Raw genomic sequence first — 110,018 nt, 5'->3', positions numbered from 1 at the left:
GCAGGCGTCGATCAAGCGACGCCTGCTCCAGGCGCGGCGGCAACTGGGTTTCGACAGTATTTCGGCGCTGCAATCCGCCGTGTTGCATGACAAGACGATGCTGCCCAACCTGCTGAACTATCTGACCGTGCAGGTCAGCGAGATGTTCCGCGATCCGTCCTATTACCGCGCGCTACGCGAAAAAGTGGTGCCGCACCTGCATACCTATCCGTCGCTGAAAGTCTGGATCGCCGGGTGCAGCCGTGGCGAGGAACTGTACTCGCTCGCCATCCTGTTCCGCGAGGAAGGCCTGCTCGACAAGACGATCTTTTACGCCACCGACATCAACCCCGCCGCGCTGAAGGCGGCGCAGGCGGGCATTTACCCGCTGGACCAAGTGCGGCTGTTCACCGAAAACCACCGATTGTCGGGCGGGCACAGTTCGCTGTCCGATTACTACACCGCCGACTATGGCCGCGCCGTGTTCGACAAGTCTTTGCGCGCCCGCACCGTGTTTTCCGACCACAGCCTTGTCACCGATGCCGCCTTTGCCGAAATGCACCTGATTTCGTGTCGCAACGTATTGATCTATTTCGATAGAGACCTTCAGGACCGAGTCGTCAGCCTGTTCGCGGAATCGCTGGCCCGGCAAGGGTTTCTGGGGATCGGGTCGAAGGAAAGCCTGCGCTTTTCCGCCCATGCCGACAAGTTCGTCGAACATGTGAGAGAGGATCGTATCTATCGGAGGGTGGCGCGATGACCCAGCAACTGATCGCGATCGGCGCGTCGGCGGGCGGGGTTCAGGCCCTGTCGCATATCCTGCCCCCGCTGGCGGCGGATTTTCCGCGATCCATCGTGGTCGTCGTCCACGTTCCGCCGCGCCAGGACAATGCGCTAGTCAAGCTGTTCTCGGAAAAGTGCCGGATGCAGGTTAAAGAGGCGGAAGACAAGGAGCCTCTGCAACCCGGAACGATCTATTTCGCGCCGCCCGATTATCACGTTCTGGTCGAAGGCGATGGCGCCTTGGCGCTATCTACCGAAGAGCCGGTGAACCATTCGCGCCCGGCGATCGACGTGCTGTTCGAAACGGCCGCCGATGCCTTTGGCCCTGCGGTGACTGGAATCGTCCTTACCGGCGCGAACCATGACGGTGCAAACGGCGCGCGCGCCATCGAGGATGCGGGCGGCGTGGTATTGATCCAGGACCCGGCAACTGCAGAAATGGCGGCGATGCCAGAGGCAGCGGTCGAAGCCTGCCGGGATGCCGCAATCATGACTTTGGACGAGATTGCGGCATCGTTGGCCGCCGGGGTGGCAGAATGACCGCGCCCGAAGCCCCGATCAATTTCCTGTTGGTAGACGACCTGCCCGAAAACCTGCTGGCGCTGGAAGCCTTGCTGAGGCGCGATGGGGTGCAATTCCACACCGCGCAAAGCGGCGAAGAAGCGCTGGAACTCATGCTGGAGCACGACTACGCGCTGGCGCTGCTGGACGTGCAAATGCCGGGCATGGACGGGTTCGAGTTGGCCGAAATCATGCGGGCGAACGAACGGTCGCGCCATATCCCGATCATCTTCGTTACTGCCGGAACCGGCGACATTTCCCGACGCTTTCGCGGGTATGAGGCAGGCGCGGTCGACTTCATCCAGAAACCGATAGAGGCTGACATCCTGCGCTCAAAAGCCGAGGTTTTCCTTGGCCTCTATGCGCAGCGTAGGCAGATCGCGGCACAGCGCGACGAACTCGCCATCCTGACATCGGCCCTGCAAGCTGCGGACAAGCAGAAGAACCACTTCCTTGCGGTGCTTGGCCACGAACTGCGCAATCCCCTCTCGGTGCTGTCTTCGGGGCTGAACATCCTGGAACGCGGTAACACCCGGATCGACGCAGAAGGCGTGCGCACCGCGATGCGCCAGAACCTTAGCCATGTGTCCCGGCTGGTCGAAGACCTGCTCGACATTGCCCGGATCGAGCAAGGCAAGATTTCCCTGCGCAAGGAACCGATCACTTTGCAGGAGGTGCTGCCGCTGGCGCTGGAACTCAATCGACCGGCCATCGACGAAGCGGGGCACGAATTGAAGGTCAGCGTTCCTGACGATCCGATCGAATTGGATGGCGATCCTGCCCGCATTATCCAGATCATCAGCAATCTTGTCGGCAACGCCGCCCGCTATACTCCGGCGGGCGGGCAGATATCGGTGTCGCTTGCCGCTGCGGACGGCCAAGCCGTTTTGGAAGTGAGCGACACCGGCGTCGGCATCGACGTTGAGGAACAGGAAAAGATCTTCGAACTGTTTGGGCAGGCTGCGTCCGTTTCGGGCAAGGTGACCGGCGGACTTGGCATCGGCTTGGCTCTCGTGAAAGAGCTGGTGGAGCTGCACGGCGGCACCATCAGTTTGAAGAGCAGCGCCAAGGGTATGGGGAGTTGTTTTCAGGTGCGGTTGCCCACGACCTGATGAGGCCAGCGTCAGAGCCATCTGACACCACCTGCGCTTCGCCTGCAAGCCGCTAACTGGCGGCTGATCGGTCCATGCGCCACCGACCGGGTGGAACGCCATATTCGCGAACGAAAGCCTTCCGAAAACCGAAAGGGGTGGAATAGCCCATTTCGTCTGCCACGGCCTTTATGGCAGCACCGCGCATGATTTCATCGGCTGCCCATTGCAACCGGACACTCTGCACATAGCTCATCGGAGACTGGCCCACGACGCGTGAAAAATGAAAAGAAAACTGAGGGCGCGCCAATCCGGAAACATCGGCCAGCTCGTTCAAAGTCCATCGCCGCCGGGGCTCCAGATGCAGGGCCGTCATCGCTGCTGAGATCGCAGGAGAACCAAGACCGTTGAGCCAACCGGTCGTGCCCTCAGGTCGCTTCGCAACGATGCTTCGCAACAGTTCTATAAGGATCATCTCCGCCATACGGTGCCCGGCTGCGGCGTAACCGTTGGCCCGGCATTCGATATGAGTCGCGACAAATTCTCGTACGACGGTGATCAGACTGACAAATTCTACGTCTGCCGCAGAGAGATGGAATATCGAAGGCATGCAATTTGCCAGATTATCCTGGTAGGCATGGTCCGCCCTGAACATCATGGCCAACACCTGCACGTCCGGCGGGTTTGGCGCATCCGGTTGATGTTTGAGAACCCGTATTCCCGCAAGGGGCCGACTTGAATCCCACAAATCGGATCCCGAACGCGCAGCCACCTCGGCAATATCGACCGCCGCGACATCCGATGACGAACACAGCTTGTGCTGCTGCCAGCGGGGCAGCAGCAGCATATCGCCTTCCTCAAGCCGGATTGCGTGGTCTTCTGCCGCTGGACAGTACCAACGCGCCCCTTTTTGACAACAGTGCGCTGACGACTTCGGCATCAATCGATCGGGGCGCCAGCTTTGTCAGCTGACTATCGGGCGATTTACGGATAAACTCGTGGTCGATCGGCTCCACTCCGAAGTGATCGGGAACCAGCTCCCTTCCAGCTTACAAGGCGGTCATGAAAAGAAGGTGCCGCCGTTGATGTCGATACCCGCGCCAGTGACAAACGCGGCCTTGTCGGATGCAAGATAACAGACGAGGTCGGCCACCTCGTTCGACTGCCCTTCGCGGCGCAATGGCGTGGCGGCGGCCACGTTCGCGCGCACTTCGTCTTTCGTGAAGGTGTCGTGAAACGTGGTCGCGATCATGCCGGGGCAGACCGCGTTGACGCGAATGCCCTTGGGGCCAAGTTCCTTCGCCATACCGCGCGTCATCGTCAACACTGCGCCCTTACTGGCGCCATAGGCGATGGCACCCGGCCCGCCGCCATCGCGACCCGCCTGCGAAGCGAAGTTGATGATCGAACCACCCTCCGCCATGTGCGGCAGCGCCGCCTGCGTGGCGAGGAAAGCCGAAGTGACATTCAACTTCAGCACCTGTTCCAGAAACGCCTCGTCCATCTCGGCAATCGTCTTCCGCGCAACCAGACCGCCGACGACGTTGACGACCACATCGATCCGGTCGCCAAACGCGGCGCAATGGTTTGCGACGACGCGGGCGACATCCCAGCGGTTGGTGGCATCGCCCTGTTCGGCAATGGCCTTGCGACCTGCCGCTTCGATCGCTGCGACAGCCGCTTTCGCACCGGCTTCGTCGTTGCAATAGTTGATGGTAACTGCCGCACCTTCCCGCGCCAGCCCTTCGGCGACGGCCCTGCCAATGTCGCGCCCCCCGCCGAAGACGATCGCCGTCTTCCCGTTCAAGCTCATAAAAATACTCCTGTCAGAATTCATGTTTCGATGAAAAGTCGTTGTTCGGTTCAGCCATCGGGCTGGTCGATCCGCTTGCCGGTGCCGTCGAACAAGGCGACCGGCCCGTTCCATTGCAGGCGCAACTTGCCGTGGCGCAGATCGTGTCGGACGGTCTCGGAAGGATTGTCGGCGATGACTGCCTGGATCGTTCCGCCCGCCTTCGTGGTCATCTGCACCACCAACGCCCCATCCAGTCGGACAGTCTTCAGGTCCGCAATGCGTGGCTCACTGGCGACGGTCGTTTCGGCGGCTGGATCGTATCGGCCATGCGGTTCCAGCACAGTAAGGATGCGGGTCTTGCCACTACCTCGGGTGCGGACCATCGCGCCCATTTCGGGGCGAAGGTTGAACTCCGGATCGTTCGCGCCCGCGCGGATCAACGCCAGTTTCGACGCCGGCGGTGCAAGTGTGTGCAGCGAATAGAACCGCCCTCCGGTAAGCCATGTCAGCCGCCCTGTCCCATCGGCCAGCGCGCCATCGCCAAGGTTCCAGATGTGCTGATAGCCATTCTTCACACCCAGCGGTGTCAGCCCGTCTGTCCGGATGGAAAGGGATTTCGGGAGGTTCGTGACCTGCCCATTGAACCAGAACGGAAGGTCGACGGGTTGCGCGCTGTCGGTATCGACCTCGACCACGTCCAGAAGGATGGGTTCCGCTTCGGCCCCGGGCCGGAACTGCAACGACGTCCGGGTCAGCACGGCATCGGGATAGGCATCGTCGATGGTCGCCGAAACGGCGTTCAGCCTGTCCGAGAACCGCGTATATCGCATCGTCGGCCAGTGTTTCTGGCCCTCTTTCCAGTCGCCCGCAAAGTGGCTTTCTTCGTTCACGACCGGCGCGTTGTGCGCCACCGTCTGCTGCGCGAAACTGTCGTTCTCGGGAAGGTAGCGCCCGCCTTGCTTGCTCGGCACGTTCAGGAACCGCGCCGCGCCATAATCGGTCAGGATTTCGTGCCCATTATCGTAAAGCATAATCGACAGCTTGTCGAAATGGCCGTGGCCCATGCCTTGCCCGGTGTCCTTGGCAACGATGGTCTGGGCCAAGGCGCCCTTACCCATGCCCAGGATCGCCATGCCGCCCTGATCGCCCTGCGGTCCGTCGCGCAGCAGCATGCTTTGCGGCGTAGGCATCGCGGCGTTCGTCTGCGCCGCCTTGGCGAGCGCCAGCCCTTCGCCCGTCATGACCGTTTCGCCCTGAATGCGGGCGATGGCGGGATAGACCGGATCGCCGGTCAGTCGATAGCCCAGCGCTGCGCCGTAGAGCAGTTCGGATGTATCGACGCCTTTTTCCTTGATCGCATCGTTTACCGGGAAAAACTTGCCCTCGTACGTCATCGCCACCGTCGCCGCGATGGCCTTGGCTACGATGCCGTCGCGACGTTCGAATATCTTGCGATCCGGCTCGTTCGCGTCGATCGCCTGCGCAAAGACGACGAAGGGCAGCAAGGCATAACGCTGATAATACGGGCCTTCGGTGTAATACCCGTCGGGTGAGAACAACTGGTCCAGCTGCGCTAGAAAGCCCGACGATCCATCGCCGTCCAGACCGTCTATCGCCCAATCGCTATAGCGTTCGTCGCCCAGCACATAGCCGGTCATGCCCACGCCAGCCGCCGCCCACGTCGCGTGGTTGTGGATCTTGCGGAACATTTCTGGCGATCCGGTGGACAGGAATTCCGCCATCGGACGGAACACGCCATCCTCGATCTGCTTGCGCTCCGCCGCGGTCAGGTCATCGCGGACTTCGTTGTAACCCTGAATCGCATAGACCAGCCAGACGGACTCGTTCAGCGCCTGCCAGAACAGCCGCCCGGGGGACTGGTTCTTGCGTTCGGGATGCAGCGGCAACGACGGATACATCGCGGCATAGCGCAACAGGATATCACGCGCATGATCGCGGTAATGGCTCTCTCCGGTAAGGCGATAGAGATAGCCTGCGTCATAGACAATCTGGCCGTTCACCTTGTGACGTTCGTGCGAATAGCCGCCGCCCGGATCCTTTGGCGCGGGCACGTCAATGCCCGTCTTCTCACTGGTCGCGACGCGCTTTTTCGCGTCGTTCAGTCCCTTTTGGAAAAGCAAGGGCAGATCGCTGTTTCCAGCGATCTGCCGTGCTGCCGTGTCGCTCAACAGCAGCGGTGCGGCCATGGCCCCTGAGGAGAGGGAGCTTCCAGACAAAGCCATGGCAACAAGAATAAAGGTACGGCGCATGCGGTTCATCCTGCGCTCTGCGTGGTATTGGGTGTAGGTTTTTCGTAATAGGCCGGGCCGACTTCGCGCCACGTTACCGGCTGCATGTCGAACGGCACGCCGGTTTCGATCCGCTGCCCATCGCGATAGGCGTAAAGCAAACCGTTCTTTTCACGCCGAACTTCGAAAGTTTCGGTCGCGGCTATGCCGTTACCCAGCCGAATCTTTGGCGAGGCCACGTTGCCCGTGAACGCAACCCCGCCCAGCGGCGCATATTCGCGCAGCTTCATAGCCGTCTGCCCGCCGAAAAGGTTGCCGGACATTGCAACCTGCGTTGGCGTAACCGTGCGGCTATCGTTGGCCCCAGCGCCAAAGGCGAACTGCAAGCTATCGTAAAAACTGTTGTTGGTGATCGTGGCACGCTGAACCGCGCGATACCCGCTGGACGATGCATCGGATTCCCCGTTCATCAACGTCAGTGCAGACAGGTAGCCGGTGCCGTTCAGGCCTTCGAAGTAATTCTCGGTCACCGTGTGATCCGATCCGGTCAAGCGGATGCCGCCGGTCTTTTCCCGACCGTTACCGACGAATACGTTGCGTCGCGCGACGTTCTTGCCGCCTTGGCGGAACGTCAACGCGCCCGACACTTCGTAGAACGTGTTTTCCGCCACCACGTTCTCACGCGATTTGAGAGAAATCACCTCCGGCTCGCCATTGGTGCGTTCGAAGACATTGCGATAGATCTGCGTGCCCGACACATCGTCGACGACCGTGCTGGTGCCGACCCGGATCGTTTCCGCGCCATTGCCGCCGAAATCGGGGCGCGGGCCGAAATAGTTGTACTCGATCTTGTGGTTGTTGGGCTTGCCCTTATCCAGATCAAGCCGAACGACCATCGTCGGCCCGGCGTTGGTCTTGCCGACAAAGGCGTTGTGATCGACGCGGTGCCCCTCACCCGTCAGCGAGACCCAATAGTCTTTCTGCGTTTTGTCGGGCTTTGAAAAATTCTCGACCACGTTGCCGGTGATGCGGTTGTTCTTGGGCAGATGGTCGCCCGATCCGCGAACGTTGATGACCGTCGAGCTGGGGGAATATCCGTCGCGGAAGACCAGATTGGCCAATACGATATTATCCCCCGCAATGCGGACAGAGGATTCGCCGGTAATGATGGTCTTCCCCGCGACTTTCGCCGCGACGATCACCGGCTTTGCCGCCGTGCCGCCCTGCTTTATAGAGAACTGCAGGTCTTTCCATTCGCCTTCGCGCAGGAACACCCGGTCGCCCGGCTTTGCAGCGCGCAGCGCGGTGGACAGCTCGCTCTCCGTCCGAACGTTGTAATCCCGGGCCAGCGCCAGTTGCGGGCTGACCAGTGCGGTTCCGCCAAGGGCAGCGCCGACCAGCGCCGCCCTGATGCCCATTTTTTCCTGCGCCAGCATCAGAAACGCGCCCTTATGCCAAGGTAATAGGTTGTGCCGAATTCCTGATAATCGCGGAAGCTGCCCCGGACCGGCATATAGTCGATGCGCGGTTCGTTGGTGATGTTGACTGCATCGACGCGCAGCTGGATCGCTTTGGACAGGTTGTAGCTGGCGCGAAGGTCGATCACGTCATTTCCCTCGACATAGCGAAGCTGCGTGTTTCCGCCCAGGAAGTCCTGATGATAGCCCGAACGATGCTTGTAGATCGCCTGCAGGTCCAGATCACCGATGCCGTAGAACACTTGCGCTGTGTAGGTCAGCTTGGAAAAGCCGGTGATCGAGGCCGGTTCGATAATGCGGGGGATGACATCACCCGTCTCGACATCGATCTGGTCGCCCAGCGAAATGTCTTCCGAACGATAATCGGTTTTCGCCCAGTTCAGACCCAGCTTGAAGCCCAGTCCGTCCAACGGCTTTGGCAGCCACGTCAGCGTATGCGCAGCATTGAACTCGATACCCGTCAGCTTGCTGGTATCGTCGGTCGTCTGTTGCTGCGCCACCGGTACGGTGATCGGGGTGCCATCGACCACGAAGGTTTCGTCACGCAGCACCGGGATGATGCCGCCCTGAAAAATCTTGTGATAGGCGGCCACCGAAAGCAGCGTGTCGCGGTTCGGATACCATTCCAGCGAAGCATCGAAGTTCCACGCCCGCAGCGGTTCGCGTGCCGGGCTGCCCGATGCGCGAACATCGTCGATCGCTTCTTCGACATTGGCATAGCCCGTACCCTCGTTTTCGGCGAGGGAGAAAGTCCGCCCTGCGCCCAGCGCACTGGGATCGGGGCGCGCCATCGCGCGATAGGCGGCGGTGCGCAGCAGAAGATCGGGCCGAAGCTCGAAAATCAGGTTCATGCTGGGCAGCCAGTCGGTGGTGCTGTTCTTGAATCGCACCTGCTCGAAATTGCCCGTCGGCTCGATCTGAACAGTATTGTCTTCGTTGGTGATGATGGTCAGCTCGGCGCGAACGCTGTCCGACCTGACATCCGTGATCACGTAGCGGGTGCCGATATTGCCGCGCACCGGCATATTGCCCAGCATCGTGTCGATATTGGCCATCGCATAGACCGCGATAGTCTCCTCGCGCACGGTCACATCGGCCGGATCGAACGCCACGTCAGGCGGGCCGAAGTCTTCCGAACCGGTATATTCGCGATAGAGGCACAGCGTGTCGAACGTTGCCCAGCTCTGGATCGAGTGGCCATCGGCGTTGCCCAGGAAATTGCTCTGCGGGAAATCGATGCGGCAGGCTTCGTTAACCGCGCGGTCGATCTCACGATCAGCGTTGTCGAACTGGTTGCGACGGAATTTCTCGGAATAGTCCATCCGGCCAAAGCGCACGCCACCCTCGATGGAGCGGATGAAACCGTTGTCCAGCGATACGTCGCCATCGAAACGCAGGGCGCGGATTTCCTGCTCTGTCAGGTCGCGATCGCGTAGCAAAAGGGCATCGTCGCTGTAGAGCGAGTGATCGTTGAGGTCGAAGATCGGGTCGACCGTCAGGATCGGAATCTCCGAGTTCGTATAATCGTAGGTATAAGGAACTTCGCCGCCGGTTCCCGGAAAAAGTTCCGCCCGCGCGGTAGGGTTGCCATAAATATCCAGCCCGTCGGACCGAAGCCGCGAACGCCGGTTGAGATCGTCACGCCGCGTTTTTGAATATGCCATGTCCACGGCCAGCACGACATTGTCGTCCGCCGCAAAAGCGACATTCAGGCCCGCGCCGTAATAATCTTCCTGCCTCTGGAAATACTGCCCATCGGACGACAGTTGTGATGTGCCGGTATAAGACTGCAGCACGCCGTTTTCATCATAGACCGGGTCCGGCCCGATACGACGATTGTCGGCGAAGACCAGATCGTGGCGATCCTCGGTATAATCACGCTTCGAGATCTGTGTATCGAGGTTTATGTCCCAGCGCGGATCGGGCTGCCACTGGATCGACGCAAACAGCGCGTCGCGGCGATCGTCCTCACCCTGCTGGCGCAATCCCAGCGAGTTGCCGACGAGGTAAAAGGGATTGTCGGCATTTTCCCCGCCGAGATCGATGACATTGTCGGTATAGCGACTGAACCGCCCCCGTCCGGATTCTTCCGCCGGCACGACCGTCGCGTCGCAGGCACTCCACGTCGAAGACGCAAACATGCGGTCCTGCGGATTGGTCGTTTCGTTCCTCTGAATGCCGATCGACAGGCCCAGTTCGCCCATCTCGCCCATGTCGTACTGGTCGATATAGGACAGCGTGCCGCGCCAGCTTAGCGCGTTGCCGTTCTCCATCCGGTCGGCCAGCGGATTGTAGCCACCCTTCAGCATCAGATTGACCCGTTCGCGCCCATAGTCGAGCGGGCGGACCGAACCGATTTCGATAAGGCCAGCGACGCCGCCCTCAACCAGATCGGCCTGCTGTGTCTTGTAGACCTTGACGTTATTGACCAGTTCGGACGGGAACTGGCTGAAATTCACAGAGCGGTCGCCGCTGCCATTGGTTGCCTGACGGCCGTTGAAGGTCGTCAGGCCCAAAAACGGCCCAAGGCCGCGAATGGCGATCTCGCTACCGCCACCCTTGCCGCGGTGACCGCCTGCGCCCGTGATCGTTTCCAGCACTTCGCTAAGCGAAAGAGCGGGCAGGTTGCCGATATCTTCGGAAGAAACCGCGTCGACGATCGCATCTTCGCGTCGCTTCGTATCGATCGAGCTGCGCACCACTTCACGAAAACCCTCGACCACGATCGTATTGTCGTCGGTCGCCGCGCCGTCAGACGCATCGGCCGTATCCTGCGCGAACGCCGGAGCGGCGACACACAGGCCTGACAGCACGGTGGTCATGGACAGCAGCAACTTCGCCTTCGAGCGGCGCGTGCGAGCCGATTGCAACAGCATTGATCTCTCCCGGAACTTTGGTTTGAGATTTAACTATACCAATATTGACTCAAGTCAACGACCGATCTCAACTTTATTGATCCTACCAATTATGAAATGGCGTAACCTTCAATTGCCGGCATTGGCTTGATGCGGCAATTCCAAGGCGCTGCAATGGCGCGACGAGGCAAGATAACGACCAGTTCAAAACTGGACCCTTGCTATGCTGCGCGACTGCCTGCATCATTGGACTATAAAAATGGCCTATCCAATATGAGAAGGATGTTTGATGTTCGCTAGAATCTCCGGTTCGCTGTCTGCCCTCGCAATCTGCTTGGCGGCACAACCCGGCTTGACGGGCGAGCTGGTCTCGCCCGCTCTTACCGACGGTATGATGGTTCAGGCAGACCAGCCGATTCGCGTCTGGGGCGAAGCGGCACCGGGGCAGGAATTGACCGTCGCATTCGATGGCGCGGGGGGCGCTGCCAAGGCGACAGCGAACCGCGATGGCCGCTGGATGGCGGAACTGCCCGCGCGTAAGGCGGGCGAAACGTTCGCCATCACGATCACCCCGCAGTCCGGATCGGCCCGCACCCTGTCCAACCTGATGGCGGGCGACATCTGGCTCTGTTCCGGTCAGTCGAACATGGACATGATGGTCAAGGATGCCGCCAACGCCCCGCAGGTAGAGGCGCGCAGCAGCCGCTATCCGATTCGCGTTGCCAAAGTCCGTCGCGCCAGCCTGCCTGCTGCGACTTCGGCGATGACCTACGACATCGCGTGGTCGCCCGCATCCGCCGAAAGCATTGCCGAATTCTCCTCCGCTTGCTGGCATATGGGTGAAGAGATTGTAGACCGCACAGGCCGACCGCTCGGCCTGATCCATTCCGCATGGGGCGGCACGACGGTTGAGGACTGGATCGACGCGACGACGCTGGGCGGCATTCCGGGCAATGCAGAGGCGATCGCGTTGCTCAATGCCTATGCAGCCAATCCGCAAGAGGGATCGGCCCGGTCTGCCGCCGCGACCGAGGCATGGATCGCAAAGGTTAGCCCCGAAAACGCGACGACCGCCGCCTATGCAAAGGCCGACACGGATATTGCCGGCTGGCCCACCATCGACCTGCCGCAGATGTGGGAACAGGCCGGTATCGAGCCGCTGTCCAATTTCAACGGCATCGTCTGGTTCGCGCGCGACGTCATGTTGACCAAGGCACAGACGAGCGGGTCATTGGTGCTGGATCTCGAACGCATCGATGAACGCGACACCGTGTGGGTCAATGGCAAACTGGTCGGCGCAGAAGTCGATCCCAACCAAAAACGGCTTTACACCGTACCGCAATCGGCCCTGCGCGAAGGCCGCAACCGCATCGCGATCCGCGTGGTCGACGAACGTGGCTCTGGCGGATTCCGCGCGCGGCCGGATCGCTTTCTGTTCCGCCCCAAAGGCGGCGACAGGGTTTCGCTGGCCGGGGCGTGGCATTACCGCATCGGCGCAGAGATCAAGGGGCTGGCCGCCGCGCCGCCCGTGCCGTGGAAAGCGCCGCGCGGGTTTACCACGCTTTACAACGGCATGATCGCGCCGCTTGCCCCGATGCCAATGAAGGGCGTGGCCTGGTATCAGGGCGAATCGAATACGGGCACCGGCATGGGTCCGGTCTATCGCGATTTGTTGAAAGGCATGATGCGCGGCTGGCGTCTGGCTTTCGGCCAGCCCGCACTGCCGTTTGTCATCGCGCAGCTGCCAGGTTTCGGCGGCTACGACACAAAGCCGGAGGACAGCGGCTGGGCCGAGTTGCGCGAGGGGCAGCGTGCGGCTGTCGCGCAGACCGATAACGCCGGACTCGCGGTCTTGATCGACAGCGGTGAAGAAGAGGACATCCACCCGCGTCATAAGACGCTGGTGGGCGAGAGGCTGGCAACCGAGGCGATCCGGGTCGCCTATGGAGATGCCGCGCAGCCGGTTGCGCCCTATCCTACGGCGATCACGCGCAACGGCGGCGATTTGATCGTGCGTTACCCGGACAATGTCCGGTTCGAAGTCGTCAGCGCGCTTGACCCCACCGCGTTCCAGCTGTGCACGGCGGCGGGCAATTGCCAATTCGCGCGGGCGCGTATTGAAGACAACACCGTCATCGTTTCGGGCGCGGTGGCCGACAAGGTAGAGGTCCGCTATGCCTGGGAAGATACGCCGATCGTAAATCTATATGCGAAGAACGGCTTGCCCGCCGCACCGTTCAAGCTGGCGGTGGGTGCGCAATAGGGCCCCCGCCCGGCACCCATTCCAGCTGAGCCCGTCAGCGCCGCACGTCGGTGCCGGCGGGCTCAAACTTTTCAAGATCGGCGCGGGTTATCGCGATGGTATCACCGTGGATGCCGTGCTTCATCGCGGCCAGCGCCAGCCCGCTTTTCGCCATCGCCTGCGCCGTTCCACCGTCCAGCCAGCCCAACAGAACCCCGGCTGCAAAGGCATCGCCGGTGCCGATCCGGTCGACGATAGGCGACAGGCGGACTTCATCGGTTTGCCAATGGCTATCGCGCAAATCGACGCGACTGGCGATGCGGTGGCTCGTCGCGCTTTCCACCGTGCGGGCAGTGGATGCGATGATCTGAAGGTTGGGAAACGCATCGAATGCAGCGACGGCCGCCTCTCTGCGCCGGTCCGGCCCATCGCCGGAAAATGCCTTGCCCAACAACAACGATACGTCGCGATGATTGCCAAAGAGGATCGTGGCCTGCCCGATCAGGTCCTGCAGGATGGCGCGCGGATCGCTGTCCCACGCATCCCACAGGTTGGCGCGATAGTTCCCGTCAAAAGAAACCGGCACGCCCGCCGCCTGCGCAGCACGAACCGCGGCGAGCGCAAGCTCTGCACCGTTCTGCCCCAGCGCCGGGGTTATGCCCGATACGTGCAGCAAACCCGCACCATCCAACGCCGCAATGAAGTCGAACTGCTCCGGGGTGGCGCGCGCAAACACGCTGCCTTCCCGGTCATAGGTGATCGTGCCGCCAATCGGACCCGAAGGCGGTTCGAAGAAATAGAGCCCCATGCGCCCTGCGGCGTTGCCGACATGGGCAAAGTCCACGCCCGCCTCGCCCAGCGCGGCCAGCGCCCTTCGCCCCAATGGATTGTCGGGCAAAAGACTGACCATCCTGCTCGGCCAGCCAAGGCTGGATAGCGCGATCGCGACGTTCGCCTCTGCCCCGCCGACGGCAAGCTCCAGCCCATTGCCTCGCGCCAGCGGTCGCCCCGGCTCTGACGACAGGCGCAGCAGAAGCTCGCCGAAACAGACGACCGGCTTTCCACTGATCATCGCGCTATGCCTTGCGCGGCGAAAGCGGCGCGATGCGCGGGCACAAGACCAGCACCGACAGCACGGTCAGGATGGCCAGCGCCGCGCCGACGATGAACGCCGGGGCATAGCTTTGCACCGTGATGACCGGAATCAAGAAGTTCAGGCCAACCACGGCCAGCTTTGCCGCCGTGCCCGCAAAACCCGCCAGAGATGCGACCGATTTGCCGCTGAACAAGTCGCTGGGCAGCGTCTGGATATTGCCGACCGCAGTCTGGAACCCGAACAGGATTACCGCCATGTACAGCACCGCGACCATCGGGCTGGGCGGGGTGATCGTGGCCAGCAGACCCACGAGCATGATCACGCCGCCGATGCCGATAACCACCTTGCGCGTGCGGTCAACGCTCCACCCCGCGCCGATACGGTTGCGGGCGAACAGCCCGCCGAACCATGCACCGAACATCGCCCCGACATAGGGCACCCAGGCATACATCCCGATTTCTGCGACCCCGAAACCGAACGTCTTGGAAAGATAGATCGGCAGCCAACCGACAAACAGCCACCAGATCGGATCGAGGAAGAACGAGGCCATGATCACGCCCCAGCTTTCCTTGCGCGAAAGAATTTCCACGGTCCCCGGCGCATATTCGATCTCTTCGGCCGCAGAGGGGTCGGCGCGCTGGCCAGTCAGGATATAGGCGCGTTCTTCCTCGCCGATCCACGGGTGGGCATCCGGACCGCTCTTGTAAACGATCAGCCAAGGGATCAGCCACAGGATGCCCAACGCGCCGACAGTGATGAAAGTCGCCTGCCACGATCCCAGAAAAAGGAAAAGATAGGCAATGGCTGGAGCGGAAACGATGCCGCCGATCGCCGCTCCGGAATTGAAGATGCCTTGCGCCAATGCCCGCTCTGAAATTGGGAACCATTCGGCGTTGGCCTTGGTCGCGCCGGGCCAGTTTCCGGCCTCTGCCACGCCCAGAACGGCGCGAAAAATGGCAAAAGCGGCAAGACTGCGCGCTGCAGCATGCAACATTGTCGCCAACGACCAGACGAGGATTGCCAGCACGAAGCCCATGCGCGTTCCGATCCAGTCGAATATCTTGCCGAAGATCGTCTGGCCAAAGGCATAGGCCAGCGTGAACACGTTCAGGATGATCGCGTAATCGAATTCGGTAAGCTCAAGATCCTTCGAAATCTCGGGCCATAGAAAACCCAGCGCGCCACGGTCGATATAGTTGATGACGGTGGCGAGCGCGACAAGCGCAACGATCAGGAAACGGAAGTTGCGCATCGGTCAGGTGTTCCTTCCTGCGATGCGGTCCTGCGCGGGCTCGTAACTCATGCCATTTCCTCTCGCACGGGGGCGATTACGGGTTGCCGGACCGGCCCCGCATCGCGCGTCACTCTATTGCTCGTAAATGTTGTCGCCGACTTCGGCCCGGCTGGGCCCGGCGTAAGTCATTTCGGTGATCTCTGGTGCCGGAGCGGCGCGAAAGGTGTTGCCAGTGATGACAAGTCGCGGCGTGCCGACCGTCTGAACAACCGCGATCGCGCCCGATCGGTCGATAGCATTGCCGCTGATCCGCGCGCTCTGCACGCCGTGCAGGGCAATCGCGTGACGCTGCTCATCGCTATTAGGCGCGCCTACACGTTGTAGATCGTTGCCGACGAAAATCAGCGAGGGGCCAAAAGTGCTCTCGTCCTTGCCCCCGCGGTAGAGGGCGACGACCGGCCCTTCGACACTGCGAAACCGGTTTCCGGTAACAACGGCATGTTCGACGTTATAACGGCCCTCATCGTCCCGCTCCTCAACCGCGTTCAGGATCGGGCCGGGGAATTCGACGAATTCGCTATGCTCCACGATCACGCGATCCGCCATCGTGTTCGGTGCCAGCGAGACGAATTGTGTGTGAACGCACCCGGTGAAGTTGCGCACGGCTATGTGTGAAAGTTCGATTGCGGTATTCCTCTGCATCGAACCATCGCCTGTGCGGATAATTGCGCATTGGTCGTTGGCGACAATCCGGCTGCCATCGATGGTGAGGTCCTGCAAACGAAGGGCCCCTCCTTCGACCAAATCCACCATTTCCGAAGTCACAAGGCGGACCGTGGTATTGCCCGCATCGGCAAACGACGCGCCGCGAATGGTGAGCACCTTGTCTAGTCTGATCGGCCGGGAAAAAACATGCGCACCGGGTGAAAGCACCAGCGTATCGCCAGATCGCGCATCTGCCAAAGCCGCCAACAGATCGCCACTTGCCGCGTTGACAGTGATAATCCGCCCGGTGTCGCCGAAACGGTTGCGCTCATCAGGTCGCGCATACCATCGCACACCGACCGCATCCGGCGCGACAACGGCAAGGTCGCGCCTTGCGCCCAGTTCGGCAAGCGTGGCGTCGGTAGGATAGAGCAAGCCATTGGGCCCGCGCACCATGTCGACGGGCTGGCGCATGGTCCCACCAGGCCAGGGCTCCGGCGCGGTCTGGGGCACGACGTTGTCGGCAAAGCGAATGCCGCCAATATCCGATTCCACCGCCAGACCCGGAATGGCGCCGACCCCACCGATCAGGTTGCGACGAAACGTCGAATTGGTAGGCGGCGCCGATCGCTCTTCATCCGCACCCGCGCCCAGCGTGATCCGGGCGCTATCGACGATCGTGTTGTTTTCGATCGTTGCGCGGTCGACCGCGACATAGCGATTGAGCGGCGAATTCGGCACGCCGTTCATCACCGTCAATGCGCTGGCAAAGCCGGTTCCGCGCAAGCCTTCCATGTAATTGTTGCGCACCGTCTGGCCGCGATTGATCACGCGGATTCCTCCGGTATGCGGCTTGCCATGGCCGAGGAATACGTTGCCCTCCACCAGATTGTCGTCACCGTGACGAAGCGTCAGCGCTCCGCTGGAACGCAGGAACAGGTTGCCGCGATAGATATTGCCGCCAGACTTGGACGAGATGATCTCCACCTCTCCGTCACAGCGGTCGAAGATGTTCGCCTCTACCAGCGTTTCGGATCTATGCATCGAATTACCGCTGGTGCCGATGCGGATCGTTTCCCCACCGTTCGAGCCAAGGGGTTGGCGCGGGCCGAAATAGTTGTGATCGATGCGGTGGCCGTTCTCGCGGCTTTCGTCGCCATCCAGTACGACGGCCAGCGTGACGCCCTGGTTGGTCTTACCGGTCAGGTGGTTATGATCGAATCGGTTGCCCTTGCCGTAAAGCGCGACCCAATAGTCGCTGTCGACACGGTCCGGTTTGCTGAAGCCGTCGATCACGACGTTGGTGACCCGCGAATTGTTCGCTACCCGGCCCTTCCCCGCACGAAATGAAATGACCGCCCCTTTGGTGGAATGTCCGTCGCGGAATACAAGATCGCGGACGACCAACCATTGCCCGGTCAGGGTCAGGCTTGAATTTCCGCTAAGGATGACCCCGCCGGGCGTTTCGCCGCGAAGTGTGATCGGGCGATCAAGCCTGCCCTCACCCACAAGGGCGATGTCGAAATCGCGCCAGGTGCCATCGGCCAACACGATCGTATCGCCCGGCTGTAAAGAGCCGACAACGCGCGCGAACTCTGCGGAATTGCGGACGTGCCGATCGGCGGCGCCCGCATGAGCGGGAACTGCCAGCATCAGGATCATCAGGGCAAGAAATCTCGCCAACAGTCACTCCACCCCTCGTGTTATCGTTGGGGTTTCATAACCGATGCTTAGTTTTTGTCAAACCAAATGGACTAAACTATATCTTTTTATTGGTATGACCAATTTCTGGATTGGACAAATGAACGTGCGGAGCCGAAGGCTCCACGGTCAGCGGCCGTTAAAGGTATTGCCGAACCTATCTTCGGCGCAGATTACTGCAATGTCGCCGATGCCAGATAGCGTTCGCGACTTTCGTTGGCCTTTTGCTGCAATTCGGCCAGCGCCTGCCGCTCCGTCGTGTCAAGCATGCTTTCGATCAGCCGCTGGAAATGGCTGCGCATAGCGCCGCGTGCCGCAGCCGGGTCGCGATTGGCCAGCGCATCGTAGACTTCGCGATGCTCCGCCGCACGTTCCTGCGCATCGTGGACACAAACGGATTCGTAGGTGGCCTTCACCGCAGGCAGGTCCTCACGCATTCGCCAAAGCGATCCGATCACATGCATCAAGGCAGCGTTGTTGGACGCCCGCGCGATCAAGAGGTGAAACTTCTCATCCGCCTCGTCCGCCGTCTTTGAGTCGGCCTTGCCCATCGTGTCAACAAGGTTGCCAAGTTCGGCAATCTCTTCGTCGGAAATATTTCGCGCGGCCAGTGCTGCCGCCTCGGATTCGACCAACAGACGCGCTTCGGTCACCTCAAACGCGCTAACCGAAGGCAGTTGCTGGGCAAGCGTGGCTTCGCCCTTACGAACATAGACGCCCGAACCAGTCTTGATTTCAAGCTTGCCGATCGCCTGCAACGCAATCTCTGCCTCCCGGATAGTCACCCGGCTTACGCCCAGTCGCTCGGCCAGGTCACGCTCGCCCGGAAGGCGAGAACCAGGCGGAAATTCGCCCGATTGAACCAGATCGACGATCTGCCTCGCCACATCCTGATAAAGTCGTTTGCCGCGCATGGGTCACCCTGTTCGCTGTTGGCGTAAAAATAGGTCAGCCAACTGGATAGGCAATTTTCCGTCATAACGCCAGTGGTGAGTTGCTCAATCGCACGATCAAGCTCTCTTCAATGGTCTTCGCACAAAAAATGGCCCCATCTTCATGTGAAGACGGGGCCATCGAAAGCTTTGCCCATCCATCGGGAAGGGCAACGGCTTGTAGAGTTAGAAGCCGAGGCTGAACTTCACACCGCCAGCCACCTGCTGCGAATGGTCGCCGATGAAGCCGTCGAAGACCAGTCCAAGGCTGCTGGTTGCCGATGTGTTGAACAGCACTTCTGCCTGCAGGAACCCGCCATCCTCGGCCAACGGCGTGCCGCGCACCGTAAATGAGTCACCATCCACGAACCGCGCGGTGGACGTGGGAACCAAATCGTCGAAGCCATGCTCGTACCCGGCATTGAGCTTCACCCACAGGGGCCGATCAGGCGCGCTTGACGCGCGGACGCCGACGGTCGCGGCGCTGGCGTTCTCTTCGGCCTTGGCCAAGGTCAAGGCGGCCGGACCACCCGACTCGGCAAGGGCTTCGGTCTTCACCTCGCTCACCCGGATGCCGACATAGGGCTCAATCGTTGACGTCCCGAGGGCAATCGGGAAACCCGCCTCGGCGAAGGCGAACAGGCTCTTGCCGTCATAGTCGGCGGCAAGCGAGCCTGCGAACGAACCGAACGCAACACTGCGCTGCGTGTCGATATTGCTCCAGCCATAACCACCGCCTGCGCGCAGGTTCAGACCAAGCAGATCCACGCCCAGATAGCCCAGCACGTTGATCGTTTCGATCTGTCCCGAACCAAAGCCGGACCGGTCAAGATCGAAATCGGTGTCCTGATAGCTGGCGGCGAGGCCAAGGTTCACGCCCTCGCCCAGGCCGAATCGGCGCCCAGCATCGCGCCCCAGCCGTCACGACCGACGCCGCTGGCGTTCCCGTCAAAACTGGTGTCCGCATCATGCACCCATGCCTGGCCCCAAACGCGGCTGCCGGGCAGGCCGTTGGACAGGTGGTTAAGAACCGAGTTGCGAACGACGCGCTGATCGTCCGCGATCACCGAACGCACCGAGGCGTGCATTTCGCCCGAAAGCTGATCGTATGCGTAGAGGGCCGTTTCCTCGTCCAGCGTTACCAAAGCATCCGTCAGGGCGTTATCGCCCAGACCGTCCAGCGCGGCACCGACCGCGATCTGGTTCGCCGTTACTCCGATAACCTCGAAATCCACATCGTTGCGCGACAGGTTCAGAACCACGGCATCGCCACTATAGCTCAGCGTGGGATCGAGGAACACAAGGTCGGTAGTCACATCGCCGAATGTACCGGCGACCCCGCCGCTGGCCTTCAGGATGGTGTAATCGGTAGAAGCGGCGAAATCGGTTTCGCTGGCCAGAACCCGCACCGTTCCGCCGTCTATCTGGGCCGCGCCTGTGGCCGACAGCATATCCGACGAACCATCGGTCAGAACATCGACATCGAAGAACGATCCAGCGGCAAAAGTAACGTCGCCGACGGTAAGCGTGCCAATCCCGTCGGATCCGGGCGACAGAATCGCACCGCCCGCAACGTTGACGGACCCGGTCGAAGTGCCGGTGCCTGTCAGCATGGCGCCGCTCAGGATGCTGACGTCGCTGACCATGCTGCCATCAAGGACGATCGCGCCGCCAGAGATGGTAGTGTCGCCGGTGTAAGTGTTGTCACCCGTCAGGAACAGGTTGCCGCCTTCCATCTTGTTCAGGCCGCCTGCGCCAACCAGCGCTGCCTCAATCGTGGCTTCGATCCCGGAACCGGCGCGAACTCCGCTTGCCGCATCGACCAGTTCGATCGTGTTGGCACCGGCGCCCGACGTGATGACATAACCGTCGGTCAGGAACTGGAACCCGGTCGCTTCGATGTCGTCACCCAGCGTGACGGTGCCTGCGGTACCCTGAAACACGGCGAAGGCCCCGGCCCATGCGGCATTGGTATCGCCGGCGGCGTTGGTCCAGTTGGTGCTGGACAGGTTCCACGCGCCGTCACCGCCGTCGATCGCGCCATCGGCCGCCATGTCCGATCCGTCGAAGAACTGGATGTCGGCAACGTCGCCCGCCATCACCAGATTGACCTGCCCGTCAACCGCCGTCTGGATCGTGCCGCCGCCCAGATCGAAACCATCGGGTAGGACGTCGACGGTAAGGCCGTTGTCGGTAAGCGATCCGGTATAGTCGATCAGGCGGTAAACGCCCGCACCGAAACCGCCCGCATCCGACACGCGCAGCACGCCATCCAGCGTCAAGTCGCCACCGACAGTCACAAGATCGCTTGATGCCGGGTTCAGGGGGTTGCCCAGATCATAGGCAAGGATCGACGTGTCCGACAGAATCAGATCGCCGCCGATCGCCAGGGTGCCGACACCATCATCGCCCGGCGCAAGCGTTGCGCCCCCGGCGATGGTGACATCACCGGCAATCGTTCCGCTGCCGCCAAACGTGCCCGCCGTTGCGTTTACTCCGCCGGTGCTCGACCCGTTGAAGAACAGCGAACCGCCATTGACGACGATGCCGTCGCCAAATCCGGTCGAGGCGGAACCGATCGTGAAATCGCCGCCCGAAACGGTTACGTCCTCGAAATCGGTTACGGTCAGCGTGCCGCCATCGCCGGTGCCAGACAGGACCAGCGAGTCCGCGGTACCGGTCGCGCTGCCCGACACGCCACCCGTTACCGACGCGCCTACCGTAATGTTGACGGTGTGTACGCCTGTTCCGGAAAACGCGATCGCGCTGGTGGCGCCTGTGGTCGTGCTGTTCGCGCCAAGGGTGACGGTTGCATCGTCATCCCCGCTGAACGCGATGGCCGCTCCCGATGTGCCTTCGACCGTGCCGTCGTTGATGATCATGCCGCCGGATGCCGAAGTAATACCGGTGCCGCCCGTTACGACACCCCCGGCGTTGTTGGTGACGATCCCGCCTGCGGCGTTCTCGCCAAAGGCGATGCCCGCTTCGCCGCCGCCGATCACGCCGGAGTTGACGACGCCGATCCCGTCCGCCGCAACCGCGACATTGTCCAGAGTGATGTCACCCTGATTGACGGAAATCACCGAACCTTCGATCAGGATGCCTTCATCGCCGCCGGTGATCGTGCCGGTCGCAAGGTTCTCTACGCTGACACCGGCGCCTGTGATCCAGATACCGCTGGAGCTCGTCCCCTCGATCAGACCGTTGCTGATGGCAAGATCGTGATCGGCATGGGCGCCGCTGATCGCGATGGCATTGCTGGCGCCGGTGATCTCTCCAGCTGCCTGGTTGGTGATCGTCCCGCTGATGACTGCGTCGCTTTCCACACGGATTGCAGCATTCGAAGAACTATCGCGCGCCGCGGAAATCGTGCCGCTGTTAACCAGCTCAAGCTCGACCTGACAAAGGATGGTTTCACCCTCAACACAGCCGCGCGCCACGCCGCCCGTGGTGCCGGGATCGCCGTTGAAATTGATGGCATCGTTATCGCCATTGGTGTCGTCGCCGTTGGTATTCGAGATGGTCCCGGCATTTGTGATCTGAACCCGCGCGATCCCTTCCTCGTCACCGATCGTCCCGGACGACGGATCGTTGCCCAACAGCGTATCGATGCCGATCGTTGCACCGTTGACGCTGGTGATCGTGCCGTTGTTGGTGATTGAATTCAGCGTGCCGTCGGCATCCCTGTCGAAATAGATGACGCCTTCGTCGGCATCGCCGGTGCCCTCGATCAGGCCGTCGTTGACGATGACCGCGCCATCGCCCTCGTAGAAGATTACGCCGTTGACGCCGCGCAATACGCCTGTTTCCAGCACGTTGATGGTGATGTTATTCTCGCCGTTGTCGACGAATACGACGACATCTTCGTCGGTCGTGTCGGTATTGATGTGGGTTCCGCCCAGCGTGACCGTCGCACCATCGCTGGTATTGTTTTCAAACTCGATATTATCCCCGTTCGACACGGTCTGCGTAACCCCTGCGGCAGAGGTGACGCCATCGGGGCCCGGATTGGCAACCGGCGTATCGTCGGTAATCGCAACTTGCGCCGCCGCAGGGGCCGCCGTCAGCGCGATGGCGGATGCCGATGCGGTCACCAACAGACCAAACAGGTTCTTGCGCGAGATCTGGGCTGCAGAATTGCCCGAATGTCCTTTAGTCAATTCATTGGTATTCATCGACATAACGCTCTCCAATAATATCTGTTAATCGATCACCACCGCACACTATGCACGGCCTAATCATGCGAATTGAAAAGGCTGTAGAAAGTCACCTGATCAAAATCGGTCGGCATTCCGGAATTATTCTGGGTGTAGACGCCGGCCTTGAAGTAATTCCATTCGTCAATCCGGTCGTATCCGCTGTTCTCGACGGCCATGTCGACGTAATTATGCCCGATGATCGGCCCGTTCTGGTCACCACGACGGATGATTACGTCGATTCGAGAACCACTGTTCGTGATCTCGTATGAGAACACTTCGTCAAGGGCGATGCCGTTGTACGGATCGACATCGATTTGCGGATGCGTTTTTCGATTGGCCAGTTGAGGCCCGACGACGGAAAAAAAGATATCCGAACCATCGCGAATTTCGTGCGCGAAATAGATCATGCCGCGCGCGTTCTGCGGGAATTTGCGATAATAGAGCCGGATCGGTTCGTCGCTGGACGCGTGGATTTGGCCGATGACGAAACGGCCCACCTGGCTTTGGCTTCCCGTCGTGGTTGTCTGGTTGACGGCCAAAGTGCCTTTCAGAGTGCCGCCACGACCGCCGGTGGGCACGCCCGGATCGGGCTGGTACCCAAGTATCCAGTTGTTTTCGTTGACGCCCTGCGTCCTGATGCTGGTATCCCCGCGACGAAGCATTTCACGCAGTTCGGTTCGGGTAAAACTGGTATTTGCCGACGATTTTGCCCCGGCAATCGTGGTGCGGAACACCATGCCGCCATCGGGCGCGGTAAAGAAATACTGGTCGGAGAAATCGTTCAGCTCGTCGCCGATGATGCGCCGAGAGAACCCGTCGGCCGGATCAACTTCGGGCGTGTCGAGCGCCCAGCTTTGCAGGTCGAAATTGCGCCCCGGCGCGACCGTGGGATCAAGGCCAAAAGCGGCGGTGTCGTACGGAACGGTGCTAACGGCTTGCGCGCCCGCCCGGCATCCGAACACCGCCGCCTCGACGATCGCGATTGCCTGCCCTTCAGACGCTCCGGTTCCGGTAATGCGGATGTAGCGGGCGCCGGTGGGCGGTACAGGATTGCGTTCAAAGCTGCGGGTATCGCCAACCGACTGCCGCACGCCGCCCAGCGGGAAGAATGACGATCCGTTGTCAGAACCTTCGATCTGGAACGTGACAACGCGCTCATCGCCAAGATACCAGGCGATGCCGATGTCCTTCACAAGGTACCGCGCACCAAGGTCAAGCGTCAGCGAAGCCGGAACATTCGCGGACATCCAGCGAGACTCTGGTGCTGTCAGTCTAACGCTAAACGGTCTCCACCTGCGGCGCTTCGCCGCCTAGTGGAACTGACATGAACCCCATTTCGTTCAAACGGCACCGCTTCCCTCCGGACGTCATCCGGCTTGGCGTTTGGCTCTACTATCGCTTCACTCTGAGCCTGCGCGACATAGAGGATCTGCTGGCTGAACGGGGAATCGACCTCTGTTACGAGACGGTCCGCTGCTGGGCCAACAAGTTCGGTCCAGCGATAGCCGCTAACATTCGCCGCAAACGTGGACGCGCAGATCCCGTTTGGCATCTCGACGAGATGATCGTCCGGATCAACGGCCAGCGGATGTACATGTGGCGCGCCGTCGACAAGGAGGGCGAGGTCCTTGATGTCCTCGTCCAGAAGCGTTGAAACAAAGAAGCAGCGCTGAAATTGCTACGGAAACTGCTGAAGAACCAGGGCGCCGCGCCCGAAACCATCGTCACCGATGGGCTGCGTTCGTATCCGGCAGCGATGAAGGTTCTGGGTTGTATCGACCGACACCAACCCGGCCGATTACGCGACAACAACCGCGCGGAAAATTCTCACCTTCCCGTCCGAAGACGGGAACGAAAAATGCAGCGCTTCAAGTCCCAGGGCCAGGCACAACGCTTCGTCTCTACCCACTCAGCAATCTACAACACGTTCAACATCCAGCGTCACCTCGTCTCCCGAAACACAATGCGAATTTTCAGAGACCGCGCACTTGCGGAATGGATCGCTGCGTCCGCCGCTACGGCATAAGATCTCAAGCTGGGGGCTTCGCTCACTCACAGGCAGTTAACGTGACAATGCCCCGGCGAAGAATGAAAATAACGGAACAGCGACGCGGGCTTTCTCGGACGTGGCATTGCGCCGACCTACCCCATGCAGCTCACGGTGCAATCCTTCTGACAACACCTGGTCAGTTAAGCTGACAACGCCGTTTTAAGAAACATCACCAGCCTGAATACCATTGCTTTGCGTTGGTGATTTGATCTGTCCCTCAATCCACGAAAGCTACCTGATGTCAGAGGTCAAGTCCTGCCGTGGCTCGGCCATAGCGTAATCAAGGAAAGCGAAATGGACGGTGAGAAAACTTGAAATGACCGATCATGGTCGAACTGGGATACTTATCAATAAAGACGATAGCGATTTCGAACCGCAGGTGCGCTCCACGAGCTTTGGTGCTCAGGATCCGGGATATCGACCGGAAAGTCTGGTGGTCGCCAAGAGCATCGAGGATGTACAGTTCGCCGTTCGGCTTGCAGCACTCCGAAATTGGAAAGTTGCCTGTTGCTCGGGCGGACCTGTTGCTCAAGCAGTCGAAGACGATGGAAGTGCGCGTCGACGGTCAGCTTGGCCCCGGCGTCACGCCCAAGGACGTCATCCTGCACATCATCGGCGTGATCGGCACGGCGGGCGGCACCGGCCACGTCGTCGAATATCGCGGCAACGTGTTCGAAGAGATGAGCGTCGAAGGGCGCATCACCGTCTGCAACATGGCGATCGAGGGCGGCGCGCGCGCGGGCCTTATCGCGCCTGATGAAAAGACCTTTTCCTACGTCGAAGGCCGCCCGATGGCACCCAAGGGTGCGGATTGGGACAAGGCAATGGCGTGGTGGCGCACGCTGAAGACCGATCCCGGCGCAAAGTTCGACAAGTCGGTGCATATCGATGCCGCTGATATTCAGCCGACGGTGACATGGGGCACAAGCCCCGAAGATACCGTCGCCATCGGCGGGGTCGTGCCCGATCCCTCCAGCTTTGCCGATCCGTCGAAGCAGCGCGCCGCGCAAGCCAGCCTCGATTACATGGGCCTGACCCCCGGCACGAAGATGTCGGACGTTGCGGTAGAGAACGTCTTCATCGGGTCGTGCACCAACAGCCGGATCGAGGATCTTCGCGCCGCAGCCGATGTCGTCCGCGGTCGCAAGAAGGCCGATGGCGTGAAATGGGCGATCGTCGTCCCCGGCTCCGGCCTCGTGAAAAAGCAGGCCGAGGACGAAGGCCTGGACAAGGTCTTTATCGAAGCCGGTCTGGAGTGGCGCGAACCGGGCTGTTCGGCCTGCCTTGCGATGAATCCGGACAAGGTGCCCGCCGGCGAACGCTGCGCATCGACCAGCAACCGCAACTTCGTCGGACGGCAGGGGCCGGGATCGCGTACTCACCTTGTTAGTCCGGCGATGGCTGCGGCTGCGGCGGTGACCGGGCATCTGACTGACGTTCGCGAGCTTTGGAAAATGGCGCGCGAGGGCACCTGACAGTAGTTCGCGACAGAGAATCACCGGCGTGATGCAGTCATATTTAAGGTAATTTTCATGGAACCAATCGGAAAGATTGAGGGTCGCGCCATCCCGTTTGGCGCCAATAACGTCGATACCGACGCGATCATCCCAGCCCGCTGGTTGAAAACAATCACACGCGAAGGCCTTGGGGCGGGCGCATTCGAAATGATTCGGCGAAATCCGAATAATATTTTCGATTCTGAAGCCTATTCAGGAGCACCAATTCTAATTGCGGGCGGCAACTTCGGTTGCGGATCCAGCCGCGAACACGCGGCATGGGCCCTGCTTGGCATGGGACTGAAGGCCGTGATCGCCCCCAGCTTTTCTGATATCTTTTCAAGCAATGCCTTTAAGAATGGTCTGCTCACAATCGTACTTCCACAGAACGAAGTGGATCGCCTGCTCGAAGTTGCCGGAAATGGAAATATTGCTATCGACCTTGAAAAGCAGACAATCACCACCTCGTGCGAAGAAGGTTTTAAGTTCGAGATCGACCCATTCCGAAAGCATAGTCTGCTCGAAGGTCTCGATGAAACTGGCCTAACCATGACGCACTGCAAGGCGATCACCAGATACGAGCTGAGAGGCGCATCTACTCATTCTTTTCTATATAGACCTCACGTCGGCTGAACGCGCATTCAGTCATCGAAATAGCGGTTTATCCCTGTCGCCCTGCGTACAAGATTTGGTACGGGATTGGCTCCCTATCCCCTCGTTGACGGTTGGCGGCACAACTTCTCTTCTAACTGGCTCTAACAACCTTTCGCTTTGAGAAATCCCATTATGTGAAACGCGGCACCCAGGCACTCACTGCGCGAACTCCAGACGATCGGCCAAGCCAGACATCGCGGAGATTTCTTGCCAATTTTTGCCAAGCACGGTATTCACGCGCCATGAGCACGATGAACATCTCCCTGCCCGACGCGCTTAAGTCATTCGTCGACCTGCAGGTCAGCTGCCGCGGCTATGGCACAAGCAGCGAGTATGTCCGCGAACTAATCCGCAAGGATCAGGACACACAGAGATTGCGCGGACTTCTGCTGGATGGCGCAGCGTCGCCTTCAACGACACCGGCTGATACGGCCTGGTTCGACGGGCTCCGCGATCGGGCCCGCCGCCCTGCAGAATCGTGAAGTCAAAACCCGTTGTCCCGCGCCAGCTTGCGCGGGATGATGTCGAACAGGCTGTAAACCACTATCTTACAGAAGGCGGACAGGACATTGCGCTCGACTTCGTCGATGCGCTGGAAAAAGCGTTCCAACAAATCGCAGATAATCCAGCATCAGACTCGCCGCGCTGGGGGCATGATCTCAATCTTCCCGGATTGCGCAGCAGCAGACTGCAACGGTTTTCCTGGATCGTTTTCTATCTGGAATGGGACAATCACATTGACGTCTGGCGCGTTCTGCATGCGCAGCGCGACATCCCATCGTGGATGCAGGATTCCGACGAAACGTGAAGCATCAACCGCGATGCAGCAGACGCTCTTCGAGAAGCGTGCGGAAATCACGCCGGCTGTCGGCAACGATCATTACAGTCACGAGGTGCTCCTCCCCGTCCTGCTCCGGCAAATAGATAATGCGATTCGGCGGATGAGAAAGCTGACGGAAGTCGTGGATGCCGAGAGCGTCCAGCTCAGGCGGAACCGGACCACGGTGCGTGAAATCGGCAAGACTTTCGATCGCTGCCACGAGTTCATCCAACAGTGTATCAGCGCCATCGGCACCACCTAGACCGCGCTGCGCAAGGCGCCGCTCATAGATGCCGACAAGATCACGTTCGGCGCCGGCGGTAATACGAACATGTGCAGCGGCCGGTTTTCGCTTTTGTGTCATTATGTCAGCCGCGTTTGCGAATACGCGCAGCGAGTCCTTTGACCGGGGCCACGCGATCGCTGGCCATGTCATCCCGGCCCAGTGCCAGCAGCTTGAGCATGGCCAGTGTTTCCTGGGTCCTTTCAAAACTGCCGACATCCTGCAGAACTGCCTTGGCTTCGCCGTTCTGGGTAATGAAAAGCGGCGCACCGCCGTTTCCCAGATCGCGAATGACCTCGGAGCTGTTGGCCTTCAGCCAGCTGATTGGTTTGATGCGGTCCTGCATGCCCCTGCGGTAACTCCAGACTGAATTCAGTCGAAATATAGTCTGACATGCGACGCAATGCAAATGGCATCAGCGACGCCTTCCGCCATGCCCAACTCCGAGATTTCTCTGGCACTTATCGAGAAACCACTCGACTTCGCTGCCAGTTGGAGCGTTACTGCCCTCACACCGACAACGGCGAAGAATCTCCCGCCACTGCCAAGCCCCGACCGCTCTGATGCGTGACCCGGGGCTCTACCGGGTAGGAGCCGCAGGGTGCGGCTCCCAACCAGGAGACCCACCATGTCCCGAACCACACGCAAGGCAGCTGAACAGGCAAACACCAGCCCCGAGCCCACCACCAAGATCGGCACCGTCACCGCCCTGCTCCAGCGCAAAATCGGCGCGACGCTGGCCGAGATGATGGATGCCACCGGCTGGCAACCCCACTCGACCCGCGCGGTGCTGACGGGTTTGCGCAAGAAAGGCCACGTCCTCGAAAAGAGCAAACGCGATGACGCAACCTGCTACCGCATCGTCGAGCTGGCATGATGGCAAAGGAAGCTGAACTCGCGCGCGACCTCGCCGCCCTCGCAGACCTGAACCTCGACGATCTGCGCAGACGCTGGAGGACGGTGACCGACGCCCCCGTCCCCCGCGTCAGTGCGAGCCTGCTGCGCTACGCCATCGCCTACGAACTGCAGGCCGCTGCACATGGCGGCCTGCCCCGCAGGGTCAGCCAGAAGCTGGACCAGCTCGCAGGCGGCATGACAACCACCCGCGATACCGCCCCCGGCATGCGGCTGATGCGCGAGTGGAACGGCACACTGCATGTGGTCACCGTCGACGATGACGGCGTGGTCCACTGGAACGACCGGACGTGGTCTTCGCTGAGCAGCGTCGCCCGGGCCATCACCGGAACAAGGTGGTCGGGCCCCGCCTTCTTCGGTCTCAAGCAGAGGCAGCAGCAGAGAAGGGCAGCCGCATGAAAACAATCCGCTGCGCGATCTACACCCGCAAGTCGAGCGATGAAGGTCTCGAACAGGACTTCAACTCTCTGGATGCCCAGCGCGAGGCGTGCTCTGCCTATGTGCTGAGCCAGGCCAGCGAAGGCTGGAAGCTGTTACCAGACCACTACGACGATGGCGGACTGTCAGGGGGAACATTGGAGCGCCCGGCCCTGCAGCGCTTGTTGGGGGACGTGCGCGAAGGCCGGATCGACATCATCGTCGTCTACAAGGTCGATCGCCTGACAAGGTCGCTGCTGGACTTTGCCAGGCTGGTCGAAGCCTTCGATGCATCGGACACCAGCTTTGTCTCGGTCACCCAGTCGTTCAACACTACCACCAGTATGGGACGGCCTACCCTGAACATGCTGCTGTCCTTCGCCCAGTTCGAACGCGAGGTGACCGCCGAACGCATCCGCGACAAGATCGCGGCGTCCAAGGCCAAGGACATGTGGATGGGTGGTACCCCGCCGCTAGGCTATCAGCCCGATGGACGGAGTCTTGCCATTGTCGGGGATCATGCTTCGCTGATCCGCGATATCTACGATCGCTATCGCAGGTTGGGCAATGTCCGGCTGGTCGCCGACAGTCTGGTTGGTGACGGGATATCAACCCCGCGCCGCGTCAACGGCAAGGGCCGTGCCTTTGGCGGGGTCGCCTTTACCCGCGGCCAGCTCTACACCATCCTCAAGAACCCGATCTATGCTGGCATGATCCCGCACAGGGACAAGGTCTACCCGGGCAACCATGCCGCCATCATCGATCGGGATTTGTGGGACGCAGTACAGGTCCAGCTTGCCGACAACGTGAAAGGCCAGCGCCGGACAAGGGAAGCCAATGCCAGTTTGCTGGCCGGACTTCTGGTCGAACCCGGCGGTAATCCGCTGATCCCGGTGCATACGACCAGCGACAACCGGCGCTATCGCTACTATGTCAGCAAAAGCAGTCATCACGGGACGGCAGTCCCCAGCACAAATGCGCTGCGTCTGCCTGCCCGCGAGATCGAATCCGTTGTCAAACAGGAGCTGGCCTCGCTGCTGGCTGATCCTTTTTCTCTCATCACCCGTTGCGGCATCGAGATGGCACCGGTCATACTGGAGCAGATCACCATCGGCTGCGAACAGCTGTCGATCGATATCAGGCGTGGCCGCAACGCCAGGTTGAAAGCCCTGCTCCACCGGATCATCGTCCATCCCGATCGGCTCGACCTAGTTCTGTCGCCTGCAGGACTGATCGACATACTTTCTATCGGCGAAGCAGAAGACGTGCCGAACGAAGTCGTCTTCAAGAGCAATGTCCGGCTGACCCGCAGCGGTCGTGCAGTCCGCCTCGTCCACGATAACGGGCAGCCTCGCATCGACAATGCCGATGCCACAATGATCGGTCTGCTCGTCAAGGGACGGCGCTGGTGGGCCGAGCTGGCCAAAGGCGAACTCGACGTCGCCAAGCTCGCCCGGCGCGAGAACGTCAATCCGTCCTACCTTACCCGCATCGCCCGTCTTGCGCTGCTATCGCCCAAAGTGACCGAGGCGATCCTTGCTGGCAAGACACGAGCCGGCATCGATGCCCGCTCAGCTTTAGCCATCGCCGCGCGCTCGGCCGACTGGCATGAGCAGGCAACCGGGTTTCTTCCTGTATCCACTTCGTAAATCTACAAAGCATTTACAGCACGATAGAAAAAATCGTCTTTCGCGATTCAACCGGAATACTCGAGGCCATGTGCTGATTTAGGACCGCCCGATTCCCGGCCATTGAATATCGCGTAACGATTGTCTAGGCTTCGTGGACAAAGCTTGACCTGAGACTCGGGTGTTGATTCAAGGCTGCCTTTTGGAGGCGGCATTGGGCGAGCGGATTGGTGTTTCGGATGACGAGTGGGAGCTGATCGGCCCGCTGCTGCCGTCGGAGCGCGGGCGGGGTTGCCGGCCTGCGCAGGATAACCGGCGCTATTTCGAAGGCATGATGTGGATCGCCCGTACCGGTGCGCAGTGGCGGCATTTGCCGGATGAGTATGGCAAGTGGAACAGCGTCTTCCGGCGCTACCGAAGATGGGTCACGACCGGCGTGTTCGATGCCATGCTCGAGACGCTGGCCGAACTGGCGGGGCGCGATATCGCCGCCGATATGATCGACAGCACGGTGGTCCGAGCACATCATTGTGCAGTCGGCATAAAAAGGGGACTCAGCAAACAGAGGGGCTCGGCCGATCGCGAGGAGGCTTCACCACCAAGCTCCACGCCAGATGCGACGCCAGGGGGCTTCCGCTCGGCTTCGTGCTGACGCTGTCAGTGGGCGTGTAATTCTCCGCAAAAGTGGGCTTTGAAAATTCCCTGATTGTTGGAGCTGGTTGCCAATGACCCGGGGTTAACCCCGGGTCATTGGCAACGCCAAAATCGGCGCGAGAAAGTCTCCTGATGGGAGGCGGTGCCGATGATGCGACTTGGAGAAGCCATGATGATACTGGAGTTGCACCGGCAGGGGCTGTCGGTGACCGCGATCGCGCGCCGGACGGGGCGCGATCCCAAGACCGTGCGCAAATACATCGAGCGGGGCGTCGAGGTGCCGGCTTACGGTCCGCGTGTGGTGGGCCGGCCGAGCAAGATCGCGCCCTATATGGATTTCCTGCGCGAGCGGGTGACGGCGTTTCCCGACCTGACCGCATCGCGGCTGACCCGCGAGATCAGGGAGATGGGCTACATGGGCGCCTACACGGCGGTGAAGCGCTACCTTGCGGCGATCCGGCCCGAACATGATCCCAAGCCCTATGAGGTCCGCTTCGAGACCAGGGCCGGCGTACAGGGCCAGGTCGACTTCGCCCGCTTCGTGGTCGAGTTTACCGATGAGCCCGGCGTGGCACGCATTGTCTGGCTGTTCAGCATGGTGCTGAGCTATTCGCGCTTCATCTTCGCCCGATATGTGCTGCACCAGGATCTGCAGACGCTGCTGCGCTGTCACATGCAGGCCTTCGAAGCGCTGGACGGTGTACCGATCGAGATCCTCTACGACCGGATGAAGACGGCGGTGACCGGCGAAGATGATCAGGGGCACATCGTCTACAACGCTTCGCTGCTGGCACTGGCGAAGCATTATCGGTTCCAGCCCAGGGCGTGCAGGCCCTATCGCGCGAAGACGAAGGGGAAAGTGGAGCGGCCGTTCCGCTATATCCGCGAGGACTTCTTCCTTGGGCGATCCTTCCGCAACATGGAGGATCTCAACGCCCAGCTTGTCGACTGGCTCGACAATGTGGCCAATGTCCGCGTGCATGGCACGACCCAGCGCGTGGTCGCCGAAGCCTTTGCCGAGGAGCAGGAGGAACTGCAGCGCTTGCCCGAGCACCGCTTCAATGCGGTTCTGAAGCTGGAACGGCGGGTCAGCCATGACGGGCTCGTAGCAGTCGGCGGCAACTATTACAGCGTGCCCGACCGGACACGCCGTATCGTCGAGGTCGAGCAACTGCCGGACCTGATCCGCGTGATCGATCGCGGCATTGTCGTTGCCGAACATCCGGTGATCGAGGGGCGTCGACAATATCGTATCGACCGGCACCATCGCACCGGACGCCCGCAACCGCGAACGCCAGATCGGCCCATGGCGATGATCGGCCGGATCGGTGATCATGTACCGTTGCGCTCGCTGGCCATCTACGAGGCGATCGGCGCGAGCCTGGCGATGCCTGTTCCGGGCGACTGCCGCGGGCGGACAGTCGATGGGGAGGGACGGCCATGAACGGCATCGCACCGGCCACACGTATCGACTCCATCCGCCGGAGTCTGGTCAGCCTCAAGATGCCGCGCGCGCTCGAGATCCTCGACGCAACCTTGCGGCGTATCGAGCAGGGCCAGATCGATGGCATCGAGGCACTTGACGAACTGCTGGGCGAAGAACTGTCGCTCCGCGAGAACCGGCGGATCAAGGCGGCCCTGCGCATGGCCCGGTTGCCCGTCGTGAAAACGCTCGCTGGCTATGACTTCTCATTCCAGCCCTCGCTCGACAGGAACCGCATCCTGGCGCTCGCCGGCCTCGACTTCATCGATCGCGCCGAGGTCGTCCATCTGCTGGGGCCGCCCGGCACCGGCAAAAGCCACATTGCCACGGCACTTGCCGTCGAGGCCGTACGCGCCGGCAAGGCGGTCTACTTCATCCCGCTCGCCGATCTGATCGCCCAGCTTGCCAAGGCCGAACGTGAAGGTACGCTCAGGGAGAAGATCCGCTTCCTCACCAGGGCATCGCTGCTGGTCGTCGACGAGATCGGTTATCTTCCGGTCACACCGGGTGGCGCCAACCTGTTCTTCCAGCTCGTCAATGCCCGCTACGAAAAGGGCGCCATGATCCTCACCTCCAATCGCGGCTTCGCCGAATGGGGCGAGGTCTTCGGTGATCCCGTTGTTGCCACCGCGCTGCTGGACAGGCTGCTGCACCACGCCGTCGTCATCCAGATCGAGGGTTCCAGCTACCGCATGCGTGAACACGCAGCGCTCGTCCCCGAAAACGTGCGCAACGGTACCGCCTTCAATCCACCGCAGCAAAAGCGCCGTGGGCGACCACCCAGGAAAGGAAACCCCGATCCCGAATACGGCTGATCACCGAACCATCCCGAACCGCCAACATAGGGAATTTTGGGCGCCCACATCTGCGGAAACTTCGGTGCCCATTGACAGACGCCCGGCCAGGCGCACGATGTACAGGGCTTCGCTCCGCTGTTCCGCATGATCGAGGGTCGGATCGAAGCGTTCCTCGCCGACCGCGGCTATGACGCCGATGCCATCCGCCAAGAGATCGCCGCTGCCGGCGTCGAAGCGGTCATCCCTGCAAAGGCCAACCGCCGCACGCCTGCTCCGCACGACCGCGCAAAGTACCGCTGGCGCAACCTGGTCGAGCGGCTGTTCAACAAGCTGAAGAACTGGCGAAGGGTAGCCACCCGCTACGACAAAACCAGGGAGTCCTACCTGGGCTTCGTCGCGCTGGCCTCAGTGAAACTCTGGATACCCTTTGTCCACGAAGCCTAGCAGGCCATCCGCTATTCGCAGCGGTCTTGCCTGACCGCAGTTACCCTCCCCCCCATATGAAAGACTAGTAATGGAACCCGATCTCACCTCAGAAACACTGATCACCCTGACCTCGGATATTGTTGCCGCGCACGTCAGCAACAATGCCGTTGCAGTTGAAGATGTCACGGCGCTTATCAGCAACGTCTATTCCGCCCTCTCGGGTCTCGGCACGCCTGCAGAAGAAGAGGCGCCGCTGCCCGAACCGGCGGTCTCGATCCGCGCTTCAATCAAGTCCGACTACATTGTCTGTCTTGAAGATGGCAAGAAGCTGAAGATGTTGAAGCGTCACCTGATGACGCACTACAACATGACGCCCGACGACTATCGCAAGCGCTGGAGCCTGCCGGCCGACTATCCGATGGTTGCGCCCAACTATGCCGAGAAGCGCCGCGAGCTGGCCATGAAGATCGGTCTGGGCCGCAAGCAGGCAGAACCGGCCAAGGCAGCAGCAGCGCCCAAGGCCGCTGCGAAGAAAGCTGCGCCGAAAAAGGCTGCGGCGCCCAAGAAGGCTGCGCCCCGCAAGCGCGCTCCGGCCAAGGCCAAGCAGAACGCTACGCCGGCAACCGAACAGTCGGCCTGATGTTCAGAGCCCCCTCCTCCCTGGAGGGGGCTTACCCTTCGCTGACCGCCAGCAGATCTGCGAAGGTCCGGGCGGCATCGCGATCGTCCGCACCCGCTAACGCACTATCGGATGCGTCGGCACCGCCAAGTCTGCAACGGGGTAAAGAAAACCCGGCTCAAATGCATGAGCCGGGCATAAAGTTTGGGAGAGGATGCCTGTAAAGGCAGCGGCGATATTGTGTGCGTCTGCGATATTGCAAGTGCGAGGATAGGATTTTTTCGCATAGGTCAAAGATGCAGGCAGGAGTGCCGGCACCGCCTGCCACGTCTCGCCAAAGTCCTTCAGGAATCTGGCAAGCTCACATCGACATCGCCGAGTAGCCATTCCCGCAGATCGTACCGATTGCGATCGCAGGCTTGCACGGCTCCTTCGCTACCGGCAATCAGCCCGCATGCGGATTGCCCTGTTCGAACCCGAAATCGCCGGAAACGTCGGCGCCGTTCTCCGGCTATGCGCCTGTATGGGCGCGGCGGTGGACCTCATCGAACCCATGGGCTTTGCCTGGGATGACAGGCGCGTGCGCCGGACCGCGATGGACTACATCGACCATGTCAGCATCACGCGCCATGCCGGCTTTGACGCCTTCCGGCAGACCATCGGATCACGAAGGCTGGTGCTGTTCACGACGAAAGCGACGCAATCCGCCTACGACTTCACGTTTGATACCGACGACATTCTGCTGCTCGGAAAGGAGAGCGCGGGCGTGCCACCTGCTGTCCACGATGCCGGCGATGCGCGGGTGCGCATTCCGCTACGACCCGAAGTGCGCTCGTTCAATCTCGCCACCACAGCGGCACTCGCATTGGGCGAAGCGCTAAGGCAGACCGGGACACTGCCGGGTTGACTGATGGACGCGCTAGGCTCCGCGCCTGATTACAGGTTTGCGCGGCGGAACCGGATGCGACGGCCAGTTGCCCGAATTCCTGCCTTTAACGGCTATTACCCCTCTTCCAATTATCGGTGGTTCGCATCAAACATGCGGCTTGTTGTTTGAGCAGTGGGGGGCTCGGGAATAATGCTTGCCGATCTGGCGGATAGTGCGTCGATTATCATCTTTCTCGTGGTGTTCTTCGTAACGGCCACCGTCCTGAAGGAACTGTTCGAGTCCACCAGATCCGGACGCTATCGACCCCGCCCGGGACGGCGCGGATATTCTCGGCAAAGCCCGAAGAACGGTGCCCAAAGCGGCGGCGATCAGGCGCTTGCCAGCGCTTCGGAACAATTGCGCCGGGTCATGGCCGCCGACTTCAGGTCACGGGCCCTGCTCAATCGTCCTGAAACGCAGGTCTTCAAGGCGCTTGATGCCGCGGTCGTTGCGAGGAACCCGACCTGGCAGGTCATGGCGCAGGTCTCGGTGAGTTTCTGTCCTCGCCGGATCGCGGCGCCTACGCGGCCATCAATTCCAAGCGCGTCGATTTCGCGCTGATGGACGCCGAAAGCCGCGTCCGCCATGCGCTCGAATATCAGGGTAGCGGGCATCATCAGGGAAGCGCGGCTGCCCGCGACGCGGTGAAGAAGGAAGCCCTGCGCAAGGCGGACATCGGCTATCACGAGGTCGTGGCCGGACACACCACGCCCGCGGAATTGCGACGGCTTGTCGAAAAGCTGGTGCCGGGCAATTCCGACACCGTCTGAAGGCTGCTGTCTCGCGGTGGTGTCGGGCGCTTGCTGCCAATAGTGGAGCTGATCCCGGAACAGCCGGAAACTGTTGTCGGCTATCCTCCCCGGGACGGGCCTACGCTTCGCCGGCCGCCAGCAGATCCGCGAAGGTCCGGGCGGCATCGCGGTCGTCCGCGCTCTCGAACACCGTATCGAGATCGGGCGCGATACCCAGCATGTGCATCAGCGCCCACAGGGCAAAACGCGTGCCGCGGTCCTGTTCGAAGCGGAAGTCGGTCCGCAGGCGTTCGACACCGGCCGCCTGAGCGGCGGCGCTCAGACGCGACGGCTGGGTGTCTCCGAAATACCGGACAAGCAAATAATCAGGGTCCATCGCCGTACGGTACGCTCAGGCCGAGCGCCGACGGAAGATACGATCCAGAAGCGATGGAGCTTCCAGCGGCTGCAGCCGCCCGTAACGGGCGAGCCTCTGCGACGGATCCAGCTTCTGGACCGGGCGCGACCAACGGTCCGGACCGCTGCTGCGCGTGGTGTAGTTCGACATGGTATTGCCCCCATTGCCTGCTGGCACGATAGGCTCTTCCGCCCGCCATGCTCAATCACTCCCGCCGGACCTTTGCACAGAATCGGGCCAGGACACGCCTCTGTGGATACAGTCCGCCAATCGAAACAAAAAGTGAACATTGTGCTTGCATGGCGGGAATCCCCATGCCATCCCGTCACCGGATGACCCGGCGATCACACGGGGCCGACACAGGGACAACGCCATGCTCGACGACAGTTTCGAAAGCCTCTTCAGACGCTCGGGGCTGTCCTTCGGCGAAGCGGAGGAGGTGCTCGGCCTGTCTGAACGCCAGATCCGGCGCTACGTCGACGGCGAGGCAAAAGCCCCGAAGCTTGTTGCCGAAAAGGTCCGCGAGATCGCCGCAGAGCGTCTCGCGTCCCGCCCCCCTGCCCGCTTCCGCTTCATCGACCTGTTTGCCGGCATCGGTGGGCTGCGTCTGGGCTTCGAGGCCATCGGCGGGCGCTGCGTCTTCACCAGCGAATGGGACCGCTGGTCGAACCAGACTTATGCCAAAAACTTCGCCGACGGCGACGATCATGTTATGGCGGGCGACATCAAGCCCTACGGGGCCGATCCCTCGCTGATCCCCGGGTTCGATGTCCTGCTGGCGGGCTTTCCGTGCCAGCCCTTCTCGCTGGCCGGGGTCTCGAAGAAGAACTCGCTGGGCCGCGCACACGGCTTCGATGACGAGAAGCAGGGCAACCTCTTCTTCGATATCGAGGCGATCCTGCGCCATCATCGACCGGCGGCTTTCCTGCTCGAGAACGTCAAGCACCTGCAACGCCATGACAGGGGGCGCACCTTCGAGGTCATCCGCCGTACGCTCGACGATGATCTGGGCTACGCCATCGACTGGCGTGTCATAAGCTCACAGCCGTGGGTGCCGCAGAAGCGCGAGCGGATCTTCATCGCTGGCTTCCGCAAGGATGTGGGGTTCAGCTTCGACGACTTCGCCTCGATGATTCCGCCCGAAAAGGAATGGCCGACGCTTGGCTCGATCCTCCAGTCGCACAACGAGGTCGACGCGAAGTACACGCTGACGCCGCGTCTGTGGGAATATCTGCAGGACTACCGAAAGAAGCACGAGAAAGCGGGCAACGGCTTCGGCTACTCGATGTTCGGACCCGGCGATGTCACGCGTACGCTGTCGGCGCGCTATCACAAGGACGGCTCGGAAATCCTGATCGCGCAGAAAGGCACCCGTCCCCGCCGTCTGACGCCGGTCGAATGTGCAAGGCTGATGGGGTTCGCCTACGGCGACCGGGTGTGGGATATCCCTGTCTCGGATACCCAGGCCTATCGCCAGTTCGGCAATGCCGTGGTCGTTCCCGTCGTCGAGGCGGTGGCGCGTTACATGGAACCGGCGATCATGCGGATGCTGGCGGACGAGGCGCAGTCGGGACAGGAACTGCTGCAGGCCGTTGGCTGATACCGTCACGCCAGAGGTCCGCAGTCGGATGATGGCCGGCATCGGACCGGTCGACACAAAACCCGAACTGATGATCCGCTCCGGTCTGCATGCACTGGGCCTGCGGTTCCGTCTGGGCGCGAACTACAAGGTGAACGACAAACGCCTCCCCCGCAGGCCGGATCTCGTGTTTCCTTCTCGCCGAGCGGTCATCATGGTGCACGGCTGCTTCTGGCACGGGCATGACTGTCACCTGTTCCGCTGGCCGGCGACCCGGGAAGAATTCTGGCGCGACAAGATCACCGGCAATATCGCGCGGGACCGGCGGGTTCGCGATCAGCTGATGGACGCAGGCTGGCGGGTGCTCGAGGTTTGGGAGTGCCGGATGAAGGGCAGGGAACGGTTGCCTGTCGACGAGGTTATCACGCGCTGCGTGACCTTCCTTGACGGCGACACGGCCTTCGCCAGCATCGGTCGCGATCAGACGGTGACGACTTCCGATTCCGCATAGAGCAGCTGCATCGCCTCTGGCAGTTTCGCCGAGTTGACCCGCCATTGCGAACGTACCTTGGGCCGTCCGTCGGCGTAGATCGTGTCGGCCGGATCGTAGAACACGATACCGCGATCGATCGCGCGCAGCAGGCGCCAGACATCGGTGCCCCTGCCCTGCAGCCACTGGTCGGCATAGCGGTATTCGGTAACATCATCCTCGCCGTCCCGCTTGTCGAAGGTGATGTAGAGCGCGTTGGCATGTTTGGCGTTCCAGCAGTTCGCCAGCTTCTCCAGCTGGACTGCCCGCAATGACTGGTCCGGTTGTGTAGTTAGTTGATCTGCGCCTCTGATGCCAGCGTGGGCGGGAGGCGGAGCGTAGCGGAGCCGAGCGGCCAGGCTGGCATCTTGATCGTCTCCGGGGCCGGTGGTCGATATCCGAGACTGCTGTGGGGCCGTGCTCGGTTGTAATGATCGCGCCACCAGCCGGTGACGATCCGCACCTCCTCAAGGCTGTAGAAGATTTCGCCGTTGAGCAGTTCATCTCGCAGACGGGCATTGAAGCTTTCGATATAGCCGTTCTCCCATGGGCTGCCGGGCTCGATATAGAGGGTAATGACGCCAAGCCTGCCGAGCCACTCGCGCACCGCATTAGCGACGAACTCGGGGCCGTTATCGGATCTGATATGCTCGGGCGGCCCATGCTCGATGAACAGATCGGTCAGCACGTCAATCACGTCGTTCGACCGGAAGCGCCGCAGCGGCACCATCGCCAGGCATTCCCGGCTGAACTCGTCGATAATGTTGAGCATTCGGAACTTGCGACCGTTGTGCGTCTGATCCTCGACGAAGTCGTAGGACCACACATGCCCGCGATGCTCCGGGCGCAGCCGGATGCACGATCCGTCGCCGAGCCAGAGCCGCCGCCGTTTCGGTTGCCGCTTCGGCACTTTAAGACCCTCCCGCCGCCAGATACGCTCAACCACTGACAGGCTGACCTGCCAGCCCGCCTGGCCCAGCAAGACATGGATGCGGCGATAGCCATACCGGCCATAGTCCTTGGCCAGCGCGATGATGTCGGCTGTTAGCCGCCGCTCGTCGGCATCATCCTTCGGTGGATGGCGCTGTGTCGAACGATGCTGGCCCAGAACACGGCAGGTCCGTCGCTCCGATACCGGCAACGCGCGACGGATCTGCTCGATCGCCTCACGGCGACGGGAGGGACTCAAAAAGTCATGACGTGACCCCCTGATTTTCCTCCAATTTGGATTAGAGTCCGGCCCTTACAGAAGGACGGACGAGATGAAGAGAACGAGGTTTTCCGAAGAGCAGATCATCGGTGTGCTGAAGGAGGCTGAGGCGGGTGCGAAGACCGCTGACCTGGCCCGGCGACACGGAGTGTCGGAAGCGACGATCTACAACTGGAAGTCGAAGTATGGCGGGCTGGAGGTGTCCGATGCCCGCCGACTGAAGGAGCTCGAGAGCGAGAACGCGAAGCTGAAGCGGTTGCTCGCCGATGCCATGTTGGACCAGGCCGCGTTGAAGGATCTTCTGGCAAAAAAGTTCTGACGCCCGCCGCCAAGCGGGAAGCTGTCGCTCATCTCCAGGCCTGCCACGGGATGAGCGAGCGGCGGGCGTGCCGTGTCATCGATGCTGATCGCAAGAGCGTGCGTTACCGTTCCACCCGGGACGATGACGCCGATCTGCGTGAGAAGCTGCGCGAGCTGGCCAACCAGCGTCGGCGGTTCGGCTATCGCCGTCTGCACATCCTGCTGCGCCGGGAGGGGATCATGATCAACCGGAAGAAGACCCAGAGGCTCTACCGTGAGGAAGGGTTGGCGGTCAGACGACGACGCAGTCGCAGGCGTGCTGTGGGCACGAGAGCACCTGCTCCGGTGCTGGCGCTGCCGAACCAGCGCTGGAGCCTGGACTTTGTTCACGACCAGATGGCTTCGGGAAGACGATTCCGGGTGCTCAACGTGGTCGATGATGTGACGAGGGAGTGCCTGGCAGCGGTGCCGGATACGTCGATCTCCGGGCGCCGTGTCGTGCGCGAACTGACTGAGCTGATCGCGCAGCGTGGCAAGCCCGGCATGATCGTCAGCGACAATGGCACCGAGCTCACCAGCAATGCGGTGCTGGCATGGTGTGGGGAGATCGGTGTGGAGTGGCATTACATCGCACCGGGAAGGCCAATGCAAAACGCTTACGTCGAGAGCTTTAATGGCCGCATGCGGGACGAACTGCTCAATGAGACTTTGTTCCTCAGCATGGCTCACGCCCGCGTCGAGATCGCTGCCTGGGTGGAGGACTACAACCGGGAGAGGCCGCATTCTTCCCTCGACTACGACACCCCGGCGGCGTTCGCCGCCAAACTGGATAAGCAATGGCCAGCTTCGCTACGCCCTACGGGCTCCGCTACGCAGCCCATTGCTTCAACCGCGCTCATGCGCAACAACGCGGTCCGGCTCTAATCCCAGCTGGGGGAAAGCTGGGGGTCACGTCATGCGCAGCCATTGATTTGCGACGCGCGTAGGTTGAAGAGTTCCCACATCTCCAGATCGATTGTGTGGGCAAGTGCCTGCTCAAGTGCGACCATGGCCTTGAAGCCGGCGGGAATGAGTGCGGATGGGTTGTCGAGGCGCGGTTTGGTCTGAGCTCGAAGTTTCCGCTAGTTAAGAGTAGAGCCTTGCCCCGTTTTGCTCTGCTCCCCAACTCTGGGACCGCTCGTCATGCGGCATTTCTCCATGCTGGCAACTGAGAGAGCCTCTTCGAACGATGTTCCTGTGCACGTGAAAAAATCGCATCAAGGTCGCCGCTCGTGACGTCGAACACTTCCCCAAGATCCGCCAAAGCAGACCGGATATCGTCTGGATGCAAGAGTTGCTCGTCTTGACCATGCGATGTGACTGGTAGGGCTTGATGAGGGTATGTGCGTCCAGTCAGGGAATGAAATGCCTTGGCGGCGATCACGAGTGCCAGGGAGTTCAGGGCCAAGCTGAGGAAAAGTGCCGCGAGCGAATCCTGATCGTGGTGATACGCCAACACCATGACCAATGCGCATGCTCCCCCCGGAGGATGTAATGACCGAGTGGCTGTCATTATCAAGATTGCACCGCCGACGGCGACCGCACTGGCAACCCCTGTGGATGTCACAAAGTGCGCAATAAGCAAAGCAATCAGCGCGGAAATGCAATTACCTCCCAAGACCGACCACGGTTGGGCCAAGGGACTGGAAGGTACTGCGAAGGCAAGTACCGCTGACGCCCCTATCGGGGCGATAAGCATGTACGATGACCCGATTTCATTATTGACGGCATAGGTGACGATGGCGACGAATAAAATTCCGCCAAATGCCCCCAGACTGGATAAGATCCGTCCGCTGATCGTCGCGCCAGCCATCCTTAACCGGAAGGGCATGGAGTCGATAAGCTTCAAGATACGCGATTGCTGCATGAAAGCGCCTTCGTGGAAACAATCGCGGATTGCGACAGATCAATTTGTCTCCGCCCTAAACCGCAGCTTCTTCGAACCGGAGCCTGACGATTCCGGTTGCATATGTCCGTTCATGATACTGGGTGTCAAACGGTTGGCCTCACCCCTCATGATTCGCTTTGGCGCTGAACATCTTTCAACAATTCCGGATGGCGCGAGGGAGACCGTCGCAGCGCCCGTCCGTTTCACAGGGACAATAAACGTGCCAGATTTCCCCGTTTCTTCATGAGGTCTGCGAGTGAATAGCTGTCGAGCACATTTAGAAAGGCAGTCACCGCTTCCCTGAGCACGCTTGTCATGCCGCAAGCGGGTGCAATCACGCAACTCGGGCAGTCGACGAGGTCGAATCCTTCCTCGGTGTGTCGGATAAGCGCACCTATGTTGATCTCTTTGGGCTGCTTGCCAAGACGGATGCCGCCGCCGCGTCCGCGGACACTATCTATATAGCCAGACCGGGCGAGGTCGTTGACCACTTTCATAAGATGATTCTGGGAAATGCGATAGGCTTGCGCGATCTCTGAGATCGAACATCTTCGGTCGGGCCGCGCGGCGAGATAGAGCAGTACGCGAATCGAATAATCTGTGAACAGCGTCAGCTTCATTTTCGCTCTATCAAACCTCTCAATCGATCCGTCGCATTAATATGCATTGTCGTTGCATCTTTCAAACGGCCTCTATAAATGCATCTTCAATGCATGAATGGAGTTGAGTCGTGACCAGCACCGCAAAGATTGACGAAGCAGGCCTCGCCCGATTGATGGACGCCTTCTATACGCGGGTGCGGGCGGACGCCGAACTCGGTCCGATCTTCAATGACGCCATTGATGACTGGCCCCACCATCTCGAAAAGCTGACCGCCTTCTGGTCATCGGTGATGCTCACCAGCGGGCGCTACAAGGGACAACCTGTTCCCGCGCATATGAAGCACAGGAGCAGGATCACGCCCGAACTGTTCGACCGCTGGCTCGGCTTGTGGAAGCAGGCGACCGATGAGCTGATGGAGCCGGTCGCGGCTCTCGCCCTCCAGGAGAAGGCTGCGCGGATCGCCGAGAGCCTGAAACTGGCCATGTTTTTTCGCTTGGATCGTCGGCCCGACGCGGGCGACAGCCGCAAGGTCGCATGACGATGGCCGACATCCGCCCATATCGGTCCACGCCGGTGTTCGACCAGGATACACTTCCGGCCGCCTTGCGCGCCCGCCACGATACCAAGGATGGCGTCTGGGGGCTGATCCGCGTCATCGAAGGAAAGTTGCAACTCACCTATCTCGATCCGCCTTCGGATGTCGTGCTGACACCTGACAAACCGGGCCTCATCCTGCCGCAACAGCCGCATTTCGTGACGCCGCTTGGCCCCATGAAGATGCAGGTCGATTTCTACGATCGGCAGCCGCCCGGCGGCTGATCCGCGCATTCCTTTTCCAGTTCCCAGTTCAATCACAGGAGATTTTGATGTCGCAGCCTCTCAGCGATCACACCATTGCGCTCGTCAAGGCGACCGTTCCAGCCCTCGAAGCCCACGGCCTCAACATCGTGCATGAGATGTATTCGCGCATGTTCCAGAACCCGGATATCCGCGACCTGTTCAATCAGTCGCACCACGGCGATGCGGGATCGCAACCGCGCGCGCTAACGGGCGCCATTCTGGCCTATGCCAGTAACATCGAGAATCTTGCAGCTCTCGCTCCCGCTGTGGAACGGATCGCGCAAAAGCATGTCGGCCTGCAGATTTTGCCCGAACATTACCCTCATGTCGGCGAGGCTCTGCTGGGTGCGATCAAGGCCGTGCTCGGCGATGCTGCGACGGAAGAGATACTGGAAGCCTGGGGCGAAGCCTATTGGTTCCTCGCCAACATTCTGATCGCGCGCGAAGAACGCATCTACACTGAGCAGAAAAAGACAGTCGGAGGCTGGAATGGCTGGCGCGACTTCCTGGTGGAAGAGGTCGTCCGGGAAAGCAACGTGATCAGTTCCTTCATCCTGCGCCCCGCCGATGGCGGACCGGTGATGGACCACAAGCCCGGCCAGTATCTGACCTTCTGGTTCGAAATTCCGGGGCATCCTCCCGTCAAACGCAATTACTCGATTTCCTCCGCGCCGAATGGCGAGAGCTACCGCATTTCTGTCAAACGCGAACCGCAAGGCCTGGCTTCGGGATGGCTGCATGACGAGGCGAAGGCCGGAACCATCCTGAAGGTCGCGGCGCCGGCTGGCGAATTCTTCCTCGGCGAACATAACGTGCGGCCGGTCGTGCTGCTGTCGGGCGGGGTCGGGCTTACGCCGATGGTGGCGATGCTCGAAGCTCTTGTGGCGAGCGGCGCTGAAGTCCCGGTGCAGTACATTCACGGGACGCACGACAGGGAAACGCATGCCATGCGTGGCCACATTCGCGTACTAACGGAGAACAGCAAGGCGGTGCAGGTTGTTGACTTCCACCAGACGCCGCTGGCCGACGAGGTGAAGGGCCTGGATTACGACGAAGCTGGGATCATCACCGATGAATGGCTTGTCGCCAATACGCCTGTTGCCGAGGCCGATTACTATATCTGCGGACCGCGGCCGTTCCTGCGCCATGCGGTTTCCACCCTGTCGCTGGCGGGCGTCGCGTCCGATCGCATCCACTATGAGTTCTTCGGACCTGCTGACGAACTGCTCGCCGCCTGACGGACTGACAAATGGACGACATCATCATAGCGCGCGCCATACACATCCTTTCGGTCCTCTTCTGGATCGGTGGAGTGGCGTTCGTCACGCTTGTGGTGATGCCGTCCATTCGCGGCTCGACCGCCCCGGATGACAGGCTTGCGGCATTCCACCGGATCGAGGGGCGCTTTGCGCCGCAAGCCCGGGTCTGGGTTGTGCTCGCCGGCGTCAGCGGCTTCTGGATGATCCATCGCGCGCAGATGTGGGACCGTTTCGCCTACCCGCAATTCTGGTGGATGCACGCAATGGCCGCGCTCTGGGCGATCTTCTTCGCGATGCTGTTCCTGGTCGAGCCGGTGTTTCTACACCGGCGCATGCAGAATTCGCCTGACCCGGGAAGGGATTTCAGGCGAATGGCTCGGCTGCACCGTATTCTGCTGCTGATCGCGGTGGTTACGGTTCTCGGCGCCACCGCGGGCAGCCACGGCCTGTTCTGACCAGCATCGGGGCCGCGGCCCGACCTGTTGGCAGGCGCATCAGTGCGCCACCTCTTCGTCGCAAGCGCTCTGATGTACCTTTACGATGGTGAGCTTGCGCTCATGTCCCACACGGTCCGGCCAGAGAATGGACTGGCCCTCACGCAGGCCGATCAGTCCGGCGCCAATCGGCGTCAGAATGGATATCCGATTTGCCGCGATATCGGCATGTCTGGGATAGACCAGCTGCACGATCCGTGTTGCACCGCTCGCTTCGTCGACGAATTCCACCTGGGCATTCATGGTGACGACGTCCATGGATATCCGCCCGGCGCTGTGAACTTTCGCGCGCGCGATTTCCTCAAGTAGAAGTTCGCTGACCTGTGGCAGGCGTTCCTGTGCGCCGATGGCCAAGTCGGTCAGAATATCGGCTTCGGTGTCAATCATGTGGATGGGCGGCCGCTTTGGCGCCGTTTTGCGTGTCATGGTGATGGCTTTCCCGGGATGGGCGCACTGGACTGCGTGTCCAATGCAAGGTTCTGGCGAGTTCTGCCCCGAGTTCAGGGCGTACCGCGCCGGAACCCGGGGTTACATGCCCATGAGAAGCTGTCCGCCGAGATGACGAAAACGCAAAGAGGAAGCCTTGAACTGCATTGCCGCAAAGATGGGATAGCCCTCCCAAGAAGTCAATTGTGGCCGAATGAACGCGATAGCGGCTAGACGTTCATCCAGCAGCCATTGCGAAGCGAAAAGTAGTTTGTAGCCGTCCGAGAGGGTCCGTTCTCGACGCGCTCCCCGGAAGGGATAGGGGCGAGATAGTTAGAGGCAGCCGGCAGTGATTAATTAACCTGCCATCAGGGTTTCGAGCCCTCTTGATACGCACAGAGCTTCATCGTTGACCGCCTCTATCGGAAGCCCGGTATCGTTTGTAATCATTTCGGACAGCAGTGAGATTGAGGCACAGCCGCCCGTAGCAATGATGCTGCCGGTTAGAAGATCCGCAGCAAGATCAGGCTTGATTGTGGCGAGGACGCCTCGGGTTGCTTCGACAATCGGAACCAGATGCTTTTTGAATACCGGCTGGAACTCCGCAGATGGTAGCAGCCGGGTAGCGGGTAAACCCGTCCGCAGATCCCTTCCTTTGATTTCGACCATATGATTAGAAGGGTCGGCACCAATTCCGGAAGAATCGCCTACTCGCAGAGAAATTTTTCGGCTGATGGCGTGCTTGAGCCGTTCGGCGGTCCGCAGGCCGATCAGAAATTGATGCCTGGCACGCATATGTTCGATCAGTGCCTCGTCGAGCGACTGACCTCCTCCGCGCACGGAGCGAATAAGACATTCGCCATCGATCGAGAACACGGCAATCTCAGTGGTCCCAGCGCCGCATTCAATGATCATCGATGCTCGTGCAGCACCGATGTCTAAACCGGCACCGACTGCAGCGGCGTATGTCTCTTTCACAAGACTGATCCTGCCAAAACCCGCATCGCTGAGCACCGTGCGCAGGGCAGAAGCTTCTGCTTTCGTAGCATCTGCCGGTATGCCGACCATCGCGCTTGGACGGCCGAGCCGCAAACGCCCCATAACGGTTTTCACGACATACTGCAGATATACGCTGGCGGCGCCCAGATCCTGCACGACGCCGCGCGCCAGAGGGCGCCGGATATGTAGCCCATCAGAGACACGATCAAGCATAGCGAATGCGTCGCTGCCGGCTGACACAAAAAGCTCTTTGCCGCCCTTGCTTGAGAAGCACGAGGCAGTGGGTTGTTCAAACACGATTCCGCCATTGCGAAGAACGACGCGGGTGTTTGCGGTCCCGAAATCTATCGCGATATCGGGTCCGCCTTGTCGCGAGGTTGAGAAAAACCGGAACATGCTACTCTCGATACAAGGGCTCACCTGCGATGTCGCCTGGAAACATTTGTATCCACGAATATCCTATGGGTTGCGGTGACCGGCGATCCAATTGGTCGACCAGGCGACGAATGAGGCTTAGCCCGATACGGAAGTCACTTGTCGCGGACCGGTACGGGTCTGCATAAGCCGCTCATCATATGCGCCCCGAGAGGTCAACCGGCTTCGCGGGAGCGGCCGCCAGAGGGGCTTGGCCGCGACCTGCCCAAAGGATGCCGCCCAGGATTAACGCCATGCCCGCGACATGGAACAGATAGAGTTCCTCTCCAAGCAACAGGATCGCCAGTCCGGCTCCGAGAAGCGGCAAGACGTTCATGTACATGCCGGTGGCAGCCGAACCGATTAACTCCACGCCGCGATTGAAGAAGAGATAAGCGATCAGCGAGGGGAAGATGCTCACATAGCCGATTGCCAGCCAACTACCTAACTGAGCGATGATCTGCCGGCCGGAAAGTATCTCCCATACATAAAACGGAGCGATGACGAGAATCCCGACCAGGAGCGTAACGGCAAACAGACTCAGCGGATGAAGAGTTGGCCGCCGCTGTAACATCACCGAATAAAGTGACCAGAATATCACCGCGGCGCCGATGATCAGATCGCCGGTATTGAGGCGAAGGTTCCACAGAATTGATAGATCGCCACGTCCGATGATCGTAACGACGCCCGCCAACGCCACGGTCGCACCGCAAAATTGCCGCCAGCCCGGCCGATCTCCCATAATGGCTGCGCCGATGAGCAGGATGAGCACGGGCTGGGCCGATTGGACCAGCATCGCGTTCAATGCGGTTGTGTCCTGCAATCCGGTATAGAGCAGCGTGTTGAACGCGCCGATGCCCAATATGCCAAGCAATATCAGAATGCGCGGATTTGCCAAGATGACGTCCTTGTCACGGCGAAGGTGCGGCCATGCAAATGGCAGGATGAGAACGAGGGCAATGCTCCAGCGCCAAAAGGCAAGCGCGACAGGCGGCACCAACTCGCGCGCGCCGCGCCCCACAATCGCGTTGCCAGCCCAGCACAACGCAGTGATGGTCAGAAGAATATAAGCCTTCGACCATAGGCTTTTCAGCAATAATATAGATCGATGGATCATTGCGGCCATTGCGAACTTTGTGATTGAATAATTGGAGACAGGAGCCGGTTAACAGCGGGAAGCCCATGGCAACACTAGTTTTTCTGGGTTGCTCGAATTACTGTTTAATCCGAGGCGTGTGCGTGGACGGAGATCAAAATGACGGAAGACGAACAGGCGATCAGACAGGTCGTCGCAACCTGGATGGAGGCAAGCCAATCGGGTGACACGGCTACCGTCCTTTCACTCATGACCGAAGACGTGATTTTCATGGTTCCCGGCCAAGTGCCATTTGGCCGAGAGGCATTCGAGGCAACCGCTGGTGAGTCCGATGGAGCGCGGCCGCAGATTGACGGGACGAACGACATCGTTGAGATGCAAGTCTTGGGAACCTGGGCGTTCACACGCAACCGTATCGACCTGACTATCACCTCGCCAACCGGCGAGACGGTGCAGCGCGCCGGGTACACCCTGACCTTGTTCCGAAAGGAAGCTGACGGAAGCTGGCGCCTTGCGCGTGATGCCAACCTGTTGATGCCAAAAAGCTGAAACCAGGGTCCGGAGAAGGTTGGAAGTCGAGCTTCAAATCGAGACCCTACCCTATCTTGTGATCGCTGGAGTTCCTGTATTTCAAGCCCGGGATGAATTTACATCGATCCTTGCCTTCAAGGCGGCAATGCAGATTGCTATTTCCCCGACCGCATGAATTCCGTCCCGCTCGCCATCGGCACCGCAGACCCTGGCGATGCCGCTGACTCCGTCTTCCAGCCAGCAGCCTGCCGGCACAAGTGTTGTCGCAGCGGCGCGCGAGCCCGAATAGCGCAGCGCCCGGACACGTGTGCCGTCGTTATGACGCCAGACTGCTGTATCCAACGCCGGCAGACTGGTGAGAGCTGGAAAGACGGCGCTTGCGATGATGGCGTCAAGCTGGCGATCGGCGGCGCTGGCGCCAGCGCACGCCCTAACGGCCGCATTCAAGGCGGACCGGTTGGGATTAATCACGTCGATTGCCAAAGATCCTTCTATCTCGGCTAAGGTTAGACATCAGGAGAGCCGCCTGGCGCTTTTTGAACCGGGGCGCAGACCTCGTGCAGCAGGCCATCGCCTATCGCATAGACCCAACCGTGAAGCGTGATATCGTGACCACCTGTCCACGCCTTCCGGATAATCGGATTGACGGCGAGGGTCGCAACCTGCGCAGCGACATTGGCTTCGCAAAGCGCTTCCGCGTCGCCGCGATCACCGGTCGGGCCGTGCACGTGGTCCCGGTACAGCCCGCGGATCGGCGAGAGCCAGCGCCCGATGTGATCGTCGGTCTCGCCATCCATCGCCGCCTGTATGCCGCCACACCCGTAATGACCGACAATCATTATGTGGCTGACCTCAAGAACCTCCACGGCAAATTGCAGCGCAGCCGCAAAACTGGGATCGTCCGCGACCGCCAGATTGGCGACGTTTCGATGAACGAACATCTCTCCGGGATCGAGATCGACAATCTCGGTCGCAGGCACCCGGCTGTCGGAGCAGCCTATCCAGAAATATCGCGGCCGTTGCTGACCAACCAGCCGGCTGAAGAACGTTGGGTCGACGCGGACTTTAGCCTCCGCCCAAGCGCGATTGCGGGCAAACAGTTTGCCGGAGCTGCTGTCCGTTTGGTTGACATCCGCATCCGGTGTGCCTTCGTCCAACGCAGCTAATTCCCGGATGCTTGCAGGTCGACCATCCGCAAATATGGCTTCAGGGTTCTGAACCCTTGCGGAAACTGGCGCTGGGCCTCCTCATCTGAAAGCTTGGGCGAAATCACGACCTCTTCGCCCGGCGACCAGTTGACAGGCGTTGCGACACTGCGCGTGTCGGTCAGTTGCAGGCTGTCGATGGCACGCAGGATCTCGGCGAAATTGCGCCCCGTGCTGGGTGGATAGGTCAAGATGAGCCGGACTTTCTTCGACGGATCGATCACGAATACCGACCGCACAGTGACGGTCGGATCGCTTTCGGGATGGATCATGTCATAAAGGGATGAAACCCGGGCGTCGGGGTCCGCAATCATCGGAAAATCCAGCGCCGCGCTCTGGGTTTCCTCGATGTCGAGTTCCCACTTGTGATGCGCCTCGACCGGATCGACCGAGAGGCCGATGGGCTTGACGTTGCGCTTGTCCCATTCGGGGCGCAGCTTCGCCACCTCGCCAAGCTCGGTGGTACAGACCGGCGTGAAATTCTTGGGATGACTGAACAGTACCCCCCAGCTCGAGCCGAGCCAGTCGTGAAAGCTGATACGGCCCTGTGTGCTGTCCTGTTCGAAATCAGGGGCGATTTGCCCGAGCTGGATGACCATTGGAAGACTCCTTCGTAAGCTTGGCACGCAATGTGAATTGGTCAGGTCTATCAAACAAGCGAATGTTATCTATAGTTGAACGCAAAGATATTGCTGTATTTTGCTCGCGCATCTGTGGTCAGCGAAGCCCCCATTGAAGCGCGTCACATCCGTTGCTATCTGCCCGGCGCGGCGACCACGTTCCCGCCTTCTGTCGAAGTGATCAAGTCCGGGACGGCCCGGCGGCACTATGGGAGGCTGCCGTGGCGTGGTTCGTTCTTGTTCTTGCGGGTCTATGCGAAATCGTCTGGGCCTATGCGATGAAGCAGTCAGCCGGGTTCACGCGCCCGTTGCCGACAGCGATCATGCTCGTCGCGATGCTCTTCAGCTTCGGCCTGCTCGCCTGGTCGATGCGGACCCTGCCGCTTGGCACGGCCTATACGATCTGGACGGGCATCGGTGCTGTCGGAGCGTTCATTGTCGGAGCAGTGGTGCTCGGCGAGCCGCTGGGATTGATGCGGATCGTTGCCGCTGTGCTGATCGTGAGTGGGCTCATCCTGATGAAGCTCGCGACTCCCGCTTAGATGCAGGCATTATTTCCGCCTTTTGAGGCGTTGGGCAGGCTTCCGGGATACCCGTTTGGCGTCCTTTCCGAGACGCGGGTCATGAGGCCATTCCTTATAGACACGATATATGTAAGCCCTCTGACCAATGCTCTTGTGCACCTGAATATAGGTCCGGCGTTCCTGCACAACGGCAACGATTGCTCCAAGCGGCACGGCAATCACGAAAATCAGCGCAGCTAAATGGAGCTCATCGCCTATCGCTCCCCTCTCGTGAAAGACATTGAGCCCGAGCGCACAGCCGATTGCAACCATCGCCAGCGATATGGCGAGGGACCAGGATTCCCGCGCCGATGGGCCCGGCTCCGGGCGCAATGGGCCTAGGAGCTTCATGAATATATCCGCGTCATGACGAGCTTATCAGTATGATCGCTGCCTCCTTGTCTGCGCATCTTCGTCCGGCTACTATCCATTCGGCAAACGAATATTATTGAGCGTTGATATGAAGGATTATGTTGCGTGGATATCGCTGTCGCCCGAACATTTCTTGAGGTAGTGAAAACCGGTAGCTTCGTTGGGGCAGCGGCCAATCTCAATCTCACCCAGACGGCCGTCAGCGCGCGTATCCGTGTTCTCGAAGAGCAACTCGACGGGCCTGTTTTTATTCGCAACAAAGCAGGCGCCAAGCTGACCCCAGCCGGTGAGCAGTTCCAGCGCTTTGCCACCACGCTGGTTCAGGTCTGGGCGCGCGCGCAGCGCGCTGTTGCCTTGCCGCCGGGCCGCGAGACTGTCATATCGGTGGGCGCCGAGCTCAGCCTATGGAATCCGCTTTTGCGGCATTGGCTCTTGTGGATGCGGCGCGAATGCCCCGAGATCGCGATCCGCACGCAGATCGATACGTCGGAGCGCCTGATGGGCCAGGTGCAGGATGGCTCTCTCGATCTTGCGGTCATCTACGCGGCCCCGAGTCGGCCCGGCGTCATCGCCGAACTGCTGTTCGAGGAAAAACTGGTGTTAGCCAGGACAACGCCAACGACAACCGAACTGAAGCCGCAAGATCATGTCGAGATCGATTGGGGGGACGAGTTCGCCGCCAACTATCACGCGGCTTTTCCTGATCAGCCCAATTCCGTGCTTTCGATCAGCTATGGCCCGTTGGCTCTGGAATACATCCTGGCCACCGGCGGCAGCGGCTATTTCCGCAAGGGGTTTATTCGCAGCTATCTTGAAGAAGGGCGGTTGACTCTGGTTCCCGGAAGCCCCGAATTTTCCTATTCCGCCTATGTAGTGCATTCCACGAAAGCGGATCCGGGCGTCATGGACCGCATTCGAGCTGGCCTTCATGACGCAGCGAAAATTGCGGTATGACGAACAAGCCTTCTTCTCCGGTCTGCTACGCCTCGGAAGCCTCCGATGCCTATATGGGTTATGCCGACCGCGACGAGATCCTGGCGGCACTCAACGAACTGCTCGAAGCCGAGCGCGCGGGTGCCGGTGTCGCGCTGGACAGCAGCAAGGCGAAGGATCCGGCAGGTTACACGGAATTGATGCGACACGTGCGCAAGGACGAGGCGCATTGGTGCGCCATGCTCACGCGGCAGATCAGGCGTCTTGGTGGTGCACCCTCGCGCAAGACCGGCGCCTTCCGCAGCAAAGCCATGGCCATTGCCGAACCGCTCGAGCGACTTGCATTTCTCAATCGCGGTCAGCTCTGGGTGGTCCGTAAACTTGAAAAGCTCATACTGCGCATTCGCGACGATGCTCTTCACGCGGAGCTCAAGGAGATGTCGGACAGGCACCGGGAGAATATCATCAAGGCGGAAACATTTCTGGAACGCCGCAAGATGGAGCAATAATGGCCCGCTAGGCGCAAGTTCGGTTCCAAATTGAGTGCATATCATGAATTTGCCGATCGAAAGTCTATTTGTGTGGCTGAACCTGGCTGGCATTTCCGTTTTTGCCGCTTCGGGAGCGCTCGCGGCCGCGCGCCAGCGTCTGGATTTTATTGGTGCGTGCTTTTTTGCCCTCATCACAGCTGCTGGCGGCGGGACCTTGCGGGACCTGCTGATCGATGCACCCGTTTTCTGGATGATAGATGCAAAGCCCGTCATCCTGTGCTGTATCGTCGCGGTCTTGGTGTGGGCCATCCCGCTACGCTGGTGGCCGGAGCGGGCGCTTGAATGGCTCGATGCTGCGGGGTTGGCCGCATTCTCGGTCTATGGAGCTGGAAAGGCGCTCGAGGCGGGTTTCCCGCCGGTTCCAGCAATCGCCGCAGGGGTCACTACCGCGTGTCTAGGCGGCATCATCCGTGATATAACCGCAGGCGTTCCTTCGGTATTGATGCGCAGGGAAATATACGTAACCGCAGCATTGTTCGCAGCATTCCTGTTCGTTCTTCTGACAACAATGAACGTGCCCGCGCCGTGGCCATCGGCTGCCGGGTTCCTCGCAGGTTTTGTATTGCGAGGCGCGGCGATCCGCTGGCAACTGACATTGCCTTCACACCGGGGGCACTGAGATTTTGGTTTCGCAGTCGCTTGTGATTGATCTTGTCCGAAGGGCGGCGAGAGCGTCAGACAAGGGGTAGGCAGTCACCAGTCACCCCGGCCCTGCCGATGTTCCTGTTTCATTGCGGTCAGCGATCCTAACGGCGCGACGTCCGACATGACGGCTCCGCCCCGTTTCCGCGATGCGGTTCGCGCTTCGGGCTTTGAGCAGATCTTGGCGCGAGAGAATGCCGATCACCTTGTGGTTTTCCCGCTCAATGATCGGAATACGCCCGATACCTGTTTCGATAATCAGATCGGCAACAACACCGCCCGGCGTGTCGGGATAGGCAACAGGTTGCTCCACGTCCGAGATGGCTTCGCCAAGTGTAATTCGACTTGGACTGTGATCCGCTTGCCAACGAAGGGCATCCGTACGCGACACGAGACCAACCAGTCGCCCTTCATGATCGACGACGGGATGGCTGCGATGACGGGCGTCCGCGGTGTAAAAATCGAGCGCATCCGAGACCGTCATAGTGGAAGGAAGAGTCTGCGGTGCTGGTGTCATCAGCTGTCCCGCCTGTAACAAATCGAGAGGATCGACCGTATATTCCTGCAAGATGTGCCGGCCACGACGGGCGATCTTCTCGGTGAGGATCGAGCGTCGCATCAGGAGCACGCTGACGGCATATGCTGTTCCAGCGGCCATTATGGTGCTGGGCAGAGCATCGAAATGACCGGTCAGCTCGGCAGCGAAGACCGCGCCCGTCATCGGCGCACGCATCGCGCCGCTCATGATACCAGCCATGCCGATCATCGCCCAGAACCCGGCATCGCCGGGCAGAAACGACCCGGCTAAGTAACCGGTCGCGCCACCAAGAATGAGGAGCGGCGCCAACACGCCGCCCGATGTCCCCGACCCGAGTGCCACCAACCATACGACCGCCTTCACAAACAACAGCGCGCCGACGACCCTGAGCGTCAGCGAGCCGCCCAGCAACGCATCGATGCTGGCATAACCGGCACCGAGCACATGAGCGTCGATCAGTCCACCAAGGCCTACGACGACCGCGCCGATCGCCGGCCACCACATCCAATGAACCGGCAGTTTGTGGAAGAGATCCTCGATCCGATAGAGCGAAGTGGACAGGAGGAGCGCCTCCAGACCCGTCAGAAGCCCGATTCCCGCTGACGCCAGCAAGGGCCAGCCCGTACCGGGCAGGGCGGCGATCATGGGAAACATCGGTCCTGCCCCGATGAGATACGGCCGCCAAGCGAAGGACACTATTGTCGCCACGACAACCGGCACAAAGCTGCGCGGCTTCCATTCGAACAGCAGTACCTCGACCGCAAGCAGAATGGCCGCGAGCGGTGTCCCGAAGATGGCCGTCATGCCGGCGGCTGCGCCGGCGACCAGCAGCGTCTTGCGCTCCGCGGCACTGAGATGGAAGCATTGCGCGAACAGCGATCCCAGGGCGCCGCCGGTCATGATGATCGGCCCCTCCGCGCCGAATGGGCCGCCGCTGCCGATCGAGATCGCGGACGATAGCGGCTTCAAGAGGGCAACCTTCAGCGACAGCCGGCTTTCGCCGAACAGGATGGTCTCGATCGCCTCTGGAATCCCATGTCCGCGGATCTTGTCCGACCCGAACCGGGCCATCAGGCCGACGATAAGACTGCCGATCACGGGTATGGCGATGACCATCAATCCAACCGAGGCATCGGTGATGAGGGCATGATCGGCGGACAGCCGGCCGAACCAGAAGAGGTTCGTGGCAACGGCGATCAGCTTGAGCAATATCCAGGCGCCCAGCGCGCCGCCCGTGCCGACGGCAAGCGCCATGAGTGCCAGGAGCGGCATGCGAAGATCGACACTATGATCTCCCAACTGGTGCGTTTCGACAACGCGGGGTGGCGTAAGCGACATTGAAAATTCTTGCCTTTCGAAGTTCGAAGGGGGCGGTTATATCGCATTGCGATATTTTTCAATCGGGACGATGCCATGACCGCGAAGGGCGCGCCGCTCACTGATGCAGACTACGCTGCACTGGCCTCGTTCCGGCATGCGATCCGGGAATTTCTCGGCTTCAGCGAGGCGCGCGCGGCCGATGTCGGACTGACGCCGCAGCAGCATCAGGCCTTGCTGGCAATCCGGGGAAGCGAGGCGGATCAGCCGACGATCGGCTATGTGGCCGAGCGGCTGGTTCTCAAGCCGCATAGCGTTACCGGGTTGATCGACCGTCTGGAGTCAATGGAGCTGGTAACGCGTCACGTAGCCGAGGACGATCGGCGGCGCGCCTTGCTGCAGCTTACACCAAGGGCCCATGATCTGCTGGCGGCGCTTTCGATGGCGCATCGCGAGGAAATTCGGCGAATACGCCCTCTGCTCAGCGACATACTTCATCATCTCGGCGAATGAATGCCGATAGACGAATAACAGCAATTATATTGCATTAAATATCCAATAACATTCGTTTGTCTTATGGCATGTCTTGCGGGACAATTGCGCCATTGAAGTGAATCGCCTCTGACCGCGCCCTTCGAGGATATTTATCGCTCGAGCCGCCGCGTTGCGACGAGTGCGCAATCGTCGAGGACAGACAGGAATGACGGCGAGAGACGTATCGGGGGTCGCCCTGACCCCTGAACAATGGCGATTGGTCGAAGAGCTCGTCCAATCGCTCGACCCGGCGCAAGCGTGCTGGCTCGGTGGTTATTTCACCGGGCTGGAGGCCGGCCTGCGATCGCCCCCGTCGCAGGCCGTGTCCCCCATGCAGAGCGTGGGTCGCAAGCTCACGATCCTTTATGGCACCGAAACCGGCAACGCCGCCGAACTGGCGCGTGCTCTGGAAACGGCGGCGAAGGGAAAGGGGCTCTCCTGCAACCACTCCGACATGGCCGACTACAAGGTGCGGCAACTCGCCCAGGAAGAGGACGTGCTGATTATCGTCAGCACCTATGGCGAGGGCGATCCTCCGCAACCGGCGACGGGCTTCTTCGAATTTGTCGAAGGGCGCAAGGCGCCAAAGCTTGAGGGCAAGCGCTTTGCCGTGCTGGCGCTGGGCGATTCCACCTACGAATTTTATTGCGAGGCCGGCAAGCGGCTCGACCGCAGGTTCGAGGAACTCGGTGGCGAACGGCTGGCGCCCCGCGTCGATTGCGACATCGATTATGAGGAAGCGGCCGAAGCCTGGACCCGGGCGATCATCGAACAGATTGGCGCGGAAGCGAAACTGGCAACGGTTCCCGCTGTTGCGGTGTCTTCGCCCGCTGCATCCACGGTAGTCCATGATAAGCGCAATCCATTCCCCGCGCCTGTCATCGACAATATCGCCATCGTCGGACGCGGATCGACCAAGGAGACCCGCCATATCGAGTTCTCGCTCGAAGGCTCGGGGCTGGCCTATGAGCCGGGAGATGCGCTTGGCCTCGCAGCGAGTAACGATCCGGCAGTCGTCGCGGCACTGATCGATATGCTGGCGCTGCAACCCGATGCCGAGTTCGAGCACAAGGGCCAGACAGTGAGGCTCGACGATGCCCTGACGCACCGTTTCGAGATCACCACCGCCACGCCGCGCTTTCTCGACTACTGGGCGCTGCTCAGCGAGGCCGACGCGCTGAAGCAGTTGCTGCAGGACGATCGCTCCGGCGACCGCTCGGTTTTCCTGCACACCCACCATATCATCGACATCATCCGCCGCTTCCCGGTGACGGACGTGATGCCGCAGGGCTTCGTCTCCGCCCTGCGCCCTCTGCAACCGCGTCTCTATTCGCTGGCCTCCAGCCTTGCTGCCACCCCGGACGAAGCGCATCTGACCGTGGCCCCGGTGCGCTATGACCTGCATGGCGAACCACGTTGCGGCGTGGCGACGGGCTTGCTTGCGGATCGCGCCGAGCCCGACACAGTGCTGCCGGTCTATATCCAGAGCAATCCGCATTTCCGCCTGCCGGGTGATGATGCTCCGATCATCATGATCGGTGCCGGCACCGGCGTCGCGCCATACCGGGCTTTCCTGCAGGAGCGGGAAGTGCGCGGGGCAGGAGGCAAGAGCTGGCTGTTCTTCGGTGAACGCAATTTCCGCACCGATTTTCTCTACCAAACCGAATGGCAGGGCTGGCTGAAAGACGGAACGCTCGGACGGATGGATGTCGCCTTCTCGCGCGACGGCAATGACAAGGTCTACGTGCAGCATCGCATGAAGGAGCAAAGCCGCGACATCTTCGCCTGGCTGGAGGAAGGCGCACACGTCTATGTCTGCGGCGATGCGACCAATCTGGCACCCGATGTCCACGAAGCTCTGATCGACATTGTCGTGAGCGAAGCCCGCACCGGCCGCGAGGCAGCGGAGGATTATGTCCGCTCGCTCCAGTCCGACCACCGCTATCAGCGCGACGTTTATTGAAGGCCCGACCCATGACGACCGACACCATCGACCGCAGCCGCGACCTCTCCCAGCCCCTCGAGCGGCTTGGGCCGGATGAGACCATGAAGGACAGGAGCGACTATCTGCGCGGCAGCATCGCCGAGGGCCTGCTCGACCGGATAACCGGAGCGGTGCCATCGGCCGACGATGTCAAGCTGATGAAGTTTCACGGTATCTATCAGCAGGACGACCGTGACCTGCGCGACGAGCGCCGCCGCCAGAAGCTGGAGCCCGCCTATCAATTCATGATCCGCGTGCGCCTGCCGGGTGGGGTCTGCAGCCCGGCGCAGTGGCTGAAACTCGATGAGCTTGCCCGCGCGCATGGCGGCGAGACCCTGCGCATCACGACCCGCCAAACCTTCCAGTTCCACTGGGTGCTGAAAGACAGTCTGCGGCCGATCATCCAGGGATTGCATGACACGCTGCTCGATACGGTCGCTGCCTGCGGCGACGACAGCCGCGGGGTGATGTGCACGGTCGATCCGCAAAGTTCTGAGTTCCACGCCGAGGTGGCGGCAATGTCCAAGCAGGTCAGCGACCATGTTATCCCCAAGACGCGCGCCTACCACGAAATCTGGTATGGCGACGAGCGCGTGGCTTCGTCCGGGCCGGAAGAACCCTTCTATGGCAGGACCTACATGCCGCGCAAATTCAAGATCGGCTTCGCGCTGCCGCCCTCCAACGATATCGACGTCTATGCGCAGGACCTGGGTTTCATTGCCATTGGCGGGTCAGATGGGCTGGATGGGTTCAATGTCGTCATCGGCGGGGGATGGGCCGCACCGATCAGGCGCCCGAAACCTATCCGCGCCTCGCCAGTCTCATCGGGTTCGTTCCGGCGGATCGCGTCATCGCCTGCGCCGATGCGGTGATGGCGGTCCAGCGCGACTATGGCGACCGCAAGGATCGCCAGCGCGCGCGTTTCAAATATACCATCGACGACAAGGGACTCGACTGGATCAAGGCCGAGATCGAGCAGAGGATGGGCGCGCCGTTCCAAGACGCGCGCACTTTCACCTTCACCTCGAACGGCGACAGCTATGGCTGGAATTCGACGCCGGACAGGCGCCATCACCGCACGGTCTTCATCCGCAGTGGCCGGCTCGACCTGAAGCTCCTCGATGCCTTCCGCGATATCGCGCGTATTCATCGCGGCACCTTCCGCCTGACGCCCAACCAGAATCTCATCATCGCCGGCGTTCGGACCGAGGACCGCGCCGCCATCGACGCTTTGCTGGCCGAACACGGGTTGGAGAAGGACAACGTTTCGCCATTTCGCCGCAATGCGATCGCCTGCGTTGCCTTGCCGACTTGCGGCCTCGCCATGGCCGAGAGCGAACGCTACCTGCCGACGCTGCTTGAGAAGATCGAGGCAATCCTCGACCGCCATGGGCTCGCTGACGAACCGATCACGCTTCGGATGAGCGGTTGCCCCAATGGCTGCTCGCGGCCCTATATCGCAGAGATCGGGCTGACGGGCCGTGCGCCGGGCAAGTATAATCTCTATCTTGGCGGCGGATTCCATGGCGAGCGTCTCAATCGGATGGTGCGCGAGAATGCTGGCGAGGCGGCGATTCTCGAAGATCTGGATGATGCACTCGGCCGCTATGCCCGCGAGCGTCAAGCAGGCGAGCATTTCGGGGATTTCACTATCCGCGCCGGCATTGTCCGCGCGGTGACGGAAGGGCGCCTGTTCAATGAGTGATCGCGGGAAGCCATCGCCCGATCCGGCGACCGTCGCGGCAGCCTTCGGCGTCGCGGAAGACATGGCCTATGGGGCTGTCGCGCCACCACTCTATATGTCGAGCACCTACGAATTCGCGGGCTATGATCAGCCACGGCTCTATGACTACGGCCGCGGTGGCAATCCAACGCGCGATCTTCTGGCAGAGGCGCTCGCAAAACTGGAAGGCGGCGCCAGCGCCGTCATCACATCGAGTGGTATGGCCGCGCTCGACCTTTTGGTCAGTCGGTTGGGGCCGGACGATCTGATCCTTGCCCCACATGATTGTTATGGCGGCACGATGCGTCTGCTCAAGGCGCGTGCGGACAGAGGGCACTGTTCGGTCCGCTTTGTCGATCAGTCGGATGATGCCGCGTTCGCGGCAGGCCTGGAGGAGGTGCCCGCTCTTGTTCTGATCGAGACGCCCAGCAATCCGCTGATGCGCGTTGTCGACATCGCTCCGCTGGCCGCAAAGGCGAAGCAGGCAGGCGCGGCGGTGGCCGTCGACAACACGTTCCTGTCGCCGGCGATCCAGCGTCCGATTTCCCTTGGCGCTGACTATGTGGTTCACTCGACCACCAAATATCTGAACGGTCATTCCGACGTGATCGGCGGCGCAATCATTGCCGCTGATCCAGATGGAGCGCAGGATCTCCGCCAATGGGCCAATATCGTGGGCAGTGCCGGCGCACCGTTTGATGCCTGGCTGACCCTGCGCGGGCTGCGCACTCTGTTCGCGCGCATGCAGGTCCAGCAGAGCAACGCCATGGCTGTTGCGACATGGCTCGAACAGCACCCGGCCGTCAGCAAGGTTCATTATCCGGGGCTGCTCACGCATCCGGGGCATGCAATCGCATCGCGCCAGCAGGACGGATTCGGCGCCATGCTGAGTTTCGAACTGACAGGCGGCGTCGATGCGGTTCGCCGTTTCATCGACCATGTGAAATTCTTCACCCTCGCGGAATCGCTCGGCGGTGTCGAAAGTCTCGTCGCGCACCCAGCGACGATGACACATGCCGACATGGGAGACGAGGCGCGGGCGGTCGCCGGTATCAATGACAGTCTGCTGCGCCTGTCGATCGGCCTCGAAGCCGAACAGGATCTGATCGCCGGACTCGAATGCGGACTGGCCGCGTGTGACCTGGGCGGGATGCAAGGAGGATGACGTGCCCGCCTACGTCCTGATCATCGATGTCTTCGGTTTGATCCTGGCCGTGATCGGCTTCTCCATGGCTTTTCGGCAGGACTTTGTCAGGCGCCTCGTCGGACGGCCGCCGCGTCCGGCCTCATCGGTGAACGAAAATAGCGATCCGTTGACCTACATTCTGCGGATTGCCGGTATCATGATGATGGCATTCGGCATTGCCATCGGTGGCATGGTCACGATGTTCACCCTCGCCTAGAATGACATGTCCGTTCCCGGCGCTGCCTCGACTTCACCTTGCCCTACCAGAGCAGGAGCAAATGGCATGACGCATGAATATGATGATCCGATCGACCCTGAGCAGCTCACGCAGGCCGTTCGCCACATCGCCGAGCGCTATCGGGCCGAAGACTGCGAATTGAGCGACCTGATCGATGAGGTGGTCGATGAGCGGTTCTGTGGCTGCGTGGCGTCCCGGCAGGATTCCACTGACAGACCTGTGCGCGACGGACTGGTCGCGGAGATCGCTCGACAGGTCCGGCAATTGCTCAATGATGGACTCTTCGACGAGGTCGACGAAGCCTCGATCGAGTCCTTTCCGGCAAGCGATCCGCCAGCGTGGATCAACCGGGGAAGCAAGGGCGGGCGATAATGGGCACTTTTCGCATCAAGCGAATTTATGATGCTCCCGCAAGCACTGACGGGAAGCGGGTGCTGGTGGACCGCATCTGGCCGAGGGGGGTGTCGAAGGAATCCGCGAAACTCGATCTCTGGCTCAAGGAGATCGCGCCAAGCACAGGGTTGCGCAAATGGTTCGACCACGATCCGGCTCGATTCGAGGAATTTAGCGATCGCTACTGCGAGGAACTGAAAGCAAATAGCGAAGCTGTAAGCGAACTGTGCGATCTTGCCGATCAGGGCGATGTGACTTTGCTCTATGCCGCTCGCGACAGCCGAGTGAATCATGCGGTTGTCCTGGCTGAACTCCTCGAACAGAATGATGTTCAATCTGAATGAGGCAATCTACCTCGACGGTCGGCCTGGTTTCCACGCAGATCATGCTAATTCAATTTGCTAGGTGTTGGCATAGGCCAGCAATTCCGTGGGGCGGGTTGCCCGAAGCAAGGACCGGTCCCTTGCCTGCATCTGCTTCTCGAGTTCCATTAGCAACGCAGCCAGCCAGCGCGCGTCCTCTCCGGCACGATGTCTTCCAAATCCCAGGGCATCGATACGGGTCTGTGCGGCAAAGATGACATCGCTCTTGAGACCGGATTCCCGCAGTATTTCGCCGATACATTGGATCTCCACCGGGCAAGGCTGCGCCGCTGCTTCGTAAAGCGTTTCGAGCCAATAGGCATCGATCAAATTGTCCGCGATGACCTGCGCTCCGCCCAGCGCTTCGGCAAGCTCCGCGGCGACCCGTTCGACCGGGAGTCCATCGCGCCAGAGTCTGACTTGCGAAAGACGGTGGAGACGTTCGGCTTCCTCGGTCCAGGTCCAGTCCGCCCAACTGACATGCGGACGGATCAGCCAGGATCGGGACGTAAGACCGTCTACGGAGATGCCCACTTCTATGGGATAGGAGCGACCATGTTGGGGCAGGCAGGAAGCTTCGAAATCGATCGCAATCATATACATGGTTCTGGATCAGGTCTTGTCGTTGGAGCCGGTTGGCTCGCCTCAAGGGTTCATTGGACCATGTTGGATGGATAGGTCGGTGTCCCGATCATGATCTGGGTCGAACTGATTGCACAATCCAGACTCGCCGCCGTTTCATTCATGCAGTCAATGCACGTACATCGTTGCATCGATCCGTCGAGCAGGCCGAGAAGCATGGTTTCGTCTTCGGACAAGGCCACAGCACTGCCAACCACGACCTGCCGTCCAAGTGCATTTTCGCACAGGCTCATCAGGCTATCGAATACGGGTGCAAGCATTTCACAGTCGTGAAATACGAACATCTGGTAGAGGGATGGCTGTACCGCTTGTCCGGTATCGCGTGCTTTCCGCCAGCACCGGGCCCCCTCGACAATAACTGTACGGCAGGCAACCGCATCAAGATTCAGCGGCGGAAAATGGCGGGTCATTAGTCTGTCCTTTCTGATTCCTCCCCCCTGATTTTTCTTATTGCGATTAGTTCGCAACTAATAGCGAGTGTCGATGACGGCCGCTAGTCACCAGTAGTCGGTCTGTCCAAACGGAAAGGCGCTCTGCCTGAACATGAGTTGGTCGGGTACAGATCGCCTCTGCGAGGAGGCTGGTTGCGAGCGTACCTGTCTGACGCCTGCGGCGCTTTCCGCATCAGTGCTGTTCGAATTGCGACTCTTCAACCTGTGGCACAGCGTGGAGCCACAAGCCCATCAGCAGCTTTCTCTTCTCTCGCAGCCGTCCAATCTGATTTCGCGGGTCAATCCTAGTGCTCCGCGAAGCGTGGTACAATGGCTGATGCATAACCGAACGTTACAACGAAACCGAAGACAGAAGCGGCTTAGAATCTGCCCCTGGCGGTCATGAACACGCTGCGCCCAGGCTCGGGAAATCCATCTGTTAGCGTATAATATTCGTCAAACAGGTTCCGCGCGCCGATGCCAAGGGTGACATGCTCGTTCACTGAATATTCGAGGCGCAGCGTAGCCGTTACATAACCCTTGAGATCGTAGCAGACCGGCGTATCGCCGCTTGCGGTCGCTGCTTCCATTGTGGTGCGGCCAGATGCGAATTCGATGCTCGGCAGGACCGTTAGACCGTTCATCAGCTCCCAGGACATCCAGACAAACCCTTGTGGCTGGGAACATCGGTCAGCCGGAACTCCCGGACGAAGCCTCCCAGCGGCGCTGACCCGATGTCGAAACTGCGATGGATGTAACTGTAATTCAGCCCCGCCTGAAGCGTCGGCGAGAACTGCGCATCGACACCCAGTTCCGCGCCGTAATAGTCGGCCGAACCGATATTCTCCCGGCGATTGAGATCTTGGGCTGTGCGCATCGTGACGAGCGCATCGTCGAGCTTGCTGTAGAAGACCGAACCGAACAGCCGGGTCCGTCCGAGCCGGGTGCTGCCGCCGATTTCGAAACTGGTCGCCCGTTCGGGATCGAGGCCCGGATTGGGCTCGGCCGGGCCAAACCGGCTGCTGAAACGCTCGAACAATTAGTCCCGAAAAAGCTACGTCGCTGATCGCTCAATTTATTGCAGCGTAATCAGAAAGCTGTTTCCATCCGGTGCCGGGGCCCGCAGCTAGGCCCGCATAAATTCCGAGCTTGCCACCTCAATGAATGATTTGATCGGACACCGACTGGCAGATTTCAGTGCGAGAAAATGGTAAAGCTGCCAATCAAGTGGGCGAAGGTTACCAGATTTCTAGGTAGCATTCCATTTCCATAAGCATGAATCCGAGCCTGCAGGCGCAATCGCCCGGCAGGACTACTCCCAAGAAATCACCCCGTCGGCAGAACGCCAGCTCGCTGGCCGGATCATCTTTTCGTGTGCGATACGGACTGACCTGATCTCCGCTTCGATCTCCCGCCGCCAATGTGCGAGGAAATCGAACAACACCGGAAAATCCGGTGCTGCGTCGTATTCCTGCCATGCATAGATCTGCACAAGCGAGGGGTGATCCGGCATGAAATAGCAGATTTCTGCCGTGGTCAGCCCATATCCGTCCAGCTGAACCAGAAAAGCGCGATCGGTCATTGCAGCGTGGGCTGGCTGTCCGGGCCGTCGAGCGAGCGCAGCGCCGCGAATACGTCGTCAACGGAAACCGGACCTTTGAGTTCGGGGGGCTGGCGCATCGCCGGCTGGTTTTCGACGGCATGCCGATCAGACGCCCAGGAAGCCAGGATGGCTCGCTTCACTTCGGGCTCAAGCGCGGGATGATGCGCTACATCGAAGGGATGCAGGTAGCGTGCGAATGGTTGCGACATGGAAACATCCTCCTTTCTGCCTTGCCGCTGGTCACTCACCGCGGATTACTCCGCTCGGGATATTTTGTGAGTCGATTTTAGACCGTCAAGACCCTGATAAGGCGAACGGAAAATGGCTATTGGCAGTCGCGATCGGTGAGTGCCAAAAAATTTTGCTCGGACCTCTTGAAGCCGTTTTCGCCAAAACTAGATCGCCAAAGTCTCTCGCCGATCATCCGGGGAAGGCGCTGTAAGTCATTTCGCTTTGTAATGGAGGTTATGCATGCATTTCCGACCTTTGCACGATCGCGTGCTGGTTCGCCGTATCGAGGCCGAAGAAAAGACGGCCGGCGGCATTATCATCCCTGACACCGCCAGGGAAAAGCCGATGGAAGGCGAAGTCGTTGCCGTCGGCCCGGGTGCGCGTGACGATGCCGGGAAGCTGGTGGAACTTGCCGTCAAGGCGGGCGACCGCATCCTGTTCGGCAAGTGGTCCGGCACCGAAGTGCGGATCGACGGCGAGGACCTGCTCATCATGAAGGAGAGCGACATCCTCGGCATCATCGAAGCCACCGCCGAGCTCAAGAAGGCGGCGTAAGCAATCAACCCGATCTTCAGTTCAATCGAAAGAAGAGAAAGGAGCAGGCCAGATGGCTGCGAAGGAAGTAAAATTTGCGTCGGATGCGCGTGATCGTATGCTGCGCGGCGTAGATACGCTTGCAAATGCGGTCAAGGTAACTCTCGGCCCCAAGGGCCGCAACGTGGTGATCGAGAAGAGCTTCGGTGCCCCTCGTATCACCAAGGATGGCGTCACTGTCGCCAAGGAAATCGAACTCAAGGACAAGTTCGAGAACATGGGCGCACAGATGCTGCGCGAAGTCGCCAGCAAGCAGAACGACAAGGCAGGTGACGGCACCACGACTGCCACCGTCCTGGCCCAGGCTATTGTGCGCGAAGGTGCCAAGGCAGTTGCGGCCGGCATGAACCCGATGGACCTGAAGCGCGGTATCGACCTCGCCGTCGGCACCGTGGTCAAGGACCTCGAAAACCACGCCAAGAAGGTGTCCGCCAACAGCGAAATCGCGCAGGTCGCGACGATCTCCGCCAATGGCGACGAAACCGTCGGCCGCATCCTCGCCGAAGCGATGGAGAAGGTCGGCAATGAAGGCGTGATCACCGTCGAGGAAGCCAAGAGCCTCGAAACCGAGCTCGAAACGGTCGAGGGCATGCAGTTCGACCGCGGCTACCTCTCGCCTTATTTCGTGACCAACGCCGAAAAGCTCAAGGTGGAACTCGAGGATCCCTACATCCTCATCCACGAGAAGAAGCTGTCGAACCTGCAGGCCATGATTCCGCTGCTCGAACAGGTCGTGCAGTCGGGCAAGCCGTTGCTGATCATCGCCGAGGATGTCGAAGGTGAGGCCCTGGCAACCCTTGTGGTCAACAAGCTTCGTGGCGGCCTCAAGGTCGCGGCGGTCAAGGCACCGGGCTTCGGCGATCGCCGCAAGGCCATGCTGGAGGATATTGCCATCCTCACCGCCGGCAACGTGGTCAGCGAGGAACTCGGCACCAAGCTGGAAAATGTCACGATCGGCATGCTTGGTCGCGCCAAGAAGGTGATCATCGACAAGGACAACACCACAATCGTCGACGGCGCCGGCGCCCGTGCGGATATCGACGCACGCGTCAGCCAGATCCGTGCCCAGATCGAGACGACCACCAGCGACTATGATCGCGAGAAGCTGCAGGAGCGCGTGGCCAAGCTGGCTGGCGGGGTAGCCGTCATTCGTGTCGGCGGTGCGACCGAGGTCGAGGTGAAGGAGCGCAAGGACCGTGTCGACGATGCCCTGCACGCCACACGCGCTGCGGTTGAGGAAGGCATCCTTCCGGGCGGCGGAATCGCCCTGCTGCGCGCGCTGAAGTCGCTCGACGGGCTCAAAGCCGCCAATGACGACCAGCAGTCGGGTATCGACATCGTTCGCCGCGCGCTGCGCGCCCCGGCTCGCCAGATCGCCGAAAACGCGGGCGAGGACGGTGCCTATATCGTCGGCAAGCTGCTCGAAGGCGACGACTACAACCATGGCTTCAACGCCGCGACCGGCGAATATGAAGACCTGGTGAAGTCGGGTGTCATCGATCCGGCGAAGGTGGTGCGCACGGCGCTGCAGGATGCGGCTTCGGTCGCCTCGCTGCTGATCACCACCGAGGCGCTGGTGGCCGAACTGCCCAAGGAAGACACGGCCGCTCCGATGCCGGCGATGGACTTCTAATCCGATGAGGAGAGCGCGGTGTGACCCCGCGCTCTCCCATCCTCAAGCACACCGCTGGCGGCAGTGCTGCCCGGGCGCCTGCACACGCCGTTCTGGGCGAGGCAGGCTTCAAACGCGGCAACATCGGAAAATCGGTCGAATGAGAGAGGAGTAGATAATGACCGACAGGTATCTGGACTATCTTTCACGCGAACATGCGCGGCTGGAGGACGAAATCCGGCTGGAAAGCAAACGACCCCGGCCTGACGAAGTTCTGATTGCCCGGCTGAAGAAGCTCAAACTGGCGCTCAAGGACCAGATGCAAAGCTGGACTTCCGATCACGCGAGCAGCGATCGGCTGACCGCGTAAACGGACTGCATCCAATCATATTCTCTCCTGGAAGAAGGCCAGGCGCACCTCTATCGGTGTGCCTGGTTTTCTCTTGCAAAACACTGAAAACAAGACGATAAAAAATTTTTATCGGGTCTTGAAACCAATTGCGCGATTCCTAATTGCGTTAATACCGGATGCCATAACGGGTCCGGTTGGACAGAGGGCGTCGGCTCTTGGTTCCCGGCGCCTCTCATGCCCAGATTGCTCAACAAGGAGGATTTGGAAATGAGAACTGCATTTGATTTGACCCCCTATCGCCGCTCGACGGTCGGCTTCGATCGGCTTTTCGATGCGCTCGAGAACAGCTTCCGCGCCGAAACGCAGGATGGCTACCCACCCTTCGACATCGTCCGCACCGGCGAAGACAGCTACCGGATCACCCTGGCGGCGGCCGGCTTCCGTCCGGACGAAATCGACATCACTGCACAGCAGAACCAGCTCGTCATCTCCGGTCAGAAGACCGAGAAGGACGAAGACGGTGTTGAATTCGTTCATCGCGGTATCGCTGCCCGTGCGTTCGAGCGCCGGTTCCAGCTGGCCGACTATGTCGAAGTGCGCGATGCGGATTACGAGCACGGCATGTTGACGATCTCGCTCCAGCGGATCGTCCCGGAATCGCTCAAGCCGCGCAAGATCGCCATCGGAAGCCGCGAGCATGTCAATGACGACACGCCGCAGCTGACCGAAGACAAGGCGGCCTAAGCCTCAATTACCGGGCAAATCCTCGGCGGGGTGGGTGCCACCGCACCTGCCCCGCTTGACGGAGCTTGCCTGAACCAGTCGGAAAACAGGAGGAATGTCGAGATGGCAATTCGCGATCTCATTCCCTGGAAAAGCCAGGGTCAGGACATCGCTCCCCGGCAGGAGGAGCGGGTCGATCATCCGGTGATGTCGCTTCATCGGGATATCAATCGCTTGTTCGACGACATGTTTCGCGGGTTTTCCATGCCCTCGCTGCCGTCCATCGGACGCAGCCTTGGCTGGCCGCGGCTCGAATTGTCGGAAAACGACAAGGAAATCCGGGTCACGGCCGAGTTGCCGGGCATGGAAGAAAAGGACATCGAAATCAGCCTGGACGATCACCAGCTGGTGATCCGGGGCGAAAAGAAGTCCGAAACCAGCGACGAGGAACGCGGCTATTCGGAACGCAGCTATGGCCGCTTCGAACGTCGCATCGGCCTGCCTTCGCAGATCGACGAGGACAAGGTCGAGGCGGCCTTCCGTAATGGTGTTCTGACCGTTACGGTTCCGCGTACCGCAGAAGCGGCAAAGGGACGCAAGACAATCCCCATCAACGCCGGTTAATGGCAGCCGTGAGGGCCGGTCCTACCAGTGGACCGGCCCTTCTTCTTGCATCAGCTTCCCGGTTCGAGTTCGAGCCTGGCTGTTCGCTCTTCGCCGCCGCGCATCAGCGTAAGTTCGACGCTTTGTCCGACCCGAAAATCGTCAAGCCGGGCGAGCAGATCGCCGACTCTGGAAACGGGTTTGCCGTTCAGAGCGGTAACGATGTCCCCTGGAGCGACCCCGCGCCTTGTGCGCTGGGCAGCAACCAGACCGGCGCGCTCTGCAGATGACCCGGGATCGACCCGCAGGACAAAAACGCCCTCGATCCCCGAGGCGCGCTTGAGCCGGTCGTTTATATCGTCATCGCTTTCAACGCCAAGGCTGGGCCGCGTATAGCGCCCCTCGGAAATGAGCTGCGGCACAACGCGCATGACCGTATCGACCGGCACGGCAAAGCCGATCCCGGCCGATGCCCCGGAAGGACTATAGATCGCTGTATTGATCCCGATCAGTCGGCCCGCGGAATCGAGCAGCGGACCACCCGAATTACCGGGATTTATGGCGGCATCGGTCTGGATGAGGTGCCGGATGTCGGGACCATTCTCATTCGGCAGCGAACGATCGAGCGCCGAAACGATGCCCTTGGTCAGGGTCCAGTCCAGTCCGAACGGGTTTCCGATTGCGAAAACATTCTGTCCGACCTGCAGGTCGCTGCTTGTCCCGATTGGCACCCGCGCGGGCGCAGTGAAGCCCGCACCGCCTATTTTCAGGACAGCAAGATCGTGTTGTGGGCTAACACCGACCAGCGTGGCGGAAAACTGGCGACCGTCGGCAAGCTGCATTTGCGCTTCGGAGGCGCCCTCGATGACATGAAAATTGGTCACAATATGGCCTGCCTCGTCCCATACGAGACCCGAGCCCGATCCGCGCGGCACGCTATAGACATTGCGTGTCCAGAAATCGGCCACACGCTGCCGGGTGGAAATGAACACCACTGAATCGCGCGCATTGCGAAACAAATCGATTGTAGCACGTTCATCCGCGCCAAGATCGCCCCGCGCAGTGACGACGCGGGGTTCGGCCAACGGGGCGGATTGATTGATCAAGAGGGCTGCGGAGGCGGCGAGAAGAAAGACGTTCATGATGATCAGAACCACTATCCACGGACGCGCATAGGACGTTGGCTTCGTCAACGTTTGTCTCATCATGGATAAATAGCGCCGGTTGTGCCAGGATCAACGCAATGCCAACCATCATCGAACATCAGCGGTGCGCATAACTAGAGCAAGCTACCTGTTGGCTTTCAGGGATCGTTTGTTAGAGCCTGAACGTCCGACATGAGGGCGCAAAGGAGACATTGAACTACCTTTCCATTCGAAGCCGCTGAGACAATTCCGAGTCCTGAAAAAGGCATCGAACCAATGCATTAGACGGTTTTTGAGGGCCTTTTGAGGGCTTTTTGCCGAGGACCAAATTCCTAACTGTCAGATAACTCGCGGAAAAGTTGCTCGAATGTGATGCCTATTCTGGGCATCCCGATCTACATCGCCAAAGGCGGTCGGGGCGGTAAGGACCACAGCCCCTCGCTCGACCGCATCCGGCCCAAGCTCGGATACGTCCCCGGCAACGTCATCGTCATCAGCAACCGCGCCAACCGGCTCAAGTCGGACGCCACCATTCGCGAACTCCGCGACATCGCCAGCTTCTACGCAACGCTGCGCGAGGGCGTCCGCGTGACCGGCGCAGCCTACGGAAAGGAAACCGAATGACCGACTTCATCCAAACGCACCGCCGCCGCAAGGATGGCCTCAAGGCCGAACTCCTCGCCATCAATGGTAACGATGTCGCGTACCGCGTCCGCTTCCGACAGGGCCGCCAGACAATCACCCGGATCACCTCCCGAGACGCCGCGCTGTTTGATCGAGACTTCGAGGCGGTGGCCTGATGGATTTTCCGAACATCCCAACGTCCCTCACCGGGGCCTCGCTGATAATCAAAGCGGTCGCCGGAGTCGCCACCCTCGCCCTCATCGGGCTGGCTGTCTGGTTCGTGATCTTCCGGCCCGCAGCGGTCCAACAGGACGCCGCTGACGCCCGTTCCGACAAGGCCGTGGCGACGTCCCAAGCAGGGGCCGCGAAGGAAAACACGACGATCATCATCAGGCACCGGGACGAGGTCGATGACATAGACGACAGAACGGAGAACGCATCCAATGACATCCACAACGCGCCGGGGGCGGGCGATGAAATCGACCCTGATCTTCACCGCGCTGGCATTGACTCTCTCTGCCTGCACGACGGTAATTCAGACCGACCGGCCTGCGAGTCAGTGTTTCAGCGAGATGGTTTCGGCCTCAGGCCTAGGTAAGGACACGCCTCACGCCACCTTCCCTCAGACCTCCACAGCGGGCGCATGGGTAGACTTCGGGAACCGCGAGGCTGGCCAGCTAGACAAGTCGAACGCCGACAAGCGAGCAATCGTAGGCATCGGGGAGACCTGTGACCGCTGGGAGAAGGAAGCCGTCGAGAAGATCGAAAAGGGTCCGTGGTGGAAGATATGGTGAGGCTGCCTAAGGACGTTCGCGCTTGGCCTCACTTCGTAATCACGGTGCCTGTTACCGCCAAAGGAGAAGGGCCTGCAACTCTAGCTGAAGCCGACCGCCTGACATGGGAAGTCTGGGATTGGTCGTTTGAGACCCACGGAGTTTTCGATAACCTTCCCGACGCCCTGAACTTGGCAATCCACCTGAACACTCAGGGCGCGGGAGAACCAAGATGACCTTCTCTCCGAAAGTCGCCCGCAGACTCCTCAGGGAGCGCCGAGAGACGCCGATCAAGGAGCTTGAGGTAAAGCGGGCCACCTCCTTCACGAAGGCCCGTCCTGAGCCGCCTAAGGGCCCTGAGGACTACCGCCCGGAACCTCCACGGTGCCCTGCATGTTCCTCTAAGTCCGCTTGGATCGACCATGCTGGCTCCTATGGCTACTATCCCGCCCGGATGGGCGTCCGCTGCACCAACGACAAGTGCGGCATACGGACCCGGCATTAGTGACCGAGGACTGGTCCCGAGAGAAGGGTCCTTATGACGTCCGCCATGCCACAATCTGCGAGCTTATCGTAAGCGGTGCGTGAAGGCCGCCTTGTCAGGCTGACTTTCGGTTTCTGGCGTAGGCGGCTTTTCCGATCTGCCGTCGCCTGGCGATGGCGGCCATCCTTCGCACGATTGCCTGCTCGTCGATATCGTCTGCGTTGAACGGCCGCCATGCCACCTCCTCAGATGCGTATGCTCTTCGTGCGACGGGTCCGCCATGGCGTCGAGGAACATCTCGAAGCCCGGGAAACCGCCAACATCTTCGGGCGGCAGCGGCGTTCGCCGATTACGAAACGCGGGTAATGGATGTCGGGATCGCCGAGGCCGACGCTCTCGACGGTGAGGGTGGGCGCCAGTCGTCCCCCATGTCATAGGTGTAGGTCAGGTCGCGGATCCCGCGCTCGATCAGCGCACCGAGCCTGACGTTCCTGGCGGCGGCGCGAGATCACGGTCGGGCCAATCGGGGTCGGGAACGCCGTAGAGCCGATCGCCGCTTCGAACTGCCAGAGGTGATAGTCCTGCCAGCCCATCGCAGCCTGGATCACATCGTGCAGCATCTTGAGCTACCGGTGAGCGGCATGTCGACGATGCGCCAGATCTCGGGTTCGATGTCATCGAGGCTGATCCGCAGTCGGGCGATGGTCTCGGTCATGCCGCCCTGTTAACAGAAATGGGCTGACGGGCACAGGCTCGGCTGTCCAGTTCCAGGGCATGAGTTCGTCCAGCGCGCTCGATGGCCATCCGCTGGCGACCTTCTCGATGATGTCGGCGATGTAGGCCTGCGGCTCGATGCCATTGAGCTTGGCCGTCTCGATGACGGAATAGATGGCGGCGGCACGCTCGCCGCCAACCCTGGAGCCAGCGAACAGCCAGTTCTTCCGCCGATGGCAACCGAGCGCATCGCGCGCTCGGCGATGTTATTGTCTATCTCGGCTGTGCCCTCGTCGAGATAGCGGGTGAGCGCTGGCCCAGCGCTTGCGACCATAGGCAAGCGCCTTGGCCATGCCGATTTAGGCGACAGTAGGCGCAGCGCGTCGTCGATCACGATGCGCAGCTCGTCGACCTGCGGGCGCTTTGCTCCTGCCGATGTTGCCGTCGGATATCGGGCGGCTCGCCTCGTATCTCCTCTTCGATCCGGTAGAGATCGGCGATCCGCTCGAGCAGGTCGGTGGTCAGCGGGGTCGGGCTGGTCTGATGGTTCTCGAAGATCTTGCGGCGGAAATGTGCCCAGCAGGCAACCTCGCTGATACGGTTCCCCTGATAGAGCTTGTCGTAACCGGCATAGCCGTCGGCCTGAAGCAGACCGGTGAAGGTCTTGAGCTCGCCTTGGGGATGGACGCCGCTTCGATCGGGGGTGAACCGATACCAGACCAGCGCCGGACCGCGGCGCGGCGCCGAGGCGCGATCATCGACGACATAGGTCCACAGCCTGGCTTGCGCAGTCTTGCCCTTGCGGGCACGAGCATCGGCACCGGCGTATCATCGGTGTGCAGCTTGCCGGCCTTGAGGCCTTCTTCGCGATACGGGCGACGATCGGATCGAGCAGCGCAGCGGCCTGGCCTGTCCAACCGGCGAGGGTCGAGCGGTCGATATCGATCCCCTGCGCCGCCATCATCTCGGCCTGACGGTAGAGCGGCAGGTGGTGATCGAACTTGTTCACGACCACATGGGCAAGCGTGGCAAAGCTGGCCTTGCCGCGCGCAATCGCCTTCACAGGGGCCCTTGCCTGGACGATCTTCTCGCAGGACCGGCAGGAATACTTGGGCCGAACGGTGCGGATGACGCGCCACTGCACCGGTGCCACATCGAGCATCTCGTCGCTGTCCTGTCCAAGCGCACGAAGCGCGCCGCCGCAATCCGGGCAGGCGCAGCAGCCGGCTTCGGGTTCGATCCGACGCTCGGTGCGGGGCAGATGGGCGGGAGGCTGCGGACCGGCGCATTGCGCCTGCTCGTGGCTGGCACATCCTTGTGGGCATCGACGAGCTCGGCTTCGCCCTCCAGTTCTTCCAGCGTCAGCTCGAGCTGTTCTATCTGGCTGGAAAGCTTCTCGGAGGACTGGCCGAAGCTCATCCGCCTGAGCTGGGAAAGCTGGAAGCGGAGTGTCTCGATCAGCGTGTCGCGAGCCGCCAAGAGCTACTTCCAGCTCGGCGATCCGGGCGTCCTTGTCCATGTGAGAAGAAGCTTGCTCTGGCACCTCCATCCTCTAGCGGATCGGGACGCTCAATGCCAGACAAACCGCCACGAAACTGCCGTTTTTATCCCGCCAGAAAGCGGGGCCGCGGTGCGCTCCGGACGGCGCCAGTCGATACCTTCCAGCAGCATTGAAAGCTGCGCCGCGGTAAGGCTTACGCTACCGGTCTTCGTCATCGGCCAGACAAAGCGGCCGCGATCCATGCGCTTGGAAAACAGGCACAGTCCCTGGCCATCGTACCATAGCAGCTTGACCAGATCGCCGCGCTTGCCGCGAAAGGCGAACAAGGCGCCGGAATGCGGGCTTTGCTTCAGCACCTGCTGCGCCAGAACAGCGAGACCGTCGAAGCCCTTGCGCATGTCGGTCGCACCGCAAGCGAGGTAAATGCGGGGTCGAAGGCGGAAGCGGGATCATCGGGCGAGCACGCCAAGCACCCGCGCCAGCGCATCGGCATCGACCGTCTGATCGACGGTCAGCTTTACTCCGGAAGGAAGCTCGATGCCGATCCGACCGTTCGGCGCAGATCCCGGTGGCGATGACACTGCGGCCGTAGCTGCCGGCTCGGCCAAGGCGACCTCGGCAAAGCTCGCCCCGGATAGCGCTGGAACGAGGGTCTTGTGCCGGTCAACTCGCCCGACATCGCCAATCGCCGCCACGTGTACAGCTGTCCGCTGCTCACCTCGTGCCGTTCGCAGGCCGAGCGCACCGAACCATCAGGCCCAAACGCATCGCGCAGCATCGCCAGCTTCTGGTCCACCGTCCAGCGCCGGCGCCCGGAAACGCGCCCGACGACCTCTATGCGAGCACTCATACGACCGCTCGTATGACCACTCGTATGACCACTCGCTCCCTGCTGCTCGCTATCGTCCATCATCGCAGCCATCAGTGGCTGCCGACGCCTACCTCGACAAGGCGGCCTTCACACCACGGTTACAGCTTATCCGCCGATGGGGCGGGCGTTCCGGAGCCGCCCCATGAGCCAAGCCAACGACCTCCCCCGGCGCATCATCCGGGAGCGTGGAGTGGCCGAACTGAAGCCGTGGGCTCTCCCGTCGAGCGGGAGCGCCGACGCCGCATCAAGCTGGCCGTCTGGGCCTACGCCTACGAGATAAAGAGCAACCCGCTGGTCCCCGATGGGGTCTTCGATGAGGAGGCCCTGAAGGTTGACCTATCGGTCGATACCGGACGGCCCGACCTCGACGCTTGGTTCCGCGCCAACTTCCAGCCCCACACGGGGTCTTGGGTCTGGCGACATCCCGAGCCGGGGAAGCTCAACCGACTGTATCGACAAGCAAAGGAGAGCCTATGACCCGAACCGTCCTCCTAGACGCCGACCTCCTCGCCTTCATGTCCTCCGCCGCGACCCAACGGTCCTATGACTTCCCCTCCGACGACGGAACGCCTGCCATATCGGCAGACCTAGACGACGCCATCGAGAAAGCCGAGGACCAGATCAACCGCCTGATCGACCGGCTGAAGGTGGACGAGCTTATCGTCTGCCTGTCTGACGACTTTTCGAGCTTCCGCAAGGACCGCATCGACTCCACCTACAAGGAGCATCGCACCTCCGAGAGGCCTCAGCAGCTATACCCTCTGAAGGATTGGTTGCGGGAGACCTACGACGTCGAGGAGCGGCCCACGCTGGAAGCGGATGACGTCATGGGGATTATCGCCACGGACCCTGAGCGGTCCGATGAGCGGATCATCGTGAGTGCCGACAAGGACATGCTGACGATCCCCGGAAAGCTCTACATGCCACACAGGCAGACCACCAAGAGCGGGGCATGGAGTAAGCGGCCGATCATCTACAACGTGACGCCGACGCAAGCGTGGCGCTTTCACTTCTGGCAGGCCATCGTTGGCGACCAGACCGATGGATATAAGGGAGCCTTCAGGGTCGGCCCCAAGTCCCATTATGCTGAAGCCGTCCTCGAAGCGGACGACGAAGAAGAGGCATGGGAATGGGTCATCTCCGCCTTCCACAAGGCAGGACAGACTGAGGCCGAGGCGGTGGTGCAAGCCCGCCTAGCCCGCATCCTACAGTACGAAGACTATGAGAATGAACGCCCGAAGCTCTGGCTTCCCCCTTATTCCGGGGAGCGTGACATATAACTTCCACTACTAGGAGACGTAGAAGCTCCCCATAGCACGATATGGCATAACAAAACCTCCCATGAAGCCCCCTTCCCCACGCCGGGAAGGGGGCTTTTTTCGTTTTTCAAAGGAGAAGCATGAGTACCCTCTCTCAATACATCGGAGACGGGGCCACGACGCAGTTCAACATCACGTTCTCATACGATGATCCGGCGAACGTCTATGTCGAAGTCGATGGCGTCGATACCTCCTACACCTTCATCAATGCCAGCTTGGTTGACCTCGACACGGCCCCCGCCAATGGAGCGGAAGTGGTCTTGTTTCGCAGGACCCCGGTTAGCTCCCCTATCGTAGATTTCTCTGACGGCGCCATTGTCCGCGAGAAGGACCTAGACGCCGCCATCGGTCAGCCCCCTCATCCCTCGACTGATCGATGGGACCGAGAGCTACCTGAGCTACTCCGTCGATCCCTCCACACAAATACTGGCTTACGTCTCCGAGTGAGCGAGCCGACCAAGATGACCCCAGAGGAGCGGCTCAAGGATAGCTTCCTCCTCTTCTTAGCTTACGTCTGGGTCCGGGTGCTGAGCCTCCCGAAGCCTACGCGCATCCAGAGGGACATCGCAGACTTCCTTGCCAACGGCCCCCGCCGCCGCTTCATCGCGGCCTTCCGGGGCGTCGGTAAGACATTCCTGACGGCGGCCTACATCGTCTGGCGGCTCTGGCGTGAGCCGGACCTCAAGATCATGGTGGTCTCCGCAAACGAGCGTTTCGCTCACAAGATCGCCTCCTTCATCCACACCCTCATCGGCTCCGAGGACGTCATCACCCGCGAGGTGGTCCCGTGGTCGAACCTTCAGGCCCGCTCCGGGCAGAAGAACTCGACCCTTGAGTTCGACGTCGGCCCAGCAGGCCCCTCCAAGGACCCGTCAGTGGCCGCCTTCGGGATCACTGGACAGATGACGGGCGGGCGCGGCGACGTCATGCTCTTTGACGACGTCGAGGTCCCCAAGAACTCCGAGACGGAGGCGCTTCGTGAGAAGCTGGTGGACCGCATGGGCGAGGCCGCCGCGATCCTGAAGCCGGGGGGTGAGACGATCATCCTCGGCACCTTTCAGTCGATGGCCTCGATCTACCGGGGCCTGCGCGAGAAGGGCTACGAAATGCGCATCTGGCCCGCCCGCTACCCGCTGGCGAAGAAGATGCACCTCTACGACGACCTAGCGCCCATGCTGCGCGAGGACCTTGAGGCAGACCCCGCGCTCGCAAAGCCGGTCGCATCGTCCCTCGGAGGCTCCCCCACGGACCCCGACAGGTTCGACGACATGGACCTCATGGAGCGCGAGACGGAATGGGGCGCGGCAGGCTTCACGCTTCAGTTCATGCTCGACACGAGCCTGAGCGATGCCGACAAGTTCCCCCTCAAGGGCCGTGACCTGATCGTCATGGACACCGCCGACAGCGTTGCGCCGGAGCGTGTGGCGTGGGGCAGCAGCCCCGAGTTGGTCCATAAGGACATCGACAATGTTGGTTTCGACGGCGACCGGCTCCATGCGCCGATGTACCGCGCCAAGGAGTTCCTGAAATACACCGGGACGCTCCTTGAGATTGACCCTTCCGGCTCCGGCACGGACGAGACCGCCTACGCTGTTACCAAGTTCCTCAACGGGTATATCTACCTGAGGAAGTGGGGCGGCTACGTGGACGGCCACGGAGACACGACCTTAGCGGCCCTTGCCCGGATCGCTAAGGACGAGAACGTCTCCCTCATCAGGGTCGAGGGCAACTTTGGCGACGGGATGTTCTCCCGCCTGCTTGAGCCGCACCTCCGAAGGGCTGGCGTCAAGGCCGCCCTAGAGAACCATAAGGTCTCCGGTCAGAAAGAAGTCCGGATCATCAACAACCTCCTACCTGTCCTGAAGTCGCACCGGCTCGTTATGGACACCGAAGCCGCCCGCGAGGACATCGAGAGCGCCCGCCGTATGAGGACCAAAGGGTCCACTGTGGGTCTCGAAAGGTCCGGGCTGTACCAACTGACCCACCTCCACCACGCCCGAGGCGCTCTGCGCCATGATGACCGCGTGGACGTCCTGAGCAACGCCATCTCGTACTGGCAGGACTACCTCAACCTCGACGCCCGAGAGGCCGAGGCCGAGCGCAAGCGCAAGGCAGATGAGGAGTTCGAACGCAAGATATTCGAGAGCCGCATCTTCGGACAGCCCGCTCAGGCAGGCCACCGCCGCAGAGGCCGTGGACGGAGACGCTAGGGTCCCCTCAAGGAAACTCAATGAACTACATCAAGAGCATGCTAGTGGCGCTGTTCGCGGCGCTGCTAGTGGCCCCCGTGGCGACCGCTGTGGCCGCCCCGCCAACACCGACGATCAACGCTCCGGACTTCACCGACCCGACCGATCCGCACCTCCCTCCGGTCCAGTTCCGGTCCTCGAAGGTGAAGCCGACGATCCTGTTCGCTCACCCGGACGTCGTGAACATAGCGTGTCGCCCTAACCTCGGCCATCCGATCCCTCCGGGGTCCCGCATCATCGCCTGCGCGGCCCAGACCGGGAAGGATCAAGGGGTCCTCATCATGCCCGACCCGTGCCTCTACGCGGAGACGGATTGGTACGCCTATGTGCTGTGCCATGAGAACGCACATATCTCCGGCGAGAAGGGCTGGCGGCACTGAGTGGCCTCCCTATGGGTCCCTTAAGGTAGAAGCTCTAATATAACCCCTATACTGAAGCTCTAGGGGGAACCCTATGGGTCCCTTAGAGATAACCCTTAAGGGTCCCTTTCCCCCTAGGAGTGGAAGTTATATTGCCACCTCCCCTCTCAGACCCCTTGAATTGGAGGTCTTGGAAGGGAGTTCCTCCCGCCTGAGACGAAGTCACGCTCCCCAGAACGTCAGACATCCCTGCATATCCGGTAAGGATGCTCGTCAGGCGTCATTAGGGAGGGCTCCGGTATGGCGAGGCCTGATTTCCCAGATGGCTCTCAGCGGGCTCCCTAGGGGCTCTCCTGAGGGGATTGATTTTGGTGCAGATTTCCGAACCGCCGTATATACGCGCGAAACTATACGCTTCCCCCATAGGGGTGCCCAGCCCTACGGGCTGCGGCCCGGACCTCAAGAGGCTCTCAAAGCGCACAGGCAGGGGGCTGCACGGCGGCATTTGGCGCGGTTTGCTGGCGCACCCGTCACTTGAGCCTAGGGATTGAGCCAATACGATGGCAGAACGCGTGCCACTTGACGCACCTAGCGGGGCCTGATGGCGACCGTGGCGGCCCCTTGCGCGCGTGTGCGGGCTGTCTCCCGTTTGTTTCGGCCTTGCTTGCCTTGGCCCCTGCGTTTTTGTTTTCAGCCGAGGGCCGCCCACAGGTTAACCCCTAGGACAACCATAGGAACCGCCAGCCCAGCCCAAACGGACCTTCCAGCCCAGCCCACGGCCAGAGCCACAAGGGCAAACGGAACGGCCCCTGCAAGCGCGTATAGGGCGACCATGCCGATCCCTAGCGGCGCGCCCGCCTCGATCCCATAGGGGACCAATGCGGCGACCGTAGCGGCGACGATGGCGAGGGCTTGAAGGGGAGATAGGCGGCCAGAGCGGGGCTTTGAGATGTCTGTCATTGCGCCATTATGGCACGATCTGGCGGGCGAAGGCACCCTAGCGGACCTAGAAAGTTTCCTTAAGTATCAACCTCTTATCCATTATTATCACGGTTCCATGACTTTCATGCTTGCATTACGATCTGGGAAATGCATATTAGGGACACATCGCAGCAACGGTCCCCGGCCAAGCAAATAGGGGGACCCCGCCCTCCGAGGTCGAGGTTTCAGACGAGACTGGCTGGCACGGTAGGAGGGCGAGAGATGCAGGGTAAGGCGCAAGCCAAGAGCCACTAAGGTCCCTGCCTCCCCCGAGGTTCGATCCCAAGGGGATACCGTAGGCGGGGCGCGTCGTGATGCAGAAGAAGCGCGCCTTGGCTGGCAGGACGACCGGAAGTCCAGCCCTAACGCCTACTGGATATTTACCGCCGCGTAGCAACGGCGGGGTATCCGTGGGGGGGCGTCCAAACGTCCTCCTGAGGCGTCTCCCAACCGCCCTCCACGGATACCATAGGAGGATCGAATGAACCGCATTTCAATGCTTTTCAAAGCCCGCGAAGACGCCCTGCAACAGGGTGATGCGGACGCCTACAACCACCTCGACAAGCTGATCGAAATGGAGCGGCGCGACCTGCGCGCTTCTGCCAGATAGTCATGCTTACATGAATGTCATGGAGGACGCAATGACACTCACCTATATCACCCGCGTAGCGTTTGGCCGAGCCCGCCCTAGCGGCGGCTTGGTCACTGATCCCGAATGGATCGGCTTTCGCAACGAAACCATCAACCCCGCCTTCCCGGATGGCTTCACGGTCATCGACGGGCGCGGCGGCTGGCGCGATGCCGCCACCGGCGAAACCATCTCCGAGCCGACCACGATCCTAGAGGTCGCCCACGATGGCTCTGAGGAGGTCCTGAGGGCCATCCGGATGGTCGCTGGCTCCTACAAAATCATCTTCGGACAAGACGCCGTCATGGTCTCGACCGCGGCCGCCAACGTGGAGTTTATCTGATGTCCCAAACGATTGACCTGAACGTCCTCGCGGACCTTTTCACCCTGATCCCGCTTCTGGGCGGCCTCGCTGCCTATCCGCTCTGGCGCTTTGACCGGCGCTGTCAGCGAGAGGAGCGGGACCGGATGGCCTCGGTCCGGGCCTATGTCGCCAACCGCCACTACGAGAGGAAATCCTGATGCAGTATGTCACTGAAATTGACGTCAACGGCACGGGGCCGGGAGCCACCGCCGCCGCCGAACTTCTCAACTCGGTCAGCCCGGAACATGCCGACGTCATTGACCGCTGGGGCGCGGGCAACCGCGACTTCATTACGGGCATCCTTGCTGGCCTCTTTCTAGGCGAAGACTGGTCAATGATGGTCCTGTCGAATGCCGCCCGCGCAATCGCTGATGGCGAAGTCACAATCAAAATTAGGAGAGCCTGATGTCTGACGCTTCCGCAATGGCCGCCTTTGGCCTCGCCATGATCGTCGCAACGGCATGGCCTTACCTGAGCCTGTGCTGGCTCAACCACAAACCATCCCGGAGGACTCACCATGACCTATCTCGTCCGCCTGAAGGCCGCCGCTAGGGCCGCCCGCCACCTCGCCCACCGTGGCGAGAACCCAGCCCATCTGATCTACTTCGCGGGCGTTGGCGTCGGCGTGGTCGATTACCACATGGCCGCCGTAGGGTGCCTTGCGCTGGGCATCGTGGCTCTACTCCCTGAGGGGGTCTGAGCCATGCAACGTCCGGCCCTATTCACCCGCCAACACGCCAAGCGGGCCTATGTGATCCGCTTCACCGTTACCGCGACCTTCGTGGTCTCCCTGATCGACGCCACGATGGCCACTCCGGTCGCCATCGCCGGGAACCTGATCTGGCTCTGGGCCGACCTCGATTGAGGCGGCCTAAAGTCACGCTTCCCCGATTATCCGGCAAGCCTCTCCGAGTGGGAGGCTTCTCTGACAATCGAAAGGAGGAACCAAATGACCCAACCGACACTCGACGCCTACACCGCCACAGGACGCGCTGAGGGCTTCATCGACGCCACCCGAGACGAGCAAGTCGAGGCTTGGCAATATCTCCACGACACCGGCCTCGCCTACCGCCTTCAGGGCTGGTTCGGGCGCACCGCGCAGTCCCTCATAGCGGAGGGCGTGATCCATGACTGAGACGTCCACGAAGACCACCGCCCAGACCTCGCCCCGCGCCGCGTATCAAGCCGCCATCACGCAGGGCCTCGTTCGGCCCAGCCCTACTGCCAATTGAGGAGCCCGTTATGTCAACCCACACCATCCATTACCGGGGCTACGAAATAGACCCTCTGAAAGACCCCTACGAAACCGGGGCTTGGCGCGTCTGTCCTATCGAAGAGGCGACCGTGTTCCAGATATTCCCACCGTCTGAGAGTGAGCCCTGCCTTGGCGAGGCTCCTGAGACGCTGGCCGAAGCCAAGGCCGCAGTGGACATCGACATAGCTCACCGCTCGACCCCTACCGCCAACTAATCACGCTTCCATGAAAGGAGGAGAGCCATGAACGTATATCGAATTGAGACAAATCAAGGCAACGGCCCCTTCGGGGATGACTACGCCATGATCGAGACCCTGATGCTTCGCAGCGGTCGCCAGACACACACTGACGACGTCGAAAACTATCCGAACCCGTGGTTCGACAAGGGGTTTGATCGGCGAGAGCTGACTGTGAACTTCGCTGCCGGTCGCGCTTACTGTGGCGTCATCGACCTCGAAGGGATCGACCACTGGTTCCCTGAGCCTGTCCGCATCTGGATGGCCCAGAATGGCTATCGCCTCGCGGTCTATCGCTGCGCTGATGAGGATGTCCTCCAAGGCGACAAACAGGTCCTCTTCCTAAGGTCCAAGGCCGACCTGACCGACACCCTCGACATCATCACCCTAGAACCGAAAGGAGACTGACATGGGCACTCGCTCATCCATCGCATACGAAGACCCGGAAACGGGCATCGTGACGTCCAGCTATTGCCACTATGACGGCTACCTTGAGGGCGTCGGACAGACGCTTGTCGAGAACTACGCAAGCCCGATACAGGCCCGCGAGGTCGCCTCGGGCGGGTATTATTCCGCCCTGTCACAGACCGTGGAACTGTCCCTCGCAGACGCCGTGAACAAGGACGAACCTCAGACGTTCGCCAACGCGGCGGCCTACTTCGAAGACGCCAAGGAGGCATGGACCGAGTACCTCTATCTCTACCGGCAAGGGGTCTGGTTTTACGCCGAGCCCGGAGGGGCCGCTGGGCCTTTCCTTGTCCGCGCCGACGATCCGAACGCCGAAGGCGAGGAAATCTGGCGCAACGTCGCTGGGGTCCTCGGCCTCGGCCCTGAGAAGCCCCGCAGTTACGCGCTCGGCTAATCCTCACGCTTCCCTGATAGTCACGAAAGTAGGTCGCCATGATCGACCCGACACCACCCGTAAACGCCCGCTATGGCGCTCCTTTGGGCCGCCGCTCGCACCAACAGGGCGACGTCCTGCCGGACGATCCGCCGCTGACCCTGCTCCACTGCCCGCTCGATGAGGGCGGTTACGACGAAGGCGGGGCCTATTGGGGCCTTGGCGACCCTCTCTTCTGGGTCGGCAACGACGAGGGCGACCTTGCCTACTTCCTACGCGCCAGAGGTCTGCGCCACGCCCAGCGCCTTGTCCGCGAGGATTACCCGGACGCTCACTTTCACACGAACCCTGAGGAGGACTGAATGAACAACCCGAAGATCACAACCATCGACCTGACGCCAACGTGGTCGGAAATCCTGCCCGCGCTTCTCCGTCTCTACGCGGAAGGTTCAACCTCAAAGGTCAAACGTACCGCCGAAGAGGAACTGCGCCGAATGGCCGCCCTCGCGGACCGCTACGTCGCCGCTCAGGATGACCTGAAGGAGGCTGCATGATGGATGATCCGAACGCGATCCAGATCGTCGGCCCGAACGACTTCATCACCTGCCCGCACTGCCGTAACCGGACCGAAGTCCTGTTTACCGTCAAGGACGGGACGACCCAGCCCAAGCTGGCCGCTCCGGTGGAGGAGACGGGGTTTCCTATCTTCATCGCCCGATGCGCCGAGCATGGCGACTTCTACTTCCATATCGACACCGTACTTCCCCGAAAGGAACCACATGACTGACGCCGTAAACGTAATCTTCCTCGCCGCCTGCTTCGGCTTCTTCGCCGCTGTCTGGGAACACACCGAAAACCTTCGCCGGGAACTGCGCGAACTCAACGTCGGATAAGGAGACCAGATGAACCTCTACGTCACCCCAAAGGGCCGCTATGTCGGCACCCAAGCGGAGGCTGCGAAAGCCACGCGCGCCGAAGGCTCCAAGGCCGGATCGTGGAAGGCCATCACGGTCCCGACCGACAAGACCAACCTCCTCGCCTTCCTGAATAACGGATGGCGGGAGCCGGGGCCGCCGCCGACGCGCGCCGCCTCGATACCAAAACCCAAGAAGAGCAAAGGTGGCTCCCGCTACCGCGCCTACTTCAAGGGCCTCTTCGCGGGCGTCGTGCTGGCGTCCTCGCAGACTCAGGCTGAGGAGCGCGCCGCCGAACTGATCGAGGTCCTACCCGACCTCAGTCGGTAAACCTCACGCTTCCATGAAAATCACGAAAGGAACCATCACATGAAACCCGCTGACTTCCGCCTCGCCGTGGCGGACCTCGAAAAGGGCACGGAAGGGGGCGCTCTTAGGCTAGACCTTCTGGTCACAGTAGGAGGCCGCCGTGGTCGAATGGCAGGCTACGCCGTTGAACGCCTCCGCGAGACCGACAGCGTAGTCCGGCTCCGCCGCGTCGGATCGAACCGGCCCGACGACGTCACCTATCTCGACGTCGCCGCAATCGCCGCCATCCGGGAGACGCGCTGATGCCTACACCGTGTCTGAAATCCCGCTCCGACGCTCGTCGTCGAGATAAAGCTCTCGCGGTCGCCCTCGATGCGCTCCGCAAGATCGCCCTCAACCACCCGTGCGACCTACACGACCGGATCGCTTTCCACGCGGTCGAAGAAGTCAAAGCAACCATGAAAGGAGAGCCCTACGATGGCTGAACCAACCGCAATCAACAACTGCTCCGCCGAGCCCCTCTGCACCGGCTTCAACAGCCTGATCCTGAGCATTGCGAAGGACCTCATGCCGGAGGGCTGGGACGCCATTAAGGACGCACCGGACACCCTGCCTGACGCCCTTGCGTACTACCAGAACGAGGGCCGCGTGGCGGTCAACGTGGAGAGCGCCCACGGCTGCACGGTCGGGGACCCGGAGGCCCACTACGCCTTCCGCGCGTGGCACGATCTGATCCACCTCGAAGATGCCGAGAAAGGCACGTTCGACCTAAAGGGTGAGCAATGGTGCGCCGACAAGCACCGAGAGGAAATCATCCACCGCCTCGGCTACACGCCTGAGGCCGCTTGGTTCGGGGCGCTCGTCCAGATCGAGATTGTCGAGCAGAACCGCTACTTCCTCCGCACTGGCCGCTGGCCCGAGGACCCCCGCGCCTTTGCCCTGCGCTGGCTGAAAGACCGGGGCTTCGAACGCCCTGCCAGCCTCGGCGGACCCATCAACTACGAAACAGCCTGCCAGCTTCAGCGCGCGGCTTAATCAAGGAGACCCATCATGGACATGAGCCCACTCACAACGCCCCTCCGCTGCACCGCGAGGGAGGTCGTCACAGCCATCGTAAGGGCCTCCGCACTCCGGCACGGCTGCACCTCGGAAGAGGCCGCCACGATCCGCGTAGGGACCGCCGGAGGCATCCATCCCTGCCTCGCCTCGGTCCGTGCCGGGGACGGCCGGGAAGTCCTCCGCGTCGATGACATCAAGCACCTCGATAGGATCGCCCGGAGCATCTCTGATTGCACTTTCCTTGCGCGGGCTATCCGCCGCGCCTGTGTCAAATGAGAGTAACGACGGGTCGCTCCTTTGCGCGCACAGCAAACTACACCCTTGAAATGTTGGATTTCACCCGACATGATTATCGAGGGCGACAGATGATGTGATTAGCGTGAAGGTCGTGCGATCCGGACAGACGCGCTTGCATGGCCGTCTCGGAAACGCTACATACACAGGAGGAACGCAGTGGCATTAACCATAAATACAGGGGAACCGCACAATGCTAACGAAATCAGGAACGAAAAAGGGGGCCGCTCGTCCACCTTCCGACGACAAGCCGGAGAACATTATGCAGAGCAAAAAGAAGACCGACGCGCTATTCAAATCCGTAGGAGAGTTAGCGAACTTGTCGGCCTTCCTGCTCTACCTAGCCGAAGCGGGGAACGACCGACTCACCATTAATCAGGCCGCGTTTTTCCTGATTGCAGCCGCCGCCGACGCGCGGGGCGTGCCCCTGACGATGGGGGAAATCATGGAGCGCGGTGAGGGGGTCCTGACCCAGAGCCTCAAGACGACCTACAAGGTCCTGCTTGAGCCTAAGAAGGGATCGCCCAGCGCCGTAAACTGGCTCACCCGCGAGCCTGATCCCGACGATGAACGTCGGAAGTATTTGAAGCTCACGCCACAGGGGCGGAAAGTCGCAAGCGCGGCCCTCCTCGCCGCTGGCCGAGCATAATCTAGGAGAAGCACTATGGCCCTGCCGCCACTAAAGAAGAAGCCCTCGGGCATCTACTACGTTGACCTGCGAGGGCGCGGTCTGGGCCGCGTCTCGTTGGAAACCCGCGACCGTAACGCCGCCATTGCCAAGCGCCGCGAGGTCCTCGCCGCAGACCCGGAAACCCTAAGCCAACCCGAACAGTCACGGAAACGTGTTGGTAAGGCAACCATGAATGAACTCTTTGAGCGCGCTCAGGCGACCGTCTGGCGCACCGCAAAGAGCCAAGGCACGATCCGGTCCAACATCAAAATCCTCGGAGGCTTGATAGGCGACGAGGACGTAACCGATATGACCTACACACGCCTTGAGAAGCTGGCGCAGGAATTGAAGGACATGGGTTACGCCCCGGCGACCGTGAAGAGGAAGCTGGACGCGGTCTCCAAGGTCCTGACGATGGCCGCTAAGTGGACTGACGATGAAGGCCGCCCGCTGCTGACTGCAAAGCCACCGATGCCTTCGATCCGCGTGGACAACCAGAAGGACCGCGTCCTGAGCCGCGTCGAGGAGGCCGCACTGTTCAACGCAGTGGAGGCCCGCCGACAGGCCGAACCCAACCGCCAGTGGAGGCGCTATGCGTCCCTGCTGCGCTTCCTGCTGGATACCGGGGCCCGTCTTGGCGAGGCGCTGGAAACCGGCCCGCAATCCCTATCGACCGTGATGGGTCCTGATGGGGAGCCAGTAACGCTCGTCACCTTCGCCCGCTACAGGACGAAGAGCGATAAGCCTCGCTCGGTTCCCCTAACGACCGCCGCGCAGGAGGCCTTGGAGGCCCTCTCGGAAGACCTCGGCTTTAGCCGGAAGACGAAGGAGGTGACGTACTTCCCACTCACCTCCGCGACCGCATGGTATATGTTCAAGAACCTGCGGGAGGACCTGAAGGAGGTGGGGCTCAACATTGACGACGTCACGCTACACACGCTCCGGCATACCTGCCTTACGCGCCTCGCGCAGGGCGGTATGGAACTGCTCCGTCTGCAAAAATGGGCGGGACACAGCGATCCGAAGATCACCGCCGAGCGTTATGTTCACCTGCGAACCGACGACTTGGTTGGCGGACTCGACATTCTTCAAAGATCGAATCCCATAAGTCCTACAAACGTGACTTTCATGGAAGCCACCGCTAAAGGTGACACTGATGGCACAGTCGTCCTGAATTAATCCTTATATTTCAAGGGGTTCATGGCGGAGCGGGTGGGATTCGAACCCACGATACGGGGTTACCGTATACACACTTTCCAGGCGTGCGCCTTCGACCACTCGGCCACCGCTCCGCATGCCTGACGGCAGAGCGCGCGGACTAGCCGCACGATCCGCCGGTTGCAAGCACTTGGTTTTGCACTTCGCCGGATTTCTCAGACGACCGCTGCGCCGTTGTCGAGGCGGTGAAAGTAGTCTGCCATCGACTTGGCCGCGCCATCGCTGAGTTCGATGAAAGCGCGGCGGCGGTCGGCCGGGTCGCGGACGCGGTTGAGCAGGCCCGCTTCGGTCATCTGGCTGATCCAGCGCAGCGCTGTAGTCGGCGGGACGCAGGCGGCGATGCAAAGGCTGGAGACGCAGACGTCGGTCCCCTCGCCCTTGGCCGCCGTTAGGTCGAGCAGGATGTCCCAAGCCGGATCGGCGAACAGTTCCTCTTCGAAGAACCGCGCGCGCAGCTGACGCTGACGGATGATTTCCCGCACCAATACCGGCGATGGCAACTTGCCCGCTTTTGCGACCGGCGCAGGCGCAGAGGACTGCGGTGCCACGTAATCCAGGCCCGGCGAGCGCAGCCGGTCGCTCTCGCGCTCTCCCGGCAGGAGATCGTCTTGCGACAGCCCTTCCATCTTGCGGGCCAGCATCTGGACCTGCTCGGTCAGGCGCACAAGGGCGATGCGATCTTCCCCGCTCAATTCGTTCACAGCCGCATGGGGCACTCGCGCCAACGCGCTGCCCAAGGCCAAGGCCCATTCCGCCCCCGAAGGCGCAACGAGAATTTGCGCGTCCGACTGGTCGAAACAGCCGAATATCGCATCGAGGCTATCGCAAGTGGTCGACACGATTAGCTGGCACCCACTGCGCGCCGCGCGCATGTCGAGCCGGGCGAACGCTGCCAGAAGCTCGGCACCCGCAACCGGCGCATCGATAAGCACGACATCGCCGAGCACCAGCGCATCGCCGTCGACAAGGCGCGACAGCGATTCCGACTGCCGCAGGATCAGTCCGGCTTCACCCGCACTGTCGCCAAGCTGGCTGCGCAAAGCCGCGCGATCCGCAAAGACCGAGATGCTCGCCGCCGCGCCCGACGCGTGTCGCACCGGTTCCGCATCGTCGTACCTGAAAGCCCGAACCCCTTGCGCCATCGAATCGTCCTCCCTGTTCCGATAACGAGAACAGGTTGCGAACAAACAGGAAACAAGTCAAGCCTATTCCGGTTTTGTTCCGGTCAGGCCTGCCGGCTCAGTCGAGGAACGGGTCGCGGACGAGGATGGTATCTTCGCGCTCCGGGCTGGTCGATACGAGCGCCACGGGCGTCTCGATCAGTTCCTGCACGCGTTGGATGTACTTGATCGCCTGCGCCGGAAGATCGGCCCACGAGCGCGCCCCGGCGGTCGTTTCCTGCCAACCATCCATTTCCTCGTAAATCGGCTCCACCTTCGCCTGATCGGCGGCATGGGCGGGCAGATAATCGAGGATCTTGCCGTTCAGGCGATAGCCGGTGCAGATCTTCACCGTCTCGAACCCGTCCAGCACGTCCAGTTTGGTGAACGCGATGCCGGTCACACCGCTGATCGCGCAGGACTGTCGCACCAGAACCGCATCGAACCAGCCGCAGCGCCGCTGGCGGCCGGTGACGGTGCCGAATTCGTGGCCACGCTCGCCCAGCCGCTGGCCGACTTCATCCGACAGTTCGGTCGGGAACGGGCCGCTGCCGACGCGGGTCGTATAAGCCTTGACGATGCCCAGCACAAAGCCGGTGCTGCCGGGCCCAAGGCCCGATCCACTGGCCGCCGTGCCCGACACGGTGTTCGAGCTGGTGACGAAGGGATAGGTGCCGTGATCGACATCGAGTAGCACGCCCTGCGCGCCTTCGAACAGCATACGCGCACCCGCCTTGCGCACCTTCTTCAACCGCCGCCACACTGGCTGCGCATATTGCAGCACGAAGGGCGCGATTTCCTTCAACTCGGCAATCAGCGCATCGCGATCGACGGCTTCCTGTCCGAACCCGGCGCGAAGCGCATCGTGGTGGGCGCAAAGCCGGTCGATCTGCGGACCTAGATCGTCGAGGTGCGCAAGGTCGCAAACGCGGATCGCGCGGCGACCGACCTTGTCTTCATAGGCCGGTCCGATGCCGCGACCGGTCGTGCCGATCTTACCCGAACCGGCGGCCTGTTCGCGCAGACCATCGAGGTCGCGGTGGAGCGGCAGGATCAGCGGGCAATTGTCTGCAATCGCGAAGTTCTCGGCATTGATCGTAACCCCCTGGCCTTCCAGCTTCTCGATCTCTGCCTTCAGCGCCCACGGGTCGAGCACGACGCCGTTGCCGATCAGCGACAGAGTGCCGGTGACGATACCCGACGGCAGCAGCGAGAGCTTGTAGACATTCTCGCCCACGACGAGCGTGTGGCCAGCGTTGTGGCCGCCCTGAAAGCGGACGACGGCGTCGGCCCGGCTGGCCAGCCAGTCGACGATCTTGCCTTTACCCTCGTCGCCCCACTGGGCGCCGATTACGGTGACATTTGCCATGGATGCGAGTCCTCACCTGCCAGGTGGATCCACGAACGCGCCCTTCGACAGGACTCGGCGCGCGGGATGGACGAAAGGGGGCTTTCGAAAGCACCCCCGGAATGCGGGGCGGGCGTTAGACATGGGGGGCGGGGCAAGTCAAGCACAGACGGGCCGAAAGCTCAGGCTTGTTCGGCGCTGGTAAAGATTTGGCCGTATAAATGCAGTGCCATGATCGGTCGCACCACCCTTTCCGCCCTAACCTTTGCGCTGGCCCTGCCGCTGGCCGCCATGGTTGCCCCGCCCGCGGCGATCGCAGCGCCTGCCGCGCCAGTGGCAGAGGCCGTGTCCTATGGCAGCCATGCCCTGCAGGAGATCGATTTCTATCGACCCGCTGACGAATCCGCAGCGCGCAGCCCATTGATCGTTTTCGTGCATGGCGGGGCATGGGCGGGCGGCGACAAGTCCGATTCGACGGGGGCAGCCAAAATCCGGCACTACACAGAGGCGGGCTATGCGCTGGCCAGCGTGAACTATCGTCTGCTGCCAGAGGCGGAGATCGAGCGGCAGGCGGAGGACGTTGCCGCTGCCGTCGCCCAACTGGTCGCCGATTCCAAGAAGCTGGGCATCGATCCGCACCAGATCGTGCTGATGGGCCACAGCGCAGGCGCGCACCTGTCGGCGCTGATCGCGACCGATCCTCGCTATCTTGCGGCGCATGACTTGCGTCCATCCGACATCGCGGGGGCGATTCTGCTCGACGGCCCGGCCTATGACGTGCCCTTGCAGATCCGCGATGCCGGGCCGTTCCTTGGCATCGCCTATCAGCTTGCGTTCGGCAGCGGTTATGCGCGGCAAGACGCCCTATCACCGGCGATGCACGCTGACGGAGAGAACGCGCGCCGTTTCTTCATGCTCCACGTCGAACGCGCCGATGCCAAGGCGCAGGCCCACGCTCTGGGCGATGCCCTGACCGAGGCAGGGACCGATGCGCGGGTTTCGGGCTTTCCGGGGCGGGGGATGGAGGGGCACAACCTGCTCAACGCGATGCTGGGGCGCAGCGATTCCCCGGCCACCGTGCCGGTCGACGAATGGCTGGCCGAAACCTTCACCTCTGCCGGGTGATCTGCGAGAAAATTCGAATTTTCGGTTGAAATCGGACGATCACGGGCCAGCTTGATGGGTGAGACTGGCGGCACGCTGCCTGCCGCCCCCTGCCCAATCAACACGGAGTTTAGATGCCCCAGCCAGCCCAGCCCACGTTCCCGACCGCAATTCTCAACGATGGCCGAGAGATGCCGCAATTCGGTTACGGCACCCTTAAGGTGTCTGACGACGAAGCGGAAAAATCGGTCAGCGAAGCCCTCAACGCCGGATATCGCCTGATCGATACCGCCGCAATTTACGAGAACGAAGAGGGCGTCGGCAAAGCGCTGGCCAATCGGCACGATATTTTCCTGACGACGAAAGTCTGGAACGACAGTCAGGGCCATGCCGAGGCGAAAACCGCGTTCCGCGAATCACTGCGCCGGCTTGGCCGGGACGAGGTCGACTTGCTGCTGATCCACTGGCCTTGCGCGTCGCGCGACCTTTACGTCGACACGTGGAAGGCTCTGATCGAACTGCGCGAAGATGGCCGGGTCAAGTCGATCGGCGTGTCGAACTTCCTGCCCGAACATATCGATCGCCTGATCGAGGAAACCGGCGTGACGCCCACGGTCAACCAGATCGAGCTGCACCCTTATTTTCAGCAGCGCGAGGCGCGGGATTATCACCGCAAGCACAACATAATCACTCAGGCATGGAGCCCGCTGGGTCGGGGCGCTTTGCTCGACGATCCGGTGATCAAGAGCATTGCCGAAGAAATGGAAACGACGCCCGCCGCCGTGATTCTGCGTTGGCACCTGCAGAGCGGCACCGCGCCGATCCCCAAGACCAGCTCACCCGATCGTATGCGTGAGAATGCTTCGGCGCTTCAGGTCTTCCTGAACCGCGACCAGATGGGCCGGATCGACGCGCTGGACCGCAAGGACGGGCGTATCGGGCCCGACCCCGTCAAACTGGGCAACGAAGAAACCGCGGCCTGATCAGGCCAGCGCGCTCGGCTCTGCCCCGTTCAAGACGTGGGTGCAGCCCAGCGCGCGCGGATCATCGCCTTCGCCAAGCGCGGCCAGCGTCTGCCACCCGATAGTGCGCAGGCGGGCCGCCGCATCGCGATCGTGGCCCAGCGGCAGGAACAGACGATCTGATTTGCCGCTGCCCGCACCCAGCGCGATCAGCGGATCGGGATAAAGCGAAAAGCCGGTCGCAACCTCATCGTGGCCGGCTTCGCTCGTAATGCGATAAGTGCCGCCACGGCCCAACGCGCCGCGCACGCCCTTTGCATAGATCGTGAAGCCGAACCACGACTGGTATTCGAAACCGTGCCGTTCTGTCGGGTCGAGCGTGACCCGCGCGCTGTCGCCAACACTGGCCGCAATCTGGCGCAAGGCGTCGATGCGGCTTTTCAGCGCGCCGCCCGCGTCGATGGCGGCAAACTTCTCGATGGCAGTCTCAAACGGCCCGGTGGCGTAGAGCAATGGCAAGTAGGCATCGCCGCCCACTGCGCTCAGCCCGCCCGCATCCTTCGCATCCAGTTCACGGCGCACCGCCGGAATAGCGTCGGGTGCCAATGGCATGGCGCTGGCCGCCAACGTATCGACCAGATCGGGCAGCGTGAAATCGACCGAAATCTCGCCCGCGCCAGCAGCGCGCAAGGCGGCGATGGCAACGGCGACACTTTCGCTGGCGGCGGCGACGGTATCGCTCCCGATCACTTCGGCACCAACCTGCAGGCGCTCCCGCTCCGGCTCCAGACCTTCACCCTTCAGCAACAGGACTTGCCCGGCGTAGGACAGGCGCAGCGGGCGCGGCGCGTCCTTCAGGGTGGTTGCGGCGATGCGCCCGACCTGCACTGTCATGTCGCAGCGCATGGCCAGCGTGCGCAGGCTGGCCGGATCGACGAAGCGGGCCATGCGCTTGCGCTGCGTACCCGCCATGCGGCTGGCCAGCGAGCGTTCGAACTCCACCATCGGCGGCTGGACGGGGTCATAGCCATGCCCCGCCAGAGCATCGGTCATCGCGCGGGTCACACGCATGGCTTCGGCCGCCAGCGGCGGCATGCGGTCTGACAGCCCTTCGGGCAGCAGGTCTGGATCGGCGTCTTCAAACATCGCGGCCCGCCTAGAATGCAAAACGGGGAGAGGCAAGCTTGCCCCTCCCCGCTTGGGTTTCTTGTAGGGGTCAGACCCAGATCAGAACGAAAGCGCCTTGACCGTCTTCACACCCTTCGCATCGCACAGCGTCTTCAGCACTGCCTCTGGAATCGCCTGATCGACCGAGAGCAGCAGCACCGCCTCGCCACCGGCGGTACGGCGACCAAGGTGGAACGTGCCGATGTTGATGCCCGCTTCGCCAAGGATCGACCCGACGCGACCAATGAAGCCCGGCGCATCCTCGTTCACGATGTAGAGCATGTGCCCGTCGAGATCGGCCTCGATCCCGATGCCGAAGATGTCGACAAGGCGCGGCTGGCTCTTGCCGAACAGGGTGCCGGCAACAGACTTCTCGCCCTGCTCGGTATCGACCTTGATGCGGATCAGAGTGTTGTACGCGCCGTCCCGCTCGTTGCGGATCTCACGCACTTCCATGCCGCGTTCCTTGGCAAGGAACGGCGCGTTGACCATGTTCACCGTGTCCGAATAGCGGCGCATCAGGCCCGACAGGACCGCACCGGTAATCGGCTTGATGTTGAGCGTGGCGGCGTGACCTTCGACCTCGATCCCGATGCGGGTCAGGTTGCCGTGCGCCAGCTGGCCGACAAGGCTGCCCAGCTTTTCGGCCAGCGCCATGTACGGCTTCAGCTTCGGCGCTTCCTCAGCCGACAGCGACGGCATGTTGAGCGCGTTGGTGACGCCGCCGTTGACGAGGTAATCCGACAGCTGTTCGGCCACCTGCAACGCGACGTTGACCTGCGCCTCGGTCGTCGAAGCACCAAGGTGCGGGGTGCAGATGAAGTTCGGCGCGCCGAACAGGACGTTGTCCTTGGCCGGTTCCTTCTCGAACACGTCAAGCGCCGCGCCCGCGACATGGCCGCTATCCAACAGTTCGCGCAGCGCCGCCTCGTCGATCAAGCCGCCGCGCGCGCAGTTGACGATGCGTACGCCCTTCTTGGTTTTGGCAAGATTTTCCTTCGACAGGATGTTCTTGGTCTCTGCCGTCAGCGGCGTGTGTAGCGTGATGAAATCGGCGCGTGACAAAAGGCCGTCCAACTCAACCTTTTCGACGCCCATTTCCACGGCGCGTTCGGCCGACAGGAACGGGTCGAAAGCAACGACCTTCATCTTCAGGCCCAGCGCGCGGCTGGCGACGATCGAGCCAATGTTACCCGCGCCGATCAGGCCCAGCGTCTTGCCGGTAACTTCAACGCCCATAAAGCCGTTTTTTGGCCACAGGCCCTGCTGCGTCTGGGTGTTTGCGTCAGGAATCTGGCGGGCCAGCGCGAACATCATCGCGATGGCGTGCTCGGCCGTCGTGATCGAGTTGCCGAAAGGCGTGTTCATCACCACCACGCCCTTGGACGAGGCGTAGGGGATGTCGACGTTATCCACGCCGATCCCGGCGCGGCCGATGACCTTCAGGTTGGTTGCCGCGTCGAGGACTTCCTTGGTGACCTTGGTCGACGACCGGATCGCGAGGCCGTCATATTCGCCGATACGGGCGATCAGCTGTTCGGGCGTCTCGCCGGTGATAACATCGACGTCGCAGCCGTTTTCTTCGAAGATACGGGCGGCATTGGGGTCCATCTTGTCGGAAATGAGGACTTTGGGTTTGGTCATGATAACCTCGGAGAATTAAGCACCGTTCGGGCTGAGCCTGTCGAAGCCCGCTGCGGTAAGTGCGCGCCCTTCGACACGCTCTGGGCGAGCGGGAAAGGGATCAGGCCGAAAGCTGGGCATAAGCCCAGTCAAGCCACGGGCCGAGCGCCTCGATATCCGCCGTGTTCACGGTCGCGCCGCACCAGATGCGCAGGCCAGCCGGGGCATCGCGATAACCCGCAATGTCATAGGCAGCGCCTTCGTCTTCCAGCAGCTTGGCAAACTTCTTGATGAAGTCCGCGTCCGCGCCTTCGACGGTCAGGCAGACCGAGGTGTTCGAACGGATCGAAGCATCGGTGACGAGATGGCCAAGCCATTCACGCTCTTCCACGATCTTGTTCAACGCGGCGGCGTTGGCGTCGGCACGGGCGCGCATCGCGTCTGCGCCGCCAAGGCTCTTACCCCATTCCAGCGCGAGGATCGCGTCCTCGACCGCCAGCATCGACGGGGTGTTGATCGTTTCGCCCTTGAACACGCCTTCGACCAGCTTGCCGCTCTTGGTCAGGCGGAAGACTTTCGGCAGCGGCCACGCAGGCGTATAGCTTTCGAGGCGTTCGACGGCGCGCGGGCCAAGAATCAGCACACCGTGCGCGCCTTCACCGCCCAGAACCTTCTGCCAAGAGAAGGTGGCAACGTCGATCTTGGTCCAGTCGATCTTCTGCGCGAAGACCGCGCTGGTGGCGTCGGCAAAGGACAGGCCTTCACGGTCGGCGGCGATCCAGTCGGCGTTCGGCACGCGAGCGCCCGAGGTGGTGCCGTTCCAGGTAAAGAGAACGTCGTTCGACCATTCGACCTGCGAGAGGTCGGGAATTTCACCATAAGGCGCTTCCATCACGGTCGGATCGAGTTTGAGCTGTTTGACCGCATCAGTCACCCAGCCAGAACCGAAGCTTTCCCACGCCAGCGTCGTAACCGGGCGCGCGCCCAGCATCGTCCACATCGCCATTTCGAAAGCGCCGGTGTCCGAGCCCGGCACGATGCCGATGCGGTGCGTCTCGGGCAGCTCCAGCAGTTCGCGCATCAGGTCGATGCAGTACTGCAGACGTGCCTTGCCGATCTTGGAACGGTGCGAGCGCCCAAGCGAAGCGGTGTCGAGCTTTTCGGGAGTCCAAACCGGGGGCTTGGCGCAGGGACCGGACGAGAAATAGGGACGCTCCGGCAGCGTCGGCTTTGTATCAGTCATTTAAGACTCTCCTTACAGAGAGCACGCGCGGCGTTGGGACCGCGTGGCCCGTCGGCCGCTCTAGAGATGGTGCGCGTGCTGTCAATCGACCAATTGGGTGCAATGCAGCAACGTGCGGTAAAGTCTGCGAAATTTGCGCTGGATATCGCGCCGTCCGACTTGGCCGGGGCGCTTTGGGCTCATAGAATCGCATGTATGTCGAACCGATCGCAGCGTTTCACGTTCCTCCATCCGGCCCGTCGCGGCACCGTTGCGGCAGGTCTGGCCGCGTTGCTGCTGGCGGGCTGCGCTTCGGACAGGCCGACCACTTCGCCGGGGGCAACGAACCGCCCGGCGGTCACTACGCAAGCCGCGCAAATCTGCCGCCGCGAACTGGCCGAACAGGGTGCCGATTTCGTGCCATTGGACGACCTGCTGACCGGTGGCGGCTGTTCCAGCACAAATGCGGTCGCGCTCTACCACCTGACCGGCGATGCCAGCCGAATTGCTGTCACGAACGCCAACCGCATCGCCTGCCCCCTGTCGCAGACGGTGGCGGCGTGGGCGCGCTATGGCGTCGACCGCGCGGCAAAGCAGATGCTGGGCAGCGGGCTGGCGAAGGTCGAGACGTTCGGATCCTATTCATGCCGCAACGTCGCCGGATCGTCGCGCCGTTCGGCCCATTCGAATGCCAATGCGCTGGACGTTTCCGGCTTTGTACTGGCCGATGGTCGCCAGATCACGGTGAAGGACGATTGGAATGGCGGGACCGAGGCGGAGCGCCGCTTTTTACGCGTGGTTCAGGCCAGCGCCTGCAAGCGGTTCGGCACCGTCCTAGGCCCCGAATACAACGCCGCGCACGAGGATCACTTCCACGTCGAACTGGGCGAAGGCAGCTTCTGTCGCTGAGGCGGGGCGGACCCGCAGAGGCCGTCCCGCACCCGTTACTCAGCCGTCGCGATCAGACAGCCGCGCGTATTCCACGCAAGAATGAACATCGCTTGCGGATCGCCCGCCGCGGCCTTGCCCAATTGCATCCCATAGTAGCGCTTGTCCGCCACGCCCGCCTGAAACGCCGCCATCGGATCGCCCAGCCGCTTTTCTAGCCGCTTGGCCCAGGCGCTCAGTTCCTTTTTCGCCGCCGACGGGTTCATCTGGGCGGGCATAGCCGCCACCAGATCCGCATCGAAGCTGCCTTCCGAATAGGCCTTGTCCAGCATCAGCCATGTCGACCCGCAGTCCGCCTCTTCGGAATCGGTTTGCGGCGTGGTGATGTTGCCGTTGTCGCCATAGGCCCACCCTGCGGCGGCGGCCTCTTCGACCAGGACCGGGATATCCTGCGCCGCGGCGGGAGCGGCCAGTGACAAGGCCGCGATCGACGCGATGGCTCCAGCGATCTTCTTCATGCGAATCCTCCGATTGGCTGCGGCGCGGATGGCACCGATCAGCAGTTTGGGTTGTTGGGAATTCTGCTCATCACGCAGTTGACGTGATGATAGCGTTGGCGCGTCTGGCTCGCGATTTCCGAGGCAGATGGCATCGGCGACGGAGTAAAAGTACCGCTTGAAGACGCGCGATAGGCCGACGAGCCGCGTGAATAGGCCGATTGCCACCGCGCCGCCGCCATTCCAGGTGCGTTCGTATCGCCACCGAACCGGCCCTCCAGACCCGTTCCCCGGGAGCGCATCTCGCGGTTTGCCGCCTCGAATACATCGCCGCTGGGGAACCACAGCGCGGTAACGTAAAGGTGGTTGGTGGGCACCGATCCCATCCGGCGCTTACCCGCAATATACCTGATCGCTTCGGCAAGATGGTTCTTCGACTGATATACATAGATCGCGGCATGGGTCGCTGCGGCGTAATCGCCTGCCTCAAGCGCCCCTAGAAATCCCGATTTCGCCTCTTGCTGCTGCGCCAGGTATCTCTTCATCTTTTCCGCCTCTGCGGCATGGCGGCACCCTGCCTGCGATCCCAAGCGACAGGCATCGGCATAACGGCCTGCCGCCCTCGTCCAGTTTTCTGAACGCTGGGCCTCGGCGCCAAGGCGCAGGCAGGATGCACCTTCGCCCGCGGTGCAATTCATTTCGGCATACGTCAGCGATCGCGCCGCGTCCGCGCCCTCCAGCGAACTGTCGCCATAAAGCATCTCTGCCAACAGGCACGAATTGACCGAGCGTCCGCTTTTGCATCCCGTCTCTGCCATCGTGCGCGCCAAGGCCAGATTGGTCACGCCGCTGAAGCGGTCGCCAAATCCGTTGGCAACGATGAACGCGCCCTTCTCGCACGCCTGCGCGCTGCCTTGCGTGCAGCGATCATTATACAGGAACGCCAGCCGCCGGATATCGCGCGCATTTCCACCGGGCCGGCTGAAAAAATCCAGTGCCGCTTCGCAGGAATCATCGGATCGGAATTCGCAGGCGCGGGCGTGGAAATTGGCCGCAATGCGCATATCGGGGTTCAGCCCCGGCCCGCCGTGCGTATAGATGCGCGCCGCTTCCTCGCAGCTTTCGCGATCCTTGAAAGAACAGACGATCCGCCACGCCTGCGCCATGCTGGCGGCATCGGTTTTCTCGACACCGGCGACGGCCATTGCCTTGGCGCGTTTCTGGCAGGCGTAGTAGTCGTTGTTGACCACATCCATACAGCCCGGCACCGCAAAATTGTCCGCAACGGTCTGCGGGGTCGCCGGTGCACCGATGGCCAAGCTTGCGAAAAAAATGGCCAGCAGGCCGGTCAGCACGTGGGTAAATCGCATCGATGGTCCCTCCACCAACGCTTGTTTCCCAGTCGGTTGCGCCATGCAATCGGGCAAATCCGACAATGTTTGTTAGTTCGATTGCAAAGGCGATTTGCATTGCGAACCCGCCTCCGCTAACCGCCATTTCGTCATCCGGGGAGTAGCCACCCGCGCCAATTCGCGCGGGCCCGCCGTCGACATACTGGGCCGAGAGGCTCCGGCGCGTGGGGAATGAATTCCGGCGAGACTGCGTGACACCGAAACCTCTTGTCCGGCCGGGCGGGGGTGCGGTGTTGCCCATGTCTGCAAGGAAGCCCGGCCCGGAGAATACGATGGAAGCGCTGTTCACCTCCACTGCCGTCGTCGCCCTGGCAGAGATCGGCGACAAGACGATGCTGCTGGCCATGTTATTGGCCGCACGGTTTCGCCAGCCTGTGTCGATTGCTTTCGGCATCCTGTTCGCGACGATCGCCAACCACTTCCTTGCGGCGCTGCTGGGCGTGCAGGCGGCGGCTTGGTTCGACAGCGACCTGTTCCGCTATCTGGTTGCCGCCGGGTTCGTCGTGATGGGTCTGTGGACGCTGATCCCAGACAAGTTCGAGGAGGATGACCAGCCCAAGTCGCGTGGCGGCGCGTTTCTGACGACGCTGATCGCGTTCTTCATCGTGGAGATCGGCGACAAGACGCAGATTGCGACCGTGGCGCTGGGCGCGCGGTTTGCCGATACGCTGATGGTGACGACCGGAACGACCATTGGCATGATGCTGGCCAATGCGCCGGTGCTGTGGCTGGGCGACAAATTGGCGGATCGGTTGCCGCTGGCAAAGATCCGTATGGCGGCGGCATTGCTGTTCGTGGTGCTGGGCCTGTGGCTGGTGGCGGAGACTGCCGGACTTCTGGGTTAAGGCGTTCAAACCCATCGCGGCCGGGGCACCCGGCCGCGACGGGCTTTCCCAGGGATCAGTGCAGCCATTCCCCCATCGAAGCTTCCAGCCGAAGGCGAACCGCCTCTGCCGCGTGACGCGCGCCGATCTTGTCCATCATGTTGCCGCGATGGATTTCCACGGTGCGCGGGCTGATATCCAACTCGCGGGCGATGGCCTTGTTCGACAGGCCCTGCGCCAGATGGTCCAGTACCTCGCGCTCTCGCCCCGAAAGCATCGCGATACGCGTACGGGCATCCAGAGCGCGGCGACGGTGTTCGGCTTGCGTCGCGGCTTCTTTCGCAACGCGGTTGATCGCCTCTGCCAGTGCGTCGCCGGGAATCGGGTGGGACAGATAGTCGAACGCGCCTGCGCGCATCGCGGTGACGACATCGTCGATATCCGGGTGCGACGCCATCGCGATGATCGGCAGCCACGCGCCGCGCTTTGACATGATATCCATCAACCCCGCGATACCGCCCGCCGCGTGATCGTCGTCCGCCAACACGATCCCGTGGCGCGGCAGATGCGCCGCCAGTTCGTGGATGTCGTCATAGACCTCGGCATGATGGCCAAGTTCGAACACGGCGCGGGCGAACTGGGCCCGGTTGCGCGCATCGGTATCGACGATGTGGATGATTGTTCGCTGTTCCATGACCGGAACTCTGCCCGGATCAATACGTGGAACGCCATTAAGGACGATACCGATATGGATCGTTCCAGACCGTTAACCAACTGGAATCGCGAACTTCTGCGCGGAACTACAACCCGAAACGGACCTAATGGCCCGGCGCGTCAACCATTCACCGATCAACCAAGCGTGGTAATCACGCCTCGGGGTCGTCGATCTCGTCCAGATTGTACGATGGCAGAGACTGGAAGGCGTTGCGCAAGGCTTCGCTCCACCCGGTGGAAATGTCCTGAAAGAACTTGTCGCTGGCATGGATGCGCCGTTCGTGCAGCGGCTCGAACCTATCGCGTTCAATCACCAGCAGGTCCAGTGGCATGCCGACTGACAGGTTCGCCGCCAATGTCGAATCCATCGACACCATCAGCAGCTTTACGCCTTCCTCGAAACTCATGTTCCTGTTGTAGGCGCGGATGATGATCGGGCGGCCGTACTTGGTTTCACCGATCTGGAAAAAGGGCGTGTCCACCGACGCCTCGATGAAATTGCCTTCGGGATAGATCAGGAACAGGCGCGGCTCCATCCCTGCGATCTGTCCGGCAAGGATGATAGAGGCGGTGAATTTCGGCCCGCCCGACATATGGTCGTTCGATTCCTGACGCTTGCGGATCGTTTCGGCCAGCAGGTTGCCGACCATCGTCGCGACCTGAAACATCGTCGGCGCACGCAGGATCGACGGTTCGCGGTCTTCGGGTGCCTTGGTCCGCTCTTCCAGCAGGCTGATCACCGACTGCGTCGTGGCCAGGTTGCCCGCCGTCATCAACGTGATGATGCGCTCCCCCGGAACCGACCAGTGGTGCATCTTGCGAAAGACGGAAATGTTGTCGACGCCCGAATTGGTGCGGGTGTCGCTCATCAACACCAGCCCTTTTTCGAGCATCATGCCCACGCAATACGTCAAAGAACTCTTTCCTTCATGGCCTTGGCCCTATCCGCCACGGCATCGCGCGTGCCGGAATAGGGCCGTATCCCGTTTCGCACGCCCCCGCGCAAGATTTCGCGATTATTGATCCGCAGTTTGCTGCGCAACCTCAAGCTCCACGCTCAGCCGGTCGCTGTGGCTGCCAAAGCTGATGCCGGTGATTGGCGCAGCCTCGGCATAATCGCACCCGGTCGCCACGCGGACATAGCGGGCGTCGGGGCTGATCCCGTTGGAAATATCGAAGCCGACCCAGCCCAGCCCGCCGATATGCGCCTCTGCCCATGCGTGTCCCGCCTCTTGCGAGACGCGGTCGTCCATCATCAGATAGCCGGAGACATAGCGCGCCGGAACGCCCAGCTGCCGCGCACAGCCAATGAAGATATGCGCATGGTCCTGACACACGCCGTGTCCTGCCCCCATCGCCTCTTCCGCCGTCGTATCGCTGTCGGTCCGGCCGGTTTCATAGGTCACGGCATCGAGCACACGGGCCGAGAGTTCGTGCATGGTGTCCAGCGGATTTTGCTCTGCCGACAATCCTTGCACCAAAGCGCGCATACCCGCGCCCGGCTTGGTCAGCTTCGTCTGGCTGGCGAAATGCCATAGCGGCAAATGCCCCGCATGCCGCCCAATGACACCGCCGTTGTCATTGGTGTCGATGATGCCCTTGCACTCGATCTCTACTTTCTGCACGCCGGGTTCGACCGCCACCAATGTGGTCAAGTTGCAGTTGTGATCTTCGTATTCCAGCTCTCTGGCGGCGCCGGTCAGCTCCATCTTCCATTCAGCGATGGACTGCCCACTCGTGCTCTTCGGGGTCAGCCGCAGACGTTGCAAGGCATGAACGACCGGATCTTCAAAGTCGTAGCGTGTGCGGTGCGTGATGGCGAGGCGCATGGTACGGCTCCGGGTCAGTCGGTAAAGCGATAGTCGGTTTCGACAGCGGTCGCGATGTCGTGCGTATCGGCAATGAAGTCACTCAGGAACTCGTGCAGCCCCTGCTCCAACACCGCGTCGATATCCTTGTCTTGCAGGTTCAGGTCGGCCTTGCGCATCGCCTCGTTTGAGGAGAGCTTTTCGCCGTATTGCAGGGCAAGGTTGTGCAGGTTCGACCGGATCTTGGCATAACAGAACCGCAACGAACGCGGGAACTGGCCGTCGAGGATCAGGAAGTTCGCGATCCCCCGCGCATCCAGCTGACCGGCGTTCAGCCAGCGATAGGCGCGTTCCGCCCCTAAGGATCGCAAAATCGTCTCCCACTGTACGTTGTCGAGGCTCGACCCGACGTAGGACAGCGAAGGCAGCAGGACATAGTACTTCACGTCGATGATGCGCGCGGTGTTGTCGGCGCGTTCAACAAACGATCCGATCCGCGCGAAGTTATAAATGTCGTTGCGGAGCATCGACCCATCCATTGCGCCGCGCACAAGCGTCGATTCCCGCTTCACCGTGTTGATCGCATCGGCAAGGCCCGACTGCGTCACCGGTCGCGCCAGCAGGTCGTTGAGTTGCAGGTAGCTTTCGTTCACCGCCTCCCACAGCTCGGTGGTGATCGAATTGCGCGCGGAGCGGGCATTGGACCGGACGGCCCCGATCAGCGAACGGATCGAGTTCGGGTTATCCCGATCACGCAGGATGTAATTCCAGACCTGAATGCCCGCATAAGTCCCGTTCTGCGCGGCATAACCGTGCCGCATGCCGGCGGTTTCGATAACCGATCGCCATTCCTCTTCGGCGGTCAGGTGATCGCGGGTGAGCGCCATGCGGAACCCGGTGTCGAGCAGGCGCGCAAGGTTCTCTGCCCGCTCTAGATAGCGGAACATCCAGAAGATGGCGTTGGCGGAGCGTCCGAGCATCTCGATTACTCCTCCAGAACCCAGCTGTCCTTGGTGCCGCCGCCCTGGCTGGAATTCACCACCAGGCTGCCGCGCTTCAAGGCCACGCGGGTCAGACCGCCCGGAGTGATTTCGATGCCATTGGGGCTCATCAGCACGAAGGGGCGAAGGTCGACGTGGCGCGGGGCCAGTCCCTTCTTGGTCAGGATCGGCACGGTCGACAGCGAAAGCGTCGGCTGCGCGATGTAATTGTGCGGCTTGGCCTTCAGCTTCTCGGTGAACTTGGCGATCTCGCGCTTCGAGGCGGCGGGCCCGATCAACATGCCATAGCCGCCCGAACCGTGGACCTCCTTGATGACGAGGTCGTCGATATTATCGAGGACGTACTTGAGCGAGTCCTCCTCCATGCAACGCCACGTTTCCACGTTGGGCAACAGCGGCTTTTCGCCGGTGTAGAACTCGACGATTTCCGGCATGAAGGAATAGAGCGCCTTGTCGTCGGCAATGCCCGTACCCGGCGCGTTGGCAATGGTGATCCCGCCGGAACGGTACACGTCCATGATCCCCGGCACGCCCAGCATCGATTCCGGGTTGAAAGTCAGCGGATCGAGATATTCATCGTCGACCCGGCGATAGAGCACGTCGACAGGGGTAAAGCCGCGCGTGGTGCGCATCTGCACCCGCCCGCCGACGACACGCAGGTCGCCCGCCTCAACCAGTTCCGCGCCCATCTGATCGGCGAGAAAGGCATGCTCGTAATAGGCCGAGTTGTAGATGCCCGGCGTGAGAACAGCGACGACGGGACGCCCCTCGGTCTTGCGCGGGGCGCAGGCGGCAAGGCTGCGAGCAAGACGGCGCGGATAGTTCGAAACCGGGGCGACCTTAACTTGCGTGAACAGCTCTGGGAACATCGCCATCATCGTCTCGCGGTTTTCCAACATGTAGGAAACGCCGCTGGGCGTGCGTGCATTGTCTTCCAGCACATGAAAATCGTTCGGCCCGGTGCGGACAAGGTCGATGCCGGTGATATGGGTGTAAACACCGCCCGGCGGCGTGAAGCCCGACATGTGCGGCAAATACGCCTCGTTTCCGCGCAGCAACCATTCGGGCACGCGGCCCGCGCGAATGATCTCCTGCCGGTGATAGAGATCGTGCAGGAACGCGTTGAGTGCGCGGACCCGCTGTTCGATCCCCTTGGACAGCCGTCGCCACTCGTGCGCGGTGATAATCCGCGGCACGGGGTCGAACGGGATCAGGCGTTCTTCCGCCTCATCCTGACCGTAAACGTTGAAGGTGATGCCGGTTTTGCGGAAGAACGCTTCCGCTTCCTGATGCTTTCGCCGCAGCCCTTGCGGGTCCTGATCGTCGAACCAGGCCGAATAGCCCCGGTATGCCTCTCGCACGCCGCCGTTAGCGTCGAGCATCTCGTCGAAATTATCCGCGCCGTTGCCGGTCATGAAACCCCTGTTTCGTCGGTTTTCCTGCCCTCTCGCAACTCTCCGTCCCCTTCATGCACGCTGGCAGGCACCGTGTCGAGGACTTGCGCAACGCACTGGATCGCGCGGGGATGCCACGCGAAACCCATGTGCGTACAGCGCACTGAAATCGAAATATCCCGCTCACCCGTTCGCCCGCAGGCGCAGTGGCGATGAACGACACCGTCCTGCGCGCTCCACAGCGCGACAGTCGTAACCGGCGGTTTTTCCGCGAAGTTTTCACCCACTGGCGGCTGATCGACCGGATGGCCGGTGATCCAGTGATAGACGCGCCACGCATTATTGCCGTGCATGTCGCCCGAAAAGGGCGAGCCCATAGTCACGACCATCTCGACACGATCGGGCAGGCGCTTCGCCGCCTCTCGCGCGAAAAGTCCGCCAAGGCTCCAACCGACAAGGACCAGCTTGCGACCTTCTGCCCGCGACACGCGCTCGATTCGCGACAACAGCCGTTCGAATCGGTCGACCGTGGGGCCAAGGTTCCAGCCCAGCCCCCAGTCGGTGACCGAGTGACCCGCCTTTTCCAATTCCTTGCGCATCCGCGCCATGCGCCACGGGTGCGAGCCGAATCCGGGCAGCAACATGACCGCGCGGGGATGTTCTGCCTTGGGCAAGGCGACCGGCCCGTGCATTGCGGCATAGACCTGCGGAAATGCCAGAGAGGCGAATTCTGAAATCAGCAGTTTCGACTTGGGCGTCGCAACGCCATCGGGTTGCGGGCGCGAGGCCAGTTGGTGCCGCCGCGCCAATTCGCCGAACAACAGCGAAAAGCCCCTGCCCGGCTCACGCGGAGCAGACGCATGGCCCGTCGCGGCTGGCCTGTCGCCCTTACCGTCCGGCACGAAATCCGCTCCGTCGTTGATGTTGCCCGTCGTCGATTGCATTGCCCTCTTAACGCGCGATGCCAAAGTGGTTTCCCGAATGGCCGGACCTATCCCTCGCACTCGCCGATGCGTTCGGAACTGGCGCGCATCTTCATCATCATCTTCCCACCCGGGATGCTGCCAGACGACATGTCCATCGCCATGTTCATCTGCGACGAAGTTTCGGTGCCGCTGCCGTCCATCGTCATCGTGCCGCTGGCATCGTCGCCACTGCATACGAACCTGCCCGAGAATTTACCGCCATCGACATCGAACTTCTCGACCTTGCAGTTTTCCTGCGCCTCGGTCGCCATCTTTTCGAAGCCTTGCTCGGCATCCTCCGGCGTCAGGCAATAGGTATTTGCCTGCGCCATCGCGCCGGCCATCATGCTTTTCAACTGGTCGACCTGCGCGGCGGGCATGCCGGGTATCTCAAGGCTGACCAGTTCGGCGTTGGAACGGTACTGCCCCGGCTGGGGCCGAACGCCCTGTTTCATCTCGGCAGCGATTTCGTCGGTGCTCATCCCTTCGGCAGAGGCCGCAGCCTGCTCGGCCGGTTCGTCGGAACCGCAGGCGGCCAAGGTCAGCGGGGCAAGGCACAGGACGGTAAGCCGGGCAACGGGGCGGATGGGCATCGAAAGTCACTCCAGACAGGAAATTGCGTTGCGACTCAGGCTAGAGCAAGCCGGGGCGATTGCAATGTGCGGCGTTCAGAGCCCCAGCGCAGACACGTCCGCATCTTGCGCGATCAACCCCTGAACCACGTTGCGCTTCGTCCGTTCGATATCGTGCACCGATGCAGACGCAAGCAGCCGCGCCAGTTCAACCCTATCGAGATAGTGCCCGCCCGCGACGACGGCGGCGGGAGAACGCAGAACGGACAAGTCCTCTGTCGGATCGCCATCGAGCAACAGCAAGTCGGCACGCTGGCCCGCTGCCACGGCGCCTACCTCGCCCGCTTCGCCCAAGACCTCTGCCGGGTTGATCGTGGCCGCGCGCAAAACGGCGTGGCGCGTCAGTCCCGCTTCTTCCAGCAGGGCCAATTCGTCGATTAGCGAGACGCCCGGAATATTGGTGAAGATGCCCGCATCGCTTCCCGCGATCAGCGAAACGCCTTCCTCCGCAAGGATTCGGGTCGCCAGCTTGTAGAACTCGAATGCCGCACGGTTCCGCTCTACATCCTCATGCGTCCAGCGTTCGTAATTCGGCTGTTCTTGCGCGACGAGCAGGGGGTTGAGCGTTTCCACCCCGTCGCGCGTGAGGTACCCGCCTTTCGTTTCCGCCACCCGCAACAGGTTGTAGAACGCCACCAAGGTCGGATCGACGGCAATGCCGGACGCGGCGATCCGGCTGGCCAGTTCGCGCATTGCCTCCACATCGTGCTGATCGCGCAGACCGTGCCAGACGATCGTTTCGGTGTGCTCGAAGGTGGTAAAGCCATCGTCGAGCAGATTCTCGAATGCGATCTTGAACGGGACGTCATGGGGCATGCCTTGACGGCGCGTGCCTTCGGGCGAGTGGCCCATGACCGTCATACCCAGCCGCTCCGCCTCGTCATGGATCGCCGCGTAGGCCTCCGCCGTCAGGTTCGAGTACACCTTGATCCGGCGAAATCCGGCTCCGTACTGCGCCTGCACCGCCGCACGCGCTTCGTCCGCGCTAGACACCATCTGGTGGTTGATCTGCGCATTGGGGCCCGGGCTGTTGAGAATCGGCCCGGTCGTGATCAGGCGCGGGCCAAGTAGGTCGCCCGCCTCGATCCGTTGCGCCAGATCGAGATGCATCGGCATGCCCGACGCATTGCGCACCGTCGTCACGCCCGCCGCCAGATAAGCGCCCAGCGACGCGCGATCCCAGATATGAACGTGCATGTCGACGAGACCGGCCATCAGCACGCGGCCATTGCCATCGATACGCCGCACGCCATCGGGCACCGCACCGGACGCGTCGACGATCATGCCATCGCGAACGAGGACATCGCCAGCGGACAGCACCGGATCTGCCCCACCCAGATCGAGGATGCGGACGTTTTCGATCAGGAAGGATTCCGGCTCACCTGCCAAAGCCGGTTGCGCACCGCCCATCGCCGCCAGCCAGATCGCTGCCCACCCAAATCGACGCATTCGCACTACCCCTCAGTTCGTCCCGCATTCGCGGGAATGCGTCATTTCGCCCGGCAAGAAAACCCATCCGATTGCATCGCCATCGCTCTGCCCCCATATCCCGGCGCATGGCAGAACTCGTCATCCGCCGGGGTCTTGAAGAGCCCGACACGTCGGACAACTTCGTCCCGCACAAGCCGCAGCGGCCCGAAAAGTCGATGCCCGGCAAGCGGTTCGAACTGGTCAGCGAATACCAGCCCGCAGGCGACCAGCCGACCGCGATCGAAGAACTGGTCGCCGCCGCGCAGGAAGGCGAGAAGACGCAGGTCCTGTTGGGCGTAACCGGCAGCGGCAAGACGTTCACCATGGCCAAGGTGATCGAGGAAATGCAGCGCCCCGCGCTGATACTTGCGCCCAACAAGATCCTTGCCGCGCAGCTTTATGGCGAGTTCAAGAGTTTCTTCCCGAACAACGCGGTCGAGTATTTCGTCAGCTACTACGACTATTACCAGCCGGAAGCCTACGTCCCCCGGTCTGACACTTACATCGAGAAGGAAAGCTCGGTGAACGAGGCGATCGACCGGATGCGCCATTCGGCCACGCGTGCGCTGCTCGAACGCGATGACGTGATCATCGTCGCCTCGGTTTCGTGTCTCTACGGCATCGGCTCGGTCGAGACGTACTCGGCGATGATCTTCGACATCAAGAAGGGCGAGACTGTCGACCAGCGCGAGATCATCCGCAAACTGGTCGCCCTGCAATACAAACGCAACGACACCGCCTTTGCACGCGGCAATTTCCGCGTGCGCGGCGACAGTCTCGAAGTGTTTCCTTCGCACTATGAAGACATGGCCTGGCGGGTCAGCTTCTTCGGCGACGAGATCGAAGAGATCAGCGAATTCGATCCGCTGACCGGCAAGACCGGGGCGAGCCTCGACAAGGTCCGCATCTATGCCAACTCGCACTATGTCACCCCCGGCCCGACCATGAAGCAGGCGAGCGAGGCGATTCGCTTCGAACTGGCAGAGCGGCTGAAGGAACTGGAAGCCGAGGGCAAGCTGCTGGAGCATCAGCGGCTGGAGCAGCGCACAAATTTCGACCTTGAGATGATCGCCGCCACCGGGTCTTGCGCGGGGATCGAGAACTATTCGCGCTTCCTGACCGGACGCCTGCCGGGTGAACCGCCACCGACGCTGTTCGAATACCTGCCCGACAATGCGTTGCTCTTCGTGGACGAAAGCCACCAGACCGTGCCGCAGATCGGCGCGATGTCCAAGGGCGATCACCGGCGCAAGATCACGCTGGCCGAATACGGCTTTCGCCTGCCCAGTTGCATCGACAACCGCCCCCTTCGTTTCAACGAGTGGGATGCGATGCGCCCGCAGACCATCGCCGTGTCCGCCACCCCCGGCGGGTGGGAAATGGAGGAGACGGGCGGCGTCTTTGCCGAACAGGTCATCCGCCCCACCGGCCTCATCGACCCGCCGGTCGAGATCAAGCCGGTCGAGGATCAGGTTCAGGACTGCATCAACGAGTGCAAGGCGACCGCGGCAAAGGGCTATCGCACGCTTGTCACCACCCTGACCAAGCGCATGGCCGAGGACCTGACCGAGTTCATGCACGAGGCGGGCGTGAAGGTCCGTTACATGCACTCCGACGTGGAGACGCTGGAGCGTATCGAAC

Annotated in this window: 126 protein-coding genes, 1 tRNA gene, 8 pseudogenes and 1 riboswitch (2 of these 136 cut by a window edge); of the genes and pseudogenes, 75 read left to right on the top strand and 60 right to left on the bottom strand. The window is 61.3% G+C overall.

The features are described from left to right. The 3 genes in view from AB433_RS04710 to AB433_RS04700 are tightly spaced (each overlapping or abutting the next) and all read left to right on the top strand, a layout consistent with a single transcriptional unit that may run on beyond the window. Window positions 1-739, top strand: the 3' portion of a protein-coding gene (locus tag AB433_RS04710) for a CheR family methyltransferase (RefSeq protein ID WP_047823321.1). It extends 89 nt beyond the left edge of the window; 739 of the gene's 828 nt are visible here — the last part of the coding sequence; its start codon lies off the left edge, out of view; it ends in the stop codon at window positions 737-739. Next, a complete protein-coding gene (locus AB433_RS04705; protein WP_047820128.1) occupies window positions 736-1,302 on the top strand; it encodes a chemotaxis protein CheB in 567 nt (188 codons plus the stop codon). Before AB433_RS04710 ends, AB433_RS04705 begins: the two co-directional genes overlap by 4 nt. After that, entirely contained in the window at window positions 1,299-2,435 is a 1,137-nt protein-coding gene (locus tag AB433_RS04700) for a hybrid sensor histidine kinase/response regulator (protein WP_047820127.1), read from the top strand. Before AB433_RS04705 ends, AB433_RS04700 begins: the two co-directional genes overlap by 4 nt. 52 nt (window positions 2,436-2,487) lie before the next feature. Here AB433_RS04700 and AB433_RS19340 read toward each other — a convergent pair whose 3' ends face one another. The 5 genes from AB433_RS19340 to AB433_RS04675 form a co-directional block, all read right to left on the bottom strand. Beyond that, a complete protein-coding gene (locus AB433_RS19340) occupies window positions 2,488-3,354 on the bottom strand; it encodes an AraC family transcriptional regulator (protein ID WP_082134789.1) in 867 nt (288 codons plus the stop codon). A gap of 120 nt (window positions 3,355-3,474) precedes the next feature. Beyond that, entirely contained in the window at window positions 3,475-4,227 is a 753-nt protein-coding gene (locus tag AB433_RS04690; protein WP_047820126.1) for an SDR family NAD(P)-dependent oxidoreductase, read from the bottom strand. A 50-nt stretch (window positions 4,228-4,277) separates the two neighbouring features. After that, a complete protein-coding gene (locus AB433_RS04685; RefSeq protein WP_053058984.1) occupies window positions 4,278-6,416 on the bottom strand; it encodes a heparinase II/III domain-containing protein in 2,139 nt (712 codons plus the stop codon). 68 nt (window positions 6,417-6,484) lie between these two features. Further along, on the bottom strand, window positions 6,485-7,894 hold the full coding sequence (locus tag AB433_RS04680) for a polysaccharide lyase 6 family protein (RefSeq protein ID WP_053058983.1): 1,410 nt from the start codon (window positions 7,892-7,894) through the stop codon (window positions 6,485-6,487). Next, window positions 7,894-10,812 carry a TonB-dependent receptor gene (locus AB433_RS04675; RefSeq protein WP_047820124.1) on the bottom strand — a complete coding sequence of 973 codons (2,919 nt, stop codon included), beginning with the start codon at window positions 10,810-10,812 and terminating at the stop codon, window positions 7,894-7,896. Before AB433_RS04675 ends, AB433_RS04680 begins: the two co-directional genes overlap by 1 nt. Before the next feature lie 331 nt (window positions 10,813-11,143). Here AB433_RS04675 and AB433_RS19335 point away from each other — a divergent pair, with 331 nt between their 5' ends. Continuing rightward, a complete protein-coding gene (locus AB433_RS19335; RefSeq protein ID WP_218916921.1) occupies window positions 11,144-13,054 on the top strand; it encodes a sialate O-acetylesterase in 1,911 nt (636 codons plus the stop codon). Window positions 13,055-13,088: 34 nt separating this feature from the next. Here AB433_RS19335 and AB433_RS04665 read toward each other — a convergent pair whose 3' ends face one another. The 7 genes from AB433_RS04665 to AB433_RS04635 all read right to left on the bottom strand — a co-directional run bounded on the left by AB433_RS04665 (window position 13,089) and on the right by AB433_RS04635 (window position 24,171). Beyond that, the gene (locus AB433_RS04665; protein ID WP_047820123.1) at window positions 13,089-14,105 is read right to left on the bottom strand and encodes a sugar kinase; all 1,017 of its coding nucleotides are present in this window, start codon (window positions 14,103-14,105) and stop codon (window positions 13,089-13,091) included. A gap of 4 nt (window positions 14,106-14,109) precedes the next feature. After that, window positions 14,110-15,381, bottom strand: a complete 1,272-nt coding sequence (locus AB433_RS04660; protein ID WP_047820122.1) for an MFS transporter — start codon at window positions 15,379-15,381, stop codon at window positions 14,110-14,112. Between the two features lie 114 nt (window positions 15,382-15,495). Then, window positions 15,496-17,751 (bottom strand): polysaccharide lyase 6 family protein, encoded by a 2,256-nt coding sequence (locus AB433_RS04655; RefSeq protein ID WP_156170675.1) that lies wholly within the window; start codon window positions 17,749-17,751, stop codon window positions 15,496-15,498. Between the two features lie 191 nt (window positions 17,752-17,942). Beyond that, the gene (locus tag AB433_RS04650; RefSeq protein WP_047820120.1) at window positions 17,943-18,683 is read right to left on the bottom strand and encodes a FadR/GntR family transcriptional regulator; all 741 of its coding nucleotides are present in this window, start codon (window positions 18,681-18,683) and stop codon (window positions 17,943-17,945) included. 204 nt (window positions 18,684-18,887) lie between these two features. Continuing rightward, complete coding sequence (locus tag AB433_RS04645) at window positions 18,888-19,577, bottom strand: autotransporter outer membrane beta-barrel domain-containing protein (protein WP_047820119.1); 690 nt, start codon at window positions 19,575-19,577, stop codon at window positions 18,888-18,890. Continuing rightward, window positions 19,574-22,876 (bottom strand): beta strand repeat-containing protein, encoded by a 3,303-nt coding sequence (locus AB433_RS04640; protein ID WP_156170674.1) that lies wholly within the window; start codon window positions 22,874-22,876, stop codon window positions 19,574-19,576. Before AB433_RS04640 ends, AB433_RS04645 begins: the two co-directional genes overlap by 4 nt. A 59-nt stretch (window positions 22,877-22,935) precedes the next feature. Next, window positions 22,936-24,171, bottom strand: a complete 1,236-nt coding sequence (locus AB433_RS04635; protein ID WP_260182070.1) for a polysaccharide lyase family 7 protein — start codon at window positions 24,169-24,171, stop codon at window positions 22,936-22,938. A 53-nt stretch (window positions 24,172-24,224) separates the two neighbouring features. Here AB433_RS04635 and AB433_RS04630 point away from each other — a divergent pair. The 5 genes and pseudogenes from AB433_RS04630 to AB433_RS04610 all read left to right on the top strand — a co-directional run bounded on the left by AB433_RS04630 (window position 24,225) and on the right by AB433_RS04610 (window position 27,908). Continuing rightward, window positions 24,225-24,926 (top strand): annotated as a pseudogene (locus tag AB433_RS04630) (IS6 family transposase). A 494-nt stretch (window positions 24,927-25,420) separates the two neighbouring features. Beyond that, a pseudogene (locus AB433_RS04625) lies at window positions 25,421-26,425 on the top strand (3-isopropylmalate dehydratase large subunit); the annotation flags it as partial. A gap of 57 nt (window positions 26,426-26,482) precedes the next feature. Continuing rightward, entirely contained in the window at window positions 26,483-27,079 is a 597-nt protein-coding gene (leuD, locus tag AB433_RS04620) for a 3-isopropylmalate dehydratase small subunit (RefSeq protein WP_047820117.1), read from the top strand. A gap of 263 nt (window positions 27,080-27,342) precedes the next feature. After that, a complete protein-coding gene (locus AB433_RS04615; RefSeq protein WP_047820116.1) occupies window positions 27,343-27,582 on the top strand; it encodes a ribbon-helix-helix domain-containing protein in 240 nt (79 codons plus the stop codon). Then, the gene (locus AB433_RS04610; protein WP_047820115.1) at window positions 27,579-27,908 is read left to right on the top strand and encodes a type II toxin-antitoxin system RelE/ParE family toxin; all 330 of its coding nucleotides are present in this window, start codon (window positions 27,579-27,581) and stop codon (window positions 27,906-27,908) included. Before AB433_RS04615 ends, AB433_RS04610 begins: the two co-directional genes overlap by 4 nt. A 4-nt stretch (window positions 27,909-27,912) precedes the next feature. On the opposite strand, the gene AB433_RS04605 is transcribed toward AB433_RS04610, so the two are convergent. Both AB433_RS04605 and AB433_RS04600 read right to left on the bottom strand, forming a co-directional pair. Continuing rightward, a complete protein-coding gene (locus AB433_RS04605; protein ID WP_047820114.1) occupies window positions 27,913-28,284 on the bottom strand; it encodes a type II toxin-antitoxin system RelE/ParE family toxin in 372 nt (123 codons plus the stop codon). Between the two features lie 4 nt (window positions 28,285-28,288). Then, window positions 28,289-28,549, bottom strand: a complete 261-nt coding sequence (locus tag AB433_RS04600) for a type II toxin-antitoxin system Phd/YefM family antitoxin (RefSeq protein ID WP_047820113.1) — start codon at window positions 28,547-28,549, stop codon at window positions 28,289-28,291. Window positions 28,550-28,831: 282 nt separating this feature from the next. Here AB433_RS04600 and AB433_RS04590 point away from each other — a divergent pair, with 282 nt between their 5' ends. From AB433_RS04590 to AB433_RS21200, 11 genes and pseudogenes are all read left to right on the top strand, one after another. After that, window positions 28,832-29,080 (top strand): DUF3489 domain-containing protein, encoded by a 249-nt coding sequence (locus AB433_RS04590; RefSeq protein WP_053058980.1) that lies wholly within the window; start codon window positions 28,832-28,834, stop codon window positions 29,078-29,080. After that, window positions 29,077-29,517 carry a DUF2924 domain-containing protein gene (locus tag AB433_RS04585; RefSeq protein WP_245626585.1) on the top strand — a complete coding sequence of 147 codons (441 nt, stop codon included), beginning with the start codon at window positions 29,077-29,079 and terminating at the stop codon, window positions 29,515-29,517. Before AB433_RS04590 ends, AB433_RS04585 begins: the two co-directional genes overlap by 4 nt. Continuing rightward, a complete protein-coding gene (locus AB433_RS04580) occupies window positions 29,514-31,184 on the top strand; it encodes a recombinase family protein (RefSeq protein ID WP_047820111.1) in 1,671 nt (556 codons plus the stop codon). The genes AB433_RS04585 and AB433_RS04580 overlap by 4 nt, the downstream gene beginning before the upstream one ends. A 193-nt stretch (window positions 31,185-31,377) precedes the next feature. After that, window positions 31,378-31,815, top strand: coding sequence for an IS5 family transposase (locus AB433_RS04575; RefSeq protein WP_169749301.1), 438 nt, complete (start codon window positions 31,378-31,380; stop codon window positions 31,813-31,815). A 150-nt stretch (window positions 31,816-31,965) separates the two neighbouring features. After that, window positions 31,966-33,261 (top strand): IS21 family transposase, encoded by a 1,296-nt coding sequence (gene istA, locus AB433_RS04570; protein ID WP_047820110.1) that lies wholly within the window; start codon window positions 31,966-31,968, stop codon window positions 33,259-33,261. Then, entirely contained in the window at window positions 33,258-34,115 is an 858-nt protein-coding gene (gene istB / locus AB433_RS04565; RefSeq protein WP_047820109.1) for an IS21-like element helper ATPase IstB, read from the top strand. Before istA ends, istB begins: the two co-directional genes overlap by 4 nt. A 90-nt stretch (window positions 34,116-34,205) precedes the next feature. Next, window positions 34,206-34,541, top strand: a pseudogene (locus AB433_RS04560) (transposase); the annotation flags it as partial. A gap of 70 nt (window positions 34,542-34,611) precedes the next feature. Further along, window positions 34,612-35,163 (top strand): Ros/MucR family transcriptional regulator, encoded by a 552-nt coding sequence (locus AB433_RS04555; RefSeq protein WP_082134785.1) that lies wholly within the window; start codon window positions 34,612-34,614, stop codon window positions 35,161-35,163. Window positions 35,164-35,596: 433 nt separating this feature from the next. Then, on the top strand, window positions 35,597-36,049 hold the full coding sequence (locus tag AB433_RS04550) for a tRNA (cytidine(34)-2'-O)-methyltransferase (protein ID WP_047820107.1): 453 nt from the start codon (window positions 35,597-35,599) through the stop codon (window positions 36,047-36,049). A gap of 171 nt (window positions 36,050-36,220) precedes the next feature. Further along, complete coding sequence (locus tag AB433_RS04545) at window positions 36,221-36,631, top strand: hypothetical protein (protein WP_245626584.1); 411 nt, start codon at window positions 36,221-36,223, stop codon at window positions 36,629-36,631. Next, window positions 36,631-36,840: a DUF2726 domain-containing protein gene (locus AB433_RS21200; protein ID WP_245626583.1), complete on the top strand. Its 210-nt coding sequence runs from the start codon at window positions 36,631-36,633 to the stop codon at window positions 36,838-36,840. The genes AB433_RS04545 and AB433_RS21200 overlap by 1 nt, the downstream gene beginning before the upstream one ends. A 100-nt stretch (window positions 36,841-36,940) precedes the next feature. Here AB433_RS21200 and AB433_RS04540 read toward each other — a convergent pair whose 3' ends face one another. Both AB433_RS04540 and AB433_RS20365 read right to left on the bottom strand, forming a co-directional pair. After that, window positions 36,941-37,198: a hypothetical protein gene (locus AB433_RS04540; RefSeq protein ID WP_047820106.1), complete on the bottom strand. Its 258-nt coding sequence runs from the start codon at window positions 37,196-37,198 to the stop codon at window positions 36,941-36,943. A gap of 15 nt (window positions 37,199-37,213) precedes the next feature. Beyond that, the gene (locus AB433_RS20365; protein ID WP_156170671.1) at window positions 37,214-37,369 is read right to left on the bottom strand and encodes a hypothetical protein; all 156 of its coding nucleotides are present in this window, start codon (window positions 37,367-37,369) and stop codon (window positions 37,214-37,216) included. A gap of 223 nt (window positions 37,370-37,592) precedes the next feature. On the opposite strand from AB433_RS20365, the gene dcm reads away from it, so the two are divergent. Then, window positions 37,593-38,819 carry a DNA (cytosine-5-)-methyltransferase gene (gene dcm / locus AB433_RS04535; protein WP_053058979.1) on the top strand — a complete coding sequence of 409 codons (1,227 nt, stop codon included), beginning with the start codon at window positions 37,593-37,595 and terminating at the stop codon, window positions 38,817-38,819. After that, window positions 38,812-39,309, top strand: coding sequence for a very short patch repair endonuclease (locus AB433_RS04530; protein WP_047820105.1), 498 nt, complete (start codon window positions 38,812-38,814; stop codon window positions 39,307-39,309). Before dcm ends, AB433_RS04530 begins: the two co-directional genes overlap by 8 nt. On the opposite strand, the gene AB433_RS04525 is transcribed toward AB433_RS04530, so the two are convergent. Both AB433_RS04525 and AB433_RS04520 read right to left on the bottom strand, forming a co-directional pair. Continuing rightward, window positions 39,279-39,599 carry an MvaI/BcnI family restriction endonuclease gene (locus AB433_RS04525; RefSeq protein WP_047820104.1) on the bottom strand — a complete coding sequence of 107 codons (321 nt, stop codon included), beginning with the start codon at window positions 39,597-39,599 and terminating at the stop codon, window positions 39,279-39,281. The genes AB433_RS04530 and AB433_RS04525 overlap by 31 nt on opposite strands. 20 nt (window positions 39,600-39,619) lie before the next feature. Continuing rightward, window positions 39,620-40,531: pseudogene (locus AB433_RS04520) on the bottom strand (IS3 family transposase); the annotation flags it as partial. 58 nt (window positions 40,532-40,589) lie between these two features. Here AB433_RS04520 and AB433_RS04510 point away from each other — a divergent pair. Beyond that, window positions 40,590-41,761, top strand: a protein-coding gene (locus AB433_RS04510; RefSeq protein WP_156170623.1) for an IS3 family transposase whose coding sequence is annotated in 2 segments (ribosomal slippage) — window positions 40,590-40,842 and window positions 40,842-41,761 — 1,173 coding nt in all. Because the reading frame shifts where the segments join, the coding sequence is not laid out codon by codon here. A 256-nt stretch (window positions 41,762-42,017) separates the two neighbouring features. Here AB433_RS04510 and AB433_RS04505 read toward each other — a convergent pair. Then, window positions 42,018-42,725 (bottom strand): HPP family protein, encoded by a 708-nt coding sequence (locus tag AB433_RS04505; protein WP_245626582.1) that lies wholly within the window; start codon window positions 42,723-42,725, stop codon window positions 42,018-42,020. A 242-nt stretch (window positions 42,726-42,967) separates the two neighbouring features. Continuing rightward, the gene (locus tag AB433_RS04500) at window positions 42,968-43,384 is read right to left on the bottom strand and encodes an Rrf2 family transcriptional regulator (RefSeq protein ID WP_047820103.1); all 417 of its coding nucleotides are present in this window, start codon (window positions 43,382-43,384) and stop codon (window positions 42,968-42,970) included. Window positions 43,385-43,539: 155 nt separating this feature from the next. Here AB433_RS04500 and AB433_RS04495 point away from each other — a divergent pair, with 155 nt between their 5' ends. The 4 genes from AB433_RS04495 to AB433_RS04480 are packed head-to-tail and all read left to right on the top strand — an operon-like array spanning window position 43,540 to window position 45,921. Further along, on the top strand, window positions 43,540-43,905 hold the full coding sequence (locus tag AB433_RS04495) for a group III truncated hemoglobin (protein ID WP_047823294.1): 366 nt from the start codon (window positions 43,540-43,542) through the stop codon (window positions 43,903-43,905). 2 nt (window positions 43,906-43,907) lie between these two features. Further along, complete coding sequence (locus AB433_RS04490; protein WP_047823292.1) at window positions 43,908-44,186, top strand: TehB family protein; 279 nt, start codon at window positions 43,908-43,910, stop codon at window positions 44,184-44,186. Between the two features lie 47 nt (window positions 44,187-44,233). Next, window positions 44,234-45,445 (top strand): NO-inducible flavohemoprotein, encoded by a 1,212-nt coding sequence (gene hmpA / locus AB433_RS04485; RefSeq protein WP_047820102.1) that lies wholly within the window; start codon window positions 44,234-44,236, stop codon window positions 45,443-45,445. Window positions 45,446-45,456: 11 nt separating this feature from the next. After that, on the top strand, window positions 45,457-45,921 hold the full coding sequence (locus AB433_RS04480; protein ID WP_047820101.1) for a membrane protein: 465 nt from the start codon (window positions 45,457-45,459) through the stop codon (window positions 45,919-45,921). Window positions 45,922-45,960: 39 nt separating this feature from the next. Here AB433_RS04480 and rnk read toward each other — a convergent pair whose 3' ends face one another. The 3 genes from rnk to AB433_RS04465 form a co-directional block, all read right to left on the bottom strand. After that, window positions 45,961-46,347, bottom strand: coding sequence for a nucleoside diphosphate kinase regulator (gene rnk, locus AB433_RS04475; RefSeq protein ID WP_245626581.1), 387 nt, complete (start codon window positions 46,345-46,347; stop codon window positions 45,961-45,963). A 396-nt stretch (window positions 46,348-46,743) separates the two neighbouring features. Next, on the bottom strand, window positions 46,744-47,781 hold the full coding sequence (locus AB433_RS04470) for a rod shape-determining protein (RefSeq protein ID WP_047820099.1): 1,038 nt from the start codon (window positions 47,779-47,781) through the stop codon (window positions 46,744-46,746). A gap of 175 nt (window positions 47,782-47,956) precedes the next feature. Next, window positions 47,957-48,895, bottom strand: coding sequence for a DMT family transporter (locus AB433_RS04465; protein ID WP_053058977.1), 939 nt, complete (start codon window positions 48,893-48,895; stop codon window positions 47,957-47,959). A gap of 159 nt (window positions 48,896-49,054) precedes the next feature. Between AB433_RS04465 and AB433_RS04460 the strand changes: the two genes are divergently transcribed. Further along, window positions 49,055-49,444 carry a YybH family protein gene (locus tag AB433_RS04460; protein WP_047820097.1) on the top strand — a complete coding sequence of 130 codons (390 nt, stop codon included), beginning with the start codon at window positions 49,055-49,057 and terminating at the stop codon, window positions 49,442-49,444. A gap of 81 nt (window positions 49,445-49,525) precedes the next feature. Here the strand turns inward: AB433_RS04460 and AB433_RS04455 are convergent, their stop codons facing one another. From AB433_RS04455 to AB433_RS04445, 3 genes are read right to left on the bottom strand one after another with little or no spacing between them, the layout of a single operon-like run. Beyond that, entirely contained in the window at window positions 49,526-49,909 is a 384-nt protein-coding gene (locus tag AB433_RS04455) for a hypothetical protein (RefSeq protein WP_221403538.1), read from the bottom strand. 23 nt (window positions 49,910-49,932) lie between these two features. Further along, window positions 49,933-50,583, bottom strand: coding sequence for a carbonic anhydrase (locus tag AB433_RS04450; protein WP_047820096.1), 651 nt, complete (start codon window positions 50,581-50,583; stop codon window positions 49,933-49,935). Window positions 50,584-50,588: 5 nt separating this feature from the next. Then, window positions 50,589-51,230 carry a peroxiredoxin gene (locus tag AB433_RS04445; protein WP_047820095.1) on the bottom strand — a complete coding sequence of 214 codons (642 nt, stop codon included), beginning with the start codon at window positions 51,228-51,230 and terminating at the stop codon, window positions 50,589-50,591. Between the two features lie 242 nt (window positions 51,231-51,472). Between AB433_RS04445 and AB433_RS04440 the strand changes: the two genes are divergently transcribed. From AB433_RS04440 to AB433_RS04420, 4 genes are all read left to right on the top strand, one after another. Then, window positions 51,473-51,793, top strand: a complete 321-nt coding sequence (locus AB433_RS04440) for a DMT family transporter (RefSeq protein WP_047820094.1) — start codon at window positions 51,473-51,475, stop codon at window positions 51,791-51,793. 498 nt (window positions 51,794-52,291) lie between these two features. After that, window positions 52,292-53,140 (top strand): LysR family transcriptional regulator, encoded by an 849-nt coding sequence (locus tag AB433_RS04430; RefSeq protein WP_047820093.1) that lies wholly within the window; start codon window positions 52,292-52,294, stop codon window positions 53,138-53,140. Beyond that, window positions 53,137-53,628, top strand: coding sequence for a DUF6306 domain-containing protein (locus tag AB433_RS04425; RefSeq protein WP_047820092.1), 492 nt, complete (start codon window positions 53,137-53,139; stop codon window positions 53,626-53,628). Before AB433_RS04430 ends, AB433_RS04425 begins: the two co-directional genes overlap by 4 nt. A 43-nt stretch (window positions 53,629-53,671) precedes the next feature. Further along, entirely contained in the window at window positions 53,672-54,289 is a 618-nt protein-coding gene (locus AB433_RS04420; RefSeq protein ID WP_047820091.1) for a trimeric intracellular cation channel family protein, read from the top strand. 81 nt (window positions 54,290-54,370) lie between these two features. On the opposite strand, the gene AB433_RS04415 is transcribed toward AB433_RS04420, so the two are convergent. Further along, window positions 54,371-56,188, bottom strand: coding sequence for a chloride channel protein (locus AB433_RS04415; RefSeq protein WP_047820090.1), 1,818 nt, complete (start codon window positions 56,186-56,188; stop codon window positions 54,371-54,373). Between the two features lie 75 nt (window positions 56,189-56,263). On the opposite strand from AB433_RS04415, the gene AB433_RS04410 reads away from it, so the two are divergent. From AB433_RS04410 to AB433_RS04380, 8 genes and pseudogenes are all read left to right on the top strand, one after another. Next, window positions 56,264-56,680 (top strand): MarR family winged helix-turn-helix transcriptional regulator, encoded by a 417-nt coding sequence (locus tag AB433_RS04410; RefSeq protein ID WP_047820089.1) that lies wholly within the window; start codon window positions 56,264-56,266, stop codon window positions 56,678-56,680. Window positions 56,681-56,867: 187 nt separating this feature from the next. After that, entirely contained in the window at window positions 56,868-58,664 is a 1,797-nt protein-coding gene (locus AB433_RS04405; protein WP_047820088.1) for an assimilatory sulfite reductase (NADPH) flavoprotein subunit, read from the top strand. Window positions 58,665-58,675: 11 nt separating this feature from the next. Further along, window positions 58,676-59,619, top strand: a pseudogene (locus AB433_RS21195) (assimilatory sulfite reductase (NADPH) hemoprotein subunit); the annotation flags it as partial. A gap of 48 nt (window positions 59,620-59,667) precedes the next feature. After that, entirely contained in the window at window positions 59,668-60,390 is a 723-nt protein-coding gene (locus tag AB433_RS21190) for an assimilatory sulfite reductase (NADPH) hemoprotein subunit (RefSeq protein WP_425389120.1), read from the top strand. Then, a complete protein-coding gene (metB, locus tag AB433_RS04395; RefSeq protein WP_047820087.1) occupies window positions 60,383-61,573 on the top strand; it encodes a cystathionine gamma-synthase in 1,191 nt (396 codons plus the stop codon). The genes AB433_RS21190 and metB overlap by 8 nt, the downstream gene beginning before the upstream one ends. Before the next feature lies 1 nt (window position 61,574). Beyond that, window positions 61,575-61,811 carry a hypothetical protein gene (locus AB433_RS04390; RefSeq protein WP_047823286.1) on the top strand — a complete coding sequence of 79 codons (237 nt, stop codon included), beginning with the start codon at window positions 61,575-61,577 and terminating at the stop codon, window positions 61,809-61,811. A gap of 66 nt (window positions 61,812-61,877) precedes the next feature. Then, a complete protein-coding gene (locus tag AB433_RS04385; protein WP_047820086.1) occupies window positions 61,878-62,204 on the top strand; it encodes a hypothetical protein in 327 nt (108 codons plus the stop codon). Continuing rightward, window positions 62,204-62,569 (top strand): DUF488 domain-containing protein, encoded by a 366-nt coding sequence (locus AB433_RS04380; RefSeq protein ID WP_047820085.1) that lies wholly within the window; start codon window positions 62,204-62,206, stop codon window positions 62,567-62,569. The genes AB433_RS04385 and AB433_RS04380 overlap by 1 nt, the downstream gene beginning before the upstream one ends. Window positions 62,570-62,626: 57 nt before the next feature. On the opposite strand, the gene AB433_RS04375 is transcribed toward AB433_RS04380, so the two are convergent. The 6 genes from AB433_RS04375 to AB433_RS04350 all read right to left on the bottom strand — a co-directional run bounded on the left by AB433_RS04375 (window position 62,627) and on the right by AB433_RS04350 (window position 65,472). After that, window positions 62,627-63,121 (bottom strand): 3'-5' exonuclease family protein, encoded by a 495-nt coding sequence (locus tag AB433_RS04375; RefSeq protein ID WP_218916920.1) that lies wholly within the window; start codon window positions 63,119-63,121, stop codon window positions 62,627-62,629. A gap of 119 nt (window positions 63,122-63,240) precedes the next feature. After that, window positions 63,241-63,639, bottom strand: coding sequence for a hypothetical protein (locus AB433_RS20360; RefSeq protein ID WP_156170670.1), 399 nt, complete (start codon window positions 63,637-63,639; stop codon window positions 63,241-63,243). Window positions 63,640-64,040: 401 nt separating this feature from the next. Next, the gene (locus AB433_RS21525) at window positions 64,041-64,304 is read right to left on the bottom strand and encodes a TonB-dependent receptor (protein WP_047820082.1); all 264 of its coding nucleotides are present in this window, start codon (window positions 64,302-64,304) and stop codon (window positions 64,041-64,043) included. Further along, window positions 64,304-64,699, bottom strand: a complete 396-nt coding sequence (locus AB433_RS21520; RefSeq protein ID WP_047820081.1) for a TonB-dependent receptor domain-containing protein — start codon at window positions 64,697-64,699, stop codon at window positions 64,304-64,306. Before AB433_RS21520 ends, AB433_RS21525 begins: the two co-directional genes overlap by 1 nt. Before the next feature lie 273 nt (window positions 64,700-64,972). Next, entirely contained in the window at window positions 64,973-65,242 is a 270-nt protein-coding gene (locus AB433_RS04355; RefSeq protein WP_047820080.1) for an usg protein, read from the bottom strand. Further along, the gene (locus AB433_RS04350; RefSeq protein WP_047820079.1) at window positions 65,239-65,472 is read right to left on the bottom strand and encodes a hypothetical protein; all 234 of its coding nucleotides are present in this window, start codon (window positions 65,470-65,472) and stop codon (window positions 65,239-65,241) included. Before AB433_RS04350 ends, AB433_RS04355 begins: the two co-directional genes overlap by 4 nt. Window positions 65,473-65,734: 262 nt before the next feature. Between AB433_RS04350 and groES the strand changes: the two genes are divergently transcribed. The 5 genes from groES to AB433_RS04325 all read left to right on the top strand — a co-directional run bounded on the left by groES (window position 65,735) and on the right by AB433_RS04325 (window position 69,399). Beyond that, window positions 65,735-66,049 carry a co-chaperone GroES gene (groES, locus tag AB433_RS04345; protein ID WP_047820078.1) on the top strand — a complete coding sequence of 105 codons (315 nt, stop codon included), beginning with the start codon at window positions 65,735-65,737 and terminating at the stop codon, window positions 66,047-66,049. 52 nt (window positions 66,050-66,101) lie between these two features. Continuing rightward, window positions 66,102-67,721, top strand: coding sequence for a chaperonin GroEL (groL, locus tag AB433_RS04340; protein WP_047820077.1), 1,620 nt, complete (start codon window positions 66,102-66,104; stop codon window positions 67,719-67,721). Between the two features lie 157 nt (window positions 67,722-67,878). Further along, on the top strand, window positions 67,879-68,070 hold the full coding sequence (locus tag AB433_RS04335; RefSeq protein WP_047820076.1) for a DUF465 domain-containing protein: 192 nt from the start codon (window positions 67,879-67,881) through the stop codon (window positions 68,068-68,070). Window positions 68,071-68,319: 249 nt separating this feature from the next. Further along, window positions 68,320-68,796: an Hsp20 family protein gene (locus AB433_RS04330; RefSeq protein ID WP_218916919.1), complete on the top strand. Its 477-nt coding sequence runs from the start codon at window positions 68,320-68,322 to the stop codon at window positions 68,794-68,796. 102 nt (window positions 68,797-68,898) lie between these two features. Further along, on the top strand, window positions 68,899-69,399 hold the full coding sequence (locus AB433_RS04325; protein ID WP_047820075.1) for an Hsp20/alpha crystallin family protein: 501 nt from the start codon (window positions 68,899-68,901) through the stop codon (window positions 69,397-69,399). 50 nt (window positions 69,400-69,449) lie between these two features. Here the strand turns inward: AB433_RS04325 and AB433_RS04320 are convergent, their stop codons facing one another. Then, window positions 69,450-70,586, bottom strand: a complete 1,137-nt coding sequence (locus tag AB433_RS04320) for a S1C family serine protease (RefSeq protein ID WP_245626578.1) — start codon at window positions 70,584-70,586, stop codon at window positions 69,450-69,452. A 309-nt stretch (window positions 70,587-70,895) separates the two neighbouring features. Between AB433_RS04320 and AB433_RS04315 the strand changes: the two genes are divergently transcribed. The 3 genes from AB433_RS04315 to AB433_RS04305 are packed head-to-tail and all read left to right on the top strand — an operon-like array spanning window position 70,896 to window position 71,745. Further along, on the top strand, window positions 70,896-71,147 hold the full coding sequence (locus AB433_RS04315; protein ID WP_053058975.1) for a hypothetical protein: 252 nt from the start codon (window positions 70,896-70,898) through the stop codon (window positions 71,145-71,147). Then, the gene (locus tag AB433_RS04310; RefSeq protein ID WP_047820074.1) at window positions 71,144-71,323 is read left to right on the top strand and encodes a hypothetical protein; all 180 of its coding nucleotides are present in this window, start codon (window positions 71,144-71,146) and stop codon (window positions 71,321-71,323) included. The genes AB433_RS04315 and AB433_RS04310 overlap by 4 nt, the downstream gene beginning before the upstream one ends. Beyond that, a complete protein-coding gene (locus tag AB433_RS04305) occupies window positions 71,323-71,745 on the top strand; it encodes a hypothetical protein (protein WP_047820073.1) in 423 nt (140 codons plus the stop codon). The genes AB433_RS04310 and AB433_RS04305 overlap by 1 nt, the downstream gene beginning before the upstream one ends. Before the next feature lie 743 nt (window positions 71,746-72,488). Here the strand turns inward: AB433_RS04305 and AB433_RS20990 are convergent. The 10 genes and pseudogenes from AB433_RS20990 to AB433_RS21175 all read right to left on the bottom strand — a co-directional run. Then, a complete protein-coding gene (locus tag AB433_RS20990; protein ID WP_218916918.1) occupies window positions 72,489-72,839 on the bottom strand; it encodes an IS1096 element passenger TnpR family protein in 351 nt (116 codons plus the stop codon). Further along, window positions 72,836-72,997: a plasmid pRiA4b ORF-3 family protein gene (locus AB433_RS21750; protein ID WP_425389119.1), complete on the bottom strand. Its 162-nt coding sequence runs from the start codon at window positions 72,995-72,997 to the stop codon at window positions 72,836-72,838. Before AB433_RS21750 ends, AB433_RS20990 begins: the two co-directional genes overlap by 4 nt. An 11-nt stretch (window positions 72,998-73,008) precedes the next feature. Next, window positions 73,009-73,119, bottom strand: a complete 111-nt coding sequence (locus AB433_RS20980; RefSeq protein WP_218916973.1) for a plasmid pRiA4b ORF-3 family protein — start codon at window positions 73,117-73,119, stop codon at window positions 73,009-73,011. After that, window positions 73,079-73,240: a hypothetical protein gene (locus tag AB433_RS21635; RefSeq protein WP_342670058.1), complete on the bottom strand. Its 162-nt coding sequence runs from the start codon at window positions 73,238-73,240 to the stop codon at window positions 73,079-73,081. The genes AB433_RS20980 and AB433_RS21635 overlap by 41 nt, the downstream gene beginning before the upstream one ends. A gap of 164 nt (window positions 73,241-73,404) precedes the next feature. Next, window positions 73,405-73,895: pseudogene (locus tag AB433_RS21745) on the bottom strand (IS66 family transposase); the annotation flags it as partial. Then, window positions 73,873-74,280, bottom strand: a complete 408-nt coding sequence (locus AB433_RS21630) for an IS66 family transposase (RefSeq protein WP_342670034.1) — start codon at window positions 74,278-74,280, stop codon at window positions 73,873-73,875. The pseudogene AB433_RS21745 and the gene AB433_RS21630, both read right to left, overlap by 23 nt. Further along, a complete protein-coding gene (locus AB433_RS21625) occupies window positions 74,178-74,537 on the bottom strand; it encodes an IS66 family transposase (RefSeq protein ID WP_342670057.1) in 360 nt (119 codons plus the stop codon). Before AB433_RS21625 ends, AB433_RS21630 begins: the two co-directional genes overlap by 103 nt. A gap of 150 nt (window positions 74,538-74,687) precedes the next feature. After that, window positions 74,688-75,072: pseudogene (gene tnpB / locus AB433_RS04285) on the bottom strand (IS66 family insertion sequence element accessory protein TnpB). Then, the gene (locus tag AB433_RS21180; protein ID WP_245626742.1) at window positions 75,069-75,314 is read right to left on the bottom strand and encodes a hypothetical protein; all 246 of its coding nucleotides are present in this window, start codon (window positions 75,312-75,314) and stop codon (window positions 75,069-75,071) included. The pseudogene tnpB and the gene AB433_RS21180 overlap by 4 nt, the downstream one beginning before the upstream one ends. Before the next feature lie 29 nt (window positions 75,315-75,343). After that, window positions 75,344-75,397, bottom strand: a pseudogene (locus AB433_RS21175) (transposase); the annotation flags it as partial. A gap of 300 nt (window positions 75,398-75,697) precedes the next feature. Between AB433_RS21175 and AB433_RS04275 the strand changes: the two are divergent. The 22 genes from AB433_RS04275 (at window position 75,698) to AB433_RS04175 (ending at window position 88,147) form a co-directional block, all read left to right on the top strand. Further along, a complete protein-coding gene (locus AB433_RS04275) occupies window positions 75,698-75,967 on the top strand; it encodes a hypothetical protein (protein WP_047820069.1) in 270 nt (89 codons plus the stop codon). Next, on the top strand, window positions 75,964-76,770 hold the full coding sequence (locus AB433_RS04270; protein WP_047820068.1) for a hypothetical protein: 807 nt from the start codon (window positions 75,964-75,966) through the stop codon (window positions 76,768-76,770). Before AB433_RS04275 ends, AB433_RS04270 begins: the two co-directional genes overlap by 4 nt. 119 nt (window positions 76,771-76,889) lie before the next feature. After that, window positions 76,890-79,019, top strand: a complete 2,130-nt coding sequence (terL, locus tag AB433_RS04265) for a phage terminase large subunit (RefSeq protein ID WP_053058974.1) — start codon at window positions 76,890-76,892, stop codon at window positions 79,017-79,019. Between the two features lie 20 nt (window positions 79,020-79,039). Beyond that, on the top strand, window positions 79,040-79,438 hold the full coding sequence (locus AB433_RS19325) for a hypothetical protein (RefSeq protein ID WP_053058973.1): 399 nt from the start codon (window positions 79,040-79,042) through the stop codon (window positions 79,436-79,438). A gap of 1,441 nt (window positions 79,439-80,879) precedes the next feature. Next, window positions 80,880-81,008: a hypothetical protein gene (locus tag AB433_RS21515; protein ID WP_260181981.1), complete on the top strand. Its 129-nt coding sequence runs from the start codon at window positions 80,880-80,882 to the stop codon at window positions 81,006-81,008. A gap of 31 nt (window positions 81,009-81,039) precedes the next feature. Next, window positions 81,040-81,369: a DUF3574 domain-containing protein gene (locus AB433_RS04250; protein WP_169749300.1), complete on the top strand. Its 330-nt coding sequence runs from the start codon at window positions 81,040-81,042 to the stop codon at window positions 81,367-81,369. After that, window positions 81,369-81,548, top strand: coding sequence for a hypothetical protein (locus tag AB433_RS04245; RefSeq protein WP_047820065.1), 180 nt, complete (start codon window positions 81,369-81,371; stop codon window positions 81,546-81,548). The genes AB433_RS04250 and AB433_RS04245 overlap by 1 nt, the downstream gene beginning before the upstream one ends. Next, window positions 81,548-81,796, top strand: a complete 249-nt coding sequence (locus AB433_RS04240; RefSeq protein ID WP_047820064.1) for a hypothetical protein — start codon at window positions 81,548-81,550, stop codon at window positions 81,794-81,796. The genes AB433_RS04245 and AB433_RS04240 overlap by 1 nt, the downstream gene beginning before the upstream one ends. A 111-nt stretch (window positions 81,797-81,907) precedes the next feature. After that, window positions 81,908-82,090 (top strand): hypothetical protein, encoded by a 183-nt coding sequence (locus AB433_RS04235; protein ID WP_047820063.1) that lies wholly within the window; start codon window positions 81,908-81,910, stop codon window positions 82,088-82,090. Between the two features lie 3 nt (window positions 82,091-82,093). After that, window positions 82,094-82,255, top strand: coding sequence for a hypothetical protein (locus tag AB433_RS20355; RefSeq protein WP_156170668.1), 162 nt, complete (start codon window positions 82,094-82,096; stop codon window positions 82,253-82,255). A gap of 84 nt (window positions 82,256-82,339) precedes the next feature. Beyond that, window positions 82,340-82,525, top strand: coding sequence for a DUF7417 domain-containing protein (locus AB433_RS04230; RefSeq protein WP_047820062.1), 186 nt, complete (start codon window positions 82,340-82,342; stop codon window positions 82,523-82,525). 107 nt (window positions 82,526-82,632) lie between these two features. Beyond that, complete coding sequence (locus AB433_RS04225) at window positions 82,633-82,860, top strand: hypothetical protein (protein ID WP_047820061.1); 228 nt, start codon at window positions 82,633-82,635, stop codon at window positions 82,858-82,860. A 27-nt stretch (window positions 82,861-82,887) separates the two neighbouring features. Then, complete coding sequence (locus AB433_RS04220) at window positions 82,888-83,289, top strand: hypothetical protein (RefSeq protein WP_047820060.1); 402 nt, start codon at window positions 82,888-82,890, stop codon at window positions 83,287-83,289. A 1-nt stretch (window position 83,290) separates the two neighbouring features. Beyond that, entirely contained in the window at window positions 83,291-83,743 is a 453-nt protein-coding gene (locus AB433_RS19320; protein ID WP_053058971.1) for a hypothetical protein, read from the top strand. A 38-nt stretch (window positions 83,744-83,781) separates the two neighbouring features. Beyond that, on the top strand, window positions 83,782-84,084 hold the full coding sequence (locus AB433_RS04210) for a hypothetical protein (RefSeq protein WP_047820059.1): 303 nt from the start codon (window positions 83,782-83,784) through the stop codon (window positions 84,082-84,084). Continuing rightward, window positions 84,085-84,276, top strand: coding sequence for a hypothetical protein (locus AB433_RS04205; protein ID WP_047820058.1), 192 nt, complete (start codon window positions 84,085-84,087; stop codon window positions 84,274-84,276). Further along, on the top strand, window positions 84,276-84,509 hold the full coding sequence (locus AB433_RS04200) for a hypothetical protein (RefSeq protein WP_047820057.1): 234 nt from the start codon (window positions 84,276-84,278) through the stop codon (window positions 84,507-84,509). Before AB433_RS04205 ends, AB433_RS04200 begins: the two co-directional genes overlap by 1 nt. Before the next feature lie 115 nt (window positions 84,510-84,624). Then, entirely contained in the window at window positions 84,625-84,966 is a 342-nt protein-coding gene (locus AB433_RS04195) for a hypothetical protein (RefSeq protein ID WP_047820056.1), read from the top strand. A gap of 39 nt (window positions 84,967-85,005) precedes the next feature. Further along, complete coding sequence (locus tag AB433_RS20350) at window positions 85,006-85,248, top strand: hypothetical protein (RefSeq protein ID WP_156170667.1); 243 nt, start codon at window positions 85,006-85,008, stop codon at window positions 85,246-85,248. 174 nt (window positions 85,249-85,422) lie between these two features. Continuing rightward, complete coding sequence (locus AB433_RS04190; RefSeq protein WP_156170666.1) at window positions 85,423-85,980, top strand: hypothetical protein; 558 nt, start codon at window positions 85,423-85,425, stop codon at window positions 85,978-85,980. Between the two features lie 580 nt (window positions 85,981-86,560). Beyond that, window positions 86,561-86,947, top strand: a complete 387-nt coding sequence (locus AB433_RS04180) for a helix-turn-helix domain-containing protein (RefSeq protein ID WP_047820053.1) — start codon at window positions 86,561-86,563, stop codon at window positions 86,945-86,947. 15 nt (window positions 86,948-86,962) lie between these two features. Beyond that, complete coding sequence (locus AB433_RS04175; RefSeq protein ID WP_047820052.1) at window positions 86,963-88,147, top strand: tyrosine-type recombinase/integrase; 1,185 nt, start codon at window positions 86,963-86,965, stop codon at window positions 88,145-88,147. Window positions 88,148-88,169: 22 nt separating this feature from the next. Here AB433_RS04175 and AB433_RS04170 read toward each other — a convergent pair. The 3 genes from AB433_RS04170 to AB433_RS04160 form a co-directional block, all read right to left on the bottom strand. Further along, window positions 88,170-88,260, bottom strand: a tRNA-Ser gene (locus AB433_RS04170). 81 nt (window positions 88,261-88,341) lie between these two features. After that, a complete protein-coding gene (locus AB433_RS04165; RefSeq protein ID WP_047820051.1) occupies window positions 88,342-89,328 on the bottom strand; it encodes a helix-turn-helix domain-containing protein in 987 nt (328 codons plus the stop codon). A gap of 97 nt (window positions 89,329-89,425) precedes the next feature. After that, a complete protein-coding gene (locus AB433_RS04160) occupies window positions 89,426-90,715 on the bottom strand; it encodes an adenylosuccinate synthase (RefSeq protein ID WP_047820050.1) in 1,290 nt (429 codons plus the stop codon). A gap of 210 nt (window positions 90,716-90,925) precedes the next feature. Here AB433_RS04160 and AB433_RS04155 point away from each other — a divergent pair, with 210 nt between their 5' ends. Then, window positions 90,926-91,819 (top strand): alpha/beta hydrolase, encoded by an 894-nt coding sequence (locus AB433_RS04155; protein ID WP_245626577.1) that lies wholly within the window; start codon window positions 90,926-90,928, stop codon window positions 91,817-91,819. A 113-nt stretch (window positions 91,820-91,932) separates the two neighbouring features. After that, window positions 91,933-92,781, top strand: coding sequence for an aldo/keto reductase (locus AB433_RS04150; RefSeq protein ID WP_047820049.1), 849 nt, complete (start codon window positions 91,933-91,935; stop codon window positions 92,779-92,781). On the opposite strand, the gene AB433_RS04145 is transcribed toward AB433_RS04150, so the two are convergent. The 3 genes from AB433_RS04145 to AB433_RS04135 form a co-directional block, all read right to left on the bottom strand. Beyond that, window positions 92,782-93,906, bottom strand: coding sequence for an ATP phosphoribosyltransferase regulatory subunit (locus AB433_RS04145; protein ID WP_047820048.1), 1,125 nt, complete (start codon window positions 93,904-93,906; stop codon window positions 92,782-92,784). An 81-nt stretch (window positions 93,907-93,987) separates the two neighbouring features. Then, window positions 93,988-95,571 (bottom strand): phosphoglycerate dehydrogenase, encoded by a 1,584-nt coding sequence (gene serA, locus AB433_RS04140; protein WP_047820047.1) that lies wholly within the window; start codon window positions 95,569-95,571, stop codon window positions 93,988-93,990. 100 nt (window positions 95,572-95,671) lie between these two features. Continuing rightward, on the bottom strand, window positions 95,672-96,793 hold the full coding sequence (locus AB433_RS04135) for a phosphoserine transaminase (protein ID WP_047820046.1): 1,122 nt from the start codon (window positions 96,791-96,793) through the stop codon (window positions 95,672-95,674). 195 nt (window positions 96,794-96,988) lie between these two features. Between AB433_RS04135 and AB433_RS04130 the strand changes: the two genes are divergently transcribed. Further along, on the top strand, window positions 96,989-97,681 hold the full coding sequence (locus tag AB433_RS04130; RefSeq protein ID WP_047823271.1) for an extensin-like domain-containing protein: 693 nt from the start codon (window positions 96,989-96,991) through the stop codon (window positions 97,679-97,681). A 35-nt stretch (window positions 97,682-97,716) separates the two neighbouring features. On the opposite strand, the gene AB433_RS04125 is transcribed toward AB433_RS04130, so the two are convergent. Further along, window positions 97,717-98,178, bottom strand: a complete 462-nt coding sequence (locus AB433_RS04125) for a hypothetical protein (RefSeq protein WP_047820045.1) — start codon at window positions 98,176-98,178, stop codon at window positions 97,717-97,719. Between the two features lie 38 nt (window positions 98,179-98,216). Next, window positions 98,217-99,527: a hypothetical protein gene (locus AB433_RS04120; protein WP_156170665.1), complete on the bottom strand. Its 1,311-nt coding sequence runs from the start codon at window positions 99,525-99,527 to the stop codon at window positions 98,217-98,219. A gap of 124 nt (window positions 99,528-99,651) precedes the next feature. After that, window positions 99,652-99,814: riboswitch (yybP-ykoY riboswitch) on the top strand. Window positions 99,815-99,841: 27 nt separating this feature from the next. Here AB433_RS04120 and AB433_RS04115 point away from each other — a divergent pair. After that, window positions 99,842-100,414 (top strand): TMEM165/GDT1 family protein, encoded by a 573-nt coding sequence (locus tag AB433_RS04115; protein WP_047820043.1) that lies wholly within the window; start codon window positions 99,842-99,844, stop codon window positions 100,412-100,414. A 55-nt stretch (window positions 100,415-100,469) separates the two neighbouring features. Here the strand turns inward: AB433_RS04115 and AB433_RS04110 are convergent, their stop codons facing one another. From AB433_RS04110 to AB433_RS04075, 8 genes are all read right to left on the bottom strand, one after another. Next, entirely contained in the window at window positions 100,470-101,087 is a 618-nt protein-coding gene (locus tag AB433_RS04110; protein ID WP_047820042.1) for a response regulator transcription factor, read from the bottom strand. A gap of 172 nt (window positions 101,088-101,259) precedes the next feature. Then, complete coding sequence (locus AB433_RS04105; protein ID WP_047820041.1) at window positions 101,260-102,021, bottom strand: proteasome-type protease; 762 nt, start codon at window positions 102,019-102,021, stop codon at window positions 101,260-101,262. A gap of 102 nt (window positions 102,022-102,123) precedes the next feature. Beyond that, entirely contained in the window at window positions 102,124-102,936 is an 813-nt protein-coding gene (locus tag AB433_RS04100) for a transglutaminase family protein (protein WP_047820040.1), read from the bottom strand. Window positions 102,937-102,950: 14 nt separating this feature from the next. Beyond that, window positions 102,951-103,895: an alpha-E domain-containing protein gene (locus AB433_RS04095; RefSeq protein WP_047820039.1), complete on the bottom strand. Its 945-nt coding sequence runs from the start codon at window positions 103,893-103,895 to the stop codon at window positions 102,951-102,953. A 5-nt stretch (window positions 103,896-103,900) separates the two neighbouring features. Beyond that, window positions 103,901-105,331 (bottom strand): circularly permuted type 2 ATP-grasp protein, encoded by a 1,431-nt coding sequence (locus tag AB433_RS04090; protein ID WP_047820038.1) that lies wholly within the window; start codon window positions 105,329-105,331, stop codon window positions 103,901-103,903. Further along, the gene (locus tag AB433_RS04085) at window positions 105,328-106,254 is read right to left on the bottom strand and encodes an esterase/lipase family protein (RefSeq protein WP_082134783.1); all 927 of its coding nucleotides are present in this window, start codon (window positions 106,252-106,254) and stop codon (window positions 105,328-105,330) included. Before AB433_RS04085 ends, AB433_RS04090 begins: the two co-directional genes overlap by 4 nt. Window positions 106,255-106,301: 47 nt before the next feature. Next, a complete protein-coding gene (locus AB433_RS04080; protein WP_047820037.1) occupies window positions 106,302-106,868 on the bottom strand; it encodes a DUF3617 domain-containing protein in 567 nt (188 codons plus the stop codon). 75 nt (window positions 106,869-106,943) lie between these two features. Further along, window positions 106,944-108,356 carry an amidohydrolase family protein gene (locus AB433_RS04075; RefSeq protein WP_047820036.1) on the bottom strand — a complete coding sequence of 471 codons (1,413 nt, stop codon included), beginning with the start codon at window positions 108,354-108,356 and terminating at the stop codon, window positions 106,944-106,946. 107 nt (window positions 108,357-108,463) lie between these two features. On the opposite strand from AB433_RS04075, the gene uvrB reads away from it, so the two are divergent. Next, window positions 108,464-110,018, top strand: the 5' portion of a protein-coding gene (gene uvrB, locus AB433_RS04070) for an excinuclease ABC subunit UvrB (RefSeq protein WP_047820035.1). It continues 632 nt past the right edge of the window; only the first 1,555 of its 2,187 coding nucleotides appear in the window; the start codon lies at window positions 108,464-108,466; its stop codon lies off the right edge, out of view.

The organism is Croceicoccus naphthovorans, assembly GCF_001028705.1.
GTDB classification, from domain to species: Bacteria; Pseudomonadota; Alphaproteobacteria; order Sphingomonadales; family Sphingomonadaceae; genus Croceicoccus; species Croceicoccus naphthovorans.
This window is presented reverse-complemented; position numbering and strand designations above follow the sequence as displayed.

Coding starts and splice junctions, on each gene's coding strand:
- AB433_RS04675 (WP_047820124.1), bottom strand. CDS start 10,812: ATGCTGTTGCAATCGGCTCGCACGCGCCGCTCGAAGGCGAAGTTGCTG.
- AB433_RS04550 (WP_047820107.1), top strand. CDS start 35,597: ATGCGGATTGCCCTGTTCGAACCCGAAATCGCCGGAAACGTCGGCGCC.
- groL (WP_047820077.1), top strand. CDS start 66,102: ATGGCTGCGAAGGAAGTAAAATTTGCGTCGGATGCGCGTGATCGTATG.
- AB433_RS04210 (WP_047820059.1), top strand. CDS start 83,782: ATGATCGACCCGACACCACCCGTAAACGCCCGCTATGGCGCTCCTTTG.
- AB433_RS04410 (WP_047820089.1), top strand. CDS start 56,264: ATGACCGCGAAGGGCGCGCCGCTCACTGATGCAGACTACGCTGCACTG.
- AB433_RS04180 (WP_047820053.1), top strand. CDS start 86,561: ATGCAGAGCAAAAAGAAGACCGACGCGCTATTCAAATCCGTAGGAGAG.
- groES (WP_047820078.1), top strand. CDS start 65,735: ATGCATTTCCGACCTTTGCACGATCGCGTGCTGGTTCGCCGTATCGAG.
- AB433_RS04700 (WP_047820127.1), top strand. CDS start 1,299: ATGACCGCGCCCGAAGCCCCGATCAATTTCCTGTTGGTAGACGACCTG.
- AB433_RS04125 (WP_047820045.1), bottom strand. CDS start 98,178: ATGAAGAAGATCGCTGGAGCCATCGCGTCGATCGCGGCCTTGTCACTG.
- AB433_RS04470 (WP_047820099.1), bottom strand. CDS start 47,781: ATGTTCCGGTTTTTCTCAACCTCGCGACAAGGCGGACCCGATATCGCG.
- AB433_RS04110 (WP_047820042.1), bottom strand. CDS start 101,087: ATGGAACAGCGAACAATCATCCACATCGTCGATACCGATGCGCGCAAC.
- AB433_RS04220 (WP_047820060.1), top strand. CDS start 82,888: ATGAACGTATATCGAATTGAGACAAATCAAGGCAACGGCCCCTTCGGG.
- AB433_RS04320 (WP_245626578.1), bottom strand. CDS start 70,586: ATGATGAGACAAACGTTGACGAAGCCAACGTCCTATGCGCGTCCGTGG.
- AB433_RS04650 (WP_047820120.1), bottom strand. CDS start 18,683: ATGCGCGGCAAACGACTTTATCAGGATGTGGCGAGGCAGATCGTCGAT.
- AB433_RS04405 (WP_047820088.1), top strand. CDS start 56,868: ATGACGGCGAGAGACGTATCGGGGGTCGCCCTGACCCCTGAACAATGG.
- AB433_RS04080 (WP_047820037.1), bottom strand. CDS start 106,868: ATGCCCATCCGCCCCGTTGCCCGGCTTACCGTCCTGTGCCTTGCCCCG.
- AB433_RS19340 (WP_082134789.1), bottom strand. CDS start 3,354: ATGCCGAAGTCGTCAGCGCACTGTTGTCAAAAAGGGGCGCGTTGGTAC.
- AB433_RS04240 (WP_047820064.1), top strand. CDS start 81,548: ATGCAGTATGTCACTGAAATTGACGTCAACGGCACGGGGCCGGGAGCC.
- AB433_RS04480 (WP_047820101.1), top strand. CDS start 45,457: ATGGACGACATCATCATAGCGCGCGCCATACACATCCTTTCGGTCCTC.
- AB433_RS04330 (WP_218916919.1), top strand. CDS start 68,320: ATGAGAACTGCATTTGATTTGACCCCCTATCGCCGCTCGACGGTCGGC.
- AB433_RS04705 (WP_047820128.1), top strand. CDS start 736: ATGACCCAGCAACTGATCGCGATCGGCGCGTCGGCGGGCGGGGTTCAG.
- AB433_RS04315 (WP_053058975.1), top strand. CDS start 70,896: ATGCCTATTCTGGGCATCCCGATCTACATCGCCAAAGGCGGTCGGGGC.
- AB433_RS19320 (WP_053058971.1), top strand. CDS start 83,291: ATGGGCACTCGCTCATCCATCGCATACGAAGACCCGGAAACGGGCATC.
- AB433_RS20990 (WP_218916918.1), bottom strand. CDS start 72,839: ATGACATGGGGGACGACTGGCGCCCACCCTCACCGTCGAGAGCGTCGG.
- leuD (WP_047820117.1), top strand. CDS start 26,483: ATGGAACCAATCGGAAAGATTGAGGGTCGCGCCATCCCGTTTGGCGCC.
- AB433_RS19325 (WP_053058973.1), top strand. CDS start 79,040: ATGAACTACATCAAGAGCATGCTAGTGGCGCTGTTCGCGGCGCTGCTA.
- AB433_RS04460 (WP_047820097.1), top strand. CDS start 49,055: ATGACGGAAGACGAACAGGCGATCAGACAGGTCGTCGCAACCTGGATG.
- AB433_RS04085 (WP_082134783.1), bottom strand. CDS start 106,254: ATGCAATCGACGACGGGCAACATCAACGACGGAGCGGATTTCGTGCCG.
- AB433_RS04605 (WP_047820114.1), bottom strand. CDS start 28,284: ATGACACAAAAGCGAAAACCGGCCGCTGCACATGTTCGTATTACCGCC.
- AB433_RS04150 (WP_047820049.1), top strand. CDS start 91,933: ATGCCCCAGCCAGCCCAGCCCACGTTCCCGACCGCAATTCTCAACGAT.
- AB433_RS04325 (WP_047820075.1), top strand. CDS start 68,899: ATGGCAATTCGCGATCTCATTCCCTGGAAAAGCCAGGGTCAGGACATC.
- AB433_RS21190 (WP_425389120.1), top strand. CDS start 59,668: ATGGGCGCGCCGTTCCAAGACGCGCGCACTTTCACCTTCACCTCGAAC.
- AB433_RS04135 (WP_047820046.1), bottom strand. CDS start 96,793: ATGACTGATACAAAGCCGACGCTGCCGGAGCGTCCCTATTTCTCGTCC.
- AB433_RS04640 (WP_156170674.1), bottom strand. CDS start 22,876: ATGAATACCAATGAATTGACTAAAGGACATTCGGGCAATTCTGCAGCC.
- AB433_RS04250 (WP_169749300.1), top strand. CDS start 81,040: ATGACACTCACCTATATCACCCGCGTAGCGTTTGGCCGAGCCCGCCCT.
- AB433_RS04660 (WP_047820122.1), bottom strand. CDS start 15,381: ATGCGCAACTTCCGTTTCCTGATCGTTGCGCTTGTCGCGCTCGCCACC.
- AB433_RS04305 (WP_047820073.1), top strand. CDS start 71,323: ATGGATTTTCCGAACATCCCAACGTCCCTCACCGGGGCCTCGCTGATA.
- AB433_RS04100 (WP_047820040.1), bottom strand. CDS start 102,936: ATGCGCCTCGCCATCACGCACCGCACACGCTACGACTTTGAAGATCCG.
- AB433_RS04095 (WP_047820039.1), bottom strand. CDS start 103,895: ATGCTCGGACGCTCCGCCAACGCCATCTTCTGGATGTTCCGCTATCTA.
- AB433_RS04245 (WP_047820065.1), top strand. CDS start 81,369: ATGTCCCAAACGATTGACCTGAACGTCCTCGCGGACCTTTTCACCCTG.
- AB433_RS04415 (WP_047820090.1), bottom strand. CDS start 56,188: ATGTCGCTTACGCCACCCCGCGTTGTCGAAACGCACCAGTTGGGAGAT.
- dcm (WP_053058979.1), top strand. CDS start 37,593: ATGCTCGACGACAGTTTCGAAAGCCTCTTCAGACGCTCGGGGCTGTCC.
- AB433_RS04420 (WP_047820091.1), top strand. CDS start 53,672: ATGAATTTGCCGATCGAAAGTCTATTTGTGTGGCTGAACCTGGCTGGC.
- AB433_RS04230 (WP_047820062.1), top strand. CDS start 82,340: ATGACCCAACCGACACTCGACGCCTACACCGCCACAGGACGCGCTGAG.
- AB433_RS04310 (WP_047820074.1), top strand. CDS start 71,144: ATGACCGACTTCATCCAAACGCACCGCCGCCGCAAGGATGGCCTCAAG.
- AB433_RS04680 (WP_053058983.1), bottom strand. CDS start 7,894: ATGCTGGCGCAGGAAAAAATGGGCATCAGGGCGGCGCTGGTCGGCGCT.
- AB433_RS04200 (WP_047820057.1), top strand. CDS start 84,276: ATGGATGATCCGAACGCGATCCAGATCGTCGGCCCGAACGACTTCATC.
- AB433_RS04500 (WP_047820103.1), bottom strand. CDS start 43,384: ATGAAGCTGACGCTGTTCACAGATTATTCGATTCGCGTACTGCTCTAT.
- istB (WP_047820109.1), top strand. CDS start 33,258: ATGAACGGCATCGCACCGGCCACACGTATCGACTCCATCCGCCGGAGT.
- AB433_RS04270 (WP_047820068.1), top strand. CDS start 75,964: ATGACCCGAACCGTCCTCCTAGACGCCGACCTCCTCGCCTTCATGTCC.
- metB (WP_047820087.1), top strand. CDS start 60,383: ATGAGTGATCGCGGGAAGCCATCGCCCGATCCGGCGACCGTCGCGGCA.
- AB433_RS04615 (WP_047820116.1), top strand. CDS start 27,343: ATGAGCACGATGAACATCTCCCTGCCCGACGCGCTTAAGTCATTCGTC.
- AB433_RS04540 (WP_047820106.1), bottom strand. CDS start 37,198: ATGGACCCTGATTATTTGCTTGTCCGGTATTTCGGAGACACCCAGCCG.
- AB433_RS04075 (WP_047820036.1), bottom strand. CDS start 108,356: ATGCGTCGATTTGGGTGGGCAGCGATCTGGCTGGCGGCGATGGGCGGT.
- AB433_RS04600 (WP_047820113.1), bottom strand. CDS start 28,549: ATGCAGGACCGCATCAAACCAATCAGCTGGCTGAAGGCCAACAGCTCC.
- AB433_RS20980 (WP_218916973.1), bottom strand. CDS start 73,119: ATGACCGAGACCATCGCCCGACTGCGGATCAGCCTCGATGACATCGAA.
- AB433_RS04130 (WP_047823271.1), top strand. CDS start 96,989: ATGTCGAACCGATCGCAGCGTTTCACGTTCCTCCATCCGGCCCGTCGC.
- AB433_RS21625 (WP_342670057.1), bottom strand. CDS start 74,537: ATGAGCTTCGGCCAGTCCTCCGAGAAGCTTTCCAGCCAGATAGAACAG.
- AB433_RS04225 (WP_047820061.1), top strand. CDS start 82,633: ATGTCAACCCACACCATCCATTACCGGGGCTACGAAATAGACCCTCTG.
- AB433_RS04585 (WP_245626585.1), top strand. CDS start 29,077: ATGATGGCAAAGGAAGCTGAACTCGCGCGCGACCTCGCCGCCCTCGCA.
- AB433_RS04385 (WP_047820086.1), top strand. CDS start 61,878: ATGACGCATGAATATGATGATCCGATCGACCCTGAGCAGCTCACGCAG.
- AB433_RS21630 (WP_342670034.1), bottom strand. CDS start 74,280: ATGCTCGATGTGGCACCGGTGCAGTGGCGCGTCATCCGCACCGTTCGG.
- AB433_RS04445 (WP_047820095.1), bottom strand. CDS start 51,230: ATGGTCATCCAGCTCGGGCAAATCGCCCCTGATTTCGAACAGGACAGC.
- AB433_RS04690 (WP_047820126.1), bottom strand. CDS start 4,227: ATGAGCTTGAACGGGAAGACGGCGATCGTCTTCGGCGGGGGGCGCGAC.
- AB433_RS04175 (WP_047820052.1), top strand. CDS start 86,963: ATGGCCCTGCCGCCACTAAAGAAGAAGCCCTCGGGCATCTACTACGTT.
- AB433_RS04555 (WP_082134785.1), top strand. CDS start 34,612: ATGGAACCCGATCTCACCTCAGAAACACTGATCACCCTGACCTCGGAT.
- AB433_RS04490 (WP_047823292.1), top strand. CDS start 43,908: ATGGCCGACATCCGCCCATATCGGTCCACGCCGGTGTTCGACCAGGAT.
- AB433_RS20360 (WP_156170670.1), bottom strand. CDS start 63,639: ATGACCCGCCATTTTCCGCCGCTGAATCTTGATGCGGTTGCCTGCCGT.
- AB433_RS04380 (WP_047820085.1), top strand. CDS start 62,204: ATGGGCACTTTTCGCATCAAGCGAATTTATGATGCTCCCGCAAGCACT.
- AB433_RS04160 (WP_047820050.1), bottom strand. CDS start 90,715: ATGGCAAATGTCACCGTAATCGGCGCCCAGTGGGGCGACGAGGGTAAA.
- serA (WP_047820047.1), bottom strand. CDS start 95,571: ATGACCAAACCCAAAGTCCTCATTTCCGACAAGATGGACCCCAATGCC.
- terL (WP_053058974.1), top strand. CDS start 76,890: ATGAGTACCCTCTCTCAATACATCGGAGACGGGGCCACGACGCAGTTC.
- AB433_RS20355 (WP_156170668.1), top strand. CDS start 82,094: ATGCAACGTCCGGCCCTATTCACCCGCCAACACGCCAAGCGGGCCTAT.
- hmpA (WP_047820102.1), top strand. CDS start 44,234: ATGTCGCAGCCTCTCAGCGATCACACCATTGCGCTCGTCAAGGCGACC.
- AB433_RS04190 (WP_156170666.1), top strand. CDS start 85,423: ATGGCTGAACCAACCGCAATCAACAACTGCTCCGCCGAGCCCCTCTGC.
- AB433_RS04165 (WP_047820051.1), bottom strand. CDS start 89,328: ATGGCGCAAGGGGTTCGGGCTTTCAGGTACGACGATGCGGAACCGGTG.
- AB433_RS04590 (WP_053058980.1), top strand. CDS start 28,832: ATGTCCCGAACCACACGCAAGGCAGCTGAACAGGCAAACACCAGCCCC.
- AB433_RS04425 (WP_047820092.1), top strand. CDS start 53,137: ATGACGAACAAGCCTTCTTCTCCGGTCTGCTACGCCTCGGAAGCCTCC.
- rnk (WP_245626581.1), bottom strand. CDS start 46,347: ATGATTGACACCGAAGCCGATATTCTGACCGACTTGGCCATCGGCGCA.
- AB433_RS04355 (WP_047820080.1), bottom strand. CDS start 65,242: ATGACCGATCGCGCTTTTCTGGTTCAGCTGGACGGATATGGGCTGACC.
- AB433_RS21525 (WP_047820082.1), bottom strand. CDS start 64,304: ATGAACGGTCTAACGGTCCTGCCGAGCATCGAATTCGCATCTGGCCGC.
- AB433_RS04115 (WP_047820043.1), top strand. CDS start 99,842: ATGGAAGCGCTGTTCACCTCCACTGCCGTCGTCGCCCTGGCAGAGATC.
- AB433_RS04205 (WP_047820058.1), top strand. CDS start 84,085: ATGAACAACCCGAAGATCACAACCATCGACCTGACGCCAACGTGGTCG.
- istA (WP_047820110.1), top strand. CDS start 31,966: ATGATGCGACTTGGAGAAGCCATGATGATACTGGAGTTGCACCGGCAG.
- AB433_RS21515 (WP_260181981.1), top strand. CDS start 80,880: ATGAACCGCATTTCAATGCTTTTCAAAGCCCGCGAAGACGCCCTGCAA.
- AB433_RS20365 (WP_156170671.1), bottom strand. CDS start 37,369: ATGTCGAACTACACCACGCGCAGCAGCGGTCCGGACCGTTGGTCGCGC.
- AB433_RS04665 (WP_047820123.1), bottom strand. CDS start 14,105: ATGATCAGTGGAAAGCCGGTCGTCTGTTTCGGCGAGCTTCTGCTGCGC.
- AB433_RS04335 (WP_047820076.1), top strand. CDS start 67,879: ATGACCGACAGGTATCTGGACTATCTTTCACGCGAACATGCGCGGCTG.
- AB433_RS04235 (WP_047820063.1), top strand. CDS start 81,908: ATGACCTATCTCGTCCGCCTGAAGGCCGCCGCTAGGGCCGCCCGCCAC.
- AB433_RS04685 (WP_053058984.1), bottom strand. CDS start 6,416: ATGGCCGCACCGCTGCTGTTGAGCGACACGGCAGCACGGCAGATCGCT.
- AB433_RS04580 (WP_047820111.1), top strand. CDS start 29,514: ATGAAAACAATCCGCTGCGCGATCTACACCCGCAAGTCGAGCGATGAA.
- AB433_RS04350 (WP_047820079.1), bottom strand. CDS start 65,472: ATGTCGCAACCATTCGCACGCTACCTGCATCCCTTCGATGTAGCGCAT.
- AB433_RS21200 (WP_245626583.1), top strand. CDS start 36,631: ATGGACGCCGAAAGCCGCGTCCGCCATGCGCTCGAATATCAGGGTAGC.
- AB433_RS20350 (WP_156170667.1), top strand. CDS start 85,006: ATGAAACCCGCTGACTTCCGCCTCGCCGTGGCGGACCTCGAAAAGGGC.
- AB433_RS04155 (WP_245626577.1), top strand. CDS start 90,926: ATGATCGGTCGCACCACCCTTTCCGCCCTAACCTTTGCGCTGGCCCTG.
- AB433_RS04090 (WP_047820038.1), bottom strand. CDS start 105,331: ATGACCGGCAACGGCGCGGATAATTTCGACGAGATGCTCGACGCTAAC.
- AB433_RS04145 (WP_047820048.1), bottom strand. CDS start 93,906: ATGTTTGAAGACGCCGATCCAGACCTGCTGCCCGAAGGGCTGTCAGAC.
- AB433_RS04495 (WP_047823294.1), top strand. CDS start 43,540: ATGGACGCCTTCTATACGCGGGTGCGGGCGGACGCCGAACTCGGTCCG.
- AB433_RS04545 (WP_245626584.1), top strand. CDS start 36,221: ATGCTTGCCGATCTGGCGGATAGTGCGTCGATTATCATCTTTCTCGTG.
- AB433_RS04120 (WP_156170665.1), bottom strand. CDS start 99,527: ATGCGATTTACCCACGTGCTGACCGGCCTGCTGGCCATTTTTTTCGCA.
- AB433_RS21750 (WP_425389119.1), bottom strand. CDS start 72,997: ATGGGCTGGCAGGACTATCACCTCTGGCAGTTCGAAGCGGCGATCGGC.
- AB433_RS04195 (WP_047820056.1), top strand. CDS start 84,625: ATGAACCTCTACGTCACCCCAAAGGGCCGCTATGTCGGCACCCAAGCG.